The organism is Micromonospora sp. NPDC048871 (assembly GCF_043198155.1).
Taxonomy (GTDB): domain Bacteria; phylum Actinomycetota; class Actinomycetes; order Mycobacteriales; family Micromonosporaceae; genus Micromonospora.
In genome coordinates this window covers 1-113883 of sequence record NZ_JBICUM010000004.1, presented here as the reverse complement: position 1 = coordinate 113883, position 113883 = coordinate 1, and the positions used below count along the sequence as shown (strand labels likewise).

Here is a 113883-nt window from a genome sequence, read left to right as displayed (position 1 = left end):
GACGGCATCGAACGGGCCGACTCGGTGACGGTCGACTACCACAAGTCCTTCTTCCAGCCGGTCAGCTCCAGCGCGGTGCTGGTCCGTGATCGGCGTACCCTGCGGCACGCCACCTGGCACGCCGACTACCTGAACCCGGCCCGGACGGTCAGCGAAGGCATCCCCAATCAGGTCGACAAGTCCCTGCAGACCACCCGCCGTTTCGACGCCCTCAAGCTCTGGCTGACCCTGCGGGTGATGGGCCCGGACGCCATCGGGGAACTGTTCGACGAGGTCTGCGACCGGGCCGCCCAGGCCTGGCAGGTGGCCGACGCCGACCCCCGCTTCGAGGTGCTGACCCCCTCGGCGCTGAGCACGGTGGTGTTCCGCTGGCGGCCCGCCGGCACTCCGGCGGAGTTGGCCGACGCGGCGAACCTGCACGCCCGGTCGGCGCTGGCCGCCTCCGGTCTGGCCGTGGTCGCCGGCACCCGGGTCGATGGTCGGCAGTACCTCAAGTTCACCGTGCTCAACCCGAGGACCAGCATCGACGACGTGGCGTACGTGCTCGACCTGATCGCCGAACACGCCGGCCGGTACGCCCACACAGCGTCCACTTTGGACCTTTCTTGTCCGGTGGGCTGAACATGTCGACGCCGAACCCCAGCCTGGAGGGCCGGATGGACAGCTACGACCTCATCGGGATCGGTCTGGGCCCGTACAACCTGGGCCTGGCCTGCCTGACCGCGCCGCTCGCCGAGATTGACGCGCTGTTCCTGGAGGCCCGCGACGACGTCTCCTGGCACCCCGGCATGTTGCTGGAGTCCTCCCGGTTGCAGACCCCCTTCCTGGCCGACCTGGTCACCCTGGCCGACCCCACCTCGCCGTACTCCTTCCTGGCCTACCTGAAGGAGATCGGTCGGCTCTACCCCTTCTACATCCGGGAGAGCTTCTTCCCGCTGCGCGCCGAGTACGACGCCTACTGCCGGTGGGCCGCCGCCAAGTTGCCCAACCTGCGCTTCGGTCACCAGGTCACCACCGTCGAGTACGACCCGTCCAGCGAGCAGTATCTGGTCACCGCCACGGTCGGCGGCGACACCGTCACCCACCGGGCCCGGCACCTGGTGCTCGGCACCGGCACCCCGCCGTACCTGCCGCAGGCCTGCGCCGGGTTGGACTCCGACGCGGTGCACAACTCCCGCTACCTGGAACACCGCGAGGCCCTGCGGGCCAAGGACAGCATCACCATCGTCGGCAGCGGGCAGAGCGCCGCCGAGATCTACCACGACCTGCTCTCCGACATCGGCACGTACGGCTACCAGCTGAACTGGGTGACCCGCTCACCCCGGTTCTTCCCGCTGGAATACACCAAGCTGACCCTGGAGATGACCTCACCGGACTACGTGGACTACTTCCACGCCCTGCCCGAGCAGACCCGCTACGACCTGGAGGCCGAGCAGAAGGCGCTGTTCAAGGGCATCTCCGCCGACCTGGTCAACGACATCTTCGACCTGCTCTACGCCACCAGCGTGCCCGGCCCGGTGAACACCCGACTGTTGACCAACACCGAGCTGACCGGGGTCGACCACGACCGGTCCACCGGCCGGCACACCCTGCGGCTGCGCCATGTCGAGCAGGGACGGGAGCACACCCTGGACACCGAGGGGCTGGTGCTGGCCACCGGCTACCGCTACCAGGTGCCCGCCTTCTGCGACCCGATCCGCGACCGGCTGCGCTTCGACTCCCACGGCCGTCTCGACCTGGCCCGCAACTACAGCGTCGACCACACCGGGCGGGGGATCTTCCTCCAGAACGGCGGCACCCACACCCACAGCATCACCTCACCGGATCTGGGCATGGGCCCGTACCGCAACTCCTGGATCATCCGGGAGCTGCTGGGCCGGGAGGTGTATCCGATCGAGAAGTCGATCACCTTCCAGGAGTTCGGGGTGCCGGCGTGAGCGACCTCGTGCACACCCGGATCGACCCGGTGCTGGGGGAGTTCGCCCTGCGTACCCTCGAGGTGGCCGCCGACGCCCCGCTGCTGCACCGCTGGGTGACCCACCCCAAGGCGGGGTTCTGGCTGATGCAGGACGCCGACCTGGCCGCGGTCGTTGAGGAGTACGAGCGGATCGCCGCCCACCCGCACCACGAGGCCTTCCTGGGGCTGTGGCGGGGCGAGCCGGCCTTCCTCGCCGAACGGTACGACCCGGCCCAGGTCGAGTTGGTCGGGCTCTACCAGGCCCAGCCCGGTGACGTGGGCATGCACTTCCTCTGCGCCCCCGCCGAGACCCCGGTGCACGGCTTCACCCGGGCCGTGATCACCACGGTGATGTCCTGGCTGTTCGCCGACCCCACCACCATCCGGGTGGTGGTCGAGCCGGACCTCCGCAACACCCCCGTGCACGCACTCAACGCGGCCGTCGGCTTCGAGGTGATCGGGCCGATCGCCAAGCCGGAGAAGCAGGCCCTGCTGAGCATCTGCACCCGCGAGCGGTTCCTAGCCGCCACCCGTAGCCAAGGAGCAACCCTGTGACCACCACCGACCCGGTCGCCCACCTGCGTCCGCAGACCTGGGAGCGGGCCAACCGGCTGCTGGTGCGCAAGGCCCTGGCCGAGTTCGCCCACGAGCGGCTGATCACCCCCGAACCGCAGGACCCGGCCGCCGCAGGCCGCCGGTGGTACGCGGTGACCAGCGACTGCGGCACCGTCCGCTACCGGTTCGCCGCCCGGCTGCGCACCCTGGAGCACTGGGACATCGACCCGGACAGCATCACCCGGCACCGCGACGGGGAACTCCACCCCCTCGACGCGGTCGACCTCTGCCTGGAGCTGCGTACCTCCCTGGGGCTCAGCGACCGGATCCTGCCGGTCTACCTGGAGGAGATCAACTCCACCCTGGCCGGTAGCGCCTACAAGCTGGACCGGGCCCTGCCGGGGGCGGCGAAACTGATCGAGGCCGACTTCCAGACCATCGAGACCTCGATGACGGAGGGACATCCCTGCTTCGTGGCCAACAACGGCCGCCTCGGCTTCGGGGTCGACGAATACCACCGTTACGCCCCGGAGGCCGCCCGGCCGGTACGCCTGATCTGGCTGGCCGCCCACCGCGACCACGCCACCTTCACCAGCGCCGCCGACCTGGACTACGACACCCTGCTCCGCACCGAACTGGGCGAGGCGACCCTGGCCCGGTTCGCCGAGACCATGGCCGCCCTCGGCCTGGACCTGGCCGACTACCTGCTCATTCCGGTGCACCCCTGGCAGTGGTGGAACAAGCTGTCGGTCACCTTCGCCGGCGAGGTGGCCCGCCGCCGCCTGGTGCACCTCGGCGAGAGCGACGACGACTACCTGGCCCAGCAGTCCATCCGCACCTTCTTCAACCTCAGCGCCCCCCACCGGCACTACGTCAAGACCGCGCTGTCCGTGCTGAACATGGGCTTCATGCGGGGCCTGTCGGCGGCGTACATGGAGGCTACCCCGGCCATCAACGACTGGCTGGCCGACCTGATCGCCGCCGACGAGGTGTTCCAGACCACCGGCCTGACGATCCTGCGGGAGCGGGCCGCGGTCGGCTACCGCCACCGGCAGTACGAGGCCGCCACCGACCGCTACTCGCCGTACCGCAAGATGCTGGCCGCGCTGTGGCGGGAGAGCCCGGTGCCGGGGCTGGCCGACGGAGAGCGACTGGCCACCATGGCCTCCCTGCTGCACCTCGACGCCGAGGGCCGGTCCTTCGCCGCCGAACTGATCACCGCCTCCGGGCTGGCACCGGCGCAATGGCTACGCCGCTACCTGCACGCCTACCTGACCCCCCTGCTGCACGCCTTCTACGCCTACGACCTGGCCTTCATGCCGCACGGCGAGAACGTCATCCTGGTGCTGCGCGACCACGCCGTACAGCGGGTGATCTTCAAGGACATCGCCGAGGAGATCGTGGTGATGAGCACCGAGGCGACTTTGCCCCCGGCGGTCGAACGGATCCGGGCCGAGGTGCCGGAGGAGATGAAGCTGCTGTCGATCTTCACCGACGTCTTCGACTGCTTCCTCCGGTTCCTCGGCGCCACCCTGGCCGACCAGGGCATCGCCGACGAGGAGACCTTCTGGCGTACGGTCGCCGACTGCGCCACCGACTACGCCGCCCGGGTACCCCACCTGGCCGACCGGCTGGCCCGCTACGACCTGTTCGCCCCCGAGTTCGCCCTGTCCTGCCTCAACCGGCTGCAACTGCGCGACAACCAGCAGATGGTCGACCTGGCCGACCCCTCGGCCGCCCTGCAACTCGTCGGCGCTTTGGCCAACCCACTGGCCCAGCACACACCTTCCTGACTCACCACCGACGCTCACCTGTCCGTGTCCGCCGATGGAACATGTCCGCAGACATGGAACCCGTCGGCGGCCACGGACAGGTACAGGTGTGACAGCACAGTTGCGGCGTCGGATCCGAGCCGGTGACACCGACGCCTTTGGTGAACTCTTCGACGAGCATGCCGACGCGATCCATCGGCATGCGGTGTGGAGCGAGGGCGACCCGGTGCTCGCCGAGGACGTGGTGTCGCTGACCTTCCTCGAGGCGTGGCGGATCCGGGAGTCTCTTCATCCGGACGGGGAGAGCCTGCGGCCGTGGCTGCTCGGCATCGCCACCAACGTGCTGCGTAACCGGCGGCGGGCGGCGCGCCGGCACCGGGCGGCGCTACGGCGGGTGCCGGTACGCGACACGGTGCCGGACTTCGCCGACGACGTGGTCGGCCGGATGCACGACGCCGACCAGCTCGCCGCCGCCGTGGCGGCCCTGCGGGCCCTGCGCCGGGCGGACCGGGAGGTGTTCCTGATGTGCGTCTGGTCGCAGCTGGACTACGCGGCAGCAGCCGAAGCCCTGGGGGTTCCTGTCGGGACCGTGCGTTCGCGGCTGTCCCGGGCCCGAACCCGGCTGCGGGCGCTGGCCCAGCAGGAACTGGACCGTCCGCGAGGCACCCCCGTCGAGCAGGGAGAATACCGATGAGCGAGCCGACTGCTCCGCACGTGCCGGCGATGGCCACCGCGCGTCGGCAGGCCCTGCGCCGGCACCTGATGAACGAGATCACCCGGTCGGCCCGGCGGCCGAAGCGTACGCCGGTGCTCGTGGGCGCGACGGGCGCGCTTGCCGCGGTGATCGCGGTGATCGCGGCCGCGACGATCGTGCTGCCCGGGGTGCCGGAAAGCGCGCCACTGGTCGTGCCGGTGCAACAGGCGGAACCGGCGGCCGCGACGACATTGCTGAACGCGATGGCCGCCGCCGTCGTCGAGAATCCGGAGCCGGGCGACGGGAGGTACGTCTACATCAGGAGCCTGGGTGCCCACGCCGAACTGGGTGGCGGTCCGGCCCGGCTGCGACCGGTACGCGAGCGGGAGATCTGGATCCCCCGATACGAGCCGGGCGATGGTCTGCTCCGACAGCCGTTCGTCGAACTGCCGGTCATCGGCGTGATCCCCGAGCGAGTGACGTTGACGGACATGATGCCGAACGCGACGGTCGTCGATATGCCCGGCGACCCGGATGAACTGCTGGCCAAGCTCTACCGGGAACGTGCCTCGCGGGGCCACGGCAACAGCCGCGACGGCGCGGCGTTCACCGCGATCGGTGACATCCTGCGTGAATCGCTGGTACCGCCACAGACCAGCGCCGCTCTCTACCGGGCAGCAGCCCGGATTCCCGGGGTCGAGTTGATCCGTCAGGTGACCGACGCGGCGGGCCGGCGGGGGACCGCCGTCGCGTACACCGAACTGGACCGGCGTGACGAGTGGATCTTCGATGAGCGAACCTATGCGTACCTCGGCTCGCGTAGCTACCTCGTGGCGGACACTGCCGATGGGCCGGCCGGCACCGTGCTGGCCACCACTGCGGTGCTGCAACGTGCCGTGGTGCCGAGGCTCGGGCAGCGCCCGTGACGCCAGCACCGCCGCGGCGTACTCAGCTGGCGGCTGAGTCGTCGTCGCGCCCCGGGGGCAGGTGGTACAGGTTGGGCCCTGTCGAGCTGAGAGCGTGAACGGATCGCGCGGCGGGCGGCAGCGGGCTATGAACAACAGCTCCGATTGCACCATGGGTCCTATCGGTCTTGCGATAGCACCGACGAATCAGCTCGACAGTGCCCGAAGTGGGTACCCGGCGGCCGGCTGCGCCCGACCGGCGGCCCGCGCCTCACCGGGCGTCCATGACACGGATTCGAGTAGCGCGCGGTCCGGGCACACGGTGAACGGCGTCAGGGGCGGCTCAGGTCCGTCAGGTCTCGGTCGAGGAGTTCGGCGAGCAGGGTGTGGCGGCCGGGGTCGTTGTCCACGGTGATGCCCCGGCTGGGCATCTCCACGGTCATCAGCAGGTGCAGGTGCATCCGGTACAACGCCAACCGGCGGCGTGCGCCGTCGTCGAAGACCAGCGGGGTGCCGGTGGTGTCGGCGTAGCCGCGCAGGAACGGATGCTCCGGCTCGTCCTCGGCGCGCCGTAACTGCAGGGGGGAGACCAGGTCCAGCATCGGGTCGCCGTAGAGGAACCGTTCGCCGTCGACCAGCCCGCACATCCGGTACGCCCCGTGCTCGTCGGGGGCGGCCAGCACGTTGCCGTCCCAGCCGTCGTAGTGCAGCAGGGCGGGTCGGCGCACCTGGTCGAGCAGGTCGGCGTGCCGGGCCAGCAGCTCGCGGAACCGCTGCGGCGGGGCGGGAAGGGTCACCTCCCAGTCCGCGGCGTCGGCCAGCAGATCCTCGATGATCGCCGAGAAGGCCGTCGACCAGGTCTCGCCGCCGGTGCGGCCGTCGTCGTAGCCGAACCGGTCGCCGGTGATCCGGTGCAGGGTGGCCATCGCGGCCCCGAAGTCGTAGCGTGCGCCCTCGTCGGCACCCTCCAGGTCCGGCAGGGCCCGGCCGGGCAGTCGGCCGGTGACCAGCCATTCGCCGAGGCGGGGGTCCTGACCGTGGTGCAGCACCGGGGGCACCGGCACCTGCGGGGCCCGGGCGGCGACCAGCCGGAAGTAGCGAGCCTCCGCGGCGAGCATCCCGGCCTCGTAGCGCAGCAGCGGCACCTGCGGCGGCGGCCCGATCTTCAGGACGACCTGCGCGCCGTCGTCCAGGCGTACCCACCAGACCGTGGCGAAGCCACCGCCGGTCAGCGGCCCGCAGTCGGCCACCTGACGCGCGCCGGAGAAGGAGGCCGCGATGTAGTCGGCCACCTCGGTGGGGGTGAGGAGCTGCTGGGTGGGGCTCAGCGGCGACATCGGCACAGGATAGGTGCCGATGCCGCCGCCGCGCCGCCCCGCGCTCAGTCGTCGGTCACCACGCCGGTCAGCACCGGTGGCAGCACCGGCCCGTCCGGTTCCTGGTCGAAGTGCAGCTCGATCCACTCCTGCGGCTCGGTGAGCGAGTCGGTGATCGTCGGTACGCTGATCTCACCGACCAGGGCCTCCGGGGCCAGCCGCAGGTATGGCAATAGCCAGGTCTGGGACAGCGGCCGTTCGGGTTCCACCGGCTCGTACGACTGCTCGGCGAACCAGTCCGGGTCCACGTCCAGGGTGGACAGCTCCGGTCCGGCGGTCGGCGGCTGGAGCCAGGCGTTCGCGGACAGGCCCTGTTCGGTGGGCGCGGAGGCGGTGAAGCGCCAGGTCAGGGTCTCACCCTCGGTGACCCGCAGATCGGCGGACTCCACCGTGATGATGGGGACCGGATCGTCGTTGAGGATGTCCAGGCCACCGATGTAGCTGCCGACCACCATGCCCCGCTGCGCCTTGGCGGTCAGCAGGTACCGCTCGGTGTAGTTCCACAGCCGGTCCCCGACCACTTCGGCGGGCACCCGGATGCTGCGCTGACCGGGCCGCACGGTGGCCAGCCAGGACCGGTCCTCGGCGTCCGGGACGGACAGATTCAGCCGTACGGTGGCACTGCCGCTTCCCGTGATGGTCACCGGGATCTCGTACGTCTTCGTGCCGGAGTCGCCCTCGTCGACCTCAAGGGTGCCGATGTCCAGCCGGGGCAGGCGGAAGGCACGCGGGTCGGGTGTGCCCGGTTTCCAGCCCCACGCGTCGAGCAGCCATGCCTGCCCGAACGCGGTACGTGGAGTGATCTCGATGGCGGCCAGCCGTGCCGGTGCCCCCTGCAGTGGCACCCGTACCTCCTGCGCCCAGTAGGAGGTGGTGTTCTGGGTGCCGGGCAGGCCGTCGACCCGTACCTCGCCCAGCCGGCTGCGTCGGCCGTCGGTCCCGACGACGGTCACGTCCAGCCGGGTGCCGGTCGTGTTCGGTGGGATGATGATCCGCATCGCCAGGTCACGGGCACCGGTGACCGAAACCGGGCGGGACGGGGCCAGCCGGATCGCTATGCCGGGCCGGGACCAGGCCAGCTCGGCTGCGTACCGGTCAGGCTCGGGAATGGTCCAGAGGAACGGCGTGAAGTGCGCCAGGAGGGCGTTGCGGTCGTTCAGGCCGAGGCAGGACCGATCCGCGTCGTCGGTGACCTGGTCGCAGATCCGGGCCCCACCCGACAGCTGTGTCGACGCGTCCGGGGTGAGCACCGGCGTGCGGTTGCCGCCGAGGGCGTGACCGAGCACCCGGGCCGGGTCGGCCGAGGGCGCCCGCTGGCCGCTGCCGTCGAGCAGCGGCCGGACCCGGTCGTCGCCGCCGACGAAGAGCCGTGCGGCGGCGGCGATGTAGGTGGCGCCGACGGTCTGCTGCTGGGCGGCGGTGAGCCGGGTGGGAGCGCCCGGTGAACAGACCGGGTCCGGACCGTCGTCAGAGGTGTAGAAGTCGTCCCAGGACGGTGCCGCCGACTGCCCGGGCGTCCATTCGGTGTTGAAGTAGTTGTGGTTGACGCCGATCACGTACAGCGCGCTGCGCAGTGCGCGGCTGGGACTGAGCCCGCGCGTGGCGTCGACGAACATCTGGCCCTGCTGGTCGTAGACGTCACCGTCGCAGCCGGGCAGGAGGGTCACCGAGGGGACCTGCGGCACCGGGTTGTGTCCGAAGAGGGTGGGACCGATCAGCAACATGCCGCGTACGGTCCAGCGCACCCGGCCGGGATAGCCGTCCTGCGCACTCGGGGGTGGGGTCAGCGAGTCCATCGCCGCCCGGCTGACCCCCTCACCGCCTCGGGAGTGACCCATCAGGAATACCCGGGATAGGTCTGCCCGGGGTGCGGCCCGCACGATCTCCGGCGCCCCGGCGCGGCCGGTCCCGGCCCAGTCGGCCCACTTCGCCAGGTGCAGTCGCACGAGCGAGGAGCGGGCCTGCGCGCCCCCGTCGCCGGCGGCCCAGTCCTGACCGTTGATCCCGTTGGCCGAGATGGACACGGTCACGTAGCCCTGCGAGGCGAGCAGCCGCTGCGCCTGGAGGTAGCCCCGGTGGCTGGGGATCGGATCGGAGCCGGACGGACAGGGCCACTGCTGGGGCACCTCCTCCTCACCCCGGTAGCAGACGGTGTGCCGGCCGTGCAGGAACAGGGCCAGCGGCCGGGCTCCGGTGGTGCCCTGTGGGGCGACCACCACCGCCCGCATCTCGACCTTCTCCGGGAACCCCGGCAGGGTGACCCCGGGCAGGTCGTACTCCCCGGTGATCTGCCGGTACGGTCCGGGCCGGCCGGGATCGACCGGGCCGGCGGGCTGCGGGGCCGGAATGGTGGGGACCGGCGCCGACCGGCGGGCGCTATCCCGCGCGGAATCCACATCGATCCGCCGGCCGCCGGCCCGCACCGCCAGCTCCTCCGGCTTCACCGGCGCGTCCAGCGGCAGGCTGAAGGTCCGACCGTCCGGGTGCGGACGCGCCGGGCCCAGCCGCTGATCCCCGGAGAAGAACTCGACCCTGGCGTCGCCCATCGGTACCGGCTTCGTCGAGCGCCAGGTCAGCTCGCCGTCGACCAGGGACCAGCCCGCCGAGGCGGGCCGGGGATCGGAGCGCTCCGGTGGATCAGCCGCCGCCGGACCGGTGGCCCCGGCTACCAGCACCACCGCACAGGTGGCGGAAATCAGGAGTCTACGCATACGGATATGTCTATCCCATTGGTGCAAATCTCCTGTTCCGCACACCTCAGCCCGGTGGCGGCCCGGAGCTGTCCCGGCGGATCAGTTCGGCGGCCAGGGACTCCACCCGGGGTGCGGCGGAGCCGCCGTCCAGGGCCAGGGCCATCGCCCGGGCCCCCATCTCCACCAGCGGCAGCCGGATGGTGGTCAGGGCCGGGGTGACATCGCGGGCCATCGGCATGTCGTCGAAGCCGAACACGCTGACCTGGCCGGGCACCGCGATGGACCGGGACCGCAGCACCGACAGGGCGCCGATGGCCATCGAGTCGTTCAGCGCCGCGATCGCGGTCAGCGCGGGCTCGGCGTCCAGCAGGGCGGCCGTGGCCTCCGCACCGCTGTCCCGGTCGAAGTCGGCGTACCGGACGAGCTGCTCCGGTAGTTGTCGGCCGTGTTCGGCCAGCGCCTGGCGCAGCCCGGTCAGCCGGTCCGTGGTGGTGGTCAGCACCCGGGGGCCGGCCACCACCCCGATCCGCCGGTGGCCGAGGCGGCAGATCTCCTGCCCGAGCAGCCGGGCGCCGTCGCGGTTGTCCGGCATCACCGCGTCACCGGAGTGTTCGTGGCGGCCGATCACCGCTACCCGGCCCCCGGTGGCCTCGTACGCGGCCAGCTTGCCGTTCAGCAGGGTCGTGAACTCGGGATCGTGGTAGCCGGAGCCGGCCAGGATGATGGCGGCCACCTGCTGTCCGCGCAGCAGCTCGACGTACTCCAGCTCCCGCTCCGGGTCCCGGTAGCTGTTGCAGATCATCAGCAGCCGCCCCTGGTCGGTGGCGACCCGTTGCAGCCCTCGGGTGATCTCGGAGAAGTACGGATCGGAGACGTCGTGCACGATGACCCCGACGGCGCCCCGGTGGGAGCGGGCCAGCAATTGGGCGTGGGCGTTGGGCACGTACTGCAACTCGGCGACGGCCTGCAGGACCCGTTCGCGCAGCTCGTCGGTGACCGGCTTGCTGCTGCCGTTGATCACTCGGGAAGCCGTGGCGGGGGACACTCCCGCCCGCCGCGCCACATCGGACAGCGTCGCCACCGGCGTCCCCTCCCGTGTCGCGTCGGCCGTGCCTGCGACGGCCAGCGTCACCGTACCGCAGGGGGTGTCGCGGGCCGTCGGACGGTTGCGCAGGTCGCGGGAGGGGAAAGCCCTTGCCTGTCGGCTGGGACTCGCTCTAGGCTCGCAGGAAAGCGCTTACCTGACTCGTTGCGGAAGGACCCCCATGACCCGCAGGTCGATCGGCATCATCGTCAACGGCGTCACCGGCCGGATGGGTTACCGGCAGCATCTGGTGCGTTCCCTGCTGGCCATCCGGGACGCCGGTGGCCTGCCCCTGGCCGACGGCACCACCATCTGGCCCCACCTGGTCCTGGTCGGACGCAGCGAGACCAAGCTACGCGAGATCGCCCAACGGCACGGCCTGGAGGACTGGACCACCGACCTGGCGGCGGCCCTGGCCCGCGACGACGTCGAGATCTACTTCGACGCCCAGGTCACCCAGCAGCGGGAGAAGGCCATCCGGGCGGCCATCGAGGCCGGCAAGCACATCTACACCGAGAAGCCCCTGGCCGCCGACACCGCCGCCGCCCTGGACCTGGCCCGGGCGGCCCGCTCCGCCGGGGTACGCACCGGGGTGGTGCAGGACAAGCTGTTCCTGCCCGGCCTGCGCAAACTCAAGCGGCTGCTCGACGGCGGCTTCTTCGGCCAGGTGCTGTCGGTGCGCGGGGAGTTCGGCTACTGGGTCTTCGAGGGCGACTGGCAGCCCGCCCAGCGCCCCTCGTGGAACTACCGGGCCTCCGACGGCGGCGGCATCGTGGTGGACATGTTCCCGCACTGGCACTACGTGCTGGCGGAGCTGTTCGGCGAGGTGCGCTCGGTCTCCGCCACCATCGCCACCCACATCCCGTGTCGGGTCGACGAGGCCGGCCGGCCCTACCCGGCCACCGCGGACGACGCCGCGTACGCCGTCTTCGAACTGGCCGGCGGGGTGATCGCCCAACTCAACTCCTCCTGGGCGGTGCGGGTGTTCCGCGACGAACTCGTCGAGTTCCAGGTCGACGGCACCGAGGGCAGCGCGGTCGCGGGGCTGCGCCGCTGCCGGGTGCAGCACCGGGCCCTCACCCCGAAACCGGTGTGGAACCCCGACCTGCCGGTCACCGAGGACTTCCGGGCCCAGTGGGCCGAGGTGCCGGACAACGAGGACTTCGACAACGGCTTCAAGGTGCAGTGGGAGGCCTTCCTGCGGCACGTCGTGGCCGGTGAGCCCTTCCGGTGGGATTTCCTGGCCGGTGCCCAGGGGGTGCAGTTGGCCGAGTTGGGGCTGCGCTCGGCCCGCGAGGGCCGCCGCATCGAGGTGCCGGAGCTGTCGCTGTGAGCGGCACGAGCGTCACCCTGCCCGGCGGACGGCGACTGCGGCTGGCCGGGGGGACCGGGCATCCGCGCCCCGACGGCCCGCCGCGCAGCCGCATCGCGTACGCCGCCGCGCATGTGGTGGCCGACCCGGGGGCGGACAACACCCCGGGCACCTCGGCCACCCTCGACTGGGACCGCACCCTGGCCTTCCGCGAGCACCTCTGGTCGTACGGGCTGGGGGTGGCCGAGGCGATGGACACCGCCCAGCGGGGCATGGGCCTGGACTATCCGACCACCCGGGAGCTGATCCGGCGCAGCGCCGCGCGGGCCCGCGCGGTCGGCGGCCGGATCGTCGCCGGGGTCGCCACCGACCAGTTGCCGCCCGGCCCGGCCACCCTGGCCGAGGTCACCGCCGCCTACCACGAGCAGCTGGCCGACGTGCAGTCCGCCGGTGCCGTGCCGGTGCTGATGTGCAGCCGCCACCTGGCCGCCGCCGCCCGGCACACCGAGGACTACCTGCGGGTGTACGACGAGCTGCTGACCGCCGCCGAGGGCCCGGTGGTGCTGCACTGGCTGGGCCCGATGTTCGACCCGGCGTTGACCGGCTACTGGGGCTCGACCGACCTGGACCTGGCCGCCGACACCGTCATAGAGCTGATCAAGGCCCACGCCGCCCGGGTGGACGGCATCAAGATGTCCCTGCTGGACGCCGGTCGGGAGGTGGCGCTGCGGCGGCGGCTGCCCGCCGGGGTGCGTCTCTACACCGGCGACGACTTCCACTATCCGGAGCTGATCCGGGGGGACGAGGCCGGGCACTCCGACGCCCTGCTGGGGGTCTTCGCCGCGATCGCCCCGGCCGCCGCCGCAGCCCTGGCCGCCCTGGACCGAGAGGACCTGACCGGGTACGACGAGATCTTCGCCCCTACCGTGCCGCTGGCCCGGCACCTGTTCGCCGCCCCCACCTGGTACTACAAGACCGGCATCGTCTTCCTGGCCTGGCTGACCGGCCACCAGGACCACTTCACCATGGTCGGGGGCCTGCAGTCCGGCCGGTCCCCGGAGCACCTGGCCACCCTGCTGACCCTGGCCGAGGAGGCCGGTCTGCTCCCGGACGCCGACCTGGCCGCCGCCCGCGCCCGGGCCTTCTTCACGGTCGCCGGGGTGGCCCAGTGACCGCCGACCGTACGGCGCTGTGCCGCTTCTCCCTGAACCAGGCCACCACCCAACACTGGCCGCTGCCCGAGGCGGTGGCCGGTTGCGTGGCCGCCGGGGTGCCCGGCATCGGGCTGTGGCGGGAACCGGTGGCCGAGTACGGCCTGACCCGCACCGCCGACCTGGTCCACGACGCCGGGCTGGCGGTGACCACCCTGTGCCGGGGCGGCTTCTTCAACACAAAGGACTGGCGCGACGACAACCTGCGGGCCATCGAGGAGGCCGCCACCCTGGGCGCACCCGTGCTGGTGCTGGTCTCCGGCGGGCTACCGGAGGGCAGCAAGGACCTCGACGGGGCCCGGGCCCGGGTGGCCGACGCGATCGCCGAACTGGCCCCGCACGCCGATGCCGCCGGGGTCACCCTAGCCATCGAACCCCTGCACCCGATGTTCAGTGCCGACCGCTGCGTCATCTCCACCCTGGGCCAGGCCCTGGACATCGCCGAACGGTTCGACCCCGGGGTGGTCGGGGTGGTGGTGGACGCCTACCACGTCTGGTGGGACGACACCGTGTACGCGCAGATCGCCCGGGCGGGGGAGTGGATCGCCTCCTTCCAGATCTGCGACTGGATCACCCCCCTGCCGGAGGGGGTGCTGCTCGGCCGGGCCCTGCCCGGCGAGGGCTGCATCGAACTGCGGCGGCTGCGGGAGGCGGTCGACGCGGCCGGCTACACCGGCCCGATCGAGGTGGAGGTCTTCAACGCCGAGGTCTGGGCCCGCCCCGGCGACCAGGTCCTGGCCGCCTCGATCGACGGCTACCTGCGCGAGGTGGCCTGACCGGCCCGTGCACTGCCGACGAGGGAAGGGTGACTACTCGGTGTCTCGGGCGGCCAAAGCGTCGACCAGGCGGCGGGTGGAGCCGGCCAGGTTCCACCGCTGGGCCAGGTCGAGGAGCCGCTCCGGGTCGGCGGGGGCGGTCGGCAACTCGGTGGGCAGCGGCGGCAGCGGCACGTCCAGGGCCACCCGGACCACCTTCGGGGCCACCGCCAGGTAGTCCCGGGCGGCGGCCAGCTTGGTCCGCAGCCCGGGTGCGAAGCCGGAGGCCGGGTCGTCCAGGGCGGCCAGGATGCCGGCGATGTCGCCGTAGCGGTCGATCAGCCGGGCGGCGGTCTTCTCCCCGACCCCGGCCACCCCGGGCAGCCCGTCGCTGGGGTCCCCGCGCAGGGCGGCGAACTCGGCGTACCGGTCGGCCGGCACCCCGTACCGGGTCCGCACGGCGTCGTCGTCGCAGTCCTCCAGTTTGGCTACCCCTCGGCCGATGTAGAGCAGCCGCACCCCGCGGGCGTCGTCGATCAACTGGAACAGGTCACGGTCGCCGGAGACCACCTCCACCGGCCCGGGTTGGGTGACCGAGAGGGTGCCGAGCACGTCGTCGGCCTCGTAACCGGCCGCCCCGACCACGGTGATCCCCACCGCCTCCAGCACGTCGAGGATCATCGGCACCTGGGGGGTCAGGGTGTCCGGCACGACCTCACCGCCCTCGGGGGCCACCCGGTGCGCCTTGTACGACGGCAGCAGGGCGACCCGCCAGTCCGGTCGCCAGTCGTGGTCCATCGCGCACACCATCCGCCCCGGCCGGCGGGTCCGCACCAGCTGGGCGAGCATGTCCAGGAAACCGCGTACCGCGTTGACCGGCTGGCCCTCCGCGGTCTTCGCGGCGGACTCCGGAATGCCGAAGTAGGCGCGGAAGTAGAGACTGGGGGCGTCGATGAGCATGATCGGGGTCTGCGGTGCCACGTCCGATAGCCTGGCACACCCCACCGACATTCCGCGCTTGCGGCACGACCAGGAGGACTGATGCCCTTACCCACCCGGTTGACCCTGACCACGGTCAACCTGGACAGTCCCGACCCGGCCGCGCTGGCCCGCTTCTACCTGCGGCTGCTGGGCTGGGAGATCGGTGTCGAGCAGGCCGACGACGTCATCCTGCGTGCCCCCGAGGGCGGGGTGGGGCTGTCCTTCCAGCGGGAACGGGCGTACGTGCGCCCCACCTGGCCGGCCGAGCCGGGTCGGCAGCAGATGTCGATGCACCTGGAGATCGGCGTGGAGGATCTGGACGCCGCCCTGGACCATGCCCTGGCCTGCGGGGCGACCCTGGCCGACTATCAGCCGCAGGACGACGTCCGGGTCTGCCTGGACCCGGACGGTCATCCCTTCTGTCTGTGGTTGATGTCCTGAGTCGACATCCGGGTCAGCTCGTGGCGCGTCGCCGTCGGACGGCGTACGGCAGCACGAACAGGTACAACCCGGTGAGCAGGAGTATGGCCAGGGGGAGCAGCGGCAGGTAGAAGACCCACTCGACGGGTTCGGCCCGGGTGGCGGCGACGAAGGCGGCGATGACGGTCACCACGAAGGTGACCGAGATCCATCGATGGGTCTGTCGGACTATGGTGTTCCAGCGCATGGCGACCTCCAGCGGAGACGAGCTGCCCGGCCGGCGGGTGACGCCGAGCGGGATGTCCTGAAGGTCAGCTTGCTGCGTCGCAGCGTGAAGTGCTTCTCGATTCCTGACCGGTCGGGCGGAACCCCCGCAGCGTGACCGTCCACCGGTCCGCCCCCAAACGACCGTTAAGCTGTCCGGGTGGGAATCGACGAACTGTACCCGCCGCAGCGGCTGGTAGCCGCGCAGCGCGCCATCGCCACCGCCGGCCTGGACGCCCTGCTGCTCAGCCCCGGCTCCGACCTGCGCTACCTCACCGGGTACGACGCGCACGCCGGCGAGCGGCTGACCCTGCTGGTGCTGCCCGCCGAGGGTGAGCCGACCCTGATCGTGCCTACTCTGGAACGACCGGCGGCCGAGGCCTCCCCGGCACCGGCCACCGGGGTACGCATCATCGACCACACCGACGGCACCGACCCGTACCCGCTGGTGACCGCGGCCCTGGGCGGGTCGGTCGAGGCGGTGGGACTGGCCGACCGGATGTGGGCCGAGCAGGTCCTGGCCCTGCGTGCCGCGTTGCCCGGTGCCCGTCAGCGGCTGGCCTCCGAGGTGCTGCGGGAGTTGCGGATCGTCAAGTCACCGGCGGAGGTGGCCGCATTGGCCGAGGCCGGTGCGGCCATCGACTCGGTGCACGAGCGGATGGGCGAGTGGCTGCGGCCGGGGCGTACCGAGGTGGAGGTGGCCGCGGACATCGCCGCGGCGATCCGGGCCGCCGGGCACGTCACGGTCGACTTCGTCATCGTCGCCGCCGGGCCGAACGGGGCCAGCCCGCACCACGGCACCAGTGACCGGCCGATCGGGGCGGGGGAGCCGGTGGTGGTGGACATCGGCGGCACCATGCCCTCCGGTTACCGCTCCGACTGCACCCGCACCTTCGTGGCCGGTGGCCGCCCACCGGCGGAGTTCGTCGACTACTACACCGTGCTGCGGGACGCCCAGCAGGCCGCCGTGGCGGCCGTCCGGCCGGGGGTGAGCGCCGAGGCGGTCGACACGGCCGCCCGCGAGCCGATCACCGCCGCCGGGTACGGCGAGGCCTTCCTGCACCGCACCGGCCACGGCATCGGCCTGGACGGTCACGAGGAGCCCTACCTGGTGGCCGGCAACGACCGTCCGCTGGCCGCCGGGATGGCCTTCTCGGTGGAACCGGGGATCTACCTGGCCGGGCGGCACGGGGCCCGGATCGAGGACATCGTGGTCTGCACCCCCGAGGGCGTACGCCGACTGAACACCACCACCACGGAGCTGATCGAGCTATGACCGTCGAGCGGATCCTGCCCACCGACGAGGCCCACGACCTGCTGGAGTTGGCCACCGAACTCGCCGACCGGGAACTCGCCCCCAAGGCGGTCGAGTACGAGCAGCGCGCCGAGTTCCCCCGGGAGACCCTGCGCACCCTGGGCCGGGCCGGCCTGCTGGGGCTGCCCTACCCCGAGGAGTACGGGGGTGCCGCCCAGCCCTACGAGGTGTACCTGCAGGTGCTGGAGATCCTGGCCGGGCGCTGGCTGGCCGCCGCCGAGGCGGTCAGCGTGCACACCCTGTCCTGCTACCCGGTCGCCGCCTTCGGCACCGAGGCCCAGCGGGAGCTGCTGCCGGACATGATCGGCGGGGAGCTGCTGGGCGCGTACTGCCTCTCCGAGCCCCAGGGGGGTTCGGACGCCGCGGCCCTGACCACCAGGGCGGTCCGCGACGGCGAGGAGTACGTCGTCACCGGCACCAAGGCCTGGATCACCCACGCCCACACGGCCGACTTCTACAACATCTTCTGCCGCACCGGCGGCCCCGGCCCGAAGGGCATCTCCTGTCTGCTGGCCGACCGGGGCACCCCCGGCATCGCCCCGCAGGCCGCCGAACGCACCATGGGGCTGCGCTCCTCCCCGGTGGCGCAACTGGTCTTCGACGAGGCCCGGGTGCCGGCCGAGCGGCTGATCGGCGGCGAGGGCAAGGGCTTCACCATCGCCATGGCCGCGCTGGACTCCGGTCGGCTCGGCATCGCCGCCTGCGCGGTGGGGCTGGCCCAGGCGGCGCTGGACTACGCGGTGCAGTACGCCCGGGAGCGCCGGCAGTTCGGGCGGGCGATCATCGACTTCCAGGGCCTCGGCTTCATCCTGGCCGACCTGGCCACCCAGATCTCCGCCGCCCGGGCGTTGATGTTGGCCGCGGCCCGGCTGCGCGACGCCGGCCGGCCGTACTCGGTGGAGGCGGCCAAGGCGAAGCTGTTCGCCTCCGACGTGGCGATGCGGGTGACCACCGAGGCCGTGCAGGTGCTCGGCGGGGCCGGCTATGTGGCCGACCACCCGGTGGAGCGTTACTTCCGGGAGGCGAAGGTGTTGCAGATCGTCGAGGGCACCAACCAGATTCAGCGGATGGTGATCTCCCGGGCCCTGGCCAAGGGGTGAACGTCGCACATCGGGCGCATTCCGGGTAGGTTGCACGCCGTGGAGGAGATCGATCGGGCCATCGTCGCGGCGTTGACCGCGGACGGTCGGCTGTCGTACACGGACCTTGCGGAGCGGGTCGGCCTGTCGGTCTCGGCCGTGCACCAGCGGGTCCGTCGGCTGGAGCAGCGCGGGGTCATCAAGGGGTACGCGGCCCGGGTCTCCTTCGAGGCCCTGGACCTGCCGCTGACCGCCTTCGTGGCGATCCGGCCCTTCGATCCCTCGCAGCCGGACGACGCCCCGGAACGGCTGGCCCACCTGCCGGAGATCGACTCCTGCTACTCGGTGGCCGGTGAGGACTTCTACCTGCTGCTGGTGCGGGTGGCCGGGCCGGGGGACCTGGAACGGGTGCTCCAGGAGATCAGGACTTCGGCCAATGTGACGACCAGGACGACAGTGGTGCTCTCCACCCCGTACGAGCACCGCCCGCCCAAGGCCGCCCAGCCGATCGAGCAACCCAGGCCGCGGGGCGTCCCCGCCGAGCCTTCCGGTTCCTAGCCGGAGGGCTCGCGAGGGGGCGGTCCGGGGTCGGCGGTGATCAGCCGAGGCGATTGTGTGAAATGGGACGAGATGATCAAGAACATCCGACCCCGGTTCAGTGAACTCACGGGATGCGGAGCTAGGATCCATCCCTGATTCGGCGGAAGTGCGACCCGATCGTGAGCGGCGCGAGCCGATCCGCGGCGTGCCTGCCGGCGCCGCGGCACGGTCTCGTCAGGTGTGTCGTCAAGGGGAGGATTGAGATGTTCCGACCGCTATGGTCGAGGTTCAGCCAGTCGGATTCCGAGGTCCGGTCATGACGCGCATCCTCGTCCGCGCCGGCAAACATCCGGCCACGGTGCTGTCCCACGAGCAGAGCCTGGCCACCTCCCGGCTCGGGGTGTTCGGCTCCAACTCCGGCAACATGCTCTTCTACAGCGCGGTCTTCCGGGCCCTCAGCGTGCCCGGCGCCGAACTGGTCGCCAACTCGTACGTGCACGAGCGTCCGGTGCATCTGGGCCGGTACATCGAGCGGACGAACGAGGAGTTCGACCGGTTCGTGCTGCCGATGGCCAACTCCTACCGGGACACCTTCCTGCCGCACCTGGAACGGCTGGCCAAGGTCATCGAGAAGCTCACCATTCCGGTCACGGTGGTCGGCATCGGCGCCCAGCTGCCGTACGGCACCGAGTTCGACTCCCTGCCCGACGAGTACAAGCGAATCGTCACCCGGTTCACCCGGGCCGTGCTGGACCGCTCCGCCTCGATCGGGGTACGCGGCGAGTACACCGCCCGGATGCTGAAGTACCTGGGCTTCGGGGACGAGCACGTGCGGGTGATCGGCTGCCCGTCGATGTTCGGCAACGGGCCGCTGGGGCCCCTGGTGCGCAAGGTCGGGCACCTGCGCTACGACAGCCCGCTGGCCATCTCGTACACCCCCAAGGTCAAGGGGGTGGACCGGCTGGTCGAGGCGAACACCAACCGCTACCCGAACAGCGTCATCGTGCCGCAGCAGCATCACCGGCTGGCCCTCATGCTCTGGGGCGAGAACCCGGCCAAGGTCGGCAACAAGCGGATGCCGATCCACACCGAGCACCCGCTGTACGTCAACGACCGGATGCGGTTCTTCGTGGACGCCTCGACCTGGGTCGAGTTCATGGCCGAGCAGCACTTCGCCTTCGGCACCCGCATCCACGGCAATGTCGCCGCCGTACTGGCCGGCACGCCGGCGGTGGTGCTGGCCCACGACTCCCGTACGGTCGAACTGGCCGAGTACCACGGCATCCCGTACCGCCTCTACGCCGACCTGCCGCCGGACGTCGACGCCCAGCGGCTGTACGAGGAAGCCGACTTCGACGCCTTCCTGCCCCGCCAGGTGCCGACCTTCGAGACCTACCTGCGGTTCCTGGAGCACAACGACCTGGAGCACGTGTTCGCGCCGGGCAAGGAGAACCCCGACTACGACAAGGCCCTGGCCGCCGCCAAGTTCCCCGGCCCGGTGCACACCCTGATGGCCTCGGACGAGGTCGGACGCCGTCAGATCATGTCGCGCCTGCGGTGGCTGCGGCAGGGCCACGAGGGTGACCTGGCCCGGCCTGCCTATGACTTCGAACCCCCCTTCCGCGAGCCCCGCGGATACAAGTCACTCGAGGAGCGGGTAACCCAGTTGGAGAAGGAACTCAAGGTTCAGCAGAACTTCCTGGCGTCCTGGCGTGGCCGGGTCAGCCGGGTGCTGCGGATGAACGGCACGTCGACGGGCGCCCGGCGGTGAGCGCCAAGTCCGGCTTGCGGGGGTGGTTGGCGGGTCGACTGCCCACCCTGGCCGCCGAGGTGGCGGCGGTGGTCGCTCTGCTGTTGGCGGCGGTGGCGGACTCCCCGCTGTGGGCCCTGCCCCCGGCCCTGATCGCGGTCGGTCTGCTCGGCTACACCTGGCGCAACGCCGTCAGTGGCGGCTCGGCGGCCTCCGGTTCGACCATGATCACCCGGCTGCTCCTGTTGGCCTGCGCCTACCTGCTCGGGGTGGTGCACTCCGGGGCCGGCATCGTCCTGGCCCTGGGGGTCGGCGGGGCCGCTCTGGCTGTGCTGGCCGAGTCTGCGGTGACGGCCACCTCCCGGTCGGTCTACCCGGTGTCGGCCAATCTGCGCGGCAGTGGCCTACGGCCCAATCTGCGCCCCAACACCAGCCGGGCGGTGCTGGTCAACGGCGCCGCCGTGGTGGTGGCCCTGGGCTGCGGGTTCCTCGGCACCCTGGAGGTCGTCTCCCTGGTGGTGTCGGCCGCCGCGCTGGCCCTGGTCGCGTTCACCGGCTGGCAGGCGGTGACCCGGGTACGGGCCCGGCACGCCAGTGAGACGAGGCTGACCGCCGCGCTGACCGCCTACGAACCGGCCTTCCTGCTGCACTGGGAGGCACCGGCCGGCACCGCGTACCAGGTCGGCATGTGGCTGCCGTACCTGGAGCGCCTGGGCAAGAAGTTCTTCGTGCTGGTGCGTTCCGAGGCCAACTTCAACGAGGTGGTGCGGCTGACCACGGCGCCGGTGGTGCTGCGGGCCGGGCTGACCCAGATCGACGACGTGATCGTGCCGTCGCTGCGGGCGGCCTTCTACGTCAACACGGCGACGAAGAACAACCACCTCGTGCGGTACACCAACCTGACGCACATCCAGCTCAACCACGGTGACAGCGACAAGGTGCCGAGCCACAACCCGGTCTTCCGGATGTACGACCGGAACTTCGTAGCCGGTCAGGCCGCCATCGACCGGTTCGCGGCCAACGGGGTGAGCATGCCGGCGGAGATGTTCCGCATCGTCGGGCGTCCGCAGGTGGAGAATGTCGCCATCGCCGCGGCCCCGATCGCCTCGCTGACCGCGCCCCGGGTGCTGTACGCCCCCACCTGGGCCGGCTTCTACGCCGACTCGAACTACTCCTCCCTGCTGGTGGGCTACGACATCGTCAAGGCCCTGATCGCCCGGGGATGCAGCATCGTGTTCCGGCCGCACCCGTACACCATTCGCTCGGCGGCCCTGACCCAGGAGTCGGAGCGGATCAAGGCGCTGCTGGCCGAGGACGCGCGGACCAGTGGCCGCAAGCATCTGTTCGGCGCGCAGGCCGAGTCGAAGATGTCCGTGGTGGACTGTTTCAACGCCTCGGACGCGATGGTGTCGGACGTGTCCAGTGTGGTGGCGGACTACCTGTACTCGGAGAAGCCGTTCGCCATGGTCGCGGTGTCGGCGCCGGCCGACCGGTTCACGGACGCCTTCCCGCTGGCCCGGGCGGCGTACGTGATCGACGCCCACACCGGCCGGGTGTCCGGTCTGGACCTGGTGCTCGACGACCTGCTCGGCAGTGACCCCCTGGCGGCCACCCGCCACGACCTGAAGAAGTACTACCTGGGGGACATCCCCGCCGAGGGGTACGCCCAGCACTTCCTCGACGAGGCCAACAGCTACCTCTGATCGGGCCAGGGACCGGCTCCGGCTTTCGGCGTGACAGCGCCGGGGCCGGAGCCGTTCTCGTTGCCGGGTCAGTGCCGGGCGGTGGTGGGGGGTATCTCGGCCGGTGGGGTGGGCGGGTGGTTCCAGCGCAGGACGACCCGGCGGGCGTGTTCGTGGCCGAGCAGGCTGAGGGTGCCGGTGTCCAACCGCAGCAGTCCGCCGGCCGAGGGGGGTAGCCCGATCCACCGGGCGGCCAGCACCCGCAGCGAGTGGGCGTGTCCGATCAGGGCCACTGCACCCTGATCGAGGAGGGGGTGCACCCGGGCGAGCAGGCGGTCGACGCGTTCGCCTACCTCGTCGGGGGATTCGCCGCCCGGGCAGCCGTCGGTCCACACGCTCCATCCGGGATGTTCCTGGTGGATGTCGGCGGTGGTCCGTCCCTCGTGGTCGCCGTAGTTCCATTCCGCCAGGTCCTCGTCGGTGTCGGTGATGCCCAGGTCGGCCAGTCGGGCGGTGTGCACCGCTCGCAGTCGGGGACTGGCCAGCACGGCGACGAACCGCTCCTCGGCGAGGGCGGGGCCCAGGGAGCGAGCCTGTCGCTCACCGTCCGGGGTCAGCTCCAGATCGGTGTACGAGGTGTGTCGGCCGGCGGTGCTCCAGGCGGTGGCGCCGTGCCGGATGAGCGTGATCTGTCCCATTGGCCCAGTCAACCAGCCGCCGCCTTCACCCGACTACCTAGCGTCCTAGGACGCCCTACGCGATGTACGCCCCACCACCGGGTTTTCACCGACGGTGCCCGGGGACACCGACAAGAACGGGGTTCACCCGTCCCGGCCGAGCAGAGGAGGCGAGATGAGCTTCATCGACAAGGCGAAGAGCAAGGTCGAGGAGATGAGCGGCACCGCCAAGGAGCGCATCGGCGACATGGCCGACAACGAGCGGATGCGGGCCGAGGGGGCCGGTAAGCAGGCTGAGGCCCGGGCCCGGCAGGCCGGCGAGGACGCCAAGAGCAAGGCGAAGAACGCCTTCAACAGGTGAGACGCCGACGCCAGGGGCCCCCGGATCAATCCGGGGGCCCCTGGCGGTACGTGTGGTCGGTTGCTACTCGTCGCGGTGGGTCAGCCACCACTGCTGGCCGGCCTCGGGCAGGGTGTCGATCGGGTCGTAGTAGGCGTACCGCTTGTTCAGGGCCGCCAGGTCGGCGGACTCGATCGAGGTGCGGTAGTTCTTGGTCCAGTAGGAGATGCCGCGCTCGCGGTCGTACTCGGTGATCATGTGCACCCAGCGCTTGCCGACGAAGGGCACGTCGCAGACGATCCGGGGGGTGGCGTACCCGGGCAGGTAGCCCATGATGTCGTGCTGGAGCTGCTGGGCGTGCCAGACCGGGACCCGCCAGTGTTCGGCGTTGGGGATCATGTCGCACATATAGAAGTAGTACGGCAGGATGCCGGCTTCCCCCTGCAGGGCGAAGCACAGGTCGAGCAGGTCCTTGCTGGTGGCGTTGACGCCGCGCATCAGCACACCCTGGTTGCGGACGTCGCGTACCCCGACGTCCAGGGCGGTCTGGGCGGCCTTGGCGACCAGGGGGGTCAGCGACTGGGCGTGGTTGACGTGGGTGTGGATGGCCAGGTTGACGCCGCGGCGGGCGGCGGTGCGGGCGACCCGTTCCAGGCCCTCGACGACGTCGGGCTGGAGCCAGTGCTGAGGCAGGCCCATGAGGGCCTTGGTGGCGAGTCGGATGTCCCGGATGGTTTCGATCTCCAGCAGGCGCATCAGGTAGGACTCGAGATTGCGCCAGGGGATGTTTGCCACGTCTCCGCCGGAGACGACCACGTCGCGTACGCCGGGGTGGGTTTTCAGGTAGTTGATGTGGGCGTCGTACCGGTCGACGGGTTTGAGGCTGAGTTTGAGCTTGTCGACCGCGGGGGTGGAGTTGCCGACCAGGTCCATGCGGGTGCAGTGGCCGCAGTACTGGGGGCAGGTGGCGAGGAGTTCGGCGAGGACCTTGGTGGGGTAGCGGTGGGTCAGGCCCTCGGCTACCCACATGTCGTGTTCGTGCAGGGAGTCACGGCTGGCGTAGGGGTGGGAGGGCCAGTCGGTGCGTCGGTCGGAGGCCACCGGGATCATGTAGCGCCGGATGGGGTCGGCTAGCAGGGCTTCGGTGGTCGGTGGCGCGAAGGGCACCATGGTGTTGATCATCTGGGGTGGCACCAGCATGGACATGGTGGCCAGGGCGCGTTGGTCGGCTTCCAGGTCGGCGTAGAAGCTCTCGTCGACGGTGTCGCCGAGCACGGTGCGCAGTTGTTTGACGTTCTTGACGCAGTTGACCCGCTGCCATTGGGCGTTCTCCCACTGGTCGCGGGTGACGTGGCGCCAGCCGGGGAAGCGGGTCCAGTCGGGTTCGACCAGGGGGGTGCGGCGGTATTCGTAGGGCTGGCCGGGGGTGTCGACGGGGGCCGGCTGGGGTGGCGCGGTGCGCTGCACCGGCGGGTGGGTCTGGGTCACGGCCCCTCCTGGTGGTTGATCGATGACCCCGAAGGGTACTGGAAAATATCCGGTCAAGAAATTAGTCTGCCGTAAGTTTTCCCGCCACGCGACTCCCAGCCGGGGGTTCAGGCGGCCATGCAGGGGAGGTCGGGGTGACGTCACCGGTGGGTCTGCACCGCGTCGTGGAGCCGGCGGGGGTGCTGCCGCAGGCGGCCTGGCGGCTGGATGCGCGTGCGGAGATCGCGGCGAACGAGGTGCGGATCCGGGTGGAGCGGCTGAACCTGGACGCGGCGAGTTTCCGTCAGCTGTTCGACAAGCACGGCGGTGACGGTGCTGCGGTGCGCGCCGAGGTGCTGGAGATCATCTCTACCCGGGGCAAGATGCAGAACCCGGTGACCGGGTCGGGTGGCATGTTGATCGGCACGGTCGAGGAGGCCGGGCGGCGTTCGCCGTTGGGTCTGAAGCCGGGGGAGCGGGTCGCCACCCTGGTGTCGTTGACCTTGACGCCGCTGGTGGTCACGGACGGTCTGGCCCGGTGGGACGGGCTCAGCGAGCAGGTGCCGTGTGAGGGGTGGGCGATTCTGTTCGCCCGGTCGATCGCGGCGGTGTTGCCGGAGGATCTGGATCCGCAGTTGTCGCTGGCGGTGCTGGATGTGTGTGGGGCGCCGGCGTTGACGGCGCGGGTGGTGTCGCGGTGTGTGGCCGAGCGGTCGGGGGATCGGCCGGTGTCGGTGGCGGTGATCGGTGGTGCGGGCAAGAGTGGCTCGTTGTCGCTGGCGGCGGCGCGGCAGGCGGGGGCGGGTCGTACGGTCGGGGTGGTGCCGGTGGTGGCGGAGCGGGACGCCCTGGTGGCGGCCGGGTTGTGTGATGCGGTGGTGTTGGCCGACGCGCGGGATCCGGTGGGGTTGTCCACGGCGGTGACGACCGCGCTGGGGGCGCCGGCTGATGTGACCGTGGTGTGTGTGGATGTGCCGGGGTGTGAGCACGGGGCGGTGTTGGCCACGGCGGACGGCGGCACAGTGATCTTTTTCTCGATGGCGACGAGTTTCGCCGCGGCGGCGTTGGGGGCCGAGGGGCTGGCGGCGGACGTGACGATGCTGGTCGGCAACGGGTACGTGCCGGGGCACGCGGAGTTGGCGTTGGGGTTGTTGCGCAGTGATCCGGGGGTGCGGGGCCTGTTCGAGGCGCGGCTGGCGGCAGACTGAGGCCATGAACGAGAACCCCTCGACGTTGTTCCGCGGTGGCGTGTTGCATTGTCCGGCGGATCCTTCCGCTACGGCGTTGTTGGTGCGGGATGGGCGGATTGCCTGGTTGGGGGCGGACGCGGATGCGCCGCCGGCGGACCGGGTGGTGGACCTGGGTGGGGCGTTGGTGACCCCGGCTTTCGTGGACGCGCATGTGCATGTCAGTGACACCGGGCTGGCGTTGTCGGGGCTGGATCTGTCCGGGGTGCGGTCGGCCGGGGAGTTGCTGGACGCGGTGTCGGTGTTCGCGGCGGGGTTGCCGGCGGATGCGGTGGTGTTGGGGCACGGCTGGGACGAGTCGACCTGGGCGGTGCCGCAGCCGCCGTCGGCGGCGGAGTTGGGGCGGGCGGCCGGTGGGCGGCGGGTGTACCTGTCCCAGGCGTCGATTCATTCGGCGTTGGTGTCCTCGGCGTTGTTGGCGGCGTGTCCGCAGGCGGCGGAGGCGGTCGGGTACGACGGGTCGGGTTGGTTGCGGCTGGACGCGCACCATGTGGTGCGGGCGGCGGCGCGGGGGTCGGTGACGCGGGCGCAGCGGGTGGCGGCGCAGCGGGTGGCGTTGGCGCATGCGGCGTCGTTGGGGATCGCGGCGGTGCACGAGTGTGGTGGGCCGGAGATCTCCGACGAGGAGGATTTCACCGGGTTGTTGGCGATCTCGGGTGCCGGGGTGCCGGAGGTGTACGGGTACTGGGGTGAGTTGGGTGGTGCGGCGCGGGCGCGGGAGTTGGGTGCGGTGGGTGCCGGTGGTGATCTGTTCGCCGACGGTGCCCTGGGGTCGCGTACGGCGTTTCTGTCGGATGCGTATGTCGACGGTGTGGGCTGTGGGCACGGGTATCTGAGCGCGGAGCAGGTGCGTGATCATCTGTTGGACTGTGCGGCGCATGGGATGCAGGGCGGGTTCCATGCGATCGGGGATGCGGCGATCTCGACGGTGTTGGAGGGGTTCGCGGGGGCGGCGCGGCGGTTGGGTACGGATCGGGTGCGGGCGGCTCGGCATCGGGTGGAGCATGCGGAGGTGATGGATCGGCGGTTGATCGCCGGTTTCGTGGAGTACGGGGTGGTGGCGTCGATGCAGCCGGCGTTCGACCGGTTGTGGGGTGGTGCGGGGCGGATGTATGAGGCGCGGTTGGGGTTGGAGCGGTCGTTGGCGTCGAATCCGATGGGGGCGATGCACGGGGTGGGGGTGGCGTTGGCGTTCGGTTCGGATTCGCCGGTGACGCCGTTGGATCCGTGGGGTTCGGTGCGGGCGGCGGTGGCGCATCACAGTCCGGTGCAGCGGATGACGGTGCGGGCGGCGTTCGCGGCGCACACCCGGGGTGGGTGGCGGGCGGTGCATCTGGACAGTGAGGGGGTGTTGGCGTTGGGGGCGCCGGCGACCTTTGCGGTGTGGTCGACGCCGGCGGGGCTTCAGGGGGGTCTGCCGGTGTTGCAGGCGGAGGATCCGGAGTTGCGGGGGGCGCAGGATCCGACGCCGTTGCCGGTGTGTCAGGCGACGGTGTTGCGCGGTGATGTGATCTTTCAGCGGGAAGGGCTGTCGTGACGGGCAAGCTTGATCTGGATCCGGTGTTGGTGGCGCGGGCGCGGGAGTTGGCGCGTCGGGCGGGGCAGCCGGTGGTGGAGTTGGCGCGTAGCCACACGACGGTGTCGGTGGAGCGGGCGGTGTTGCGGTTGGCGGGGGTGGCCGGGGCGGATCCGGATGGGATTCCGTGGGTTAACCGGCTGGTGGATGCGGTGGTGGCGGATGTGGGGTTGGGGCATGGGGTGGCGGTGCCGGTGTTCGATGCCCTGGCGCGTGAGCAGATCACCGATGTGACGTTGTTGGCGCAGAAGGCGGCGGCGGGGTCGGTGCGGTTCGAGGTGCCGTCGGGGAAGGCGGCGACGGCGGCTCGGCGGGCGGCGCGTAGGGCGGTGGGTGCGGGGATTCGGTTGATCGATCGGCGGCGGGCGGAGCGGGAGCGTCTGGTGCGGCGGTTCGGTGATCCGGTGCGGCGGCCGTGGATTTATCTGATCGTGGCGACGGGGGACATCTACGAGGACATTCCGCAGGCGCAGGCGGCGGCGCGGGCCGGGGCGGATGTGATCGCGGTGATCCGGTCGACGGGGCAGTCGTTGTTGGATTATGTGCCGGAGGGGGCGACCCGGGAGGGGTTCGCTGGCACGTACGCCACTCAGGAGAATTTCCGGCTGATGCGGGCGGCTCTGGATGTGTCCTCGAAGGAGTTGGGTCGGTATGTGCGGCTGACGAATTACGCGTCGGGGTTGTGTATGCCGGAGATGGCGACCCTGGCGGGTCTTGAGCGGTTGGACATGATGCTCAACGACTCGATGTACGGGATTCTGTTCCGGGACATCAATCCGATTCGTACGTTCGTGGATCAGCGTTTCTCGCGGCAGGTGCATGCCCGGGCGGGGATCATCATCAACACCGGTGAGGACAACTATCTGACCACCGCTGATGCGGTGGATGAGGCGCACACGGTGACGGTGTCGCAGTTGCTGAACGAGTACTTCGCGCATGAGGCGGGGTTGGCGGACTGGCAGCTGGGGTTGGGGCACGCGTTCGAGATCAATCCGGATGTGCCGGAGTCGTTGCGGTTGGAGTTGGCGCACGCGTTGTTGGCGCGGGAGTTGTTTCCGGATGCGCCGTTGAAGTGGATGCCGCCGACGAAGCACATGACCGGTGACGTGTTCCGGGGGAATCTGCTCGACGGGTTCTTCAATCTGGTGGGCACGCTGACGGGGCAGGGCATTCTGCTGGTGGGGATGATGACCGAGGCGGTGGTGACGCCGTGGTTGTCGGATCGGGACATCGCTTTGCAGAACGTGCGGTATGTGCTGGGGGCGGCCGGGGGGTTGCGTGAGGATTTCGTGCCGGCGGCGGGTGGGTTCATTCAGCAGCGTGCGCACCGGGTGTTGGGTGAGGCGGTGGAGCTGTTGGAGCGCATCGGGGAGCAGTCGTTGTTGACGGCGATCGCGGAGGGCACGTTCGGGATCATGAAGCGGCCGGCGGACCGGGGTAAGGGTTTGGCCGGGGTGGCGCGGCATGAGGCGGATTACTACAACCCGGCCACGGAGATCCTGGAGCAGCCGGCATGAGCGAGGGTCGTGAGGGCGTGCCCAGCCGGGAGAAGACCGTCGTGCGGCCGTACGGGGACACCACGGGGGACGGCATGGTGCAGGTGTCGTTCACGTTGCCGGTGCCGCATGACAAGCGGGCCGAGGGTGCGGCGGTGCAGTTGGCCAACAAGATGGGGTTGGACCCGGCGATGTTGGTGCACGCCAAGCCGATCGGTGAGGGGTTCACCTTCTTCGTGGTGTACGGGCGGGTGAATCATCTGGTGGACCTGGCGAAGGTGCAGGTGGTGGAGCGGGATTTTCCGCTGCTGAGCGCCAAGGAGGTCAATGCGGTGGTGAAGCGGCGGCTGCGGCGGAAGTTGTCCGTGGTGGGGGCGTGTATCGGCACGGATGCGCACACGGTGGGCATCGACGCGATTCTGAATGTGAAGGGGATCGCCGGTGAGAAGGGGTTGGAGTATTACCGGGAGTTGAAGGTGACGAATCTGGGTGCGCAGGTGAGTGTGCCGGAGTTGGTGGAGGCGGCGCGGGCGGAGCGGGCTGATGCGGTGTTGGTGTCGCAGGTGGTGACGCAGCGGGATGCGCATCTGCACAACACCCGGGAGATGTCGGCGGCGTTCCGGGAGGCGTTGCCGGTTGACCGGCGGCCGTTGCTGATCGTGGGTGGGCCGCGGTTCGACGAGTCGATGGCGGCCGAGTTGGGGGTGGATCGGATTTTCGGTCGGGGGACGACTCCGGGTGAGGTGGCCAGTTACCTGGTCCACGCGTTGATCACGAGCAAGAGGGTGAAGTAATGACTGATTCGCGGGTCGGGTTGACGGTGACCCATCGGCGGTATGTGCCGTATTCGCATGCCCATTACGCCGGGAATCTGGTCGACGGGGCGTACGCGTTGGGGTTGTTCGGTGATGTGGCCACGGAGGTGTGTATCCGTACCGATGGGGATGAGGGTTTGTTCGCCTCCTATTCGGAGGTGCAGTTCCGGGCCCCGATCCGGGCGGGGGATGTGGTGGAGGTGGTGGCGGAGGTGACCCGGGTGGGTACCCGCAGCCGCACCATCGATTTTCAGGCGCGGGTGGTGTGTCGGGGGCGTCCGGATCGGGGTGGGTCGGCGGCGGAGGTGCTGGCGGAGCCGGTGGTGGCGGTGACGGCGACCGGCACGGTGGTCGTGCCGCCGGTGGCGTGAGGGTAGCGGTCTGCGCCGACGTGGGGTCGACGTTCACCAAGGTGTCGGTGGTGGACCTCGACGGGGGTGGTCTGGTGGCGTCGGCGGCGGCGCGTACGTCGGTGGACACGGATGTGTGGCACGGCCTGGAGGTGGCGGTCGGGGCGGCGTTGGCGGGCCGCTGGTCGCCGCAGGTGCCGTGGTTGGTGTGTTCCTCGGCCGGTGGTGGGCTGCGGCTGGCGGTGGTGGGCTATGAGCCGCTGGTGACGGCGCAGGCGGGTCGGCGGGTCGGGTTGTCGGCCGGCGCGGATGTGGTGCATGTGGCGGCCGGTCGGCTGGGTCGGGCCGAGTTGACGGCGTTGCGGGCGGCCCGCCCGGATGTGGTGTTGCTGGTCGGTGGCACCGACGGTGGGGACGCCGAGACCCTTACCCACAATGCGACCCGGTTGGCGCGGGCCCGGTTCCGGGTGCCGGTGGTGTTGGCCGGCAATGTGGCGGTCCGCGACGGGTTGCAGGAGGTGTTGGCGCAGGCGGGGGTGCCGGTGACGGTGGCCGACAACGTGTTGCCGCGGATCGGGGTGTTGGCGCCGGCGTCGGCGCGGGAGGCGATCCGTCAGGTGTTCCTGCGGCATGTCATCGGGGGTAAGCGGCTGTCGCGTGGGCGCCGGTTCGCCCGGTTGGTGCGGGCGGCCACCCCGGATGCGGTGTTGACCGGGGTGGAGGCGTTGGCGGAGCTGGCCGGGGGTGATCTGGTGGTGGTGGATGTGGGTGGGGCCACCACGGACGTGTATTCGGTGTTGACGCCGGACGAGCGGGCCAGTGGGCCGGGTCGGGAGGTGGCGGGGTCGTTGTGGCGGGCCCGCACGGTCGAGGGTGACCTGGGGATGCGGTGGAGCGCCCCGCAGGTGGTGCGGGCCGCGGTCGAGGAGCGGCTGCTGGGGGAGCCGGAGGGGGCCGAGTTGGTGGGGGAGGCGGCGCGGCGGGCCGCCGATCCGGGGTTCCTGCCTGCGGATGCGTCCGGGCGGGCGGTGGATGCGCGGATCGCGGCGTTGGCGGCGACGGTGGCGTTGCGGCGGCATGCCCGTGGGGTGGGCACGGGGGAGCGGTCGGGGCGGGATCTGCGGGATGTGCGGTTGGTGGTGGGTTCGGGTGGGGTGTTGCGGCACGCCCCGCGGGAGGTGGCCGAAGGGGTGTTGGGGGCGGTGTTGACCGATCATGCCGGTGGGTGGGCGTTGCCGCGGGCGGCGCGGCCGGTGGTGGATGTGGACTACGTGTTGGCGGCGGCGGGGCTGCTGGTCGGGGAGTATCCGGTGGCGGCCCGGGGCCTGCTGCGGCCGCTGCTCGGCCGTTCCGCCGGCGGCGACACGCCGGGGTGTGGGGGCGACTCGGCGGTGGCGGGTTGACAAGGGCGGGGGTGGGCCACGTACCGTCTTTGAGTCCTACCACGGGAAGTGGCTGTTGTTCGCTTCGTCCCTTCGTCCGCTGGCCGAGCGAGATGGTGTCGCGGCGGCCAGGTCCAGCGGGCGGGGGTCGGCGGGGCGGCGCGAACCGGCCGCGTTTACCGGTGTACGGGCAGGGTGAGATACACGGCCAGTAGACAACGGCCTGACGGGGGCAGCCAGTCGCCGTCCGGTCGGTCCGAAGGTCGAGGTGTCTCGTTCTCGCCCCACCGGCCGTGGAAGGGGCCTGGGAGCATCGGGGCGCGGCGTACGCCGCGCCCCGACTTGGTTGCCGGGGTCAGTCGGTGGCGGGTCGGGCCCGTACGTGCAGGCGTTCGCCCTGTGGGCCGAACAGGTTGAGCACCTCGACGGGTTCGGGGCCGGGGTTGCTGACGCGGTGCGGGGTGCGGGTGTCGAATTCGGCGACCTCGCCGGCTTCCAGCATCAGGTCGTGTTCGCCGAGTTGCAGGCGCAGCCGCCCGGAGAGCACGTAGAGCCATTCGTAGCCCTCGTGGGACTGAAGTCGCGTCTCGGCGGGGCTGTGTGGGGGCAGGATCTGTTTGAAGGCCTGCAGGCCACCGGGGCGGCGGGTCAGGGGCAGGAAGGTCATGCCGTGGCGGACGATCGGGCGGGGCCGGATCCGGGGGTCGCCGACGGCGGGGGCGCCGACCAGTTCGTCCAGGGGCACCTGGTGGGCGCGGGCCAGGGGCAGCAGCAGTTCCAGGGTGGGGCGGCGGTGTCCCGATTCGAGGCGGGACAGGGTGCTCACCGAGATGCCGGTGGTGTCGGCGAGTTCGCTCAGGGTGGTGCCCCGGTTCTTGCGTAGGGCCCGCAGGCGGGGACCCACCGCGGCCAGCACCACCGCCTCATCGTTTGCCATGTTGGCAACAATACTTGTCGAAGTTGGGGGTGCGGGTGGATGGTGACGCACGAAACCGACAAGGGGAGCACAAGATGGACGACAGGTACGACGTGGTGGTGGTCGGTGGTGGGGCCGCGGGCCTGGCCGGGGCGTTGACCCTGGCCCGGGCGCGCCGTTCGGTGCTGGTGGTGGACGCCGGACAGCCGCGTAACTCCCCGGCGGCCGGGGTGCACACCTATCCGGGGTTGGAGGGGATCCCGCCGGCCCGGTTGGCGGCGATCAGCCGGGAGGAGGTGACCGGCTACGGCGGGCAGTTGATGACCGGTCAGGTCACCGGCGTCGACCGGGTCGGTGAGGAGTTCACCGTAACCGTCGACGGGGGGCGGCAGGTGCGGGCCCGGCGGCTGCTGGTCACCACCGGGCTGGTCGACGAACTGCCCCCGCTGCCCGGCCTGGCGCAGCGGTGGGGCCGGGACGTGCTGCACTGCCCGTACTGCCACGGGTGGGAGGTGGCCGACAAACGGATCGCCGTGTTGGCCACCGGCCCGCTGTCGGCCCACCAGGTGCGGCTGTGGCGGCAGTGGAGTGACCAGGTGCTGTTCCTGCTGCACGACCAGCCGGCCCCGCAGGCCGAGGAAGCCGAATGGATGGCCGCCCTGGAGGTGGCGGTGGTGCCGGGCCCGGTGGCCGGGCTGAGGGTGCAGGACGACCGGCTGACCGGGGTGCGGCTGGCCTCCGGGGAGCAGGTTGACTGTGAGGTGCTGGTGGTGGCCTCCCGGCTGACCGCCCGGGCGCAGGTGCTGTCGTCGTTGGGGTTGACGGCCGAGCCGGTGGAGAGGCACGGGCAGGTGATCGGTGAGCAGGTGCCGTCCGGGCCCGCGGGTGCCACCTCCGTGCCGGGGGTGTGGGTGGCCGGCAACGTCGCCGACCTGACCGCGAAGGTGATCCCGTCCGCCGCCGCCGGGATCACGGCCGCGGCGGCCATCAACGCCGACCTGGTCGAGGCCGACACCCGGGAGGCGGTGGCGCGGCACCGGCGGCAGCGGGAGGAGGCCTTCACCGAGGCCGGGTGGGAGCAGCGGTATCAGCAGCGGCCGGCGGTGTGGAGCGGCCGACCCAATCCGCAGCTGGTGGCCGAGGTGTCCGAGGTCACCCCCGGCCGGGCCCTGGACGTGGGCTGTGGTGAGGGCGCCGACGCGGTGTGGCTGGCCGAGCGGGGTTGGCGGGTCACCGGGGTGGACATCTCCACCACCGCCCTGGAGCGGGCCGCCCGGCACGCCCGTGCGGCCGGTGAGCTCCTCGCGCAGCGCATCGAGTGGGTGCACACCGACCTGCTGCACGGCGAGGTGAAGGAAGGCGCCTACGACCTGGTGTCGGCGCAGTTCATGCACCTGCCCCCGCAGGACCGGCGGGAGTTGTACGCGCGGCTGGCTGCGGCGGTCGCCCCGGGTGGGCTGCTGCTGATCGTCGGGCATCACCCGCAGGACCTGTGGTCCCGCGCGCATCGGATGCACTACCCGGAGATGATGTTCACCGCCGAGCAGGTGGCCGCCGACCTGGACCCGCAGCGGTTCGAGGTGCTGGTGGCGCAGGCCCGGCCACGGACGGCCGTGGACCCGCAGGGTCACGAGATCTCGGTGCACGACGCCGTCCTGCTGGCCCGCCGCCGGTGAGGTCCCGCCCCGACCCTGCGGCGGCGTCACCGGCGGTCCGGCCGGTGGTACGGGCCGGGGGTCGGGGCGGGTAGCCTTCGGCGCGTGAGCGCGCCCGATTCGCCCGTGACGACCGTGGACCCTGCCGTCGCGGCCACCCCACCGTCTCGCCTGCCGGCGGTGCCGCTGCCGGTGGCGCTGGCCATGGCGGTGGCCGCCGGGTTGGCGTTGCTGCTGGCCTTCCCGCCGTACGGGTGGTGGCCGTTGGCGCCGGTGGGGGTGGCCCTGCTGGCCGCGGCCACCCACCGGCGGCGGCTGCGGGCCGGCGCCGGACTGGGGTTCGTGACCGGTGTGGCCCTGTTCGCGCCGCTGCTGTCCTGGACGAACCTGCACACCGGCTACCTGCCGTGGGTGTTGTTGTCGCTGTTGCAGGCCGCCTACCTGGCGTTGCTGGGTGCGGCCACGGCGTGGGTGTCGCCGCTGGTCGACCGGTTCCCGCGGGTGTGGCCGGTGGTGACCGGGGTGCTGTGGGTGGGTCAGGAGGCGCTGCGGGACCGCACCCCGTTCGGCGGGTTCCCGTGGGGGCGGCTCGCGTTCGGGCAGGACGGTTCGCCGTTGCTGCGTCTGGCCGCCCTGGGTGGCGCCCCCCTGGTGACCTTCGCGGTGGCGTTGGCCGGTGGGCTGCTCCTCGCCGCCGCCTGGTGGCTGGTCCAGGCCCGCCGGCAGCCCACCACGGCACGCTGGTGGGTTCCGGCCGCCGGGGCCGGGGCCGCGGTGGTGGTGCTGCTCACCACCGCGCTGCTGGTGCCGGTGGGCGGGTCCGCGAGCGGGGGGAGTGTCACGGTAGCCATCGTGCAGGGCAACGTGCCGCGCCTGGGGTTGGACTTCAACGCCCAACGGCAGGCCGTGCTCGACAACCATGTCGACGCGACGATCGAGCTGGCCGCCCAGGTCGGCGCCGGTCAGCGGGAACAGCCCGACCTGGTGGTGTGGCCGGAGAACTCCTCCGACATCGACCCGTTGCGTAACCCGGCCGCCGGGGCTCGGATCTCGGTCGCCGCGGACGCCATCGGGGTACCGATCCTGGTGGGGGCGGTGTTGTCCGGTCCGGAGCCGGGGCAGGTGCGCAACGCGGGGCTGCTGTGGCGTCCCGGGGTGGGCCCGGATTCCGACCAGCTGTACATCAAGCGGCATCCGGTGCCGTTCGCCGAGTACGTGCCGATGCGGGATCTGGCCCGCATGGTGAGCAAGCAGGTCGACCGGGTACGCGCCGACTTCGTCGCCGGCACCGAGCCGGGGGTGGTGCGTACCCCGGCGGTGGTGCTCGGTGACGTGATCTGCTTCGAGGTCGCCTACGACGGGCTGGTCCGGGACACCGTGACCGGTGGGGCCCAGCTGCTGGTGGTGCAGACCAACAACGCCACCTTCGACGAGGCCGAGGCCCGTCAGCAGTTGGCCATGGTGCGGTTGCGGGCCGTGGAACACGGCCGACCCGCCCTGATGGCCTCCACGGTCGGGGTGTCCGGGTTCGTCACCCCCGACGGGCGGGTAAGCGATGCGACCGGGTTCAACACCCGCGCGGTCGTGGTGCGGCAGCTGACCCTGAGCGAGGGGCGCACCCTGGCCACCCGGATCGGGGTGCTGCCGGAGGTGCTGCTGGCCGGGCTGGCCGTGGTGGCGCTGGCCGGCACGGTGGTGCTGCGGCGGCGACCCGTTTAGATCCGCACGCCGGCACGAGGGAGGCAGCGGTGATGCAGAAGACCGACATCCGTCCGGCGACGAACGAGGTACCCGGGGTGGGCCGGGTCCTGGTGGTGATCCCCACCTACAACGAGGCCGACAACCTGTCCACCATCGTGGGTCGGGTCCGGCGGGCCGCCCCGCAGGTGGAGGTGCTCGTCGCCGACGACAACAGTCCCGACGGCACCGGCGACATCGCCGAGGACCTGGCCCGTGGCGACCGGCAGGTGCATGTGCTGCACCGGGAAGGCAAGCAGGGCCTCGGCGCGGCCTACCTGGCCGGGTTCGGGTGGGCGCGGCGGCGGGGGTTCAACGCCGTGGTGGAGATGGACGCCGACGGCTCCCACGACCCGCAGGACCTGCCGGCGCTGCTGGCCGCCGCCGCGGACGCCGACCTGGTGATCGGGTCCCGGTGGACCCGGGGGGCCCGGGTGCTGAACTGGCCGCTGCGGCGGCTGCTGCTGTCGCGGGGCGGCAACCTGTACGCGCGGCTGGCGTTGGGGATGCCGGTGGCCGACGCCACCGGCGGCTACCGGGTCTACCGGTCGAGTCTGCTGGACCTGCTGGACCTGGAGTCGGTGTGCTCGCAGGGCTACTCCTTCCAGGTGGAGTTGTGCCGGTTGGCGCATCGGGCCGGGGCCCGGATCACGGAGGTGCCGATCACCTTCGCGGAGCGGGAACGGGGCGCCAGCAAGATGAGTCCGCTGATCGTGGTCGAGGCGTTGTGGCGGATCACCGGGTGGGCGTTCGACGACCGGCGGGCGGCCGTGCGGCACGGGTGGCGGGCGGTCACGGCGGGGCAGGCCCGGTGGCCCTGAGTCGGGTCGTGTCATGCTGGAGGTACGCGGACGGCTGCGCCGCCCCGGCCAGCCGCCGACGATGACACGCCATACGGCGGATGGGGTGATATGCGCCGGACACTGCGGTTCGTACCGTTGGCCCTGCTGGTTTCCGTGCTCGTGGAGCTGGCCGTGTTCGTGCTGGTGGGCCGGGCGGTCGGCTTCGGCGCGGCGACCCTGATGGTGTTCGCGGCGTCGCTGCTCGGCATGGTGTTGCTGCGGCGGGAGGGCATCCGCGCCTGGCGGGGGTTCCGGGAGGCCGCGCAGTCCGGTCGGCCGCCGGGTCGGCAGGTGACCGACGGGCTGGTGGGTCTGCTCGGTGCCCTGCTGTTGGCGACCCCCGGTCTGGTCAGTGGCCTGGTGGGGCTGGTGTTGCTGGTGCCGCCGGTGCGGCGGCTGGCCTGCGGCGGCGTGCAGCGGACCGCGGAGCGTCGGGTGTCCTCGATGACCGCCGGTGACCTGTTCGGGCCCCGCCGGGTGCGGGTGTACCGGGGTGCCCCCCAGCCGGGGCAGACCACCCCGGCCGAACCGGCCGCACCGCCGCCATCGGCTCCGCCGGTGGCCGACGCGGGTCGGGCCATCGAGGGTGAGATCGTGGAACCACGCTGACAAAACACGCCCCCGGGAGATCAACTCCCGGGGGCGTTTTCGTCGGATCGGTCAGGCGCGACCGCGGCGGGTGCGGACCTCCTGCAGCCGCTCTTCGAGGATGTCCTCCAGCTCGGCGATCGAACGCCGCTCCAGCAGCATGTCCCAGTGGGTACGCGGCGGCTTGGCCTTCTTCTGCTCCGGCTCGGTGCCGTCGACCAGCCGGGCCACGCTGCCGTCGAACTTGCACTCCCAGGTGGTGGGCACCTCGGCGTCGACGGCGAACGGAACCTCGAACTGGTGACCCTTGGCGCACAGGTACTCGCGGGTCTGCCGCGGCGCGAGCTCCGTGTTGCGGTCGGATTCGTAGCTGACCGCGCCCAGTCGGCTACCGCGGAGCATACGCTCGCCCATGATCGACTTCCCCTCTTCGGTGGTGCTGGTCCTGTCGGTGTAACGGTCCGCCGTCGTCGGGCCATTCCCGCAGCCACGTCTGGACGGCCCGCTACCCGCGGGTGCGCAGTCAAGGGTAACCGGCCACAGCAGCCGCCCGGCGGGGTCCGCCCCGGCCGGGTCGTGGCGGCGGACCGCCGCCGTCAGCGCAAATGGTAGCCCGACCCGCCGCCGAGGCGACGGCACGCCTCGCCACCGGAAGAACCGGTCAGCCTGCGGAGACGTTGCGGGTCAGGGCGGTGGCCAACTCGGCTACCTGACCGGCCAGTTGGGCGACCCGCTGACGGGCCTCGTCCCGGTCCGCCTCGACCGTCCGCAACAACTGCGCCTGCCGCACCGCCCGACCGTCGGCCTCCGCCGCCGCCTGCTGCCCGGCGGCCACCTCGGCGCGCAGGGCCTCCACCCGGGCCACCGCGGCGGCCAGATCGGCCCGCAACGAATTCGTGTCGGCCAGGGCGGCCGCCAGATCCAGGCCGACCTGCCGGGCGGTGGCCTGCGCCCGCTGCCGGTCCGCCTCGGCCTGGGCCCGGGCCTGCTGCGCCTGATCGAGGTCGGCGCGTACCGCGGTCAGCCGCGCGGCCAGATCCTCGGCCTCGGTACGCAACTGGGCCAGGTCGGCCTGGGCCTGCTGCGCCTTCGCCCGGGACTGTTCCACCTCGGAACGCAGCGCCTCGACCCGGGCGGTGGCCTCGGCGGCGGAGACCTCCGCCCGGTGGGCCTCGGCCCGGGCGGTGTCCCGTTCGGCGACCAGGGCGGCGCTGCGCCCCCGCTCGGCGTCCGCCTCCGCCCGCAGGGCCGCCACCTGGGTGCGGGCGGAGTCCCGGTCGGTCTCGGCCTGGGTCCGCAGGGCCTCGGCGGCGACCGCGGCCCGGCGGGCGGTGTCCCGGTCGGCCTGCGCCTGCGCGGCCCGCGCGTCGGCGTCCTCCGCCCGCTGCACGGCCTGGTCGGCCTCGGCGCGGGCGGTGTTTCGGTCGGCGGTGGCGGCCTGGGCCTGCCGCCGGTCCCGCTCGGCCCGGGCGGCGGCGTCCTCGGCCGCCCGGATCGCCTCGTCCCGTTCGGTCTGCGCGGCCGCGACCGCGGCGGCGGCATCCGCCCGGACCTGGGCCAGTTGCCGTTCCACCCCGGCGGGGGACAACTCGGCGTGCAGGGCCTCGGTCAGGGTCTGCACGATCTGGTCGAGGCGGTCCACCGCCTCCCAGGTGCGGGCCACCTGACCGGGCAGACCGGGGGCGTTGCGGTGGCGCATCCGGCTGTTGCGGGAGGCCCGCTGGCAGGCGCCGTCGTTGTCCCGGCAGTAGCGGAAGGGCCGACCGGCGCCGGCCCGCTGCGGCACGTCGGCACCGCAGTGGGCGCAGGGGCGGGTGTCGGTGGCGGGCTCGGCGTCCATCGAACGGGCAGTCTAGTGGCCCGCCCGGGCGGTGCTGTCGCGTACGGTCAGCCGGGGCGGCAGCAGGGTGACCTCCGGTACGGGCTCGTCGCGCAGTTTGCCCATCACCAGGGACACCGCCTGCCGGCCGATCTCCTCCGCGGGCACCGGCACACAGGTCAGCCGGGGGCTGGCGTGTTCGGCGAACTGCTCCGGGCAGACCGCCACCACGGACACCTCCTCGGGCACCCGGCGTCCCAGGGCGGCCAGGGCCGCCTGCATCGGCCCGACCGCGGCCTCGTTCTGCACGATCAACGCGGAGATGTCCGGGTGGCGGGCGAACAACCCGACCACCCGGTGGTGGACGTCGGCGGCGTTCTCCTCGCAGGGCAGGGTCACCGCCTCCACCCCGTGGCGGGCCGCCGCCTCGATCACCCCGGCCCGGGTGCGGTGGGCGAACCCGGTGCCCCGGTCGTAGACGGCGGCCGGGGCACCGAGCAGGGCGATCCGCCGGTGACCGAGCCCCGCCAGGTGCTCCACGCACAGCTGCCCCGCCCGGTGGAAGTCCAGGTCCACACAGGTCAACTCGCAGGTGTCGGCGGGCAGGCCGATCAGGACGCTGGGGCGCCCCAACTGCCGCAGCAGCGGCACCCGCACGTCGTGCAGCTCCACATCCATCACCAGCACCCCGTCGACCAGGGCACCGGCGGCGATGCGGCGCAGCCCCTCCGGGCCCTCGTCGGAGGTGAGCAGCAGCACGTCGTGGTCGTGGCGGCGGGCCGAGGTCACCACCGCGGTGGCGAACTGCATCACCACCGGCACCTGGATGCCGGAGCGCAGCGGCAGCACCAGCGCGATCACGTTGGCCCGGCGGCTGGCCAGGGCCCGGGCCCCGGCGTTGGGGTGGTAGCCGAGCACCCGGATGCTGGCCAGCACCCGGGCCCGGGTCACCTCGGAGATGGCCCGTTTGCCGCTGAGCACGTACGACACCGTGCTGACCGCCACCCCGGCGTGCCGGGCCACGTCGGCGATGGTCGGCTGCCCGGAGGCGATCCGTCCGCGCCCGCTCACCGGGCCCCGCTCGTGCTGGGCAGCCGCGAGGACGACGACAGGGTCTCACCGCGTACGGCCACGATTCCGGTGAGCCGCACATCGGTGGCGGAACGTCCGACCAGGACGGTGTGGGTGGCGTCCTCCACCACCTGGCGGCCCTGTTCGGCGTCCCACCAGCCCAGCTCGGCGCTGCGCAGCCGCAGGGTGACCGTCGCGCACTCCCCGGGTGCCAGGGTGACCCGGGTGAAGTCCCGTAGCTGCCGCAGCGGCTGCTTGACCCGGGAGCGGCGCTGCCGGGTGTAGAGCTGCACCACCTCCTCCCCGGCCCGCTCGCCGGTGTTGGTGATGTCCACCCGCACCTCGATGTCCGTGCCGACCGGCACGGTCGTGGCGTTCAGCCGCAGGTTGGTGTAGTCGAAGCGGGTGTAGGACAGGCCGTGTCCGAAGGGGTACAGCGGCTCACCCCGGTAGTACAGGTAGGTGAAGTCGGCGCCGATCACGTCGTAGTCGAGCAGGTCGGGAAGCTCGGCGGTGTCGGCGTACCAGGTCTGGGTCAGCCGGCCTCCCGGGTCGGCGTCGCCGAGCAGCACCTCGGCCAGGGCGTTGCCGTGTTCCTGCCCGCCGTGCGCCGACCAGATCACCGCCGGCAGGTGCTGTTGGGCCCAGCCGATCGCGTACGGGTAGCTGCTGGTCAGCACCAGCACGGTACGCGGGTTGGCGGCGTACACGGCGCGCAGCATCGCCTCCTGCCGGGCCGGCAGGGCCAGGTCCACCCGGTCCTCGGTCTCCCGCCCGTTGACCATCGGGTGGTTGCCCAGCGCCACCACGGCCACGTCGGCGGCGGCGGCCAGGGCGGCGGCCTCGGCCGCCCCGTCGACGCCGAGTTCGATGCCGAAGGCGGTGCCGGCCTGCGGGCCGTGACCGTCGACCCGTAGCCGTCCCTCGGTGTCGAGGGTGACGTACCGGTCGGTGGCCAGGTGCCGCAGCAGCACCGTGCCGTCGGGCAGCGGGTCGAACTGGAAGGTCTCCCGCACCACCCAGCCACCGGGCCCGGGGCGGTCGTTGACCAGCACCCCTTCGTCGTCGGCGCCGACATGGCGGCCGTTGCCGACGGCCCGCAGGGCCACCGTGTCCCGGCCCCAGTCGAACACGTCGAACCAGGTGGGTTCGGTCCCGAGGGTCAGCGGGCCACCGGCGGGGTCCTCCGGGCAGCCCACGTAGCCCTGGGCGGCCACCCGCAGGGCGATCCGGTCGGTGCCCGGATGGGTGGTGACCTGCGGCGTGCGGGCGGCCAGGGCCTCGCGCAGGGTCACCCCGTACGGCAGGGTGCCGCTGTACCAGTCGGCGTGGACGGTGTCGGCCAGGGGGCCGAGCACGGCGATGCGTGGTGGTGCGGCCAGGGGCAGCAGCCCTTCGTTGCGCAGCAGCACCACGCTCTGGCGGGCGGTCTCCCGGGCCAGTCGGCGGTGCGCCGGGCAGTCGATCACCTCGGTGGTGGTCGTGGCGTACGGGTCGTGCTGCGGGGGGTCCAGGTCACCCAGCCGCCAGCGCAGGGTGAGGATGCGTCGTACCGCCCGGTCCACCTCCGCCGCACTGATCAGTCCCTGCCGCAGGGCCTCGGTCAGGCGGGCCTGGGTGGGTTCGCTGTCGGTGTCGTCCTCGGTGAAGCTGTCGATGCCGGCGTGCAGGGCGGCGGCGAAGCCGTTGACGTGGTCGGGCAGGTGGCCCTGCACCCCGGCCAGGTTGCTGACCGCTCCCGCGTCGCCGACGACCAGCACCTCCCCGGGCGCCCACCGGCGCAGCTCGGTCTCGATCAGGGGGCTCAGGTGTGCCGGCACCCCGTCGACCAGGTTGTAGGAGGCCATCGCGGCGACCGCGGCCCCGGCGGCGATGGGGGCGCGGAAGGCCGGTAGTTCGTACTCGTGCAGCACCCGGGGCGGCAGGTCGCTGGAGGTGGTGGCCCGGTCGGTCTCGTTGTTGTAGGCCAGGAAGTGTTTGACCGTGGGGGCGGTGCGTAGCCGCTGCGGGTGGTCACCGCGCAGCCCCTGGGCGTATGCGGTGGCCAGGGTGCCGGTCAGCCACGGATCCTCCGACCAGCCCTCCTCGTTGCGTCCCCAGCGGGGGTCCCGCAGCGGATTGACCACCGGCGCCCAGACGTTGAGGCCGACCCGGTGCGGGTCGGCGTGGTGTTTGGCGCGTACCTCCTCGCCGATGGCGACCCCGACGGCCCGCATCAGCTCGGGGTTCCAGGTGCTGGCCAGGCCGATCACCTGGGGGAAGACGGTGGCCGTTCCCAGCCAGGCGACACCGTGCAGCGCCTCGGTGCCGGTACGGAAGCCGGGCAGGCCGAGCCGGGGCACCGGCGCCTGCCACTGGTGCAGCAGACCGATCTTCTCCGGCAGGGTCAGCTGGGCGACCAGGTCGTCGACGCGTGTCTGGGGGGAGGGCGTGCTGCGGTCGGTCATGGTGGTTCGCCTTCCAGTGCCCGGCACGCCGAGGGTCGAAGCGCTTCGACGACCGTCGGCCGAGCGGCATCGCAGGTCAGGGTGGGATGACGGTCGTCGGCCCGGACGCTGGTGAAGCGCTTCGACAAACCGTGGAAAGCAAGCCGCCCCGGGTGCCCGAGCGGAGCGGCTCGCTTCGAGGTTGGCACCCGGGACGGGTCCGGTCAAGACTCGACCGTGGTGGGGTCAGCGGGCCGGCAGGCGTCCGGCTTCGACCCCGGCCAGGGCGGCGGTGGCGCCACCCAGCGCCGCCGCGGTGTCCAGGGTGGAGGCGTCCAGCCGGCAGCCACCGGCGCCGGGGGCGTGCGCGCGGGCGGCCAGCCCGGACCGGGCCGCCGGCAGCAGCCAGGGGGCCAGGGTGGCTAGGTGGTCACCGACCACCACGGCCTCCGGGTTGAGCAGGTCCACCAGGACGGCCACCCCCCGCCCCAGGTGTCGGCCGATCTCGGCCAGCCCGCTGAGTACGGCGGGATCCTCCTGCCGGGCCAGCGCCACGATCCGCTGCACCTCCGGCAGGTAGTCGGTGACCGGGCCGTCGGCCTCGACGTCGGGCAGCAGTCGGCGTACCACCGCGGGCAGGCCGACCAGGGCGGTCAGGCAGCCCCGGTTGCCGCAGGAACACGGCGGGCCGGCGGGGTCCAGGCACAGATGGCCGATCTCGCCGGCGAAACCCCGCCCGCCGCGCAGCAGCCGGCCGTCGGCGATGATGCCGGCGCCGACGGCGAGGCCGCCGGTCAGGTGCACCAGGTCGGCGGTGCCGGCGTGACCGCCGTGCCGCTGTTCGGCCAGGGCGGCCAGGTTGGCCACGGTGTCGACACCGATGGTGAAGGCCGGTTCCCGCAGGGCGGCGCGCAGGTCGGCCGTGACCGGGACCTCCTGCCAGCCCAGCGCGGTGGCCGCCGGCACCGTGCCGGCCGGGTCGACCAGTCCGGGCACCCCGACGGTGAGGCCCAGCACGGTACGGCCCTGGGCGGAGACCCGCCCGATCGCGCGGCGGGCCAGGGCGGCCAGCGCGCGCAGGGTCTCGGCGGGGGGGACCGTGCCGGGGGTGAAGGCCCGCCGCCAGGTCAGCAGGCGGTTGCCGGCCAGGTCGATGGCGACCGCGACGAGTTCGTCGGCGCCGATCTGCAGGCCCAGGGCGGCGTACGGTTCGCCGTCGAGCACCAGCATGGTCGCGGGGCGGCCGACCCGGTTCTCGGTCAGCCCGATCTCGCGTAGCAGCCGCTGGTCGATCAGTTCGGCGACCAGGCTGGAGACGGTGGCCTTGTTCAGCCCGGTACGCGCGGCGATGTCGGCTCGGGAACAGGGGGCGTGCAGACGGACGTGTCGCAGCACGACCGCCCGGTTGGCGACCCGCACGTCACCGAGGTCGGTCGGCTGCGGCTCGCTGTGGATGCTGATCACGATCTGCCCGCTCTCTGCGCCGGTGTCGCGGCGTGCGTTCATCATCGCGTACCGCCTGGCGGGGCCGGGCACGCCACCGGCCGCGCTGACTCTTGCCTGTCCTGGGACGGATCGTCGTCGATCGGTCTATTCGATTGGAAACCCAACTAATGCTAGTCGTGGCGCCGGTCGCCGCAAACTCCTCGCCGGCCCCGGTGGGCGGCCCCCTGCGGCTCGGCCGGGCGGGGTGCGGGCACTGGTGGCGGGTACGGCATCGGCGGCTCCTCGAACGACAGCTCAGGGGTGTCGACAGTTTCTTTAACTTTCCAACGAACTGTCAACGACATGGCCGGTCCCGGAAGTATCGGTCGTGTTTGACATGGGCAAATCCGCTCCCTAGTTTGGACGGGCCGCAAACTAAGTGGACGGTGGTGGCATGTTCGACGACGGTCGGCTCTGCTTCGGCGGCGACTACAACCCGGAACAGTGGCCGCCGTCGGTGTGGGCCGAGGACATCGCCCTGATGCGCCAGGCCCGGGTCAACCTGGTCACCGTCGGGGTGTTCGCCTGGTCCCGCCTGGAACCGGCCCCCGGCCGGTACACCTTCGACTGGCTGGACCAGGTGCTCGACCTGCTGCACGCCGGCGGCGTCCGGGTAGCGCTGGCCACCCCGACCGCCTCCCCACCGCCCTGGTTCTCCACGGCCCACCCGGGAGCCCTGCCGGTCACCGCCGAGGGGGTACGCCTGCACCACGGCAGCCGGGACACCTACTGCGCCGCCGCACCGGCCTACCGCGCCGCCGCGCTCCGCATCGCCGGCGCCCTGGCCGACCGGTACGCCCACCATCCGGCCCTGGCCCTGTGGCACGTGCACAACGAGTACGGCACCATCTGCCACTGCGAACACACCGCCCAGGCGTTCCGCCGCTGGTTGGCCGACCGCCACGGTGATCTGACCGCCCTCAACGAGGCCTGGTGCACCAGCTTCTGGAGCCAGCACTACAGCGACTGGGCGCAGATCAGCACCCCCCGCGCCACCCAGTACCTGGCCAACCCCGGTCACCTGCTCGACTTCCGCCGCTTCTGGTCGGACACCCTGCTGGCCGCCTACCGGGAGCAGCGGGACCTGCTGCGCGCCGCCAACCCGGCCCTGCCGATCACCACCAACTACGTGCTCGGCGACTGGGTGCCGGTCGACCACGCCCGGTGGGCCGGCGAGGTGGACCTGGTAGCGGTCGACCACTACCCCTCGGCGGTCGACATCGGCGCGGAGGAACAGACCGCCCTGGTCGGTGACCTGGCCCGGGGCTGGGCCCGGCACGGCGGCCGGGCCCCCGCCGGGGCCTGGCTGTTGATGGAGAGCGCCCCCGGTCACATTCAGACCCCCGGGCGGATGCACACCAGAGAACCCGGCCGGATGTTGCGGCACAGCCTGGCCCATGTCGCCCGAGGCTCGCGGGGGGCGATGTTCTTCCAGTGGCGGGCCCCCACCGGCGGCGCGGAACGTTTCCACTCCGCGTTGGTGCCCCATGTCGGCCCGGACAGCCGGGTCTTCCGGGAGGCGAGGGCACTCGGCGCCGCCCTGCAACAACTCGGCGAGGTCGAGGGGAAAGTCGAGGCCAGCGTGGCGCTGGTGGTGGACGCCGCCAGCGGATGGGCGCTGCACCACCCCGGCCTGCCCTCACCCCGGCTCGACCACCAGCAGGAGACCGCCGCCGTGCACCGGGCCCTCTGGCACGCCGGGTACGGCTGCGACATCCTGCCGCCCGGCGACCCCCTGGACGGCTATCGGCTGCTGATCCTGCCCGCCCTGTACCTGGTCGACGACGCCACCGCACAGTGGGTCCGCGAGTATGTCGCCGCCGGGGGGCACCTGCTGGCCACCTACCTCAGCGGGGTAGCCGACGAACACGCCCGGGTGCGCCTCGGCGGCTACCCGGGCGCACTGCGTGACCTGCTCGGGATGTGGGTCGAGGAGTTCCACCCGCTGGCCGAGCAGGACCAGGTACGGCTGCGCGGCGGGGGGAGCGGGCGGATCTGGGCGGAGTCGCTGCGGCTGACCGGCGCGCAGGTGATCGACGCGTACGCCGACGGGGTGCTCGACGGCCGACCGGCCGTCACCCGGCACCGGGCCGAGGCGGGCACCGCCTGGTACCTCTCCACCCGACCGGACGAGGACACCTACCGGCGGCTACTGGACGAGGTGGCCCGGAGCGCCGGTGTCACCCCGGTCTGCCCGGGCGCACCGGCAGGGGTCGAGGCGGTCCGGCGGCGCGGCGAGCACGGAAGTTGGCTGTTCCTGTTCAACCACACCGATCTGCCGCAGCAGGTGCCGGCCCGCGGCACCGACCTGCTCACCGCCACCGGGGTCGACGAGGCGGTGCGGTTGTCACCGGGTGGTGTGGCCGTACTGCGCGAGCACTGACCCCCGGCAGGGTCAGGGGACCGCGACCGCAGCGCGAGAACGGTCGGCGGCGATGCGTACGGCCAACGCCGCCAGCACCGTCCCGGTCAGCAGTCGCTGCACCCGCAGCCACACCGGTCGCCGGGCCAGGAAACCGGCCAGGCCACCGGCGGTGAGCACGATCATCGCGTTCACGGTCAACGCCACCGCGATCTGGGTGGACCCCAGCAGCAGACTCTGCACCGCCACGCTGCCCCGAGCGGGGTCGATGAACTGGGGCAGCAACGACACGTACAGGATGGCGATCTTGGGGTTGAGCAGGTTGGTGACCAGTCCCATGGTGAACAGCCGACGGTTCGGGTCCGCCGGCAGCGGAGCCGGGGTGAAGGGCGAGTGCCCACCCGGACGCATCGCCTGCCACGCCAGCCACAACAGGTAGGCCGCCCCGGCCAGCTTCACCGCCGTGTACAGCGCCGGCACCAGCACGAACACGGTGGCGATGCCGGCCACCGCGGCGGCCAGGTAGACCGCGAACCCGGCGGCCACCCCGAGCAGTGACACCAGCCCGGCGCGTCGCCCCTGGGTCACCGACCGGGACACCAGGTAGACCATGTTCGGTCCCGGGGTGAGCACCAACCCCAGAGCGACGAGTGCGATGCCGATGATCCCCGCGGTGCTCACCATCACCGTTCCCCCGTTCTCAGTCCTCCTCGGAGCCTAGTGCGCCCGCCGCCGGACCCCGGCACCCGTGGTCGGGTGCGCGTTACCGTGGGTGGGGGAGGTGGCGGGGGATGGACGGCTGGCAGGCCTCGGTCGAGGCGCAGATCCGCTCGGCCCAGGAACGGGGCGAGTTCGACAACCTGCCCGGTGCGGGCAAGCCGATCCCCGGGCGGGGTCTGCCCTACGACGAGTCCTGGTGGCTCAAGAGCTTCCTGGAGCGCGAGCAGCTGCCGACCGACCTGCTGCTGCCCACCCCGCTGCTGCTGCGCCGCCGCATCGAACACCTTCCCGACGAGGTGCGTGAGCTGCCCACCGAGCAGTCCGTACGGACCTGTGTCGCCGACCTGAACGCCGAGATCCTGGCGTGGCTGCGCAACCCCACCGGGCCGCGGGTCGTGCTGCGTCCGGTCGACGCCGACGAGGTGGTACGCCGCTGGCAGGTCGATCGGGCCGCCGCCGGGCCCACCCCGGCGGCCACGGCGGCCGCCCAGTCGTCCCGGCGTGGCTGGTGGCGTCGCGGTCGCGCGGGCACGTGAGCGTCCTGCCCTAGGAGTTGAGGGTCGCCACTGCCCGCTCCCGACCGGGGTGGAACTCGGGCTCGGCGCGATCGGGGTCAGGGTCGGCTCGGCGGGTGCGGCGCAGTTGCAGGACGGCGACGCTGGACAGCACCAGGGTGCCACCGAGGAGCTGGACCGGGGTCAGCGACTCACCCAGGATCAGGGTTGCCAGGGCGGCGGTGACCACGGGTTCGAAGGTGGACAGGATCGCCGCGGTCGACGGGCCGGTGCGTTTGAGCCCGGCGAAGAAGGTCAGCATCGCCACGACGGTGGAGAGCACGGCGATGCAGGCCAGCCAGACCCATCCCGACGCACCGAAGTCGAGGTCGACCCCGCCGGTGAGCAGGGCACGCACCCCCAGGGTGCCGGCGGCGCCGGTCATCACCAACACCGACAGCACCACCGGGGCCAGCCGGTGCACCACGGTGTCGGCGACGAGGATGTAGACGGTGTAGGTGATCGCGGAGGCGAAGGCCAGCAGGGCCCCGAGGGGATGGAAGCTCACCCCACCGGCACCGAGCAGGACCAGCAGGGTGCCGACCGTGGCGGCGGCCAGGGCGACACCGCGGGTGGGGGTCAGCCGGTCACGACCGAGGGACACCGCCGCCACGGTCACCATCACCGGGTAGGTGTAGAGGATCAGGGCCAGCAGGGACGCGTCCATCAGTTCCAACGCGGAGAAGAACAGGCTGGCCTGGGTGGCGTACCCGATGGCACCCAGGCCGACGGCGATGGCCAGCACCCGCCCCCGGGTCATCGGCCGGACGGGCTTGTCGCCGCCGCGCAGGTCCGGTCCCCGACGGCGTAGGCCCGGCCGCACCAGCAGCATCATCCCCAGCAGGACGGCGGCCAGGCTGAAGCGCACCAGCAGCAACGCGGCCGGTGGCACCCCGGCGTCGTACGCGAGCTTCCCGAAGATCGCCATCGCGCCGAAGCAGGCCGCGGAGAGAAGACACAGTGCTGCACCCATGGCTGCCAATGATCTTGAGACTGACCCCTCAGGTCCAGTGATGATTCCCGTAGCTGAATCATTAGGATTCCCGCATGATCGAAATGGATCTTCGTCGGCTGCGGTTCCTGCGGGAGTTCGAGGAGCGCGGCACCCTGGCCGCCGTCGCCGCCGCCCTGGGCTACAGCCCCTCCACGGTGTCCCAGCAGCTGACCCTGCTGGAGAAGGAGGTCGGCGCCCGGTTGCTAGCCCGGGCCGGGCGGGGGGTACGGCTCACCGACGCCGGGCGACTGCTGGTGCAGCACGCCCGGGTGCTGCTGTCGGCGGCCGAGGCGGCGGCGGCCGACCTGGCGGCCCTGGGCGACCAGGTCCGGGGCACCGTACGCGCCGGCGGCCTGCAATCGGCGGCCCGGCGCCTGCTGGTGCCTGCCCTGGTACGCCTGCGGGCCGACAATCCGCAGATCCGGGTGGAGATCTTCGAGTTGGAACTGGAACAGTCGCTGCCCGGTCTGCGGCTGGGGGCGGTGGATCTGGTCATCGGGGACGAGTACGACGGTCACCCCCGCCCCCGCCCGGCCGGACTGCGTTTCACCCTCCTGCTGGAGGAACCCCTGAAGATCGTGCTGCCGGCCGACCACCCGCTCGCCCGCCCCGGGGGTCCCGTAGCGGTGGCCGAGCTACGCACCGCCATCTGGACCGCCTCGGCCGAGGGCACCGGTCACCACGCCATGGTCGTCGGCACCTGCCGCGCCCTGGGTGGTTACGAACCCGACCTGCGGCATCGCGCCAGCGACGCCGACGTGCAACTGGAACTTGTCCGTACCGCCGGGGTGGTCTCGCTGATGCCGGCCCTCACCCTGCCCGACGGCGACCCCACCCTGGCCATCCGGGACATCACCGAGACCACCCTGAACCGGCGGCTGGTCGCGGTCACCCGCGACACCCCACCCCCGCCGGCCCTCACTACCCTCCTGGCGGCCGTCATCGACCAGGTGCACCGACTTCAGCCGAGGTGGTCACCGCTGTCGGCCCGGACAGGGCTGCCGCAAGGTCGGTAGCGGCCTCATACGCAGCAGCGGCCCGTACGGTTTCGTCCGCGCTCAGAGCGACACGGTCGACGCGGGCCAGCATCTCGGCCGCCGTGGTCGGATCGTTCAGGACCATCGCCACCTCAGCGCGGTAGACGAGCGCCTCCACCAACGCGACCGGGTCGTCATCCGGCTCGGGATGGGCCAATGCGCTGTCGAGAATCCGGGCCTCCTGTCGGGCGTCTCCTCTGGAGTCGGCCTGCACGACGGCGTTCGCCATCGCCTTGCCCAGCCGCCCGGTCGGCGCCGGCGCGGGGGAGGCCGGGGTGTTCTGGAAGAAGCGGATCCAGTTGCCGCCTGGATCGATGACGCTGAAGCCGCTCAGCCCGTCGGCGTTCTTCCGCGCCCGGGGCCGGGTCATCCGCGGCGTCCCGGAGACCAACACCTTGCCGTACGCGGCGCGCATGCCCGCCGCGAAAGCCCGGTACAGCTGTCCCGTGTCGGAGGTCAGCACGATGCACGAACCGTAGGACTGCGCCGGATCGAACCCCGCGATCTCGAAGAACTGCAGATTCAGATCTTCACGTTGTAACCCCACGGCCGGGTGGGCTTTGCGCTGCTGGTACGTGGTGTGGAAACCGAGCACCGCGTAGAAGGCCCGGCGCTTGGGTAGCTGCCCCAGCCCGCCAAATCTTTGATCTGGATGTCGGGGGCGGGGACGTGGAACGGCCCGAGAGCGAAGTGCTGCTCTCGGGCCGTTCCGGTGTGTTTGTCAGCCGATGGTGTCGCGCTCGTGGAGGTCGAGGGGTTCGAGGTCGTCTTCCTCGTCGTCTTGGTCGTCAGGCTCGGCGGGGGTGTAGAGGTCGGGGTAGCGCAGGGCGTCGGGGCCTTCGTCCCAGTCGAGCCGGTCGGGCCATTCGCGGTGCTCGGCGATGGTGATGGCGCGGGTGGCGGCGCGTTCGTCGACGGAGACGCGTTCCATGGTCCCGTCGTAGATGAGGAAGTGGCCGCGGTAGTCGCGGGCGAGGTTGAGGTCGTCGTGTTCGTCGCCGAGGACGACGTTGACGACCTTGCCGGTGTAACCGTCGTCGCCGAGTTCGACGCAGACCATGATCGGGGCTTCGTACCGTACCCACCTGCGCATGAGGGTCCTTTGTGTCGTCCTCGACGGGTGTCGACGGTCAGGGTATCGACGTGGCGTGTACCCGTGTGTCGGGGTGTTGGTCGTGGTCTGTCAGGGTGTTGCGGTGCGCCGGGAGTCGCAGATCACCGCCAACTACACCGACACCCACGGCGCCTCCGTGGTCGGGTTCGCGTTCACCCACCTGCTCGGCTACCGGCTGCTGCCCCGGCTGAAGAACATCGGTTCGGCGAGGCTCTACCGACCCCACGACGGGGCTACCTACGCCGGCCTGGAGCCGGTGCTCACCCGAGCGATCAACTGGGATCTGATCACCCAGCAGTACGACCAGATGATCAAGTACGCGCGGGCGTTGCAGCTGGGCACCGCCGAGGCCGAGCAGATCCTGCGCCGCTTCAACGGCCGCGGCCCGAAGCACCCCACCCTCGCGGCGATCGAGGAACTCGGCCGCGCTGTCCGCACAGCGTTCATCGCCGACTATTTCGCCGACCCCGCGCTGCGCCGCGAGATCCACGAGGGCTTGCAGGTCGTCGAGCAGTGGAACTCGGCGAACGTCGCCATCCACTACGGCCGCGAAGCCGAACTACCCGGCGCCGACCGCGAGGCCCAGGAGATCTCCATGCTCGCCCTGCACCTACTGCAATCCGCGCTGGTGCTGGTCAACACCCGCCTGGTCGACCGGGTTCTGACCGAACCCGAGTGGGCCGGCCGACTCACCCAACACGACCTACGCGGACTCACCCCGCTGTTCTGGTCAAACGTGGCACTGCACGGCACGTTCCAACTCGACCTCGACACCCGCCTCGACTACGACACCGCACCGTCGACCGCACAAGGCCAATGATCACTTAGCACTTTGTGTCGGTGGCTCTCGGTGACGATTCATTATGTCTACATTGATGTGCGAGGTGAAGGACTGGCAGAGTCTGATGGCGCCGTGGTTGGGTGTCGGATCACCCCGAGCGAGCCGATCCGCGAGTACGTCGAGGCGGCCCTGGCGGCCGCGTCCGGCAGCGAGACCGTCACCGTCCGGCTGGCCGACCTGCACCGGGCCATCGACAACGCCGTCCAGCGCGACGCCGCCCGACCGTTTCTGGAGTTTCCCGAGCCCTCCACGGGGGTGCGCCTGGAGGGCTCTGGCGTTACGGGTGATCGGTTATTCGGCGGCGGGCCCGCGCACGTAGGTTCCCTTGCCCTGGTGCCCCATTGATGAGGCCCTCTCCGCGCATCGTGAGCATCGCTGAGCGGACGACGGTGTCGCTGACCTTGTACTGCCGTTGACCTTGTACTGCCGTTGCAGTGCGGCGGCGGACGGCAACTGGTCGCCCGGCTTCAGGTCGCCGGAGGCGTCCGGGTTGACCTGGGTCTTCTCGTACCAACACCCGAAGCAGTCTGGAAGCAAGCCGCCCGGGGCACGTCACCAGCCAGCTTGCTTCCAGGGAAGCGCAGTCCGGAGGATCGGACCGAACGTCAATCTGACGGGATGATCTGCCGGGTGAGTTCGCTCAGGCAGGCTGTGGCGTCGCCAGCGGTTGCCAGGCGGTAGTGGTATAGGCTCGATTGCCTGGCAGGCTGCTTGATCACCTTCATTTCGGCGTGACCATCCCCTCTGACACTAAGATGGACAGCTACCTGACCGGTTTCGCAAGTGATCGAGGCCACTCGTCCGTCTCGCTCGGATCCGACGGTAAGGCTCCAGCGCACACCGACGTTCTCCCACTCATCTGCCTGCTAGTGAACGGCTGAGGTGAAATGTCTGAGGTTGATTTGCGCCATGACGGCAATCGTATCCAACGGTTGAGCGGCCAACGACTGAGCGAGGAAGTGCAGGCCTGGGCCCACACTTCCTCGCTCAGTTCTGCTGTTCGATCGGCGCTGTTCTCAGCAGGTGAACCTCACGTAGTTCAGCGACTGAACATCTTGCGAATAGGCGCCACCCGCAGCCCAGCCTGTCGTCACGAGGCGATACTCGTGGTTTCCGTCACCATCGCAATAGACGACTATTTAGAAGAACTTCGATGGCAGATGTTGGCTCGGGTCAGTGGGCTGGGCCGCAGCTGCTGCCGGCCGGTGCCGTGACGACCGGGATGACGTTCGAGGGCAGTGCGGACCTCGCCGCCGACGCGGACCTGATCGCCGGTGGGATGCTGGCCGCCCTCAAGGCTCGCCGTTGTGGCCGCCCTCGCCCTCGACGAACATCTCGCACTCGCCCTGGTGGCCGGCGGCGAGTTCGCACGCGGCGACCTTTACACCGGGGTAGCTGCGCTCGTCGGGGTGGTCGGTGTCCAGGTAGACGCCGTACTTGCCGTTGAGGTCTTTGATCGAGATCCGGACGTACGACTCGCACTTGGCGTGAAAGTCCACGTTGGTCAAATCGGCTCCTCGCGATCGACTGCCCGCACGGAGATGCGGCTGCGCGATACGCCAGCGCAATAGCGCCGACGGTCTATTCCCGCCAGGAGGCAGATTTTTGTGACGTGCGAAGAACGGGACCGGGCGGGGTCAGCGGCGACCCGGCCCGGGCTGGACCGTCACGCACCACGGGCAAATGACCAGGGCCGCAGCGGCCGGAACGCTGAACGACTCCTCACACGGCTTGCGCCGGCGCTTGAAGCCGAAGCGTCGGAACCGGCGGCCGGTGCAGACGACCGTGGTGTCGGTGGGTACCTCGTCGTCGACGACCCGGGGTTGGGCGTGGTCGCACGCCTCGCAGACGGTTTCCGGTGGCGAGCCGGTGAACACTCCGTCCCGGATGCTCATGATCTTCTGCACCCGGTTGTGCGGGGTGACCTGGCCGCAGCCGTCGCAGGCGATGTAGAGCACCGGCAGCGGTTGCGGACCGGCGCGCATCTCGCGCCAGAAGGCGACGGCCAGCTCTCGCGCGAGCCGCCAGCCGGTCGGCTCGACCTCACCCGGTTCGGTGGTCACGACGCGGCCGGCGTGCCGCTGAGCAGGGCGTCGTACTGGTGGATCGTCGGCGGCCCAGGGCGGACGTCGGCGGGCAGGGCGGCGATCTGCGCCGCCAGGCGTTCCCGGGCGAGCTGCGGTGGCACGAGTTCGGGCAGGGCCTTGTAGAGGGTGCTGCGGGAGATACCGAGCAGTTTGGCGATCGACGACATCGACCGGTCCGGCTCGGCGAGGAGCTGGAGCGCGTAGGCGACCTTCTCCGGGGTCATCGCCGGTGGGCGGCCGAGGCGTTGTCCTCGGGCGCGGGCGGCGGCCAGGCCCTCGTTGGTGTTGGCCACGATGATGGTGCGGATGAACTCGGCCAGGGCGGCGAAGACGTGGAAGACGAACATCCCCCCGGCGGTGGTGGTGGTGTCCAGCTTCTCGTGCAGGGACTGGAACCCGACCCCGCGACGCTTGAGCCTGCCGAGGAGCGGCCGAGCCGGTCCAGGGACACTACGGTGAGCGCGTCGCCGGGGCGTAGGTACTCGAACGCGTCGTGCAGGCCGGGCCGGTCGGCGTTCTTTCCGCTGGCCCTGTCGAAGAAGCACTTGCCGCAGCCGGCCGCGGTGAGCGCGGCCTGCTGGCGGGCGAGGTTCTGCTCCCGGGTGGAGACCCGGCCGTAGCCGACGAGCACGCCGGCGAGCGGGGTGGGCGCGAGCAAGTCGCCGTCGGCGGGCGGGGGGATGATGCTCATGCTCCAGTGGCCTGCCGGGCCAGTTCGTCCGCCACGGTCTGGCACCACTGCTCGGTGAGCGGCCCGTCGCCCCACCGCGCGACGATGTCGACCCGGGAGGCGATGACGGTCATGCCGGCCTCGGTGGCGAAGTCGGCTGGGACCGCCTGCCTCTGCCCGATCCGCTGGCGGCACCTCTACACCCTGATCGAAGACACCCGCTACGAGGTGACACCGAGTCCCGTCGACACCGCGACCAGCCTGCTGTTTCGAGCCTGGTGCACCGGCTGCAGCGCCGAGTACACCCACCCGTTCCGCATCAGCGCCGCGCGTGACCAGGCAGCCTGAACGGGCCGCCTGTCAAGATCAAAGATTTGGCGGGCTGGGACAGCTACCCAAGCGCCGGGCCTAGAAGGCGACGACGTCGTCGATCGACGCGCAGGGCAGCAGGGGAATGGTCACCTCGTTGGTCATGCCTACTTCGTAGCCGTGATGAAGGGACACGCGCACATGGATATAGCCGATCGTCAGCGACGGACGACCGACTTCCCGGCCCATGCGGCCCGGACGCACCCTTCACCAGCCGCGTCACTCCGGCTGATCCACGAGCATCACCGTCGACGCCCGGGCGCTGACGCCGCGTCCCCCACGTGACCGAGATCCAGGAACGACCGAGCGACTGCCGGTCACTCCACCCGTCTGAATTACTGGATTACTTTGCTCATCAATCCAGTAATTCACCGCCACAAAGTGGGTATATCGGGCACGCATCATAATGACTGTTATTGTGCGTAATCAGTTGCGATGGTGTATGCGTGCTGCTGTCCCAAGGCGTCGTCTTCGTCGGGTCACGGCTGTGGCCTGACGAGACCGCGGCAACTCGCCTGGGCAATCAGGACGGCTGGCGTCCGTACGTGGCGCGGGCGTCGGCGACCGTTGCGGCTTGGCGCTCGCGCCACCGCTGCTGGGCCTGTCGGTTGCAGGCTCGACAGGCCCGCCGCAGTCTGCCCGTCACGGGATCGGTTTCCCGGTCGTGGCCGTTGCGGCACTGCGGACGTTGGGTACGTTCCCGGCAGTTGTCCGCGTGGCTGAGCTGACGCAGATGGCTGGGCTCGATGCAGTCCGGGGTACCGCAGTCGTGGTGGACCTCAAAGGTAGGGTCGTAGCCACCGACGAAGACCACGTATGCGGCGATGTGCGCCCAGGCCCGACCGGCCAGTTTCTGATACACGCCGCGCTGAGGGCCATAGCCACGCACGACGAGGCATCCGTTGTCGGCACGCGTGGAGCGGCTCAGCAGGTAGGCCCGCAGGGTCTCCTCAGTGAAATGTCGCGACAGTCCGTTGATCTGGGACAGCATCGGCTCATGCTATGGCCCGACACCGACAGGGTGCCGTCGTAGCAGCCGCCGAACCAGCCCGACCCGGCCTCCAGCCAGCTCGGCTGGTCACGGGCGGCATTTCGTCGTCCCCGCCCAGGTCGACCGCCGCCGGGCAGCTACGGTTGGTCGCCGGGGACGCAGTAGACGTCGCCGGAGTTGGTCTCGTGCGGCAGGGTGAGCAGGTGGGTGGCCATCTCGGTGGCGTCGACCCAGCCACCGAGGGTCAGGGTCTTGGTGTCACCGAGGGCCAGGTCGAAGCCGCCGAAGCCAAGGGCGGTCAGCCGGTTTAGGCAGCGCAGCGCCACCGGCCGGCCGATCGTGATGAACTCGAACATCTGGAGGTCGTCGACGGGCGGCTTCGTCGCTACTACCGGCTCACGGACGCGGGTGCCGGCAGGCTTGCCGAGCAGGCCCGCCGCCTGCGCAAGCACGCGGAGGCGGCGGAAAACCGACTACAGGCGCGACCGAACGTGGCGTTCGGATTCACGGCCGCCCCGTTCGGGGCTCGCCCATGACCGCCTCGGGGGAGGTCATGGGGGAACCGTCGGCGCACGTTCGGCTGGAACGCTGGTACCGGCGGCTGCTGTGGGCATATCCGATCGGGTACCGCCGCGCCCACGGCGAGGAGTTCCTCACCATGTTGATGGACTCCGCCGAGCCGGACCGTCGGATGCCCGCCCGCGCCGACGTGGTGGATTTGCTGCGCGGGGCCGTGCGGCAGTGGTTCCGGCTGCCGATCGGCCGTATGGCGGTGGTGGCGGCCGTGCTATCGGCCGTGATCCTCGGAGCCGTAGGAGCAGGCGTGGGCTCGTGGCTGGCCTGGCAGGCGGTCGCGCTGCCGTCCGACGCATCGGCCATCCAGACTGCCGAAGCGGTTCGGGGTGTCCCATTGCGGGCACCTGAACTCAGTCGTGATGACTGGATGGGAAATCCCCAAAGCAATGGTGTCATCGTCGCCGACGAGCAGTCATCAGATTGGACGCTCGAAGCAGCAAAGGCCCGCCTGCAGGCCGAGGGCTGGACCCCCGGCGGCAGGGAGATGTATTCCGGAGCCCCGGTCGACCGAGATGGCAGGCATCTGGAGGCAGCCTCTGAAGAGTTCTACGCGACCAAGGATGGTGCCGTCGTCACCGTATCCGCCGTCACTATTCTGACGCCCGATGCGGCGGGTACGAGTCTGGCGACTCACCTTGGGGTCACCGGGCCGCGCTGGGAACCGGCCCTTGAGGACCAACGCTCGGAGAAGTCCCGTTAGGCAAGATCAATTAGCGGGCACTCGAGTTGGGGTCTGGCGGAGGGACGCCCCCTTATTGACGGCCGGCCTTGGTGGTGCTATCGCAGAAAGCTACTGGTTTTCTGCGATAGAGTGCCGGATCGGGAGCGGTGACCTGGATCCGAAGGCAACCGATGCGGTGCCGACTGGCCGTGCTTTTCTGCGATAGGGCGGGAGGTGGTTCGGGTGGGTACGGTGCGTCGGCTGCGCCCGGTGGCGGGGCCGTCGGTGGTCGAGGCGATCGACGGCTTCCTGGCGACCCTCGATCATCCGGAGACCACCGGTACCCGTCGGGTCTACGCCTCGACGCTGCGGCAGGTGCGCGAGCACCTGGGCCCGGCCACCCCCCTCGCAACGCTCGACACCCCGGCCGCCGCAACGGAACTGGTTGCCTGGTTCACGGGCCGGTGGGGTGAGCGGGCGCCGGCCACGTTCAACCGCAACCTGGACACCCTGCGCTCGGCGATCGGCTACTGGCGGGAACAGGACTGGCTGGCCGGCGATCCGAGCCGGGCGTTGCGCCGGCGCGGCCGGGCGCCGGACCGGACCCGGGCGCTGGGCCGGGAGGAGATCAGCGCGCTGCTGGGCCGGGAGGACCTGCCGCTGCGGGAGCGGACGCTGTGGCGGCTGCTGTACGAGAGCGCTGCCCGCGCCGGCGAGGTCCTTGCGCTCGACGTGGAGGACCTCGACCTGCGCAACCGGTGTGCGAAGGTGCGCCGCAAGGGCAACGCGGTCGACGTGATCGTGTGGCAGACCGGCACCGCCCGGCTGCTGCCTCGCCTGCTCCAAGGGCGGGCCGGCGGTCCGGTGTTCCTCACCGACCGCCGCGCCCGGGTGCCCCTGGCCCCGGCCGACGTCTACGAGCCGACCGGGCAGGCCCGCCTGTCCTATCGCCGCGCAGCCGAACGCTTCACCGAGATCACCGGCGGGGCCACCCTGCACCAGCTGCGGCACTCCGCGCTGACCCACGCCGCGGAGGACGGGGCGAACACCTCCACCCTGCTGTCGTTCTCCGGGCACACCTCGGTGGCGTCCCTGGCCCGCTACGCCCGGGTGTCACCGGAGGCGCTGCGCCGCTGGCAGCAGCACCGCGACCCGACCACCCGCCGCCGGTAGGCGTCAGCACGACCAGGCCGGCGGCCGGCCAAGCAGCGATTCCCACGCCACCTGCTCGTCGGGCTTGGCCATCAGCGCCTCGACACGTCGTCGGCCTCAGGGCTTTGCGAGCCAGCGAAGCACGTCGTCGGTGAGGATCACGTCGTATGGAAGACCGCGCAGGTCTTCCGCAGAGACCTTCAGGCCGCGAGCCCGAGCCAGGTCGGCCAACTCCGCCCACGGGTGTGCCTCGGGGTTCTCGTCGTCGTCAGGAAGAACGGCGTTCAACGTCGCGCGGACGATGCTGTCCCGGGCCACGTGGTCCGGAACAGCATCGTCGCGTGTGCTACCGGACGTCCGGCCGATCGTGAAGCCACGAGCATTATGCAAGATCACGCGGCGGCCGTCATCGAGCGCGGCGAACTCGCTGACCGAGAAGCTCTGGGCGTCCGGATCGTCAAGGCGTTCCGGTCGGATGTCGCAGATCGCACCCAGCCCTACGACTCGTCCTGGGTTGACCGGGCGAAGATCGGCGTGATCGTCAGCGGCGTCCGGGTACGCATGCCAACCGCTCTCCACGTCGCTCACTTCCTCGGAGGTCCCGCGTTGTCGCCTCGGTGCTCATCGCGGGTAGACCGTTCAACCCCGATCAGCTACTGCGACGCACTCCGACGCTGGTGCGGCTGGAGCCCGCCCTATTGAAACAAGCCTTGCCGTCCACGGGGTCCGAATTGGCGCAGAGGCGGTCAGGGACTGCACGCGAGGTTCTGAACGGTCCCCGTAGTGGTGCCGGACGGGTCGATAATCCCGGGTAGGTCCACGTCCACGACACCGCGCCAGCCGACCGTCGAGGAGTTCGAGCACGCCTTTCTCCCAGTGGCGCGGCTACCGGAGCCACCCCCGGGGGCGTATCTGCCGCTGCCCGACCCGACCGTCACCCAGTAGCACGAGAAGGAGTCACAGAAGTAGCCCTGCAAATTCACCGACACGTCTGATTTATCGGGGCAACTGCCGGAGACCTTGATCCACCAGCCGTGAACAGAGGTTTCCCCACCGGACAGGTGAGGGTCATCAACGGCCTGCCGGTACGTGCAGCCGCCGGCTGTGATGTTCGACGACTCCGTCTGAGGGCTGACCCCACCCGGGTAGGGCGCGAAGTGACCCGCCCGCGAGGGCGATGACGGCTGCGACGCCACCGATGCTGCTGGTGATGCCACCGCGGCGGTGGGCATCGCGCCGAGGAACACCGCAGCAGCGCAGCACGCCGCGACGGATGCGCGGCGCAGAGTTCGGAGTCTGTGGGCTCTGGTCACAACAACCACCTCCACGAATGTCGATGTAACTCGTGGTGCACCTCATGGGTGCAGCCTGTCAACAGGCGGGAGGGGTCTGCGCGTTGCCGAGGGCCTGGCTCGGTCGCCGGCATTCGCTGCGGACGCGGCCCGGACCTAGCGTGACTTCTGTTCTGATGCTCCCCAGCGGCTTTACCGCTGGTCGGGGTTGCGCAGCGGGCGCCGCCCGCCGGCGAGGTCGGGTAGCACGAACGAGTAGTGGCCGTGGACGTTGAGGTGCGCGTGCTGGTAGACCGACAGGCGGGCGGCGTCGGCGTCGCGCACCGGGTAGCCCTGGGTTCGCAGGGTGTCCAGGGCGTGATCGAGGTAGAGGGTGTTCCACAGGGTCACGCAGTTGAGGACCAGGCCGAGGGCGCCGAGTTGGTCTTCCATGCCGTCGTGGTACGCCCGGTACACCTCACCCTTACGGCCGTGGAACACCTTGCGGCCCAGGCCGTGGCGCTGCTCCTGCAGGTTGCGCATCCGCTTCATCTCCCGCCGGTACGCCGGGTCCTCGACCAGGGTCAACACGTGCAGGGTCTTGAAGATCCTGCCGTAGTGGGCGATCGCCTCACCGAGGGCGTTGAGCCGGCCGTCGCGTTGCAGCACCCGGATCGCGTCGTGAGCGGATATCTCCCGGGTGTGGATGGAAGCGACCACCCGCAAGATGTCCGGCCAGTGCCGGGCGATCTTGCCCAGATCGCTGCGGCCCCGAGCGGTGCGGTCCAGGTAGCCGTAGTCCGCGGCGGCGTCGATGCGCCACAACTTGGTGTCGGGCAGGTCGGCCAGCACCGGCCGGTAGTCGAAGCCGAGCAGGGTGACGATGCCGAAGACCAGGTCCGAGTACGAGCCGGCGTCGGTGATCAGGACCTCCGGTCGGGGCCCGCCGTGCGGGTCGTAGACCAGGTCGACGAAGTGCAGGGTGTCGCGGGGGGTGCCCGACAGCACCCGCCCGGTCAGGCCGATGGCCTGATCCGAGATCATGTTGAGCCAGGTCACGCCGCGTTTGCGGGCAAAGTACTTCGGGTTCGGCCGGGCATCGACGCTGCGCACCGGGACCACGAAACGCATCCCGTCGACCGCGGCGACGACACCGCCGCCGAACAGCTGCGCCAGGCCGAGCTCGGCCTGGGCGTCGATGAACACGGCGTTGGCGCCGCGGTAGCAGTCCGGGCGCAGGTAGTACTGGTCGACGTGGGCCAGCCGGTCGCGGGTGAGCGCGTCCGCGCCGGCGGTCACCGGGCCGAAGCCGACGTTGAGCGCATGCGCGGCCAACAGCGCCGCGACCGAGACGTGCAGGTCGCCCAGCCGCGACGTGCTACCGGAGATCGAGGTGAACGCCGCCGGGAACCCTGGGTACAGCGCCATCAGTTCCAGGATCATCTCGGGCAGGTCGACCTCGGGCAGCATCGCCGAGGTCCGCGCCCGCAGGTCGACCAGGCTTTGCGGCTCGTCCAGGGCGTCGTCCTTCGCCAGGTGCAACCGGCCGTCGGCGTCGACGGTAACCGGCCCGTCCGGCACGATCCCACCGGCGGCGGCCCGCCACGCGGCGTCGACGGTGCCGGTCAGCTCGTCGAGCAGCTCATCGGGACGTTCGGGAAGCTGGAGCGCCGACAGCGCCGGCCCCCGGGTCTGCTGCCAGCGGGCGCCGGTCAGCAGCTTGGCTCGCGGATCGGCCCACCGGTCGGAGACGACCGCGTATATGTCGCGGTGCTTGAGCGCGGTGTGAAACAGCTCCAGCACGCAGAACACGTACGCGTTGCGGTCCACGGTGCCGGCCGGGCGGTCCTTGGCGAAGACCAGCTGCTGCCACCAGCCCTTGGGCACCAGGTCGACGTTGACCTTCCGCGCGTCCAGATACCCCTTCGGCACCCGCTCGCTCGGGCGCGCCTCCAGCAGGTGCGCCAGATCGCGCATCGCGGCCAGCACCGGGGCGGCGTCCACCGTCGCCCCGAACTCGATCACCTCGCACAGCAGCCGCACGAACGGGCGCACCGTGGCGAAGCGTTCCACCACCTGCGCCCGCCACTGCCCGTGCACATCCGCCGCCGGCGGCGGAATCATCTCCTGCACCCCCGCCACCGCGGCGGCCAGCCGGGCACGCGACCCGACCGCGGTGTCGATCGCCTCCCACACCAGATCCAGAGGCACCGCCTCGCCCCAACCATCGGCCTCGAACAACACCTGCACCGCGCTCGCCAGCACCGCGACGTGCCGGGACTGCCCCGGCAAGCGGCGCAGCTTCTGCTTGTCCGCGTACTTACCCGCCCGGCCGATCAACTCGTTGGTCATGAACACGTCGAACAGCTCAAGGGCGTCGTCGGTGGCCTGCACCTCCAGCCACCGCACCGTGGCCAGCAACGTCGCCAACCTGCGCTCGTACGGGTGCCCGGCCAACTTCGGCGCCTTGGCCGCCATCCCATAGCGGGCCAAGCCGATCACCCGACGTGCCGGCACCGCCGGCACGTCGACCGTCCGCATCCCCAACCCGGCGATCTCCATTACCCGGTGCAGCGCCGCGCTCATCCCCTTACCCGTCGTGCTGCGCTCGGCGTGACGCCACAGGTCAAGCTGCGAGCGGCGCCGGCCCTCCGGCACCCGCAGAATCCGTTCCAGCTCCACCGCCTGCTGCGCGCTGACCGCCTGCGCCAACATCGTGTACAGCCGCTGTTGGGCCGCGTTGCGCACACTGGCGACGACCTCCGCCAGGGTGCTGACCCCCGGCAGCAAGACCCGCTGCAGGCGCAGCCACGCCACCGCGGCGTAGAACAACGCCTTCGGCCCGTCACCGGTGATCCACGCCTGATCATCCAGCCACCGCAGGAACTCGCCCTCGGCCGCAGCGAAGTCCCGATATCCGTACACCTGGGCGATCTCTGCCTGGTGCTCATACCGGGTGTTCCGCCGCTCCAAGTACCGCTTTACAGACGACGGATCGTCGATCTGTAGCTGCACCGCCAAGTAATCCACCACCGGCGTCGGCACGTCCAACGGGTCCGCCAAAAACCGGCCGACGTGACGAACCGTCACCAATTGCAGGGCGAACCCCAACCGTGAGTGCGTCCCACGATGCTCCGCGACCAGGTCACGATCCGCGTCATCAAGGAAGAAGAACCGCTCCAGCGTCTCCCGGCCCGGCGGCGTCTCGGCGTACCGGCCAAACCCGTCCATCTCCGCTTGCGACAAGAAGCTCACCGATGACGACACAAGCGATCACCGTACGCGGCACCCTTTCACGTCACTAGACCTGATCTTGCCTAACGGGACTTTTCCGAGCGTTGGTCCTCAAGGGCCGAACCGGTGGCGATCATGCTGGGCGGACTCGTCGGCGCCGTCATCGGCTGGCTCCTCACCGGCTGGGCAGGGTATCGCCTGCGACGCCGAACATTGCCTCGCCGGCTGACCGTCGTCGCTCTCGGCCTCACCGCGCTGTGGCTCGCCGCCGAACCCACCACCGGCCTGTACGAAACGCTGGTCGACTTGGCCTTCCCCGGACCTGAATCCCAACCGGCTGACCCGGCCTACTTCTGGCTGTTTCTCGATCACAGCGCCCAACAATTGCACGGAGCACTGGCCATGGGACTTGCGATCCTGGTCGTAGCCGCCATGAGCCGCCGCCAGCCCGAAGCGCGGCCCACCGCAACGGTGACCTGACAGGCATCCCGGCTCAGTCGGCCGAACCCGCTGGCTGAGCCGGGACCGCGCCCTTCGCTCCCACAACTCTGGTGCCGCGACATCGGGTTCACCTCACTGCACGAGAACCTCGACACCACCACCCCCGGCGGCTGGCTCGTCTTCCACGTTTCGATTCTCGTTGGGTTCGTTGACCCGACCATCTGCGACGCGATCCACTGAAGCTGCGGCGGCGCGGCTGCGCCGGGTGCATGACCGTCTCGCTGAGCTCGAGTGTGGCGTTGACGCGCAACTGGCCGGTCTCGCGCATGCCGTCTACGGCACGGACGGCTTCGATGTGACGCTGCTCGACCGGAACGATCGAGCCACGCTGCGAAACCTCATCGGTGACGACGCTGAGGCATTGGTCTATCTGTACGGGGCCTGCGACCGTAGGCGGACCTGGCGAGAGCTGGCGACGACCGGTGAGATCGTCGACCGCTTCACCGATCAGACGTGGCACCTGAGCCCCGGCCAGATGCGACCCTTCGTGGATCTCAGCATCGTCAACGAACTGGACGTCATCGAGCAAGATCCTTCTACCGTGGACAAGTACGGCGAGTACTTTCGCTCACTGTTCGCCGCCTGGGCTCCGATCGCTTCCCCGCAGGTCAGCAGTGAGGTGCAGCGACTCCTCGGCTAAGGCAACCAAAGCTGGTCGATTCCGGGCCTGTATTGGGCGGCCTGCATCGGTGCGCACGTCGGCTTCGAGTCGTGGTTGGAGCGCGACGAGGCGATGGCGCTGGACTTCGACGCGTCCGTGGTGGGCTTCGCCGCGCAGCCGTTTTGGTCGTGGTGGCCGGACACGAGGCGAGCGAGGTCGCATGCGAGCCTCAGCCGGGGATGCAGTAGACGTCGCCGGAGTTGGTCTCGTGCGGCAGGGTCAGCAGGTGGGTGGCCATCTCGGCGGCGGTCACCCAGCCACCGAGGGTCAGGGTCTTGGTGTCGCCGAGGGCCAGGTCGAAGCCGCCGAAGCCGAGGGCGGTCAGCCGGTCCAGGCAGCGCAGGGCCACCGACCGGCCGATCGTGGTGAACTCGAACGACAACGCCGGCAGCGGTCGACTCAGGCCACCGAGTACGGCGTCCTCGAAACCCTCCACGTCGATCTTCGTGAAGGCGGGGGTGCCGTGCTCGGCGATCAACGCGTCGATGGTGGTGACCGGTACCTCGATCTCGCCGTCCCACACCTGGTCCTCCCAACCTCCGGCGCCGGCCGCGGCGGCGACGAAGTCACCGGAGGCGGTGGAGACGGTCGGGTTGGCGGAGTTGACCAGGAAACCGATGCGGCCCGGTCGCGCCCCGCAGGCCGCCGCCACCAGGGTCACCTGGTCGTCGTCGGCGTAGATGGCCCGCAACGCCCGCAGGCACAGGGGTTGCGGTTCCACCGCGACCACCCGGGCTCCCAGGCGGCGGAAGCTGCCGATGTGGTCGCCCACGTGCGAGCCGATGTCGAACACCAGGTCGCCGGGGCGGACGAAGCGGGCGTAGAAGGCGTCCATCGCCGCGTCGCGCTCCGGGTCGCCGTAGTAGACCTCAAGGGAACGGCGTAGCGAGGCGGTGGCCGGATCGGCCTTGAGTGCCTCGACCGCGGCGGAGTGCAGGCTCATCGCCGCACCTTAGCCCGACCCCACCACCGGCCACGGCGTTTCGTCGACGCCCCGGTCACCCGCTGTGACGTACCTCGGTCGTCCAGATGTCGGCCCAGGGCCGACGCAGGCCCCGGCACAACCAGATCGGTCCACCGTTCTCGTCGTTGTCCACCCGCACCCGCTGGTCCACCCGACCGGCCAGGGTCACCTCGGTGAACCAGGTACGCAGTTGCTGCGGTTGCCGCCAGCCGACCGCGATCACCACCTCGGCCTCCTGCGGGGGCCGCCCGAAGTCGGCCATGCTGTTGTGCCCGGAGTAGGCGGCCGGTAGGCCCCGGGCCGGGCCGTACCGGGCCACCGCCCCGGCTTCGCCGTAGTTGCCGGTGAGGATCACCGTCCGGGCCTGTTCCTCGGCGGGCAACCCTCGGTGGACGGCGGCGATGGAGTCGACGAAGGCCGGCCAGCCGATGGTCTCGCCGGTGTCGTAGTTGACGGCGACCACGAAGCCGGGCAGCCGGTCCACCGGCAGGGTCGGCAGCAGCAGCACCGTGTTGCTGACGGCGGTGAGCACCACGAGGGCCGCCAGCAGCGTCCGCCGCATCCGGGTGCCCGCCCAGGCGGCGGCAACGACCGCCCCGGCGGCGGTCAGCACCAGCAGCAGCGGGGCCGGGTAGTAGCCCTTGCCTCCGGCGAGCAGCACGACGGCGACGACGACCAGCCACCCCCAGCCCAGTGCCCGGTAGGGGCGCCAGGCCGGGTGGCGCAGCAGCACGATCAGGCCGGTCAGCCAGATCGGCACGACGAACGGACTGATGATCAGGAACTGGAGGACGGCCGCGTCGACCCGGCCGCTGTAGGAGCTGTCCCCGCCGGAGATGGTGGCGGCCACCCCTAGTTGGGGGAACCCGTGTGCCGCCTGCCAGGCCAGGGTCGGTGCGGCGAGCAGCGCGAAGAGTCCGGCGGCCAGCAGGGTGTCGCGGTGCCACAGCAGTCGGCGTGGCCCGGCGATCGCCAGCCCGGCGAGCAGGCCGAGGGCCAGCAGGGCCGGCAGCAGCTTGTTGAACATGCCCAGGCCGAGGATCGCCCCGACGGCCAAGGCCCACCGGCTGTCCCCGGTGCGCAGCAGCCGTACCGTGCACAGCGCGGCGGCCAGCCACACCACCAGGTCGATCGTGGTGGTGCTGAGCAGGTGTCCGCTGGCCAGGGTGATGCCGGAGGCGCCGCCGAGCAGCGCGGCCAGGGTCTGGCCACCGCGACCGGCGCCGAACTGCCGGGCGATCGCGGCGACCATCAGCACCGCCGCACCGGCCAGCACCGCGGAGGGGGTACGCAGGGCCAGCAGGCTGCCCGGGGCGATCGTGTCGGCCAGCCGGGCCAGGGCGGGCACCAGCGGCCCCTGGTCGACGTACCCCCAGTCGAGGTGGCGTCCGGCGAGCAGGAAGTACAGCTCGTCGCGGTGGTAGCCGTAGCGGGGGGCCATGATCAGCAGGAGGAGGGTGACCATGGCGGCGACCACCCACGGTCCGGCGGTCCGGGGGCCGGGGGCGGATGGCTGCGGCCCACGGCGCTGACCGGTACCGGCCGTCGGTGCCGTGGCACTCGTCACGGTCTCCATTGTCGGGCAGATCGGCTCCTGATCGGTAGTAGCGGTCGGTGATCGGGCAACGATCCCGGTTCGGAATATCTTGTTAACCTCAGGGCATGACCTTCCCGTCGCCGGGTCGCCCGTCGGATCTGATGTTCCTGCTCAGCTGGGCCAGTCACGCACTGCGCGCCGAGCACGCCTCCGGCCTGGCTGAGCTGGGTATCTCTCCCCGGGATCACTGCGTGTTGGCGCGGGCCCGCGTCGGTGGTCTCACCCAACGGCAGTTGGGTGAGCTGTGCGGGGTGGACAAGACCACCATGGTGGTCACGCTGGATCACCTTGAGGCCGCCGGGCTGGCCCGGCGGATCCCGTCGCCGACCGACCGACGGGCCCGGCTGGTGGAGGTGACCGCGCAGGGGGAGCGGGTGCTCGACCAGGCCCAGGAGATCGCCGCCGGACTGGAACAGGACGTGCTGGCCGCCCTGCCGGACACCGAGCGTGAGGTGTTTCTCCGCGCGGTCCAACGGCTGGTCGACGGGCGACTGTCCCGGGTCGGCACCTGCGGACCGGCCGGCTCGGTCTGCTAGCCGGTCTCAGGCCGTAGCCGGTTCCAGCGTCCGGGTCAGGAAGTCCCGGAGGTGCTCGACCGCGGTGTCCAGGTGGCTTTCCAGCAGGAAGTGACCGCCGCCGGGGATCAGCCGGATCTCGGCCTGCGGCAGGTCCCGGGTGAAGGCCCGGGCACCGGCCGGGCCGAAGATCAGGTCTTCGGCGCCCCACAGGGCCAGCAGCGGGACCTGGCTGTCCCGGAAGCACTCGTGCACCCTCGGATACAGCGGGGGGTTGGTGGCGTAGTCACGGAAGAGGGCCAGCTGGGCGAGGTCGTTGCCGGGGCGGTTGACGTCGCGGTGGTCGAAGGTCCAGGTGTCCGGGTCGACGAGTTCGGGCCGGTCCACCCCGTGCAGGTACTGCCAGCGGATCGCCGCCAGGCTGAGAGCCTCCCGGAGCGCCGGCTCCGTGCCGGTCCCGGATTGTCGGCGTACGCCCAGACGGGCTCCCAGAAATCGGTGACGAAGCCCTCCTCGTACGCGTTGCCGTTCTGGCTGATCACGGCGGTGATGGCGGGTGGAAGGGCAGCCGCGGGATCTCTGGGCCGAGGACGCCGCGCTGCGGCGGTGGGCGCGCGGGCACGCCGCGACGAAGAATTTGATCTCGCTAAAGATCGTCTCGTACGGGATCATCTGATAACGTCGCTGTAGCGGTAACCAACCCCGAGGAGTGGCCTATGAGCAGCACCACCGCGTCATCCGTCAGCATCAGCGCCGCCCTGCGCCGCCGATCCCTCGGCATCCTGGCCGCGGTCGCGGCCAGTGTCGCGATCTGGCTGGCCGGGGCCCTCGGCGGCACCGACTACACGGTGCACGGCCCCGGTCGGGCGGAGATGGTCGTCAACCTCGTCCCGGTGGTCGCGGTCGCCCTCGGCGCAGCCCTGCTGGGTTGGGCGGCCCTGGCCCTGCTGGAGCGGTTCGCCGGGCAGCGGGCCACCACCATCTGGTTCAGCCTGGTGGTGGCGGCGACCCTGTTGTCCTTCGCGCCCCTGCTCCTGGTCGAGGCCACCCCCGGCGCGAAGATCGCCCTGGGTGCGATGCACCTGGCGGTGCCGGTGGTTCTGGTGGCCCAACTACCGGAGAACGATCATTGACCGCTCGACTTGACGACGACGGAGAAGCGCGCTAAATACGTAGGTGAAGTTGAGCCAGACAGACTCAACTCTCGAAACCTTCGGCCAGAGGAACCGAGGAGGCACGACATGCTGATGCGCACCGACCCGTTCCGGGAGATCGACCGGATCGCCGAGCAGTTCTTCGGCACGACCAGCCGTCCGGCCGTCATGCACATGGACGCCTACCGCGACGGCGACCACTTCTACGCCGCCTTCGACCTGCCCGGGGTCGACCCGGAGAGCATCGACTGCACCGTGCAGCGCAACGTGCTGACCGTCCGCGCTGAGCGTCGCCGCCCGCACGGCGACAAGGTCGAACTCGTCGCCGCCGAACGCCCGATGGGGGTGTTCCACCGGCAACTCTTCCTCGGCGACACTCTCGACACCGACAAGCTCGAAGCCGGCTACGAGAACGGCGTGTTGACGCTGCGCATCCCGGTGGCCGAGCGGGCCAAGCCCCGCAAGGTGGCCATCAGCGCGACCGGCAACGGCCGCAAGCAGATCAACGCCTGAGGTCCACCGGCGACGGCGGGGCGGGTGCCGCCCCGCCGTCGTTGGTCGACACCACCCCGGGCAAGGGCATTCCAGGACTGCTGATCATGTTCCGGCGCGCCTGATCGGGAACGGCCCTGTTGGCTGAGAACCTTTTTCACATGGCCGTGTCCAATCCTCCGGTACTGTTCCGCCCGCCGGATCACCCCGCCCTGCCGGGCGGTCCGATCGCCGTCACCGAAGCGTGGCTGCGCAACCGGCGGCTCAGTGAGCACACCCGCGACGCCTACCGGCGCGATGTCGCCAACTGGCTAGCCTGGTGCACCGAACGCCACCTGGACCCGCTGCGGGCCAACTTCCTGCACGTCAACGAGTACGCGCGAACACTGGAGTCGACAGTGGTCGCGCGCACCGGACGCCCCCTGACCCCGGCGACCGTGGCCCGCCGACTGTCCGCCCTGTCCAGTTGGTACGACTTCCTGGTCAAGCTGCGGGCCGTGGACAACAATCCGGTCGCCGACGCCGACCGGCCCCGGGTCGACCGCGACCACTCCGCCACCATCGGGCTCACCCCGGACGAGGTCGACGCCCTGCTCACCGCCGCCGACACCGACACCGGACCGACCGCCACCCGCAACCGGGCCGCCATCGCCCTGCTGGCCGACCTGGGCCTGCGGGTAGGGGAACTGGTCGCCCTGGACATCACCGACCTCGGCGCGGAACGCGGACACCGCAGTGTCCGCTTCGTCGGCAAGGGCGGCAAAGCCCGCCGCCGGGCGTTGACCCCCTCCACCGCCCACGCCGTCGACACCTACCTGGCCGAACGGGCCGCCGCCGGCGGCGTACCGGTCAGCCAGCTCGCCGGCCCGCTGCTGGTCACCGCCAGCGGCGCCCGGCTGGACCGGCACTCGGTGTTCCGGCTGGTCCGCCGACTGGCCCGGCTGGCCCAGATACCGGCCTGGGCACACCTGTCACCGCACTCGCTGCGCCACGCCTTCGCCACCACCGCCCGCGCCGAGGGGGTACCCCTGGAGGACGTGCAGGACGCCATGGGCCACGCCGACCCCCGCACCACCCGCCGCTACGACCGGGACCGGCACAACCTGGACCGGGACCCGGCGTACGTCATCTGGGCCGCCCGCGCCCGCCGCCGCACCTGACCGGCAGCGCCCACACCCACCAGACGGCGGCGGCTTTCCGCCCGCCGGGGCGGCGAATTCTCTACCGTCTGAGGTGTGGGCGCTGCGCAGCCGTGGAGCAGACCGGCCCGGCGACGCCATCCGATGCGGGCTGGGCTCACCGTCGCCGGGATCGGGGTGGCCCTGTGCTGCGTCGGCGTCGCCGGCCTGGGCGCCTGGAACGTCCAGGTGGTCACCCAGGCCGCCGGACCGGTGCGGGAGACCACCGAAGGCTTCCTGCGCCAGGTCACCGCCGGGGACACCGCCGGGGCGTACGAGCGGCTGTGCGGGGACGCGCGCAGCCGGTGGAGCGAGGTCGGCTTCACCAGTTGGGTACGCACCCCGCCGGTGGTGCGCGACTACGAGATCGTGGACGTGTCCGTGGCCACCCGCGGCGGGCGGCCCCAGGGCACCGTCACCGTACGGCTGACCCGCGAGAGCGGCGGCACCGAACAGCGTGAGCTGTCCGTCATCCGCGAGCAGGACGGTTGGCGGGTCTGCGGCGACCCGTACTGACGGCTACACCCCGACCGGCTCGGTCGACTCGACCAACCGGCCGTCGCGCAGCACCAGCACCCGGTCGGCCAGCTCCACCAGGGTCGGATCGTGGGTGGCCACCAGGGCGGTCATCCCCCGGGCGTGCACCAGGGCCCGCAGCAGGTCCATCACCGCCCGCCCGGTCTCCGAATCCAACTGCCCGGTCGGCTCGTCGGCGATCAGCAACGCCGGATCGTTGGCCAGGGCCCGGGCGATCGCCACCCGCTGCTGCTGCCCGCCGGACATCTCGTACGGCCGCTGGGCGGCGTGCCCACCCAACCCGACCATCTCCAGCAGCATCGACACCCGCTGCTCCCGCTGCGCGGCCGGCACCTTGGCCAGTCGCATCGGCACCCCGACGTTCTCCGCCGCCGACAGGATCGGGATCAGCCCGAAGGACTGGAACACGAAACCGATGTCGTCGCGGCGCAGCCGCAGCAGGTCCCGCTCACCGGCCGCGGTCACCTCCTGACCGGCCACCCACACCCGGCCCGAGGTGGGCCGGTCCAGACCACCGATCAGATTCAGCAGGGTGGTCTTGCCGGCACCGGAGCGTCCCCGCACCGCGACCAGTTCACCCCGCCCGGCCCGCAGGGACACCTCCCGCAGGGCGTGCACCACCCGCTCACCGCTGCCGTAGTCGCGGCACAGCCCCTGCACCCGGACCAGATCCTCGCTCACACCCGCACCTCCCCCTGACCGCCCGACACCGCCGCTCACGCCGAATCCCGCTGCTCGCCGGGGCGGACCTGCACGTGGTCCGGCTCCAGGGTCAACCTCACCCGGTCCCGCAACGCCAAGGCGTCGACGAAACCGGCCGGCAACTGCATCCGTCCGGCCCGGTCCAGCACCGCGTACTCCTCGGTGACCAGTTCCTCCACGCCGTCGGCGCCGACTCGGGCCCGGCGGTGCACCTCGGAGGCGGTCCGGCCGTCCCGGATCGCGACCGTCCGCCGCACCTGCGAGGCGACCTGCGGATCGTGGGTGACCACCACGACGGTGACCCCCAACTCGGCGTTGATGGCCCGCAACGCCCCGAACACCTCCGCGGCCGTGGCCTCGTCCAGTTCCCCGGTCGGCTCGTCGGCGAACAACACCTCCGGGTCGTTGGCCACGGCCACCGCCACCGCACACCGCTGCTGCTCGCCACCGCTCATCTGCCCCGGTCGGCGATCCGCGCAGTAATCGACCCCGACCATCTCCAGCAGTTCCATGGCCCGTCGTCGACCGGCCCGGCCACCCCGCCGGGCCAGCCGCATCGGCAACTCGACGTTCTCCCGGGCACTCAGATAGGGCAGCAGGTTACGTCCGGTCTGCTGCCAGACGAACCCGACCGTGTGCCGCCGGTACCGCAGCCGCTTGCGCGCCGACATGGTCAGCAGGTCGTAGCCGGCCACCCGGGCGATCCCGGCGGTCGGGGTGTCCAGCCCGGACAGGATGTTCAGCACGGTGGACTTACCGGAACCGGAGGCCCCCACGATCGCCACCAGCTCACCCCGGTCGACGACCAGGTCCAGCCCTTGCAGGGCGACCACCTCCACCCCCTCGGTGGTGAAGATGCGTACCAGGCCGTCGCAGACGATGTGCCCCCGCAACCGGTCCGCGCCACCGGCTCGGGCGGCGGCCCGTTCCGCCGCCCGCCGCTGAAGCGCCGCGAGGTCCGGTGCCTCCCTGACCACGGTCATGCGTTCCCCTCTCCGAGACGCAGCGCCTCACCCAGGCGCATCCGTCGGTTCACCAGGTTCTCCACCAGCAGGCCGGTCAGCAGGCCGAGCACCACCAACCCCAGCACCCCGCCCACGACCAGGGGATCCAGGTGGTCACGCATCGGCACCCCGGGGGCGAACTGGGACAACCCCAGGGTCGGGCCGAGCAGCCTGGGCAGGGCGATGCCCACGGCCGTACCCGTCAGGGCCGCGACCACCACCAGCGGCACCAGCTCGTACACCAGCAGTCGGCGGCCGTGTGCGGCGGACAGACCCATCGTGCGCAGCCGGGACAGCATCCGCCCCCGACCGGCGGCGTCGGCGATCACCGCGAACCCCACCGCGAGTACGGCCAGGGCGGCGCTTCCCCCGGCGCCTGCGGTGAAGGTCAGGGTCAGCACCTCATTGGCGCCGGTACGCTCCAGCCCCTCCCGGTGGGCCCGCCAGGTCTCCAGGGTCGCCGGCAGTTGGGTACGGGTCACCTCCGTGCCGAGCACCGCGGACTGTCGACGGCGTTGGGTGGCGTCGGCGACCTCCAGCAGCCTCGCCTCGTCGACGTCGTCGCCGGCGAGCAGATACCGGTTGGGGATGATCGGGGTCAACTCGTACTCCGGCAGGGCCTGCCAGGGCAGCACCACGAACCGGTCGACCCCCAACCCCACCCCGGGGAAGGTGTCGGCCACCGCGGCCACCCGGAACTCGTACAGCCGGCTCTGCACATCGGCCACCGCGGTGTCGCCGAGTTCCGCCGCCAGCCGCGGCGACACCACCGCGGGCACCGGCCCGTCGCCGCGGGCGGCGGACCGCAACACGGCGGGCACCTCCACCTCGACCCCGCTGCGGGCCACCACCTCGGCGAAGGCCGGGGCGTCCACCACCAGCACCCGGGCCTGCCCGAGGGAGGTCGCCTGCGGCCCGGGTTCGGACCACAGCCGCCGATTGGACTCCACCGACACCCGGGCCACGGCCTGCACCCCGGGCACCCGGATCAGCTCGTCGGCCGCGTCCGGGGAGAAGGCCCACCCGGTCAGCCAGGCGTCACCGGGCACCGTCAGGGTCGCGGCCCGGTCCCGGGCGGCGGCCACAGTGGTCGTCACCACCCCACCGAACACCCCGGTGCTGACCGCGACGATCAGCACCGCCAACGGCCCCAACGCCACCGGCGCACTCCGCCCGGCCCGGGTCACCCCCAGGAACAGCGGGGCACCCCGGGCCCGTCCGGCCAGCCGGCCGACCAGCCGCAGCGGCCACGGCAGCAGCCGGATCGCCACCAGGGCGGCGGCGACCGCGACCAGCACCGGCACGGAGCTGAGGTACGCGTCGACCCCGTCGGCCGGATCCAGGCCCCGGCGACGCAGCAACACCACCCCCAGCCCGGCCAGCACCACCACGCTGGCCTCCACGGTCAACCGGCGTACCGACGGGCGCTGCCGGACCAGGTCGACCCGTCCGGAGGTTGACCCGACCCGCCGCTGGGAGAGCATGGCCAGCACCGGCACCGCCAGGGTGGTGAGCACCACCAGCAGCAGCACCCCCCAGGGGGTTCCGGTCGACCGGCCCGGCACCCGGGTGGCGATCAGCCAACCCAGCAGCACCGCCACCGGCTGCACCAGCACCGCCTCGACGCCGGTACGCCACCCGATCGCGGCCAGCGAGGCCCCTCGGGCCCGCAGCAACGCCAACTCGTCGCGGCGACGCTGCACCATCAACCGGGCGGCCAGCAGGATCAGCCCCAGCAGGCTGGCCACCAGGCCGGTCTGTGCGATGGCCAGCAGGGCCTGCACCGCCCGCAACTGTTCGGTGAACCGGACCAGGCTGACGTCCAGGGAGGTGTGCACCCGCGAGCCGGGCAGCCACTCGGTGCGCCGGGTCTGGCTCACCGCGTCGACGACCCCCGCCAGGGTGGTGGTGTCCAGTCGCCGCTCATCCAGCCGGTACCGCCACTCGTAGCTGACCGGCACCCCGCTGCCGGCGACCACGTTGTCGATCCCTGCCCAGTCGGTGACCGCCATGGCCAGGTAGGGCTCGCCGTCGACGACCGGCACCACCGGGTTCAGGCCCAGCATCAGGTCGTCCCAGACCGGATCGTCGGCGTCGCGGGGGTCGAACACCCCGACGACCCGCGCCGAGGCCCGCATGCCCGCACTGGCGCCGGTGAACCGCAACCGGCTGCCCGGTCGCAGCGACAGGGTCTCCGCCACCGCGGTGGAGACCGCCACCTCGGTAGGGCCGCCGGCCGCGCTGCGCGGCCAACGACCGGCGGTGATCAGGGCCGCCTCCTGGACACCGGTCTGCGCCCGCAGGCCGATCTTCTTGGTCGCCCCACCGTCCATCGGTGGCTCGTCGCCGGTGGCGGTCAGGGTCTGCTCGTCCAGTACGGCGGCGTACCACCGACGGTCCACCAGGGCGGGCAGCGGCTGCGGCAACGACCCGAGCAGCCGGTCCAGGTCGCCCTCACCCGCAGCGGCCGGCGCCCCTTCCTCGGGCCGCGGCCGGTCCGGACGCTGCTCGACCGCGAACGACACGTCGCGCACGAGGTGCGGCAGCCGGGCCACGTCGGCGTGCAGACTCCGGTCGGCGTACCCGTTGGCCAACCGGGGCACGGCGGTCACCAGCACCGCCGCCACCAACCCCAGCACCGCCAACAAGCCCACATGCCCGCCGTACGCCCTGATCCGCCGCACAGTCATCGGATCCGCCCTTTGTTCGCGACTGCGGGGCTCGCAAGCTCACTCCTCGCGCTCACGGTGCTGGCCTCGTTCGCGACTGCGGGGCTCGCAAGCTCACTCCTCGCGCTCACCGGTCCTCCCCGATGCGGAGTTGGGTGGCGGCCAGGCGGCGGCGCATGGTCATCGACACGGCGGCGCTGAAGGTCAGCGCCAGCAGCAGCAGGCCCACCCCGGTGGCCACCACCGGTGGCCAGTCGACACTCAGCAACGGCGGTGGATGGGGTCGGTCGGCCGACGGGGTGAGGATGACCAGGGGGGCCATCGTGGCGGCGACCCCCACCCCGACGCCCAACCCGACGAGCACCCCCACCCCGGCCAGGAACGCCTGCTCGGCCAGGAGTGACCGGGCCACCAGGCGGTGCCCGGCACCCAGGGTGTGCAGCACGGCCAGTTCGGTGGCCCGCCGTCGGGCGGTCGCGCTGACATCCACCGCCACCCCGACGGCCGCCAGCAGCACCGCGGCCAAGGCGGCGGCGAACAGGGCACCCCGGGCCCCCACCCCGAAGGGGTCCCGGGCCAGTTCGGCGGCGACCTGCTCACGGTCCAGCACGGCCAGGCCACCCAGCCCGGCGACCGCGGCGGCCACCTGTTGTCCCTGGCCCGCCCGGGTGGCCAGCCACCATTCCTCCGGAGGACGCACGATGCCCTGGTCGTGGAAGATCCGGGTGCTCAGTGACGGCAGGTCGACCACCAGGGCGGCCTCGTCGGCCTCGCCGGGCAGGGCGCTCACGGTGCCGACCACGGTGAGGTCGACCTCGGCGCCGCCGAGGAACAGTCGGGTCTGGTTGCCGACCTCACGTCGCAGGGCGGCCAGGGCCTGCGGGGTGGCCGCCACCGGCACCGGACCCTTGGCCGCCTCCCGGGAGATCCCCATCCGCAGAGTCGTGCTGCGACTGGTGAATCCCTCCGCCAGCCGGGCCGCCATGCCGACGGTCAGGGTGTTTCCGGTGGCCCTGGGGGTGGCCAGCAGACCGGAGGTGTCGACCATCCGCCACCCCCCGTCGGCCGCCAGATCCACCGGCTCCCCTCGGGAGTCGTCCCGGCTGGCCCGCAGGTCGGACAGCCGCCAGTCCAGGCTGATCCGACCGCTGCCGGTGGTCTCGACCGTGAAACCGGCCAGTCGCCACGGCGTGTCACCGGCCGGCAGTTCGACGGAGAAGGGCAGCCGGTCGCCGTTGCCGGTGACCCCCAGCGGCAACCGTCGGTGCCTGTGGTCCGGCCCGATCAGCACCGCATGGTGGCGTACCGGGGCGACGACACCGAACGGCTGACTGACCTTGGTCCGCAGCTGCCCGGTGAGCCGTCGGGTACCGGCCGGCAGCGGGGTTTCCGGTGCGGTCACCCGCCCGGCGGCCAGCCCCTCGAACACCGTGCCGACGGAGCCGCCGGCCAGGTCCGGCCGGATCCGTACCACCTCCCCGGCAATCTCGGCGTCGAACGCCAGCACGGTCATCGGGGCCTGTTCCGGTCCGGCCTGCAGTCGGTCCCGCCAGCCCGCCAGGACGGCGGCCGTGCCGGGTAGTCCGGCCAGCTGCTCGGCCCGGCCCTCGGGGGCGGAGCCGTTGGTCTCGGTCAGTCGCAGGTCCGCGCCGACCTGATGGGCGGCCTGGTCGTCCAGGGATCGTCGGGAGGTGCTCGCCAGTGACCAGGCCAGGGTGCCGACCGCGACGGCCAGGGCCAGCAGCAGCACCGGGCCGGCATGGGGTCGGCGACCGGCCTGCCAGGTGCCGAGCATGATGGCGGTCCACGACCTGCGGTCCACCCAGCGTTCCGCCAAGCGCACCAGTGGGGGCAGCAGCCGCAGGGCGAGCACCGCCCCGGCCAGCACCCCCAGGGTGGGGGCGGCGGCCAGCAGGGGGTCGATGCCCAGTTCACCACCGCGGGTACGGGACAGTGGTGAGGAGTATCGGCTCAACTGATACCAGGCCAGCACCGCCAGGCCGACCAGCACCACATCCAACCCGGCCCGCTGCACCATGCCCCGAGGGCTGGGCCGGGAACGGCTGGCCAGGTCGGCGACGTAGCTGCCACCCCGGCGCAGGCTGGGACCGATCATCGCCAGCGCGCACCCGGCGGCCGCCGCCCCCGCCACCAGCCAGATCATCGCGTCGGAGACCCCGGCTGAGTGCAGCGACACCGCGGCCAGCCCGGGTAGCCGCCCGGCCAGACCGAGCAGTTCGCTGACGATCAGCGGGGCGGCGACCGCGGCCGGCAGGACGATCAGGGTCGCCTCCCGGGCGGTCAGCCCGGCCAGTTGCCGGCGGCTGGCCCCCCGGGCGCGCAGCAGGGCGGTCTCACCCCGACGGTGCTCGGTGAGCAGCACGGCGACGAGCAGCAGCGCGTACCCGCCGAGCACCACCACCAGCAGCATCGGAGTGACCAACGCGGACCGGCCGACCAGGGTGGCCTGCTGCAACCGGGGCACCAGGACGGCCAGGTCGCCGATGGCCACCGCGGACTCACCCAGACCGGCCTCGGCCGGGGTGGTGGTGACCAACCGGGTGGCCACCTGTGCCAGCCGGTCCAGCTCGCTGGTGGTCCGGACCGTCGACAGGTCGGGCTCGACCAGCCAACCGGCGGAGGCGTTGGCCAGGAAGTGGGTGAGGAAGTCGTCGCGGTGCACGACCATCGGGCCGTAGGTGGCCGCCTGCGGCAGCGAACCGGTAGCGGTCTCCGGGGCCAGCCGCCAGTACGCGGCCTGCGGGTCCACCGGGGTGAACACCCCCGCCACGGTCACCTCGGTGACCCGTTCGGTGAGGCCGTCGGTGATCGGGATCCGGTCACCGACCCCCACCCCCAGGATCGCCGCCGCCGGGGCGGCCAGCACGGTCTGCGGCCGGGTGGCCCCGGCCTGGGGCCAGGCACCGGCGGTGAGTCGGGCGTGCTCCGGCAGGCCGTCGAGGAACATCACCGAGGCGTAGATGCTGCCGGTACGATCGGCTACCGCGTCTCCGGCGTCGCCGCGCAACTGCCGGCCGGCCGCGTACCCGACGGAGGTGATCTGGGCGGCCAACCCGCCCAGGTCGGTACGCAACTGCTCGCGCAGGGCGGTGTCGCGGTCCCGCAGGGCTTCCGGGGTACGCCCGGCCGAGGACCGGATCAGCACCGACCGTTCCTGGGCGCCGGCCTCGGCGAGCACGTTACGGATGCCCGAGTCGACCACGTCCCGGTTGTACGCGGCCAGTCCGGTGAGGGCGACCGTGGCCACCAGCGCCGCCCCGGCCGCGGCCAGCAGCAGGCCCCTCGTGCCTCGGGCACGCCGCCACACGAACCTCATTCGATCTGTACCCCCACCGGTCCGCGGGCCGTTGTCCGCTCCTGATCACCGCCGTCATGGACCAGAAGGGGTCGGACCCCGGCAAAGGTTGGCAGCAGTGATCGTTTCGTTATCCGGTACGGCGTGGGAGACGCTCTCAGGCCGGGGCGGTGGCGCGGGGCCCCAGGTCGCCGCTGCGGTGGTGACGCCGACACAGCACCTGGTACCGCACCTCGGCGGTGTCGACGGTGTCACCGATCACGACCTGCTCGCCTTCGCGGACCACCCGACCACCGGCCACCCGGGCGTTGAGCAGCCCCTCGCGGCCACACCAGCAGAGCACCTCGACCTGGATGCGGGCCACCGAATCGGCCAGCTCGAACAGCCGCTGGGCGGCGGGGAACAGGCAGGACCGGAAGTCCGTGGCCAGGCCGAAGGCGTACACGTCTACGTCGTGGCTGTCGACCAGTTCGGCCATCTGCTCCACGTGCTCCACGGAGTAGAAGCTGGCCTCGTCGCAGATCAGGTAGTCCACCCGTACCCCGTCGGCCCAGGCATCCCGGACCAGGGCCCGCAGGTCCACCTCGTCGGTGATCTCGATGGCCTCGTGGGCCAGCCCGATGCGGGTGGTGACCTGCGGGCCCAGGGACCGGTCGATGCGGGTGGTGACCAGCCCTCGCCGGCCCTGCCGGGCGTGGTTGTAGTTCATCTGCAGGGCCATGGTCGACTTGCCGCAGTCCATCGGCCCCCAGTAGAACCGCAGCGCGGCGGCGTGCGCGGGACGCCCGTCGGCGCCCCGGGCGGCCACACACCCGGCCGGGGTGTCACCCGGCCCGCCCAGTGCGGGCCGGGACAAACAGGTCGGTACGGCATCTGCGGGGCTCGTCACGGACGGGCAGCCTAGCCGATCGGGGACCTCGGGCCGGTCACCGCCGGTGCGGCGATGTGCCTCAGAGCACCCGGGGTGGGGTGTTGCCGGCGGCGATGATCGCCCGCCGCATCGGCACCGCCAGCAGCAGGGCGAACCCGACCACGAAGAAGATCAGCAGGGAGACCAGACCGACCCGGTAGGAGTTGGTCAGCTGGAACACCAGGCCGAACGCCAACGGGCCGAGCCAACTGGTGCCCTTGTCGCTGATCTCGTAGAAGCCGTAGTACTCGCCTTCCTTGCCGGCCGGGATCAACTGGCTGAACAGGGAGCGGCTCAGCGCCTGGCTGCCGCCGAGCACCAGGCCGATGGCCGCGCCGAGGATCATGAACGGCAGCGGGGCCTCGGCCGGCAACCGGAACGCCCCGATGATCACCGCGGTCCACAGCACCAGACTCAGCAGCACGGTCTTCCAGGCCCCGATCCGCCCGGCCAGGGCACCCAGGCCCAACGCGCCGCCGAAGGCCAGGAACTGCACCAGCAGGATCGTCACGATCAGGGTGCTCTGGTCCAGCCGCAACTCCTCGGTGCCGTACTGGCTGGCCAGGGTGATGACGGTCTGGATGCCGTCGTTGTAGACCAGGAACGCGAGCAGGAAGAACAAGGTCAGGGGGTACGCCTTGATCTCCCGCAGGGTGCGGCCGAGCTGCCGGAACCCGTCGGTGAGCACGTTGCCCCGGCCCCCGGCGGCCAGGGCCGCCGCGGTGGGGTGTTCCCGCAGCCAGCGCAGCGGCACCAGGGTGAACGCCGCCCACCACAGACCCGCCGAGACGATCGACCAGCGGGCCAGGTCCAGGGTCCGCTCGGCGGTGCCGTCGCCGAAGGACTGCACCGCGACCAGGTTCAGGGCCAGCAGCACGCCACCACCGAGATAGCCCAGGGCCCAGCCCCGGCTGGAGATGCCGTCGCGTTCGTCCGGGCCGCCCAACTGGGGCAGGAAGGAGTTGTAGACCACGATCGCCGCGCCGAAGGCGATGTTGGCGACCATGAACAGGGCACCGCCTAGCAGGTACCGGTCCCCGGTCACGAAGATCATGCCGATGGTGGCGAAGGCGCCGGTGAAGGCGGTGGCGGCCAGTAGCCGCTTCTTGTGCAGCGACCGGTCGGCGATCGCCCCGATCACCGGCAGCACGAAGACGGTCAGCAGCACCGACAGCGAGATCAGGTACGGGTAGAAGGAGCCGGCGGCGACCTTGATGCCCAGCGGGTAGACGTACCCGGTGCAGTCGTCGGCCTCCAGTTGGCACCCGGCGGCGACCTTGGCCACGCTGGTCAGGAAGGGCCCGAGAAACACCGTGATGACGGTGGTCTGGAAGGCCGAGTTGGCCCAGTCGTAGAAGTACCAGCCGGTGCGCTCCCGGCGGGTGCTGTTCACCGGCGGGGTGTCATCCTGCGCGGCGGGGGTCGCCGTCTCGGCCATCTCGGGTCCCAGGTGCTCAGGCGGCCCAGAGGCCGCGGCTGCGGTAGACGTCGCGCAGCACGCCGACGTGGTCGGTCATGATGCCATCAACACCAAGATCAAGTAACTCGTGCATCTCGGCAGGTTCGTCGATCGTCCAGACATGCACCTGCAACCCGAGTCGATGCGCCGTACGCAGAAACCGGCGGTCGGCCAGCGGCAGCCGGCCGTAGCGCACCGGCACCTGGGCGGCCACCACGGACGGCGGCAGCCGCAGCTCTCGCCCGGTCAGCGAGGCCCACCGCAGCCGGGCCACCCCCCGTACCCCCAGGCTGGTGGCGACCTGTTCCCCGGTCAACGCCCGCAGCCGACGCAGCCGGGCGTCGCTGAAGGAGGCGAGCAGCACCCGGTCACCGGCCCCGGTCCGGGTCAGGGCCTCCACCGTCGGGGTGGCCGCCCGGTCGGACTTGACGTCGATGTTGAACCGCACCTGCGGCCAGGCGGTGAGCACCTCGTCCAGCCGGGGCACCGCCGCGGCCCCGCCGACCCGCACCGTGGCCAGGTCCGCCCAGCGCAGGTCGGACACCCGGCCGGGCCGGCCGGTGACCCGTCGCAGGGTGGCGTCGTGGAACACCACGGCCACCCCGTCGGCGGTGGCCTGCACGTCGGTCTCCACGTACCGGTAGCCGAGGTCGATCGCGCGGGCGAAGGCCGCGGCGGTGTTCTCGTCGCCGTCGGCGGCACCACCACGGTGGGCGAAGGCCAGGGGAGTCGCGGCGTCCAGGTAGCGGGAACCGGGTGGCACGCTGCGCAGTATGCCCGGCCCCGAGGACCTGTCGGTGACCGGGAGATGACCAACCACCCACGGGGGGCGGTGTCAGTCTGCGGCGGTGCGGCGGCGATGCATCCGGGTGGTGTCTACCGGCCGCCCGGGGTCGACGTGCCGGGGCCGGTCGGGTTCGTCCAGGCGCAGCGGGGCGAGGGTGTCGGTGAGGGCGTCGATGATCCGGTCGGTGGCCAGCCGGGCCACGCCGGGACGGTCGGGGGACAGGTCGGCCAGCCGCACCGGTTCCCCGAAGTGCACCCGCACCCGGGGCCGACGCAGCAGGGCGCGGGCCACCCCACCGAGCAGCCCCTTGGGGGCCTGGTAGGGGAGCACCTCGTGGCTGCCCCACTGGGCGACCGGGATGACCGGGGCGCCGCTGGCCAGGGCCAGCCGGGCGGTGCCGGTCTTGCCGCGCTCGGGCCACAGTCCCGGGTCCAGGCCGATGCGTCCCTCCGGGTAGACCAGGATCACCGAGCCCGCGGCGGCCGCCGCTACCGCGTCGTCGAGTGCCCGATGCACCCCGCTGGTGCCCCGGTCCACCCGCAGGTGCCCGGCCGCGCGCATGGCCGCGCCGATCACCGGTGTCCGGAACAGTCCGCCGGTGGCCATGATCCGCGGGGCGATCCGCCGTTGCCGGCAGGCGGCGCTGAGCACGATCGGGTCGAAGGGGCTGATGTGGTTGGCGGCCAGGATCAGCGGCCCGCCGCGCAGGGCGGCGGGGATGTCGCCGGTGACCTCCAGCCGGGCCAGCAAGGCGACCGCGACACGGGCGAGTGCCTGCGCGGCACGCCAGATCAGCGGCGGCCGCCAGGGGGAGTGCACAGGGTCCACCAGCGGGATGGTCGCACGCCTGCGCCCGTCTGCTCGGACGGGGGCCGAGGAGACGCCATGACGGCCGGAGGCCGCCGACGGGTCCTCCGGCCCGAGGTGAGCAGGGTCATTGGTCCCGGGCCGGTACGGGCCCCTCGCCTCTGCACTTCCCTGTACGACGAGAGGTAGTATCTACTACGTCTTGTAGTATGAGCAGCATGGGGGTCGCAGGTGGACGCGTTGGACGTCGCCCGCTGGCAGTTCGGTGTCACCACCGTCTACCACTTTCTCTTCGTACCGCTGACCATCGGGCTGTCCGTCCTGGTCGCCATCCTGCAAACCCTGTGGCACCGCACCGGTAACGAGAAATACCTCAAGCTCACCAAGTTCTTCGGCAAGCTGTTCCTGATCAACTTTGCGATGGGTGTGGTCACCGGCATCGTGCAGGAGTTCCAGTTCGGCATGAACTGGAGCGACTACTCCCGCTTCGTCGGTGATATCTTCGGCGCCCCGCTGGCCATCGAGGCCCTGGTCGCCTTCTTCCTGGAATCCACCTTCATCGGCCTGTGGATCTTCGGCTGGGACCGGCTGCCCAAGCGCCTGCACCTGGCCAGCATCTGGGCCGCCGCGATCGGCACCAACCTGTCGGCCTACTTCATCCTGGCGGCCAACTCCTTCATGCAGAACCCGGTCGGCTACCGCTTCAATCCCGAGACCGGACGCGCCGAACTGACCGACTTCGTCGCCGTACTGACCAACAAGCTCGCCCTGATCACCTTCCCGCACACCATCGCCGGGTCCTTCCTGGTCGCCGGAAGCCTGCTGGTCGCCGTGGCCCTGTGGCACCTGATCCGCAACCGCGACAGCCCCGACACCCCGGCCTACCGGTTCGCCGCGAAGTTCGGCTCCTGGGTGACCCTGATCTCCGCCTTCGCCGTGTCCATCACCGGCGACATCCAGGGCAAGATCATGACCCAGGTGCAGCCCATGAAGATGGCCGCCGCCGAAGGCCTCTATCAGACCGAGAGCCCGGCCTCGTTCTCCGTACTGACCATCGGCAGCCTGGACGGCAGCCGCGAGCTGTTCGCCATCAAGATCCCCTACCTGCTGTCGTACCTCGGCACCGGCGACCCCAACGGCACCGTGCAGGGCATCAACGACCTCCAGGCCCTCTACAGCGCCCAGTACGGCCCCGGCAGCTACACCCCGATCATCCCGGTCACCTACTGGAGCTTCCGCTTCATGATCGCCTTCGGGATGGCCGCCGCCGCCATCGCCCTGGTGGTCCTCTGGACCCACCGCAAGGGCCGCACCACCCCCAACAGCAAGTGGCTGCTGCGCGCCGGGCTGGCCATGCCGATCCTGCCCCTGCTGGCCAACTCCTTCGGCTGGATCTTCACCGAGATGGGCCGGCAGCCCTGGATCGTCTTCGGCGAGATGCTCACCCGCGACGGGGTGTCCCGCAGCGTCTCCCTGGCCGAGGTCCTCACCAGCTTCGCGGCCTTCACCCTGATCTACGCCGTCCTGGCCGTCGTGGAGGTCAAGCTCCTGCTGCGCTACGCCAAGGCCGGGGTGCCCGACGTCAGCGACCACCCCGACCCTGACGACACCGACGACGACGCCGACCGTCCGCTCGCCTTCGCCTACTGACCCGGAGCCCCACCGTGGAACTGACCACCATCTGGTTTCTCCTCGTCGCCGTGCTGTTCACCGGCTACTTCATCCTTGAGGGCTTCGACTTCGGTGTCGGCATGTTGCTGCCCGTACTCGGTCGTGACGACCGGGAACGCCGGGTAATGATCAACACCATCGGGCCGGTCTGGGACGGCAACGAGGTCTGGCTGATCACCGCCGGCGGCGCCATGTTCGCCGCCTTCCCGGAGTGGTACGCCACCCTCTTCTCCGGCTTCTACCTGCCCCTGCTGCTGATCCTGCTGGCGCTGATCGCCCGGGGGGTCGCCTTCGAGTACCGGCACAAGCGCCCCGAGGCCCAGTGGAAACGACGCTGGGACGCCGCCATCTTCTTCGGCTCCCTCATCCCCGCCGTGCTGTGGGGGGTCGCCTTCGCCAACATCCTGCGCGGGGTACCCCTGACCGCCGACCACGAGTACGCCGGCGGCCTGTTCAACCTGCTCAACCCGTACGCCCTGCTCGGTGGCGCCACCACCGCGGCCCTGTTCGGAACCCACGGCGCGGTGTTCATCGCCCTGAAGACCGTCGGCGACATCCGGGAACGGGCCGCCGCCCTGGCCGTACGGCTGGGGGTCGGCACCGCCGTGCTCGCGGTGGCCTTCCTCAGCTGGACCCTGACCATCCGCTCCAGCACCGCCGCGGTGGTGTTCGCCGTCGGCGCCGCCCTGGCCCTGCTCGGCGGTCTGGCCGCCGCCAAGGTACGCCGCGAGGGCTGGGCCTTCACCGGCACCGCCGTGGCCATCGCCCTGGCCGTGGCCACCCTGTTCGCCGCGCTGTTCCCGAACGTGCTGCCCTCGACCCTGGACCCGGCCGGCACCCTGACCGCGGTCAACGCGGCCTCCACCCCCTACACCCTGAAGATCATGACCTGGGTGGCGGTGATCTTCACCCCGATCGTGCTGGCCTACCAGGGCTGGACCTACTGGGTGTTCCGCAAGCGCATCGGGGTCGCCCACATCCCGCAACACTGACCGGGCATCGGGCCGGGGGAGCACACCCCCGGCCCGATGCGGCACCATGACCCCCATGCCCCGCCTGCACACCCACACCTACGCCACCACGGTCACCTGGACCGGCAACCTCGGCACCGGCACCAGCGGCTACCGCGACTACCGCCGCGACCACGACATCACCGCCGAGGGCCACCCGCTGATCCCGGGCAGCTCCGACCCCACCTTCCGCGGCGACCCCACCCGCTGGAACCCGGAAGAGCTGCTGCTCACCGCCCTGTCCCAGTGCCACATGCTGGCCTACCTGCACCTCTGCGCCGACAACGGCATCGTTGTCACCGCCTATGTCGACCACGCCACCGGCACCATGACCACGGACAACACCGGCAGCGGCCACTTCACCGAGGCCCTCCTGCGCCCGCAGGTCACCGTCGCCGACCCGGACACCGTCGAGGCCGCCACCACCCTGCACGACGACGCCCACCGGGTGTGTTTCATCGCCAACTCGGTCAACTTCCCGGTCCGGCACCGACCCGTCACCCGCGCCACCTGACCGGACCTCACTATCGTCAGGGGCGTGCAGCCCACCATCCGGGTACTCCCCGACGAGGACCTTCCCGCCGCCTGGCAGCTCGGTCGCCTGACCTTCGGCTCCGACCCGCAAGCACCACCCCCGACCGCCCCACTCGCCGGGCGCACCAGCTACGGCGCCTACGACCGGGGTGGCACCCTCGTCGGCAAGGCGGTCGACCTGCATGACGAGCAGTGGTGGCGCGGGGCGACCGTACCGGCCGCGAGCGTCGCCGGGGTCGCCGTCGCCCCCGAGGCCCGGGGTACCGGGGTGGCCCGGGCCCTGCTGCGCGCCCTGCTGCACGGCGCCCACGAACGAGGCGCCGCCGTCAGCACCCTGTTCGCCACCACCACCGGCCCCTACCGGGCCCTGGGTTGGGAGATCACCGGAGAGCTGCGCACCCTCGACCTGCCCACGGTCGCGCTGCCCCGACACCCCCGCCCGGCACACCTGACCGTACGGGCCGGCACCCCCGCCGACCTGCCCGCCACCACCGGCCTGTACGAACGCCTGGCCCGGCACCGCAACGGTCTGCTCACCCGCACCCACCCCCGCTTCCACCTCGGCGAAGACCTGCCGTACGACGGGCTGACCCTGGTCGAACACGGCGACACCCTGGTCGGGTACGCCGGCTGGAACCGGGGCCGAGGCTACGGCCCGGAGGCCGTGCTGACCGTCGAGGACCTCCTCGCCGGCACCGCCGAGGCCGCCCGTACCCTCGTCGGGGTTCTGGCCAGTTGGCACAGCGTCGCTCCCACCCTGCGGCTGACCCCCCTGCCCGGCGACGCCGTCAGCGCCCAACTGCCCCTGGAACTGGCCCGGCAGCACGAACACGACACCTGGATGCACCGGCCGGTCGACGTCGTCCGGGCCGTGGAGACCCGAGGTTGGCCTGCCCACGTTCGCGGCCAGGTCACCTTCGCCCTGACCGACGATCTGGCCGAGTGGAACACCGGCACCTGGCAGCTCACCGTCGCCGACGGCCAGGCCCACCTGCACCGCAGCAGCACCGAGGCGGATCTGCACCTGAGTGTGCGCGGCTTCGCCCGCCTCTACACCGCCACCGGCACCGCCCGCACCCTGGCCGAGGCCGGCCTGCTGCACCACACCACACCCGACCCCGGCGCCTTGGACCTGCTGGCCGCCGGCCCACCCGCCCAGGCCCTGGACTACTTCTGAGCACAGCAGCGGGGTCCGGGGCCTGCACCCCGGACCCCGCTGCGACCCTTGCCGCTCAGCCCGCTTCGCGCAGCTCCGCCAGCCGGGCCTCGATCTCCGCCAGCTCCGCCCGCAGCTTCTCCGCCTGCTGCTCGGCCTCGGCCCGCTCGGCCGCCAGAATCTGCTCCACGGCCTCGTGCACCCCCGGCACGTCCACCAGGGCCACCATCCGCAGCGCCTCGGCCGGCTTCACCACGTACGGCTTGGCCAGCACCTTGCCGCCCTGCTGTGCGGCGACCGTCCACTCTCCCTCGGCGTAGGCCAGGGTCACCGTCAAACCCGACGGGGACTTGGGTTTGGTCGCCTTGACGGCCCGCCGCGCCGGCTTCGACTCCACTTTCGACTCCTCCTGCACGGTGGGTTCCTCCTGACGGGGCTGCGGCACCCGGTCCAACACGAACTCCGGCTCCGCCGCCACCGGCTCGACCGGCGTCGGCTCCACCTTGGCCTCCGCCTTGGCCTCCGCCTGCCGACGACCCGCGCCGCGCGGCGCCACCGCCAGGTCGGCGGGGGAGAAGGGCAACTCGTCGCGCCCGAACCGCACCACCACGAACTCGTCGGACACCGAGGGGTCGGTCAACTCGACCACCTGTCCCAACTGGCCGGCGATCTGACCCGCCGCCGCGGTGAACACCACCTTCGGCTTGCGGCCGGCGGCCAACGCCTCCCTGATGCCGCGTACCTCATCATCGGACAAACCCTGGTCAGCGGCACCCATCACACGACCTCTCCCTCGTACACATGTTCAGCCGCCTGCCTTGATACCAGCCGCCGCCGACAACCCGAAGATCAGCCCCGCTTCCGGGCGGGCTGCGTGACGCACGACGACCGGTGTGCCGGAGCACAGCACGCTGCCACCGCATCGACCGTCACGGTAACGTCGCCACCACCGCCTCGGGACAGGGGGAGCCGATGACACCGGTCACGGTCATCACCGGCGGCAGCCGTGGCATCGGCGCGGCCACCGCCCGCCGCCTGGCCGCCACCGGCCACCACCTGGCCCTCGGCTACCGCCGCGACAAGGTCACCGCCGAAGCCGTCGCCACCGACCTGCGCGCCACCGGGGTACGGGTCACCGCCGTGTGCGCCGACACCCGTGACCCCGACCAGGTGGCCGCCCTGTTCGAGGCCGCCGCCGAACTGGGCCCGATCACCGGACTGGTCAACAACGCCGGCGTCACCAGCCCGATCGGCTCCTTCGTCGACCTGCGCCTGGCCGATCTGCGCGAGGTCGTCGACGTCAACCTCGTCGGCTACGTCCTCTGTGCCCAGCAGGCCGCCCGCCGGATGAGCGAGGGCGGGGCCATCGTCAACATCTCCTCGGTCGCGGCCACCCTGGGCAGCCCCGGCGAGTACGTCCACTATGCCGCCGTCAAGGCCGCCACGGACGCCCTGACCATCGGGCTGGCCAAGGAGCTGGCTCCCCGGGGCATCCGGGTCAACGCGGTGGCTCCCGGCATCATCCGCACCGACATCCACGCCCTGTCCGGTCAACCCGACCGGCCCGAGCGTGCCGCCGGCCGCATCCCGCTGGGCCGACCCGGTGAACCCGAGGAGGTCGCCGCCGCGGTCGCCTGGCTGCTCGGCCCGGAGGCCTCCTACACCACCGGCGCCGTGTTGCGCGTCGGTGGGGGTCTGTGACCCCGGAGCGCCCGAGTCGGTCCCGCAGGCGCGCCTGAGGAAGGTGTCATGCCTGGTGGAACGGGGTATGCGCGCGCTCCGGAAGCGATCACGAATGGGTTGACCCGATCCCATCACAGCCCCTATCGTTCCTGTACGTAGAACGGCGTACGGCTCAGTCGAACGATTTGGTGGGTGCTGTGGTCGAAAAAGCTCTGGGCATCATCGTTCCACCGGCCAACCCGACGGTGGAGCCCGAGCTCCGCCGTCTGTTGCCGCTGGAGATCCGCTACCACGTGGCCCGGCTACCGGTCGTGGAGGGCCCCCTGGCGCAGCGGCTGGACCGGTACGCCGAACTGCTGCCGGACACCGCCGCCACCCTGCAGGGCATGGCGGTCGCGGCCACCTACAACGCCTGCACCGGCTGCTACTACCGTCCTGGGCGTACCGAGACCCGGCAGACCGACGACGCGGCGACCGCCCGACTCGGCAGCCCGGTGTTCGGCGCCGCCAGCGCGGTCCGGCACCTGCTCGACCGCCTCGGCGTACGCACCCTGACCCTGGTCTCGCCGTACCCGGCCTGGCTCACCGAGCAGGCGGCGGAGTTCTGGCGGCAGACCGGCCGTACGGTCGGCACCCCGGTGCCGGTGCCCGGCACGGGTGCCATCTACGACCTGACCTCGACCACCGTGCGCGACACCGTCCTGCAGGCGTTGCAGGCGCCCGAGGGTGGGTTCCCGCCCGGCCACGCGGTGTTGTTGACCGGTACGGGCGCACCCAGCCTGGACGCGCTCGACGAGGTCCTGCCGACCGCGCCGGTGCCGGTTCTGTCCTCGAACCTGGCCGGCGCCTGGCAACTGTTGGAGACCGCCGGGTTGACCCACCTGGCGGGCGAGTCGCCGAGCCCGGCGTTGCGGCATCTGGCCGCCGTCGTGGCCCAGTCCTAGATGACCGGATTCGTCGGCGACATCGCCGGCGGGAAGGAGTGAACGTGGCGCTCTCTAGCCACCCCGTGCAAGCACCGGTCGTCGTCCTCGGCGGCGGACCAGTGGGTATGGTTACCGCCCTGGCCCTGGCCCAACGCGACATCCCGGTGATCGTGCTGGAAAAGGGACCCGACGAGGTGCAGTCGGAGTGGCGGGGTTCGACCGTTCACCCGCCGACGACCGAACTGCTCGACGAGTTGGATCTGGCCGCCCCGATGCTCAAGGAGGCGGTCCGGGTACACCGGCTGGACTACCGCGACCTTGAGCTGCCGGAGACCGCCCGCTTCTCCTACGAGCTGCTGGAGGGCGAGACCCGCTACCCCTTCCGGCTTCAGTACGAGCAGTACAAGCTGGTCCGGCTGCTGCGTCAGGCGGTGGCCGAGGCTCCGAACGTGGACATCCGGTTCGGCCACGAGGTCGTCGGGCTCAGCCAGGACGACGACCAGGTCACCCTTGAGGTCGCGGTCGACGGCACCCGCAGCGAGGTGACCTGCCGCTGGGTGGTCGCCGCGGACGGCGCGCACAGCATCGCCCGCAAGCTGCTGGAGGTGCCCTTCCCCGGCTTCACGTACCCGACGATGAGCCTGGTCGTGGCCACCCCGTTCCGGTTCGAGGACGCGGTGCCGGACCTCGGCGCGGTCGGCTACTGGTCCGGCCCGCGGGGCCGTTTCTCGCTGATCCGGACCCCGGACATCTGGCGGGCGGCGCTGTCGACCGGCACCGGGGTCGACGACGAGCCGCCCTCGGGCACCCACCCGGACTTCCTGGCCGCCGTGGCGCTGCTGCTCGGTGACCGGCCGGACGCGTCGGAGCTGCCGCTGAGCCAGCACCAGATGTACCGCAGCCACCAGCGGTTGGCCGCCTCCTTCCGCATCGGACGGGTGCTGCTGGCCGGCGACGCCGCGCACCTGAGCAGCACCACCGGGGGCATGGGGCTGAACTCCGGCATCCACGACGCGGTGGCGGTCGCCGCCGCGCTGGCCGAGCCCGACCAGGACGCGGCCACCGCGGCGTACGCGCAGCGCCGTCGGTCCATCGCCGAGCAGTTCGTGCAGCCGACCACGACGGAGAACCGCACCTCGGCCGACGGGGTGGAGTTGTCCGGGCGCCGCGAACGGCTGGTTCGCCTGCGGGCGTTGGCGGAAAACCCCGAGGACGCCAAAGAGTATCTGCGTCGTGTCAGTATGCTCGGCATCCAACACTGAGCGTCGGCTAGCGCGGATTCCCGATCGGACCGTGCGCCGGCGTGCGGCAAGGTGTACGACGATTCGCGGCCGAATGGGAGAGCAGCGGTGCCGGTGATGGAACCAGCGGACGGTCACCGCTACACGACAAGTGGCCTCGGGCGTGCGCTGGCCGTGATCGATCTGCTCGCCGAGAGCAGCCCGGAGATGATCGGGGTGTCCACTGTCGCCCGGGAGTTGAATCTCCCCAAGGCGGTGGCGCACCGCATTCTCAAGGAATTGACCGCCAACCAGTTCGTCACCTTCGACGAGGGCACCCGGCGATATCGGCTGGGACCGGGTGCCCTGGCGGTCGGTCTGGCGGCGTTGCGCGCCATCGACGTGCAGGCCGTCACGAACCGTCACATGCGACGGTTGTCCGAGGCCACCGGGGAGACCGCCACCCTGTCGATGCGGCAGGGCTGGATGCGGGTCTACACCGATCAGGTGCTCTCACCGCACGAGATCCGGATGTCGGTGACCCTGGGTTCCCGACATTCGCTGCTCGCCGGGTCGTCGTCCAAGGCGATCCTGGCGGCGTTGCCCGATGCCGAGGTGGCCGAGTATCTGGCCGGCCATGAGCTGGTCTCGCTGACCGCCGCCACCATCACCTCCGTGGAGCAGCTCTGGGCTGACCTGCGGCAGATCCGGCAGCAGGGTTACGCGGTCAGCCGGGGTGAGCGACAGGCCGGCGCCGCCAGTGTGGCCGCAGCGATCCACCTGGCCTCGGGTGAGGTCTACGGTTCCCTGTCGCTGTGCGGCCCCCAGGACCGCTTCTCACCACGTCTGCTGACCGAGTACGGCGACCTGGTGGCCGACGCCGCCCGCCAGGTCAGCGCGGAGCTGGGCTATCAGCCCGCCGCCGCCATCCCTGCTCCGGCTGCGGCGGAGCAGGGGGAGCGTCGGCGGGCGGTCCGGCGTCAGCCGACCCGGTCCGCCGCGGACCAGGCCGACAGCAGCTCGGCCGAGGTCGTGGTCTCGCAGAAGTAGAACCCCAGGTTGCGGATCGCCGCCTCGGCGAGGTCCGCGCGGGTCCAGCCGACCAGGTCGGTCGGCATCGTGGTGGCCAGATCGGCCATGTACGCCTCCCTGATGGTGGAGTCCACGCACACGTTGGCCGCCGTGCCGACCACGACCACGTGCTCGCGTCCGTGCGCCCGCAGCAGGTTGTGCAGGGGAGTCCCGACGAAGGCGCTGTAGCGCGTCTTCTCCAGGTGGCAGTCACCCGGCTCCGGCCGCAGCCCCTCGGCCAGCTCCGCGCCCCAGGAACCGGCGGCGCAGACGCTGAGCGGACTGCGTCCCATCGCCACGGCTCGGGCCCTGCGGGCCGGTGAGACGAGCTGCTCGTGGGCGGCCTGCCGGACCCACACGATCAGGCAACCGGCGGCCCGTGCCGGGTCCAGGAAGCTCGGCAGACGGCGGGCCAGATCGGCGTTGACGCTGACGTCGGCACCGAGGGCCGCCATCGCTCCGGCGGGGGAGCAGAAGTCGTTCTGCATGTCGATGACCAGCACCGCAGTACTTTGCGCGGGGTAGTTCATGGGGGTTGCTCCCGATTCGGGGGATTTATGGGGAACCAATCGGACTCAGTCCGGCCTCCCGGACCATTGACCTTGCCGCCGAACATAGCTTACGTTCGCACCAACAGAACGGCGTACTGCACAAGCGAACAATCTCGCGATAATTGCGGGCCCGGTGGGCGACAGGGGATTCCATGAGTGCAATCAAAGTGGAGGGCGTCAGCAAGGTCTTCGCCGGCGCCGGCGGGCAGTCGATGCTCGCTCTGAGTGAGGTCTCGCTCGACATCGCCGACGGTGAATTCGTCGTGCTGCTCGGTCCCTCCGGCTGCGGCAAGACCACCTTGCTGCGAATCATCGGTCAGTTGGAGAGCCCCACCGTGGGACGGGTCAGCCTCGACCACGGTGACCAGCCTGAGCGCGCCGACCGGCCGCTGGGGTTCGTCTTCCAGGAGGCGACCCTGATGCCGTGGCGCACCACGGCCGCGAACGTCGCCCTGCCGCTGGAGATGGCCGGCATGGGTCGGCAGGAGCGCGCGGCGAAGGTCCGCGAGATGCTGACCCTCGTCGGGCTGCCCGAGGCGGAGCACAAGTACCCCCACCAACTGTCGGGCGGTATGCGGCAACGGGTCTCCATCGCCCGTGCCCTGGCGCACGACCCCCAGGTGCTGCTCATGGACGAACCCTTCGGCGCCCTGGACGCGCAGACCCGCGACATGATGAACGTGGAGTTGCAGCGCATCTGGCTGGAGAACCGCAAGACGGTCGTCTTCGTCACCCACTCCGTCTCCGAGGCGGTGTTCCTGGCCGACCGCATCGTGATGCTGGGGACCAAGCCCGGCCACATCCACTCCATCACCGAGGTGACGCTGCCCCGGCCGCGCACCGTCGACATGACCGAGTCCGCCGAGTTCCGCCACCTGACCGCCGAGCTGCGCCGTCAGATCGGCGAGGTGCAGGACAGCGAAGCCCGCCCCGCCATCTCGGCCTGACCCGTACTTGAGGTGTCCACGTGACCACTACTGATCAGCGCCAGTCGGCGCCGAAATCGGCTTCCGCAGACCTCCTGCGGCCCCCACCCCCGACCTGGTCGCAGCGACTGCGCAACAACCGCTGGCTGTCCTTCTACACCAGCCCGCTGCTGATCGCGCTGTTCCTGCTGGCCTGGAAGCTCTACGTCGAGCTCACGGACCTGTCCCGGTTCGTGCTCCCGCCGCCGGAGGCGGTGTTCTCCTCCTTCATCGAGCAGATCACCGACCCCTTCGTCTGGAAGACCCACGTCTGGACGACCTTCTACGAGGTCATGATGGGCCTGACCCTGGCGATCGTGCTGGGTGTCGGCCTCGGCCTGATGATCGGCAAGTCCCCCCTGTTCGACCGGATCACCCGACCCTTCATCGTCGCCACCCAGGTGGTGCCGAAGGTCGCGCTGGTGCCGCTGTTCATCCTGTGGCTCGGCTTCGGTCCGTCGTCCAAGGTGGTCATGGCCGCCCTGCTGGCCTTCTTCCCGCTGCTGATCAACACCTCGTTCGGCATCCGGTCGGTGCCCGGCTCCATGCACGACCTGATGACCACCCTGAAGGCCTCGCGCTGGGAGCGGTTCTGGCGTGCGGACCTGCCGTACACCATGCCCTTCATCCTGGCCGGCATGGAGCTGGCGGTCGTGCAGGCCACGATCGGCGCGATCGTCGGTGAATACCTCGGCGGCGACAAGGGCCTCGGCCGGTACGCGGTCAACCTGCAGAACGGCCTCCAGGTGGACAAGCTGTTCGGCGCCATCCTGATCATGGCTCTGTTCGGCTTCACCCTCTACAGCATCGTCACCGGCGCCCGCCGGCTGCTGATCCCCTGGCACGAGTCCGTGCAGCCGCGTCGCACCCCCTGACCGGCCGCACCTCTCGTTCCAGCCGCCCATCCGTATCCCTGTCGGCGCCGCGACGCGGCGCGGGCGGACCTCTCCTTGCCTCATATCCCTCACCCCCCATCCATTACCCCCCTCGGCACTGGGAGCTTCTCGTGAAAAATGACCGTTCCATCGGCGCGCCGGTCTCGCGGCGCTCGTTCCTCCGCGCCGGCGCCACCGCAGGGCTGTTGCTGCCCAGCGCCGGTGGCATGACCCTGCTGCTCAGCGGTTGCGGCGACGACGGCCCCAAGGTCAACGCCGACGGCAGCCTCTCCGGCACCTACATGGCCGCGTCCAGCCTGACGCTGAGCTACGTGGAGACCATGGTCGCCAAGGAGCGCGGCTACTTCGCCGAGTACGGCCTGGACATGGAAATCAAGGGTGGCCAGGGCACCGCCACCGCCATCCAGGCGGTGCTCGGTGGCTCGGCCGACCTGACCCGGGCCAACGGCATCAACGCGGTCATCGCGGTGGCCAACGAGCAGGCGCCGCTGGTCAGCATCGCCAGCCTGCGGCAGAAGTCGCAGTTCGAGGTCGTCTCCATGCCGGACAAGGCGATCCGCAACCCGGCCCAGCTGGCCGGGCGCACCTGCGGCATCGTCTCCACCGGTGGCGCCACCGAGAACCTGCTCGACGTCATGCTGATCAACGCCGGGGTGGACCCCAAGACGGTGAAGCGTCCGGTCACCGGTGTCGGCACGGCCGCGTACGAGCTGGCCCGCAAGGGCGAGATCGACGCCTGGGTCTGCGTCAACACCGACCGGGCCACCATCCAGAAGGACATCGGCGAGGTCGCCTTCTTCAGCACCGACGAGTTCGCCCCGATGCCGTCGGACTCGTACAACACCAGCCTGAAGATGATCGAGTCGGACAGCGACATGCCGGTGAAGTTCCTCGCCGGTGTACTCAAGGCCATCGAGTACGCCAGCAAGGAGGAGAACTGGGACCAGGTCATCGCCGACCTGCGTAAGTACAACCCGGAGGCCAACCCGGAGCAGGCCCGCGCCGAGCTGCCCCTGCTGGTGGAGAGCTGGCTGGCCGCCGGCCCGGACAAGGCCCTGCAGATGAACGAGCAGACCTGGCTGTCCGGCCAGGAGAGCCTGATCAAGGCCGGTCTGGTCAAGTCCGCGGCCCCCATCGAGAAGCTGATCTACAAGGACTACCTCGATCGGGCGAGGAACCTGTGACCGGCGGCCCGGCCGCCGCCAGCGCCGCAGCCGCGGTGCTGGCGGCGGCTTCGGCCAGCGGTGTTCAGCGGCTGTGGTTCAACAGCGGCTCCGAGTTGACCTCCTTCCAGGAGGCCAACGCCCAGGCCCGCCACCAGGGGGAGCCGACCCCGGAGCTCATCACCTGCCCGCACGAGCATGTAGCGCTGACCGCCGCGATGGGCGAGACCATGGTCTCCGGCCGACCGGCCATGACCGTGGCCCACGCCGACCTGGGGCTGCTGCACCACGGCGGCGCCATCCACAACGCGATGTGGGGCGACCACCCCATCATGATCATGTCGGGTTATCCGCCCACCCGGGCGGAGTCCCGCACCTCACCGGTGTTCTGGAAGCAGCAACGCTGGGACCAGGGCTCGATCGTTCGGCAGTACGTCAAGTGGGACTACAAGCTGTCCCCCCTGGACGACGCCGGCCTGGTGGTGGCGCGCGGCCTGCAGGTCGCGCTGGCACCCCGGCGCGGCCCCGTCTACCTGGCGATGCCGGAGGAGGTGGGCCGGTACCCGCAGGCCGGTGACCGACCCGTTCCCAGCGCCCAGATGCTCGGCATCCCGGTCCTCGGACCGGGTGACCCCGGGGTGGTCAGCGAGGTGGCCCGCCGCCTGACGACCGCCCGGCGGCCGGTCATCGTCACCGACCGGGTGGGGGTGAACCCGCAGGCCGTGGCCCTGCTGGCCGAACTGGCCGACACCCTCGGTGTGCAGGTCCGCGCCTCCCGGTACCGGATGAACCTGCCGGACGACAGCCGGTGGCACTGCGCCGATCCGCTGGACCAGTTCGACGTCATCATCGTGCTGGACCACCCGGTGCCGTGGATGCCCGCGCTGGAGAAGCCGCGCGACGACGCCTGGATCGGCTGGGTGGGCCCCGACCCGATCGAGAGCCGGGTCCCGCTCTACGAACTGCGCGCCGACGCCCGTACCACGGCCGATCCGGCGGCCTTCCTGGCCGCGGTGCTGGCCGAGGTGGGCTCGGCCGGACCGGGTGACGCCGACGCCGTACGCCGGCGCCGGGACGCCGCCCCGGCCGGTCGCCGCACCGACGATCCGGCACCCGCCACCGGGGTACCCACCCCGGCCCTGATCGCCGCGGCCCTGGACCGGCACCTGCGCCCGGACGACCTGCTGACCTGGGAGGTGTTCGACACCACCAGGATCCGCCGCACCCGACCGGGCACCCTGTTCGAGAAGGGCGGGTCCAGCCTCGGCTGGGCGGTGGCGGCGGCGACCGGCGCCAGCATCGCCGCCGGGGGCGCCCACGCGGTGGCGGTCACCGGGGACGGTTCGTACCTGTTCGGTTCCCCGGACTCCTGCCTGTGGCTGCAGCAGCAGTGCGACGCCCCGGTGGTCACCGTGGTGGTCAACAACGGCGGGTACCGCACCGGCACCACCACCCTGGCCGCCCACTACCCGGACGGCCTGGCGGTCAACGAACCCACCGTGCGGGGCGGTCACCTCACCCCCTCGCCGGACTTCGCGGCGCACGCCCGATCCCAGGGCTGCTACGGGGAACGGGTGGTCGCCGCGGCCGACCTGGCCGCCGCCCTGGACCGGGCCCGTACCGCCGTGCAGCGGGACCGGGTGCCGGCCGTGCTGGACGTCTGGGTGCCTGAACATCTCACCGGGTCGATGGACCCGCGACGCCGGGCGCGTACCCCGGCCGAGGAAGGAAACACCGATGGCTGAAGTCGTCTCGCCTATCGACGCCCAGGTCCTGGCCAGCGTCGCTCCCACCTCCCCGGGGCAGGTGGACGCCGCCGTCCGGGCGGCGCGCGCCGCTCAGCCCGCCTGGGCCCGGCGCACCGGCAGTGACCGGGCCCGGGTGCTGCACCGGATCGCCGACCTCATCGAGGCCCAGATCGACGACCTGGCCGCGACCGAGACCCGCAACACCGGCAAGATCCTCAGCGACACCCGGCGTGAGGTGCGCCGGGCGGCCGGCAGCTTCCGCTACTACGCCGGCTGGGCGGAGCAGGTACGCGGTGAGACCATCCCGGTCGGGCCGGAGTACCACACCTACACGGTGCCGGAGCCGCACGGCGTGGTCGCCGGGGTCATCCCGTGGAACGTGCCGTTCTTCTTCGCCGCCAAGAAGATCGCCCCGGCGCTGGCCTTCGGCAACGCCTGCCTGCTCAAGCCGGCCGAGGAGACCCCCCTGACCGCCCTGGCGCTGGGTGGGCTGCTGGTCGAGGCGGGCATCCCGGAGGGGCTGGTGCAGGTGCTGCCGGGCGGCCGGGAGACCGGCGCGGCCCTGGTGTCGCATCCGGACGTGGACCTGATCGTGTTCACCGGGCACCACGACACCGGCAAGGCGATCGCCCGCGCGGCGGCGGACAACCTGACCCCGATCGCGTTGGAGTTGGGCGGCAAGTCGCCGCAGGTCATCTTCCCCGACGCCGACCTGGACCGGGCGGTCGAGGCCGTGGTGCTGGGGGTATTCGCCTCCTGCGGCCAGATGTGCATCGCCGGTTCCCGGCTGGTGCTGCACGAGTCCATCTACGACGAGGTCCTCGACCGGGTGGCCGCCCGGGTGCGGACCCTGCGGGTGGGTGACCCCTTCGACGCCCAGACCGACCTGGGTCCGCAGATCACCGCGGCGCAGCGGGACAAGACGGCCGCCTTCATCGCCGAGACCCGTTCGGCCGGCCGGATGGTGGCCCAGGCCGCCCTGCCGGAGGATGAGCGGCTGCGCAACGGCTTCTTCGTGCCGCCGACGGTCTTCGACCGGCTCGACGAGGGCGCCCGGGTGCTGCGCGAGGAGGTCTTCGGGCCGGTGCTGGCGGTGTCGTCGTTCCGCGACGACGCCGAGGCCCTGCGGTTGGCCGACGACACCCAGTTCGGTCTGGCCGCCGGGGTGTGGACCGCCGACATCGCCCGGGCCCACCGGTTCGCCGGGCAGGTCCGCGCCGGCACGGTGTGGATCAACACCTACCGGGTGCTGTCGGACCTGGTGCCCTTCGGTGGCATCGGCCTGTCCGGCTACGGCCGGGAAAACGGCACCGAGGCGGCCCGGCTCTACCTGCGCCCGAAGTCCGTGTGGACCTCCCTGGCCAGCGGCATCCCCCAGGGGTACGGCATGGGAGGCGCGGGTGCGGCAGGCTGATCGCCCGGCCGATCCGCCGGCCGACAGGCCAGCCGAAGAAGAGGGACGTGGCGGTCTCGCGTTGCTGCGGGACCGCCGCTTCGGTCCGTACTTCTTCGGGTCACTGGCGTCCAACACCGGTACCTGGTTCCAGAACGTCGCGGCGATCCTGACCATCTTCGCGATGACCCGCTCGGCGTTCATGGTGGGTCTGGTGACCGCCCTGCAGTTCGCCATGCAGCTGGTCCTCGCCCCGGTGATCGGGGCGGTGGCCGACCGCGCCGACCGGCGGGTGCTGATCATCGTAGGGCAGACCCTGGGTGGTGGCGCCGCCGCGGTACTGGCGTTGCTGGCCTTCCTGGACGCCCTGAACCCGTGGCTGCTGCTGACCTTCGTCGGACTGTCCGGGGTGGGGCAGGCGGTCACCGGCCCGGCCGCGCAGGCGCTGGTACCCAACATCGTCGGTCGTGCGGACGTACCCCAGGCCATCGCCCTGCACTCGTTGACCTTCAACCTGTCCCGGGCCATCGGTCCGGTGGCCGGAGCGGCCACCTACGCGCTGGCCGGGGCCGGTACGGCGTTCGCCGTCAACGCCGCCAGTTTCCTGGTGTTCGCCGCGGCGTTGAGTCGCGTACGGCTGCCCCGGCCCGCCGCGGGCGCCCGTCCGCGGGGCCGGTTGGGGGTCCTGGGCGGTCTGACCTATGTGCGGGGCCGTCCCGAACTGCTGCGCTGCCTGGTGGCGGTGGCCCTGATCGGGTTGGCGATGGAGCCGATCAACACCCTGTCGCCCCTGTTCGCCGAGGGGTTCGGTGGCGGGGAGCTGCTGGTCGGTGTCTTCATCACCTTCTTCGGCATCGGTTCGGCGTTGATCGCCGGCTGGGTCGGGCGGCTGCGCCGCACGATGGGAAGTGGCCGCACCGGGGCCGTGGGGGTGTTCGCCCTGGGCGCCGGGATGGTGCTGCTGGCGGTCAGTCCCGGCCCGGTGATGGCCACGGCCGGCATCGCCCTCGGCGGAGCCGGCTATCTGCTGGCCGTCAGCGATGTCAACGCCACCATGCAGCACGGCCTGGCCGACGAGGTACGCGGTCGGGTGATGGCCCTGTGGTCGATGTGCTTCCTCGGCATCCGGCCGGGGGCGGCGATGCTGCACGGCTGGCTGGGGGACACCTTCTCGGCCCGTACCGGGGCGTTCGTCGCCGCCGTGGCGGCGATCGCGGCCGCGGTGGTGCTGCGGCCCCGGCTGACCAGGCATCCGCCGAGGTGAGGGGCTTGTTTGCGTTGACCCCGTACCTGATCACGGACTATTCTGCTGAGCGAAACACCGTTCGCTTCAACCGAACGAAATGGATAGGGGAGGCCCAGTGCACGACGGACCGCTGACCGGACTCCGCGTCATCGACGCCTCGACGATCCTGGCCGGCCCGCTGTGCTGCCAGATCCTCGGTGACTTCGGTGCCGACGTCATCAAAGTCGAACACCCCGTCGCCGGCGACAGCATGCGCGGCCACGGCCACGCCAAGGACGGCGTACCGCTGTGGTGGAAGGAGATCTCCCGCAACAAGCGGACGATCGGCCTGAAGCTGTCCACTCCGGAGGGCGCCGAGCTGCTGCGCCGCCTGGCCACCACCGCCGACGTGCTGGTGGAGAACTTCCGCCCCGGCACCCTGGAACGGTGGGGGATCAGCCCGGAACAGCTCTGGGAGCTCAACCCCGGCCTGGTCATCGTCCGCATCTCCGGCTTCGGCCAGCAGGGCCCCTACGCGCACCGGCCCGGCTTCGGCACCCTCGCCGAGGCGATGAGCGGCTTCGCCCACCTGACCGGCGACGCCGACGGCCCGCCGACCCTGCCGGCGTTCGGCCTGGCCGACAGCATCTGCGGCATCGCCGCCTCCTCGGCCACCATGGTGGCGCTGTGGGCCCGCACCCGCAACGGCGGCAAGGGCCAGATCGTCGACCTGAGCCTCCTGGAGCCGATCATGACGGCGGTCGGACCCGGCCCCACCGTCTACGACCAGCTCGGCGTCATCGGCCACCGGCACGGCAACCGGTCCACCAACAACTCCCCCCGCAACACCTACCGCACCAAGGACGGCGACTGGGTGGCGGTGTCCACCAGCGCCCAGACCATCGCCGAACGGGTACTGCGGCTCGTCGGGCACCCCGAGGTCATCGACGAACCCTGGTTCGCCTCCGGACGTGAGCGGGCCGCCCGCGCCGATCTGCTCGACGAGTACGTGGGCGGCTGGATCGCCGAACGGACCCGCGACGAGGTCATGCGCGCCTTCGAAGAGGCCGGCGCTGCCGTCGCCCCCGTCTACAACGCCCGCGACATCGTCACCGACGAACACGTCCAGGCCGCCGAGATGCTGGTCAAGGTCCCCGACTCCGACCTCGGTGAGGTCCTGATGCACAACGTCATGTGGCGGATGTCGGAGAACCCCGGCCGGATCCGCTTCACCGGCCGCCCGCTCGGCGCCGACACCGACGACCTCCTCGTCAACGAACTCGGCTGCACCCCCGAGGCCATCGCCGAGCTGCGCGCCCGGCAGATCGTGGCCTGACGGCCGCCCCCACAAGGTAAGGATTGCCGTGACCACTTCGAGCACCACCCTCACCGGCGCCACCGGCGCGACGCGGGCCCTGCTGGCCGCCGTCGACGCCGGAGTGCGGACCTACGACCTGGGTCGCCGGCTGACCATCGGCATGCCACAGTCGCCGAACCACCCGCCGTTCTGGCACGCCCTGCCCCGTCGTCACGGCGACAACGTGCGCGCCGACGGCGGTTCCGCCGCCAACGACATCATCACCATGGGCACCCACGTCGGCACCCACATCGACGCCTTCGCCCACGTCTCCCAGGACGGCCGGCTGGTCGACGGCTCCGACGCCGCCGTCGCCGGCCGCGGCGGACGCTTCGCCGAGCTGGGCGCGCACACCATCGCCCCGATGGTCCGCCGCGGTGTCCTGCTCGACGTCCCGGCCGCCCTGGGTCAGCCCGAGGGCTGCCCGGCCGGCTACGAGATCACCCCCGAGGACCTGGCGGCCACGGCGCAACGGCAGGGCACCCCGATCCGCCCCGGTGACGTGGTGCTGATCCGCAGCGGCTGGGGACGGTTGTTCGACCACGAGGACCGCACCCGCTACGTCGGCCACTCCAGCGGGGTGCCCGGGGTCGGCGAGGCCGGTGCCACCTGGCTGGCCGACGCCGGGATCCACGCCGCCGGCGCCGACACCATCGCCTTCGAGTGCCTGCGACCGGGCGCCGGACACAGCGTCCTGCCCGCCCACCGGGTGCTGCTGGTCGAACGCGGCGTCTACATCATCGAGACGATGGCGCTGGAGGAACTGGCCGCCGACGGCGTCCACGAGTTCCTGTTCATGCTCTCGCCGCTGGCCATCTTCGGCGCCACCGGCTCCCCGGTGCGCCCCCTGGCGGTGATCGCCAATGACTGAGCAGACCCTGGCCCGGCAACTCGCCGCCTTCGCCGCCGCCACCCGCGCCACCGAGCTGCCCGACCGGCTCGCCGCCAGCGTGCGCCAGCGGATCCTCGACATCCTCGGGCTGTGCGTGGCCGCGCACCGGCTGCCCACCAGCCACGCCGCCCTGGACTACGTCGCCGACCTGGGTGGACGCGCCCAGGCCCACGTCGTCGGGTTGCCCGACCGGGTTCCCGCCGCCCAGGCCGCCTTCGGTAACGGGGTGCTGGCCCACTCCCTGGACTACGACGACACCCACCTGCCCTCGGTGCTGCACCCCAGCGCCGCCGTGGTCCCGGCCGCCCTGGCCGCCGCCCAGGCCGCCGGCGCCGACGGCGCCGCCCTGACCAAGGCGGTCGCGGTCGGCATCGAGGTCACCGTACGGCTGGGCATGGCCGGTTTCGACCCGGTCCTGAACAACTCGGTGTTCTTCGAACACGGCCAGCACGCCACCTCCATCTGCGGTGCGATGGGTGGTGCGGTCGCCGCCGGCATGCTGCTCGGACTCGACTCAGACCAGCTCACCGACGTGCTCGGGGTGACCGCCTCGATGGCCGCCGGGCTGATCGAGGCCAACCGCACCGGCGGCACGGTCAAGCGGCTGCACTGCGGCTGGGCCGCGCACAGCGCCGTCACCGCCGCCGACCTGGTCCGCCGCGGCTTCACCGGGCCACCCACCGTGCTGGAGGGCCGGTTCGGTTTCTACACCGCCTTCCTGCGCGGGGAAGCCGACTACGACCAGATCACCGACGGACTCGGCGAACGCTGGTCGGTGCCGGACATCTTCTTCAAGCCGTACCCGGCCAACCACTTCACCCACGCGGGGATCGACGCCGGCCTGGCCCTGCGGGCCCAGGGTGTGCCGCTGGACCGGATCACCGCCATCGAACTGCGGGTACCCGCCGCGGTGATCCGCACCATCGGGGAACCGATCGCCACCAAGCGGACCCCCGAGACCGGCTACCAGGCACAGTTCAGCGGCCCGTACACCGTCGTCGCCGGACTGCTCGGCGGCGGTGGACTCGGTCTCGGCCTGGGCGACTTCACCGACGAGCTGGCCCGTGACCCGCAGCGCCGGGCCCTGATGGCCCTCGTCGAGGTGGTCCCCGACGACGAGTGCGACAAGATCTTCCCGTACCAGTTCCCGGCCATCGTCACCGTACGCACCGACGACGGCCGCACCTGGCGCGAGGAGGTGCTGGCCAACCGCGGCGGCCCGCAGCGACCGCTGTCCGACGCCGAACTGGCCATGAAGTTCCGGGACAACGTCGCCGGACGGCTCTCCCCGGAAACCGCCGACCAGGTGGTCTCCACCGTGCTCGGCCTCAACGAGGTCAACGACGTCAGCGACCTGCTGCGTCCCCTGACCCGCCTGCGTCCCGACGCCGACTGACAACGGCCCCGCTGCCCGCCAACCTCAGGAGCACATCGTGGAACCCTTCGATCTCGTAGTGACAAACGTCAGAGTGGTGCGGCACGACCAGGCCGAGCCGGCGGCGCTGGACATCGGTGTCCGCGACGGCCGGATCGCCGCCCTCGCGCCTAACCTCGACACCACCGGCGCGAAGAGCGTCGTCGACGCCGGCGGCAAGCTCGCCTTCCCGGGGGTCGTCGACGCCCACCAGCACTGGGGCATCTACCACCCCCTCGCCGAGGACGCCGCCACCGAGAGCCGCGCCTGCGCGCAGGGCGGTGTCACCTCCGCGATCAACTACATCCGTACCGGGCAGTACTACCTCAACCGCGGCGGACCGTACCGCGAGTTCTTCCCCGAGGTGCACCGCGCCACCGACCAGAAGTCGTATGTCGACTTCGCCTTCCACGTGGCCCCGATGACCACCGAACACATCGACGAGATCCCCGAGCTGATCCGCGACCACGGCGTCACCTCGTTCAAGATCTTCATGTTCTACGGTGGTCACGGGCTGCACGGCCGCTCGGCCGACCAGAGTTCCTTCCTGATGATCCCGCCGGACGCCCGGTACGACTACGCCCACTTCGAGTTCGTGATGCGCGGGGTGCAGGCCGCCCGGGAGCAGTTCCCCGAGCTGGCCGACGAGATCTCCCTGTCCCTGCACTGCGAGACCGCGGAGATCATGCGGGCGTACACCCGGCTGGTCGAGGAGGACGGCAGCCTCAAGGGACTGGCCGCCTACAGCGCCTCCCGGCCCCCGCACTCCGAGGGCCTGGCGGTCACCATCGCCGCCTACCTGGCCCACGAGACCGGCCTGCCCACCATCAACCTGCTGCACCTGACCTCGGCCAAGGCGGTCGACGCGGCGCTGCGGATGGCCAAGGCCTTCCCGCACGTCGACTTCCGCCGCGAGGTCACCGTCGGTCACCTGCTGGCCGACATCGACACCGCCTACGGCCTCGGCGGCAAGGTCAACCCGCCGCTTCGTCCCCGCGAGGACGTCGAGGCCCTGTGGGGTCACCTGCTCGACGGCACCATCGACTGGGTGGTCAGCGACCACGCCTGCTGCAAGGCCGAGGTCAAGTTCGGTGAGCCGAAGGACGACATCTTCGTCGCCAAGTCCGGCTTCGGTGGCGCGGAGTACCTGCTGCCCGGCCTGATCAGCGAAGGCGTCAAGCGGGGCCTGTCCTACGGTCGGGTCGCCGAGCTGACCTCGTGGGCTCCCGCCCGCCGGTTCGGCCTGGCCACCAAGGGCGCCATCGCCGAAGGGCTGGACGCCGACTTCTGCCTCGTCGATGCGAACCACACCTGGACGGTGCGGGCGCAGGACTCGCTGTCGACCCAGGAGTACACCCCGTTCGAGGGCATGGAGCTGACCGCCAAGGTCACCGACACCTTCCTGCGCGGTGAGCAGATCCTGCGCGCCGGCAACGTGGTCGGCCAGCCCCGCGGCCGCTACCTGGCCCGGCCGACCCGGCCGTGACCGCCCTGGGACCCACCCCGGCCGCCGCCCGCAGCTACCTGTACGTGCCGGCGGACCAGCCGGACAAGCTGGCCCGGGCCGCGGCCCGGGGGGCCGACGCCTGCATCCTCGACCTCGAAGACGCGGTCGCGGCGACGCACAAGGCCGAGGCCCGCAAGGCCCTGGGCGGGTACCTCACCGACCCGGCCCAGGGCCCCCAGTGGTGGGTACGCATCAACGCCGACACCCCGGCCGCCGACATCGCCGCGGTGGCCGGGCCGCACCTGACCGGTGTGGTCGTACCGAAGGCCGACGTCGAGTCGGTGACCGAGGTGCACCGGCTGCTCGGCGAGGCCGAACGGCAGCACGACCTGCCGGCCGGTCACCTGGCGGTGTTCGCCCTGCTGGAGACGGCAGAAGGGGTCCTGCGCGCCGAGGCCGTGGCCGCCGCCCCCCGGGTGGTGCGCCTCGGCCTCGGCGAGGCCGACCTGGCCGCCGAGCTGTGTCTGCAACCCGGCCCGGACAAGATGGAACTGTGGCCGCTGCGTTCCCGGGTCGTGCTGGCCTGCGCGGCGGCCCGGATCGCCCCGCCGGTGGGCCCGACGGAGACCGCCCTGCGGGACCCGGAGCGGCTGGAGGCCACCAGCCGGCTGCTGCTGCGGCAGGGCTACCGCAGTCGCACCGCTATCCATCCCGCCCAGGTACCCGTGGTCAACCGGGTGTTCTCACCGACGCCCGAGGAGGTCGCCGCGGCGCGGGACATCGTCGACCGGCTGACCGCCGCGGAACGCGACGGCTGCGGGGTGGCGGTCTCCGCCGACGGGCGGATGATCGACGCCGCGGTCGCCCGCAGCGCCCGGGAGGTGCTCGGCCGGGCCGTCACGGGCGACTGAAAGCCCAGGCCAGTCGGCCTGTCGGGCGGGTGAACCGGGTACGGTCAGACCCTTGCCGCTAAAACATCATCATGTTTAGCATGTTAAACCTGGTGGTGAAGGGAGACGGCATGAACCTCGCACCCGCCCGACAGCGACCCACCCTGCAACAGCACACCAGCCAGATGTTCACCTGCACGGTGACCCTGGCCAGCTACGGACCACCGGTCACCCCGTTCACCGAGGTCCAACGACGACTCCACGCCCTGGACCGCCGCTTCTCCCGCTTCCGCCCCGACAGCGAACTCAGCGGACTCAACGCCGCCGCCGGGCACTGGCACCCCATCTCCGACCAACTGCACGCCATGCTGCGGCACGCCCTCACCGTCGCCACCGCCAGCACCGGCCTGGTCAACATCGCCGTACTGCCGCAACTGCTCGCCGCCGGCTACCGCCGATCCTGGGCCACCGGCACCCCCGCGACCTCTGCGGTGGCCGACCCGGTCGCGGCCGTGCCGCCCCTGGCCGACATCCTGGAACTCCGCGGCCACACCGCCCGCCTGGCCCCCGGCCACAGCCTCGACATCGGCGCCCTCGCCAAAGGCGCCTGGGCCGACGACATCGTCACCTGGCTAGGCCCCAACTCAGCAGCCAGCATCGGGGGAGACGTGGCCTGCCGCGGACCCGGCCCCGACGGCGACGGCTGGCCCGTCGAACTACCCCACGGCGAAACCCTGCACGTGCGCGACGGCGGCGTCGCCACCAGCGGCACCGGCAAACGCCGCTGGGGCACCGACGCCCACCACCTGATCGACCCCCGCACCGGACGCCCCGCCACCTCCGACATCACCCAGGTCACCGTCCACGCCACCACCGGCGCCACCGCCGACTGGGTCGCCTCCGCAGTGGTCATCGGCGGCCGACCGACAGCCCAACACCTCACCCACCGAGCCGACGTACACCACCTCTGGCTCAACCAGACCGGAGCCCCCCGATGACCCACCACACCGGCCCCGACCGCCTCGTCGAAACCGCCCGCTTCCGGGCCGCCTTCCGGCAGGTACCCGCACCGGTGGCGATCATCCTCGTCCCCGGCGGCCCCGCCGGAATCACCGGCCTCACCTGCACCTCCGCCACCTCACTGTCCGGCACACCCCCCATGGCCATGGTCGCCATCGACCGGAAAACCGGCCTGGCCCCCCTGGCCGAACAAGCCGGCCGGTTCAGCATCAACTACCTCGCCGCCGACCGCGCCGCCTGGGCACAGGCCTTCGCCACCCGCGGCCGCCACCTCGACGAACTCGCCGCCGCCGTGGTCGCCGGACACACCACAGTGCCCACCCTCGCCACCGGCACCACCGCCGTACTCGAATGCCGCACCACCACCGTCCACCCCGGCGGAGACCACCTGATCCTCTGCGGCGAAGTCCTGCACGCCCGCGCCCAGACCGACGCCCCACCCCTGCTCTACCTCGACGGCCGCTACGGCACCTTCCAACCCACCCCCCACTGACCGCACCCGGAGACCGCACCATGACCCCACCACGCCCACACACCATCAACGCCGGCGGATTCACCACCCGCTACTGGGAAGCCACCCCACCCGGACAACCACGAGGCACCGTCGTCCTCATCCACGACGGCGCCTTCGGCGGCGACGCCATCGGCAGCTGGTCTGAGGTCATGCCCCTGCTAGCCCAGCACTACCGGGTCCTCGCACCCGACCTGCTCGGCTACGGCGACACCGACAAAGTCATCTACCTCGACCGCTCCCCATACTCCTTCCGCACCACCCACCTCGCCGCCTTCTGCAAAGCCCTCGACGTCGACGCCGCACACTTCGCCGGCCAGTCCTTCGGCGGCTCCCTGCTGCTACGCGCCCTGGCCACCCCCAACCCCGAACTACCCGCCCTGTCCGGGGTCAGCATCTGCGGCACCGGCGGCCCCTGGCGCACCACCAAAGGCCTCACCGAACTCGGCAACTTCGACGGCACCGAAGACGACATGCGCCGCCTGGTCAGCCTCATGACCGACGACCACCCCGGCTTCGAGGACACCGTCGCCCTGCGCTACGCCAACACCCGCAAACCCGGCCACGTCACCGCCTGCCTGGCCCCCCGGCTGCGCCACCCCAACCTCCCCAAGCCGGAAAACCGCGACAACTGGCCCACCCCACTGCGCGACAGCCCCGTCCCCGTACTCGTCGTCGAAGCCACCCGCGACGACCTGCTCGAACCCGACTGGGGCCACCACTTCGAAAACCTGGCACCCCAGATCCACGTCCACCGCATGGACGCCCGCCACGCACCCAACCTCGACCAACCCGAAGCCGTCGCCGACCTGCTGCTGACCTTCTTCGACCAGGGGAGCACACCATGAGCACCCTGCTGTTCCTCCACGACGCCGACGTACTCCCCGGCCCCGTCGGCGCCCTCAGCCGACTCGCCGACGACCACACCGTCGTCATACCCCGCCACCCCGGCTTCGGCACCCCCCTGGACACCACCGCCGAAGACTGGGACAGCGTCGCCGACCTGGCCCAACACCACCTCACCGACACCCTCGCCAACCTGCCACCCGGCCCCGTACACCTGGCCGGCGCCGGCTTCGGCGGCTGGATCGCCCTGGAGATGGCGGTACGCGCACCCCACCGCTTCACCTCACTGCTGCTCATCTCCCCGTACGGCGTCAAACTCTCCGGCCCCACCGAACCCGACTTCGCCGACATCCTCCTGCTCGACCCCACCGAAATCGTCGAACTCGGCTGGGCCGACCCCACCGCCTGCCACGACCTGCGGATGCCCGGCTTCCCCACCGGCCTGACCGACAGCGAATACGAACGAGCCTTCACCGACCGGGCCGCCCTGTCCCGCTACGCCTGGAAACCCTTCCTGCACGACCCACGTCTACGCCGCTGGCTGCACCTGGCCACCATGCCCACCCTGGTCCTCGCCGGCAGCCACAACCGACTCGTACCACCCCGCCACAGCGCCGCCCTGGCCGACCTGCTGCCCGCAGCCCACTTCGTCGAAATCCCCGACGCCGGCCACTACCCGTACCTGGAACGTCCCGACGAGTTCCACCGGATCGTCCGGTCCTTCCTGAACGGAGAGACCCCGTGAGGCTCTACCACTTCACCGAGATGCCCTACCCCAACGTCCCACCCGAGGCGGAAGAGGCCAACCGGGGACTCAAGTACTTCATGCCCAACCAGTACTACGACCCCAAACTCGGCCACCAGCTCTACCAGCGCTACCTCGACGAGTACGAACTCGCCGACGAACTCGGCTTCGACCTCATGGTCAACGAACACCACCAGTCCGCCTCCACCCTCCAGGTGTCCGCCACCCTCAGCGCCGCCTCCGTACTGCACCGCACCCGACGCGGCCGCGTCCTCGTCCTGGGCACCCCACTACCGCACCGGGAAAGCCCCATCCGCGTCGCCGAGGAGATCGCCTACCTAGACTCCGTCAGCGGCGGACGCATCGACTGCGGCTTCGTCCGCGGCGTCCAAGGCGAAACCTTCCCCTCCAACCAGAACCCCGTCCACAACCTGGACATGTTCATCGAAGCCCACGACCTCATCAAGAAGGCGTGGACCCACGGCGACGTCTTCTCCTGGGAAGGCCGGCACTACCACTACCGCTACGTCAGCGTCTGGCCCCGCCCCTACCAGCAACCCCACCCGCCGATCTGGATCAGCGGCACCTCCACCCGCCTGGTCGAATGGACCGCCCGACACGGCTACACCCTGTGCAACCTGCTCGGCACCTACGAGGACACCGCAACCTCATTCCGGCTCTACCGCCGCACCGCCGTCGCCGACGGCCAACCCGAACCCGGCCCGGACCGCTTCGCCTACATGGCCCTGTGCCACGTGGCCCCCACCGAAGCCAAGGCCCGCGAGATCGGCCGCAAACTGATGTACTACCTCAAGCCCGGCAAACTCCGCCAAGGCGCCGCCAGCCCACCCGGCTACTTCCCACCCGCCGCCGCAGTCGCCGCACTGCGCGGCCGCCTCGGCGCCGTCCGCCGAATGAGCTACGAAGACCTCATCGACGCCGGCATCCTCCTCGTCGGCACCCCCGACCAGGTCACCGCACAAATCCACCGACTCTACAAAGAGACCGGCGCCGGACACCTCATCCTGATGAACCACGCCGGCGACATGACCAGCAACGAGGTACGCGACCACCTCACCCTGTTCTCCCGCGAGGTCATGCCCGAGGTCTCCACCATCGGCGACGACTGGCGCGACCAGGACACCACCTGGCGCGTCGACCAGGACACCACACCCGTACGCCCCGTACTCTCCAGCGCACTGTCCTGACCCGACCTCACCACCAGCCGACCACCTCGTCGTGCAACCCCGCATAGTCACGGTCGAGGTGGTCGGCCAGGGCCAGCATGTGCTCCCGCATCAACCGCTCCGCCAACGCCCCGTCCCCATCCACGATCGCCGCGGCCACCGCCTGATGCTCACGCCGCACATCCTCCCACCGCTCCGGACGACGCTCCGCCGCCACCACCCGCTCGGTGTAGATCTCCTTCAACCCCCGACCGAACAGATCCAGCACCCCGTTGCCCGACAACCCCGCCACCACACCGTGGAACCGCTGCATGACCGCCAGATAACTGGCCTCGTCACGCTCCTCCAAGGTGCTGTGCTCCCGCATCGACTCGGCCAACTCCCGCAACCGCGCCGCATCCCGACGCTCCGCCGCCAACCGAGCCATCAACGGCTCCATGACCACCCGGGCCTCGACCAGCTCACCGAACCGGGTCCGCCCCATCTGCAGAAACAACGCCATCGTCCGACCGAAGGTGTGCGGATCCACCGCCCCGACGATCGGCCCACCACCACGACCCGGCCGCACCCGCAGCAGACCGTTGTGCTCCAGAATCCGCAACGCCTCACGCAACGTGCCCCGACTGACCCCGTACGCCTGCAACATCTGCGCCTCGGTCGGCAACGCCGCACCGGGGGAGAGCCCCTGCTCGACGATGTCCTCCAGGATCTGCCGAGCCACCAGCTCGCCCATCTTCGCCGCACGCTGACGAAACCGCGGAGTCGGCTGGGTCTCGGACATGACCCGAGTCTACGGGTGCCACGATCTTCGCCCCCGCGCCCTCAAAGCCAGCTCACCCCACCCGAACCCGGCAGGCGAGGGGAGTGGTGAACAACCCCCACCCATCGACGACATTGCCTGTCCCACACCACGGATGCCACAGTGTGGCGGCGAAACCGACAGCCGGACCGAACAGGTGGGAGCGATGGGCACCATTCACCACGAAGCGAAACTCACGGTGCCAGCCGACGTGGCCTGGGACTTCCTGGACCGCTACACCCGCGCCGAGGTCCACATCTTCTCCGCCTGCGTCAGCGAACGCCGCAAGGGCGACCACCGGGTCGTCACCCTCATCGACGGCACCGAACTCTGGGAACGCAACGTCACCGTCGACCCGACCCGCAGACGAGCCGTCTACGCGATACCCGGCTTCCCCGGAGCAGAGCACCACCAGGCCGAAATGCGGATACTCACCGACGACGAAGGCACCGCGACCCTGCTCTGGACCACCGACATCCTGCCGCACGAACTGGCCACCCACCTCAGCGACACCTACGCGGTCATGTTCAGCGAACTACTCGCGGCGGTCAACGACCACCGCACATGACTCAATCCGGCGGCATCGGCGGTACCCCACTCGCATCGACCGTCCGACGCCGTCACCCGGTACCGACCGCCGTCCAACGGCTCAACCCAGGGACAATCATCGCGGTACGGGGAGCCGGCCGTTCTCCTGAAGCTCAACAGCAACTCGCCGCCACCGCTCAACCTGCCCCCGGCAAGAAGCGTCTACCTTCCATGCGAACAGGAAAACGGTGGACGATATGGGCAACTCATGCCGGATGACGACGAGGAACGATTCCGCGAGTTCGTGTTGCAGCAGTGGGGACCGTTGACCCGAACGGCATATCTGCTCACCGGTGACCGGGGCGTCGCCGAAGACCTGGTGCAATCAGCGCTGGAGAAGACCCACCGGCGGTGGAGTCGGATTCTCCGCAAGGACGCGCCCGGGGCATACGTCCGCCGCGCGATGATCAACACCGCGGTGTCGTGGCGACGACGCCGCCGAACAATCGAGGTACCACTACTCGACGCCGACACCATCGCCACCCCCGACGCCTATCAGCACGCGGAGAACCGGCATCAGTTGCTGGGGGCGCTGCGCCGCCTCCCGCCACGAATGCGGGCCGTGCTCGTCCTGCGGTACTTCGAGGATCTCAGCGAGGCTGACATCGCCCGACTACTCGACTGTTCACCTGGAACGGTCAAGAGCCAGGCGTCACGAGGACTGGCCCGGCTACGAACTGACCTGGAGCCGCCGCCCACGATCATCGAGACCAGCCTCCAGGAGGATCCAGCATGACCGAGAACGTGGAAACCAGACTCCGGGAAGCCCTCCGCAGCGAGGCTGACACCATGACAGTGACGGCGGATCCCTGGCCACGGTTCACCCGGCGGGAGGCAGGTCACCGCCGCGCACGTCGGGTCCGTACCGGTGCGATCGCCGCTTTCCTGGCCGCCGCCGTCGCCATTCAGACCAACCTGATTCCCCTGCCCGGTTGGGTACCCGGCATCGCCGTCGCCTCGTCGCCGTCACCGCTCGCGGACGGACCCGCACGGGGCGATCTCGCCGCCGACCGCAACTGGACGGACGGCCTGCTCAGGCAGGTTGTCGACCTGCAGAATCCGGGGGAATGGTGGAGGATCACCGACCGCAGCGACATCCGGATCGTGTACGCCGACGACATACCCGGTCGCCGAATCGCGCTGCTCTTCGTCCCTCTGCGTCTGGGCCTGCTCACCGACTCGACGCTTGTCTGGTTCAGCGGCCCACCCGGAGCCGAACCGGAACAGATGCAGCAGGGCGGCAACGAAACCGCCGACACCGCAGTGGCGACCTGGATGGAAAGCGACGCCGAGAACGGGGGTGCGGCAGTGGTCATCGGCCCCGCGGGTTCCACCGTGACGATCAATGGGTTCTCGGGCTATTCCGCAACGGGCGTCGTCGAAAGCCACCAGCTCTCCTCATCCGTCGGTACGGGCATCGGCGTCACCTCGCTGCCACCCACCGATCTGGTCGGAGGGCCCGCGCTCGCCGCCCGGGTCACCAACGGCGACACCCTCATCTACGAAGGTCCCGTATACGGCGGGTGGAGCGGGTCAGACACCGGCCGCCAGGAGCTGACCGACGAGATGCTCACTGCCGCCCTCCGCCACACCCGAGGAGCCGTCATAGACCGAGCCGTCCTCGCACGGTTCATCGGTCACGCGTTGCGAGACAGCCGACTGTCCGCCCAGGACGTCACGATCCGGGTGCGCTGGTGCGGCACCATCAACGACAAACCCGCCGCACTGTTCACCATCCAACCCACGGACGGCGGAGTCATCGCCTACGCCATCCACGGCGACACCACCGGCTGGCGAACCGACCTACGGCTGCTGCTGCCCGCGGACGGTGCTGAGCAACGCCCCATCGCATGGCGGATGCGCGCCGAGGGTGGGGACGCCCGGACGGACCGCGTCAACCTGGTAGCCCCACCGGGAGCAGCCACCGCAGCCGTCACCGCCCTGGACAACACCCCGACCCCGGTCGCCCTGGACACCTCCGGCTTCGGCAGCACCACCATCCCGCAGGACAAGCCCGCGACCGTCAGCGCCAGCACCGCCGACGGGACCACTTTCATCAGCACACCCGTGCCGGCCTTCGAAGCCAACAGCGGCGGTCTACCCGGTGCCTCCCGGAACACCCGAATCACCGGCTGACACCTGAACAGCCGTGGGGATCCGGGGAAGGGGCCGGATCCCCACGGCTGTTCACGCGCACGCCAGCAGGCACGCCGTCATGACGCATGGGTGCGCGGACGTGTTCGACTGCCGTACCCGTGCGTGTGCGACGGTGGCTCACCGGGACCGCACGCCGTCGAGGTGACGGGTGCGCCGTTGAGCGGGTCCTGCCCGCACAAGGAGCACCCGCTGGAACCCGGAGTCCGATTCGATAATTGACATTATGTAAAGTTGAGTCTGAGCGGGGCTCCCCGACAGGGCGAGCGGGTCCGTCGCCGCCACCGGCGGCACACCACTGCGAGGTACCGTCCGTACGCCGACAGCCCACGGGCGGCTCGCAGCGGGTCGCCGCGCAGGGGTCGACCCCGGATGCATCGGCGGCTGCGGGGCGGGCCGCGTCATGGCAGCCTGCCCAGCACCGGCACAGGTCGACACCGATGGCGGCAAACGGAAGCTCGCCATCGCCGCGCGGGCGCCACCAAGGTGGGCGCGTTTGTCATGATCGCGCCTCACGCGACCAGGCACACGGCACCTTACGCGACCTCGGGCACGCGCCCCCCCGAAACACCCTGTTGATCATGAGGTTGGCGGCACCGTTGAGATGGCGGGGTCAAGGGGTGAGTGCAATCGTTAGGTAGTGATGAGTTGGGCCAGGCGTTGGGCTGGGGTGTCCCAGCCCAACGTTTCGCGGGGTCGGG

Annotated in this window: 106 protein-coding genes and 2 pseudogenes (1 of these 108 only partly in view); 69 read left to right on the top strand and 39 right to left on the bottom strand. The window is 71.2% G+C overall.

Going from position 1 to position 113883, the window contains the following annotated elements; translation table 11 throughout:
- From ACGFIK_RS11975 to ACGFIK_RS11950, 6 genes are all read left to right on the top strand, one after another.
- Positions 1-621 carry the 3' end of a pyridoxal phosphate-dependent decarboxylase family protein gene (locus tag ACGFIK_RS11975; RefSeq protein WP_393339468.1) on the top strand. 897 nt of this gene lie to the left of the window's left edge, so 621 of the gene's 1518 nt are visible here — the last part of the coding sequence; the start codon falls outside the window, past its left edge; its stop codon occupies positions 619-621.
- A 35-nt stretch (positions 622-656) separates the two neighbouring features.
- Positions 657-1937 carry a SidA/IucD/PvdA family monooxygenase gene (locus ACGFIK_RS11970; protein ID WP_327027122.1) on the top strand — a complete coding sequence of 427 codons (1281 nt, stop codon included), beginning with the start codon at positions 657-659 and terminating at the stop codon, positions 1935-1937.
- Positions 1934-2512: a GNAT family N-acetyltransferase gene (locus ACGFIK_RS11965; protein ID WP_327026013.1), complete on the top strand. Its 579-nt coding sequence runs from the start codon at positions 1934-1936 to the stop codon at positions 2510-2512. Before ACGFIK_RS11970 ends, ACGFIK_RS11965 begins: the two co-directional genes overlap by 4 nt.
- On the top strand, positions 2509-4305 hold the full coding sequence (locus ACGFIK_RS11960) for an IucA/IucC family siderophore biosynthesis protein (RefSeq protein WP_327026012.1): 1797 nt from the start codon (positions 2509-2511) through the stop codon (positions 4303-4305). Before ACGFIK_RS11965 ends, ACGFIK_RS11960 begins: the two co-directional genes overlap by 4 nt.
- Before the next feature lie 88 nt (positions 4306-4393).
- Entirely contained in the window at positions 4394-4978 is a 585-nt protein-coding gene (locus ACGFIK_RS11955) for an RNA polymerase sigma factor (RefSeq protein ID WP_327026011.1), read from the top strand.
- Positions 4975-5904, top strand: coding sequence for a CU044_5270 family protein (locus tag ACGFIK_RS11950; RefSeq protein WP_327026010.1), 930 nt, complete (start codon positions 4975-4977; stop codon positions 5902-5904). The genes ACGFIK_RS11955 and ACGFIK_RS11950 overlap by 4 nt, the downstream gene beginning before the upstream one ends.
- A gap of 311 nt (positions 5905-6215) precedes the next feature.
- On the opposite strand, the gene ACGFIK_RS11945 is transcribed toward ACGFIK_RS11950, so the two are convergent.
- Genes ACGFIK_RS11945 through ACGFIK_RS11935 form a run of 3 tightly spaced genes read right to left on the bottom strand, consistent with a single transcriptional unit; the run spans position 6216 to position 11033 of the window.
- A complete protein-coding gene (locus ACGFIK_RS11945; protein ID WP_327026009.1) occupies positions 6216-7220 on the bottom strand; it encodes an aminoglycoside phosphotransferase family protein in 1005 nt (334 codons plus the stop codon).
- A gap of 44 nt (positions 7221-7264) precedes the next feature.
- Positions 7265-9970 (bottom strand): hypothetical protein, encoded by a 2706-nt coding sequence (locus ACGFIK_RS11940; RefSeq protein WP_327026008.1) that lies wholly within the window; start codon positions 9968-9970, stop codon positions 7265-7267.
- 46 nt (positions 9971-10016) lie between these two features.
- A complete protein-coding gene (locus ACGFIK_RS11935; RefSeq protein WP_327026007.1) occupies positions 10017-11033 on the bottom strand; it encodes a LacI family DNA-binding transcriptional regulator in 1017 nt (338 codons plus the stop codon).
- A 184-nt stretch (positions 11034-11217) separates the two neighbouring features.
- On the opposite strand from ACGFIK_RS11935, the gene ACGFIK_RS11930 reads away from it, so the two are divergent.
- The 3 genes from ACGFIK_RS11930 to ACGFIK_RS11920 are packed head-to-tail and all read left to right on the top strand — an operon-like array spanning position 11218 to position 14335.
- A complete protein-coding gene (locus ACGFIK_RS11930; RefSeq protein ID WP_327026006.1) occupies positions 11218-12369 on the top strand; it encodes a Gfo/Idh/MocA family oxidoreductase in 1152 nt (383 codons plus the stop codon).
- Positions 12366-13520: a dihydrodipicolinate synthase family protein gene (locus ACGFIK_RS11925; RefSeq protein ID WP_327026005.1), complete on the top strand. Its 1155-nt coding sequence runs from the start codon at positions 12366-12368 to the stop codon at positions 13518-13520. The genes ACGFIK_RS11930 and ACGFIK_RS11925 overlap by 4 nt, the downstream gene beginning before the upstream one ends.
- Entirely contained in the window at positions 13517-14335 is an 819-nt protein-coding gene (locus tag ACGFIK_RS11920; RefSeq protein WP_327026004.1) for a sugar phosphate isomerase/epimerase family protein, read from the top strand. The genes ACGFIK_RS11925 and ACGFIK_RS11920 overlap by 4 nt, the downstream gene beginning before the upstream one ends.
- Before the next feature lie 33 nt (positions 14336-14368).
- Here the strand turns inward: ACGFIK_RS11920 and ACGFIK_RS11915 are convergent, their stop codons facing one another.
- The gene (locus ACGFIK_RS11915; protein ID WP_327026003.1) at positions 14369-15325 is read right to left on the bottom strand and encodes a 5'-3' exonuclease; all 957 of its coding nucleotides are present in this window, start codon (positions 15323-15325) and stop codon (positions 14369-14371) included.
- A gap of 30 nt (positions 15326-15355) precedes the next feature.
- Between ACGFIK_RS11915 and ACGFIK_RS11910 the strand changes: the two genes are divergently transcribed.
- Positions 15356-15736: a VOC family protein gene (locus tag ACGFIK_RS11910; RefSeq protein ID WP_327026002.1), complete on the top strand. Its 381-nt coding sequence runs from the start codon at positions 15356-15358 to the stop codon at positions 15734-15736.
- Between the two features lie 13 nt (positions 15737-15749).
- Here the strand turns inward: ACGFIK_RS11910 and ACGFIK_RS11905 are convergent, their stop codons facing one another.
- Positions 15750-15962, bottom strand: coding sequence for a hypothetical protein (locus ACGFIK_RS11905; protein WP_327026001.1), 213 nt, complete (start codon positions 15960-15962; stop codon positions 15750-15752).
- A 177-nt stretch (positions 15963-16139) separates the two neighbouring features.
- Here ACGFIK_RS11905 and ACGFIK_RS11900 point away from each other — a divergent pair, with 177 nt between their 5' ends.
- The 5 genes from ACGFIK_RS11900 to ACGFIK_RS11880 all read left to right on the top strand — a co-directional run bounded on the left by ACGFIK_RS11900 (position 16140) and on the right by ACGFIK_RS11880 (position 22366).
- Positions 16140-17255, top strand: a complete 1116-nt coding sequence (locus ACGFIK_RS11900) for a Xaa-Pro peptidase family protein (RefSeq protein ID WP_327026000.1) — start codon at positions 16140-16142, stop codon at positions 17253-17255.
- Entirely contained in the window at positions 17252-18394 is a 1143-nt protein-coding gene (locus ACGFIK_RS11895; RefSeq protein ID WP_327025999.1) for an acyl-CoA dehydrogenase family protein, read from the top strand. Before ACGFIK_RS11900 ends, ACGFIK_RS11895 begins: the two co-directional genes overlap by 4 nt.
- Before the next feature lie 39 nt (positions 18395-18433).
- Positions 18434-18931 (top strand): Lrp/AsnC family transcriptional regulator, encoded by a 498-nt coding sequence (locus ACGFIK_RS11890; RefSeq protein ID WP_327025998.1) that lies wholly within the window; start codon positions 18434-18436, stop codon positions 18929-18931.
- 298 nt (positions 18932-19229) lie between these two features.
- Positions 19230-20684: a polysaccharide pyruvyl transferase family protein gene (locus tag ACGFIK_RS11885; RefSeq protein WP_327025997.1), complete on the top strand. Its 1455-nt coding sequence runs from the start codon at positions 19230-19232 to the stop codon at positions 20682-20684.
- A complete protein-coding gene (locus tag ACGFIK_RS11880) occupies positions 20681-22366 on the top strand; it encodes a CDP-glycerol glycerophosphotransferase family protein (RefSeq protein WP_327025996.1) in 1686 nt (561 codons plus the stop codon). Before ACGFIK_RS11885 ends, ACGFIK_RS11880 begins: the two co-directional genes overlap by 4 nt.
- Before the next feature lie 68 nt (positions 22367-22434).
- Here ACGFIK_RS11880 and ACGFIK_RS11875 read toward each other — a convergent pair whose 3' ends face one another.
- Positions 22435-23043, bottom strand: coding sequence for a histidine phosphatase family protein (locus tag ACGFIK_RS11875; RefSeq protein WP_327025995.1), 609 nt, complete (start codon positions 23041-23043; stop codon positions 22435-22437).
- A gap of 154 nt (positions 23044-23197) precedes the next feature.
- Between ACGFIK_RS11875 and ACGFIK_RS11870 the strand changes: the two genes are divergently transcribed.
- Positions 23198-23383, top strand: a complete 186-nt coding sequence (locus tag ACGFIK_RS11870; RefSeq protein ID WP_327025994.1) for a CsbD family protein — start codon at positions 23198-23200, stop codon at positions 23381-23383.
- Between the two features lie 63 nt (positions 23384-23446).
- On the opposite strand, the gene ACGFIK_RS11865 is transcribed toward ACGFIK_RS11870, so the two are convergent.
- The gene (locus ACGFIK_RS11865; RefSeq protein WP_327025993.1) at positions 23447-24850 is read right to left on the bottom strand and encodes a lysine 2,3-aminomutase; all 1404 of its coding nucleotides are present in this window, start codon (positions 24848-24850) and stop codon (positions 23447-23449) included.
- 134 nt (positions 24851-24984) lie between these two features.
- On the opposite strand from ACGFIK_RS11865, the gene ACGFIK_RS11860 reads away from it, so the two are divergent.
- From ACGFIK_RS11860 to ACGFIK_RS11835, 6 genes are read left to right on the top strand one after another with little or no spacing between them, the layout of a single operon-like run.
- Positions 24985-26037 carry a zinc-binding alcohol dehydrogenase gene (locus ACGFIK_RS11860; protein WP_327025992.1) on the top strand — a complete coding sequence of 351 codons (1053 nt, stop codon included), beginning with the start codon at positions 24985-24987 and terminating at the stop codon, positions 26035-26037.
- 4 nt (positions 26038-26041) lie between these two features.
- The gene (locus ACGFIK_RS11855; protein WP_327025991.1) at positions 26042-27613 is read left to right on the top strand and encodes an amidohydrolase; all 1572 of its coding nucleotides are present in this window, start codon (positions 26042-26044) and stop codon (positions 27611-27613) included.
- Entirely contained in the window at positions 27610-29169 is a 1560-nt protein-coding gene (locus ACGFIK_RS11850) for a lysine 5,6-aminomutase subunit alpha (protein ID WP_327025990.1), read from the top strand. Before ACGFIK_RS11855 ends, ACGFIK_RS11850 begins: the two co-directional genes overlap by 4 nt.
- Positions 29166-29942, top strand: a complete 777-nt coding sequence (locus ACGFIK_RS11845) for an OAM dimerization domain-containing protein (protein ID WP_327025989.1) — start codon at positions 29166-29168, stop codon at positions 29940-29942. The genes ACGFIK_RS11850 and ACGFIK_RS11845 overlap by 4 nt, the downstream gene beginning before the upstream one ends.
- The gene (locus tag ACGFIK_RS11840) at positions 29942-30334 is read left to right on the top strand and encodes a hotdog domain-containing protein (RefSeq protein ID WP_327025988.1); all 393 of its coding nucleotides are present in this window, start codon (positions 29942-29944) and stop codon (positions 30332-30334) included. The genes ACGFIK_RS11845 and ACGFIK_RS11840 overlap by 1 nt, the downstream gene beginning before the upstream one ends.
- Positions 30331-31716 carry a glutamate mutase L gene (locus ACGFIK_RS11835; RefSeq protein ID WP_327025987.1) on the top strand — a complete coding sequence of 462 codons (1386 nt, stop codon included), beginning with the start codon at positions 30331-30333 and terminating at the stop codon, positions 31714-31716. Before ACGFIK_RS11840 ends, ACGFIK_RS11835 begins: the two co-directional genes overlap by 4 nt.
- A 334-nt stretch (positions 31717-32050) precedes the next feature.
- Here the strand turns inward: ACGFIK_RS11835 and ACGFIK_RS11830 are convergent, their stop codons facing one another.
- The gene (locus tag ACGFIK_RS11830; RefSeq protein WP_327025986.1) at positions 32051-32632 is read right to left on the bottom strand and encodes an XRE family transcriptional regulator; all 582 of its coding nucleotides are present in this window, start codon (positions 32630-32632) and stop codon (positions 32051-32053) included.
- 74 nt (positions 32633-32706) lie between these two features.
- Here ACGFIK_RS11830 and ACGFIK_RS11825 point away from each other — a divergent pair, with 74 nt between their 5' ends.
- The 4 genes from ACGFIK_RS11825 (at position 32707) to ACGFIK_RS11810 (ending at position 37454) form a co-directional block, all read left to right on the top strand.
- Positions 32707-34287, top strand: a complete 1581-nt coding sequence (locus ACGFIK_RS11825; protein WP_327025985.1) for a bifunctional NAD(P)/FAD-dependent oxidoreductase/class I SAM-dependent methyltransferase — start codon at positions 32707-32709, stop codon at positions 34285-34287.
- 84 nt (positions 34288-34371) lie between these two features.
- Positions 34372-35985: an apolipoprotein N-acyltransferase gene (gene lnt / locus ACGFIK_RS11820; RefSeq protein WP_393339073.1), complete on the top strand. Its 1614-nt coding sequence runs from the start codon at positions 34372-34374 to the stop codon at positions 35983-35985.
- Between the two features lie 32 nt (positions 35986-36017).
- Positions 36018-36824 carry a polyprenol monophosphomannose synthase gene (locus tag ACGFIK_RS11815; protein ID WP_327027120.1) on the top strand — a complete coding sequence of 269 codons (807 nt, stop codon included), beginning with the start codon at positions 36018-36020 and terminating at the stop codon, positions 36822-36824.
- A 90-nt stretch (positions 36825-36914) separates the two neighbouring features.
- Complete coding sequence (locus tag ACGFIK_RS11810) at positions 36915-37454, top strand: FxsA family protein (RefSeq protein WP_327025984.1); 540 nt, start codon at positions 36915-36917, stop codon at positions 37452-37454.
- 51 nt (positions 37455-37505) lie between these two features.
- Here the strand turns inward: ACGFIK_RS11810 and ACGFIK_RS11805 are convergent, their stop codons facing one another.
- The 5 genes from ACGFIK_RS11805 to ACGFIK_RS11785 form a co-directional block, all read right to left on the bottom strand.
- A complete protein-coding gene (locus tag ACGFIK_RS11805; RefSeq protein ID WP_327025983.1) occupies positions 37506-37847 on the bottom strand; it encodes an RNA polymerase-binding protein RbpA in 342 nt (113 codons plus the stop codon).
- A 247-nt stretch (positions 37848-38094) separates the two neighbouring features.
- Positions 38095-39273 (bottom strand): hypothetical protein, encoded by a 1179-nt coding sequence (locus ACGFIK_RS11800; RefSeq protein WP_327025982.1) that lies wholly within the window; start codon positions 39271-39273, stop codon positions 38095-38097.
- A gap of 12 nt (positions 39274-39285) precedes the next feature.
- Entirely contained in the window at positions 39286-40323 is a 1038-nt protein-coding gene (locus tag ACGFIK_RS11795) for a LacI family DNA-binding transcriptional regulator (protein WP_327025981.1), read from the bottom strand.
- Positions 40320-42770: a glycoside hydrolase family 3 C-terminal domain-containing protein gene (locus ACGFIK_RS11790; protein WP_327025980.1), complete on the bottom strand. Its 2451-nt coding sequence runs from the start codon at positions 42768-42770 to the stop codon at positions 40320-40322. The genes ACGFIK_RS11795 and ACGFIK_RS11790 overlap by 4 nt, the downstream gene beginning before the upstream one ends.
- A gap of 225 nt (positions 42771-42995) precedes the next feature.
- Positions 42996-44255 carry an ROK family protein gene (locus ACGFIK_RS11785; protein WP_393339068.1) on the bottom strand — a complete coding sequence of 420 codons (1260 nt, stop codon included), beginning with the start codon at positions 44253-44255 and terminating at the stop codon, positions 42996-42998.
- A 373-nt stretch (positions 44256-44628) separates the two neighbouring features.
- On the opposite strand from ACGFIK_RS11785, the gene ACGFIK_RS11780 reads away from it, so the two are divergent.
- Positions 44629-46617 (top strand): beta-galactosidase, encoded by a 1989-nt coding sequence (locus ACGFIK_RS11780; RefSeq protein ID WP_327025978.1) that lies wholly within the window; start codon positions 44629-44631, stop codon positions 46615-46617.
- A 12-nt stretch (positions 46618-46629) separates the two neighbouring features.
- On the opposite strand, the gene ACGFIK_RS11775 is transcribed toward ACGFIK_RS11780, so the two are convergent.
- Positions 46630-47280, bottom strand: a complete 651-nt coding sequence (locus tag ACGFIK_RS11775) for a LysE family translocator (protein WP_327025977.1) — start codon at positions 47278-47280, stop codon at positions 46630-46632.
- Positions 47281-47387: 107 nt separating this feature from the next.
- On the opposite strand from ACGFIK_RS11775, the gene ACGFIK_RS11770 reads away from it, so the two are divergent.
- On the top strand, positions 47388-47852 hold the full coding sequence (locus ACGFIK_RS11770; protein ID WP_327025976.1) for a DUF1992 domain-containing protein: 465 nt from the start codon (positions 47388-47390) through the stop codon (positions 47850-47852).
- A 10-nt stretch (positions 47853-47862) separates the two neighbouring features.
- Here ACGFIK_RS11770 and ACGFIK_RS11765 read toward each other — a convergent pair whose 3' ends face one another.
- Entirely contained in the window at positions 47863-48843 is a 981-nt protein-coding gene (locus ACGFIK_RS11765; RefSeq protein WP_327025975.1) for a DMT family transporter, read from the bottom strand.
- Between the two features lie 74 nt (positions 48844-48917).
- Here ACGFIK_RS11765 and ACGFIK_RS11760 point away from each other — a divergent pair, with 74 nt between their 5' ends.
- Complete coding sequence (locus ACGFIK_RS11760) at positions 48918-49880, top strand: LysR substrate-binding domain-containing protein (RefSeq protein ID WP_327025974.1); 963 nt, start codon at positions 48918-48920, stop codon at positions 49878-49880.
- Here ACGFIK_RS11760 and ACGFIK_RS11755 read toward each other — a convergent pair.
- Together ACGFIK_RS11755 and ACGFIK_RS11750 are read right to left on the bottom strand one after the other, a co-directional pair.
- Positions 49804-50532, bottom strand: a complete 729-nt coding sequence (locus tag ACGFIK_RS11755) for a VOC family protein (protein ID WP_327027119.1) — start codon at positions 50530-50532, stop codon at positions 49804-49806. The genes ACGFIK_RS11760 and ACGFIK_RS11755 overlap by 77 nt on opposite strands.
- 90 nt (positions 50533-50622) lie before the next feature.
- Positions 50623-50994 (bottom strand): hypothetical protein, encoded by a 372-nt coding sequence (locus tag ACGFIK_RS11750; protein WP_327025973.1) that lies wholly within the window; start codon positions 50992-50994, stop codon positions 50623-50625.
- Between the two features lie 103 nt (positions 50995-51097).
- Between ACGFIK_RS11750 and ACGFIK_RS11745 the strand changes: the two genes are divergently transcribed.
- Both ACGFIK_RS11745 and ACGFIK_RS11740 read left to right on the top strand, forming a co-directional pair.
- Positions 51098-51835, top strand: coding sequence for a Tn3 family transposase (locus ACGFIK_RS11745; protein ID WP_327025972.1), 738 nt, complete (start codon positions 51098-51100; stop codon positions 51833-51835).
- A gap of 30 nt (positions 51836-51865) precedes the next feature.
- A complete protein-coding gene (locus tag ACGFIK_RS11740) occupies positions 51866-52201 on the top strand; it encodes a hypothetical protein (protein WP_327025970.1) in 336 nt (111 codons plus the stop codon).
- A 947-nt stretch (positions 52202-53148) separates the two neighbouring features.
- Here ACGFIK_RS11740 and ACGFIK_RS11735 read toward each other — a convergent pair.
- From ACGFIK_RS11735 to ACGFIK_RS11720, 4 genes and pseudogenes are all read right to left on the bottom strand, one after another.
- The gene (locus ACGFIK_RS11735; protein WP_327025967.1) at positions 53149-53364 is read right to left on the bottom strand and encodes a hypothetical protein; all 216 of its coding nucleotides are present in this window, start codon (positions 53362-53364) and stop codon (positions 53149-53151) included.
- A gap of 129 nt (positions 53365-53493) precedes the next feature.
- The gene (locus ACGFIK_RS11730; RefSeq protein ID WP_327025966.1) at positions 53494-53919 is read right to left on the bottom strand and encodes a hypothetical protein; all 426 of its coding nucleotides are present in this window, start codon (positions 53917-53919) and stop codon (positions 53494-53496) included.
- Positions 53916-54167: a helix-turn-helix domain-containing protein gene (locus ACGFIK_RS11725; RefSeq protein WP_327027118.1), complete on the bottom strand. Its 252-nt coding sequence runs from the start codon at positions 54165-54167 to the stop codon at positions 53916-53918. Before ACGFIK_RS11725 ends, ACGFIK_RS11730 begins: the two co-directional genes overlap by 4 nt.
- Before the next feature lie 81 nt (positions 54168-54248).
- Positions 54249-54634, bottom strand: a pseudogene (locus ACGFIK_RS11720) (recombinase family protein); the annotation flags it as partial.
- A 102-nt stretch (positions 54635-54736) separates the two neighbouring features.
- On the opposite strand from ACGFIK_RS11720, the gene ACGFIK_RS11715 reads away from it, so the two are divergent.
- Complete coding sequence (locus tag ACGFIK_RS11715; RefSeq protein ID WP_327025965.1) at positions 54737-54961, top strand: hypothetical protein; 225 nt, start codon at positions 54737-54739, stop codon at positions 54959-54961.
- 544 nt (positions 54962-55505) lie between these two features.
- Here the strand turns inward: ACGFIK_RS11715 and ACGFIK_RS11710 are convergent.
- Complete coding sequence (locus tag ACGFIK_RS11710; protein ID WP_327025963.1) at positions 55506-55973, bottom strand: HNH endonuclease; 468 nt, start codon at positions 55971-55973, stop codon at positions 55506-55508.
- A gap of 137 nt (positions 55974-56110) precedes the next feature.
- Positions 56111-56329 (bottom strand): hypothetical protein, encoded by a 219-nt coding sequence (locus ACGFIK_RS11705; protein ID WP_327025962.1) that lies wholly within the window; start codon positions 56327-56329, stop codon positions 56111-56113.
- Between ACGFIK_RS11705 and ACGFIK_RS11700 the strand changes: the two are divergent.
- The 3 genes and pseudogenes from ACGFIK_RS11700 to ACGFIK_RS11690 form a co-directional block, all read left to right on the top strand.
- Positions 56321-56509, top strand: a pseudogene (locus ACGFIK_RS11700) (PadR family transcriptional regulator); the annotation flags it as partial. The gene ACGFIK_RS11705 and the pseudogene ACGFIK_RS11700 overlap by 9 nt on opposite strands.
- A complete protein-coding gene (locus ACGFIK_RS11695) occupies positions 56506-57249 on the top strand; it encodes a hypothetical protein (RefSeq protein ID WP_393339059.1) in 744 nt (247 codons plus the stop codon). The pseudogene ACGFIK_RS11700 and the gene ACGFIK_RS11695, both read left to right, overlap by 4 nt.
- A gap of 204 nt (positions 57250-57453) precedes the next feature.
- The gene (locus tag ACGFIK_RS11690) at positions 57454-58383 is read left to right on the top strand and encodes a site-specific integrase (protein WP_327025960.1); all 930 of its coding nucleotides are present in this window, start codon (positions 57454-57456) and stop codon (positions 58381-58383) included.
- A gap of 96 nt (positions 58384-58479) precedes the next feature.
- Here ACGFIK_RS11690 and ACGFIK_RS11685 read toward each other — a convergent pair whose 3' ends face one another.
- Both ACGFIK_RS11685 and ACGFIK_RS11680 read right to left on the bottom strand, forming a co-directional pair.
- A complete protein-coding gene (locus ACGFIK_RS11685) occupies positions 58480-58950 on the bottom strand; it encodes a hypothetical protein (RefSeq protein WP_393339057.1) in 471 nt (156 codons plus the stop codon).
- A gap of 896 nt (positions 58951-59846) precedes the next feature.
- Positions 59847-62888, bottom strand: coding sequence for a Tn3 family transposase (locus tag ACGFIK_RS11680; RefSeq protein ID WP_393339055.1), 3042 nt, complete (start codon positions 62886-62888; stop codon positions 59847-59849).
- Between the two features lie 114 nt (positions 62889-63002).
- On the opposite strand from ACGFIK_RS11680, the gene ACGFIK_RS11675 reads away from it, so the two are divergent.
- Together ACGFIK_RS11675 and ACGFIK_RS11670 are read left to right on the top strand one after the other, a co-directional pair.
- On the top strand, positions 63003-63347 hold the full coding sequence (locus tag ACGFIK_RS11675; protein ID WP_327027117.1) for a hypothetical protein: 345 nt from the start codon (positions 63003-63005) through the stop codon (positions 63345-63347).
- 160 nt (positions 63348-63507) lie between these two features.
- Entirely contained in the window at positions 63508-64008 is a 501-nt protein-coding gene (locus tag ACGFIK_RS11670; protein ID WP_327025958.1) for a DUF6817 domain-containing protein, read from the top strand.
- 190 nt (positions 64009-64198) lie between these two features.
- Here ACGFIK_RS11670 and ACGFIK_RS11665 read toward each other — a convergent pair whose 3' ends face one another.
- A complete protein-coding gene (locus ACGFIK_RS11665; RefSeq protein ID WP_327025957.1) occupies positions 64199-64972 on the bottom strand; it encodes an FkbM family methyltransferase in 774 nt (257 codons plus the stop codon).
- A 55-nt stretch (positions 64973-65027) separates the two neighbouring features.
- Positions 65028-66569 (bottom strand): glycosyltransferase family 39 protein, encoded by a 1542-nt coding sequence (locus ACGFIK_RS11660; protein WP_327025956.1) that lies wholly within the window; start codon positions 66567-66569, stop codon positions 65028-65030.
- Between the two features lie 86 nt (positions 66570-66655).
- On the opposite strand from ACGFIK_RS11660, the gene ACGFIK_RS11655 reads away from it, so the two are divergent.
- Entirely contained in the window at positions 66656-67126 is a 471-nt protein-coding gene (locus ACGFIK_RS11655; RefSeq protein WP_327025955.1) for a MarR family transcriptional regulator, read from the top strand.
- A gap of 6 nt (positions 67127-67132) precedes the next feature.
- Here ACGFIK_RS11655 and ACGFIK_RS11650 read toward each other — a convergent pair whose 3' ends face one another.
- Entirely contained in the window at positions 67133-67492 is a 360-nt protein-coding gene (locus ACGFIK_RS11650; protein ID WP_327025954.1) for an alpha/beta hydrolase, read from the bottom strand.
- Between the two features lie 329 nt (positions 67493-67821).
- Between ACGFIK_RS11650 and ACGFIK_RS11645 the strand changes: the two genes are divergently transcribed.
- The 4 genes from ACGFIK_RS11645 to ACGFIK_RS11630 all read left to right on the top strand — a co-directional run bounded on the left by ACGFIK_RS11645 (position 67822) and on the right by ACGFIK_RS11630 (position 70445).
- Positions 67822-68238, top strand: a complete 417-nt coding sequence (locus ACGFIK_RS11645; RefSeq protein WP_327025953.1) for a DUF6069 family protein — start codon at positions 67822-67824, stop codon at positions 68236-68238.
- Between the two features lie 108 nt (positions 68239-68346).
- Positions 68347-68772, top strand: coding sequence for an Hsp20/alpha crystallin family protein (locus ACGFIK_RS11640; RefSeq protein ID WP_327025952.1), 426 nt, complete (start codon positions 68347-68349; stop codon positions 68770-68772).
- A gap of 140 nt (positions 68773-68912) precedes the next feature.
- Positions 68913-69911, top strand: a complete 999-nt coding sequence (locus ACGFIK_RS11635) for a tyrosine-type recombinase/integrase (protein WP_327025951.1) — start codon at positions 68913-68915, stop codon at positions 69909-69911.
- A 75-nt stretch (positions 69912-69986) separates the two neighbouring features.
- Positions 69987-70445, top strand: coding sequence for a hypothetical protein (locus tag ACGFIK_RS11630; protein ID WP_327025950.1), 459 nt, complete (start codon positions 69987-69989; stop codon positions 70443-70445).
- A gap of 3 nt (positions 70446-70448) precedes the next feature.
- On the opposite strand, the gene ACGFIK_RS11625 is transcribed toward ACGFIK_RS11630, so the two are convergent.
- The 8 genes from ACGFIK_RS11625 to ACGFIK_RS11590 all read right to left on the bottom strand — a co-directional run bounded on the left by ACGFIK_RS11625 (position 70449) and on the right by ACGFIK_RS11590 (position 82141).
- Positions 70449-71147: an ABC transporter ATP-binding protein gene (locus ACGFIK_RS11625; protein WP_327025949.1), complete on the bottom strand. Its 699-nt coding sequence runs from the start codon at positions 71145-71147 to the stop codon at positions 70449-70451.
- A 35-nt stretch (positions 71148-71182) separates the two neighbouring features.
- On the bottom strand, positions 71183-72151 hold the full coding sequence (locus tag ACGFIK_RS11620; protein WP_327025948.1) for an ABC transporter ATP-binding protein: 969 nt from the start codon (positions 72149-72151) through the stop codon (positions 71183-71185).
- A complete protein-coding gene (locus ACGFIK_RS11615; protein WP_327025947.1) occupies positions 72148-74862 on the bottom strand; it encodes an FtsX-like permease family protein in 2715 nt (904 codons plus the stop codon). The genes ACGFIK_RS11620 and ACGFIK_RS11615 overlap by 4 nt, the downstream gene beginning before the upstream one ends.
- A gap of 106 nt (positions 74863-74968) precedes the next feature.
- Positions 74969-78178: an FtsX-like permease family protein gene (locus ACGFIK_RS11610; RefSeq protein ID WP_327025946.1), complete on the bottom strand. Its 3210-nt coding sequence runs from the start codon at positions 78176-78178 to the stop codon at positions 74969-74971.
- 136 nt (positions 78179-78314) lie between these two features.
- Complete coding sequence (locus ACGFIK_RS11605) at positions 78315-79046, bottom strand: thymidine kinase (protein WP_393339048.1); 732 nt, start codon at positions 79044-79046, stop codon at positions 78315-78317.
- Between the two features lie 61 nt (positions 79047-79107).
- Positions 79108-80505 carry an MFS transporter gene (locus tag ACGFIK_RS11600; RefSeq protein WP_327025945.1) on the bottom strand — a complete coding sequence of 466 codons (1398 nt, stop codon included), beginning with the start codon at positions 80503-80505 and terminating at the stop codon, positions 79108-79110.
- Between the two features lie 16 nt (positions 80506-80521).
- On the bottom strand, positions 80522-81289 hold the full coding sequence (locus ACGFIK_RS11595) for a glycerophosphodiester phosphodiesterase (RefSeq protein WP_327025944.1): 768 nt from the start codon (positions 81287-81289) through the stop codon (positions 80522-80524).
- 72 nt (positions 81290-81361) lie between these two features.
- Complete coding sequence (locus ACGFIK_RS11590; protein ID WP_327025943.1) at positions 81362-82141, bottom strand: lysophospholipid acyltransferase family protein; 780 nt, start codon at positions 82139-82141, stop codon at positions 81362-81364.
- 210 nt (positions 82142-82351) lie between these two features.
- On the opposite strand from ACGFIK_RS11590, the gene ACGFIK_RS11585 reads away from it, so the two are divergent.
- From ACGFIK_RS11585 to eis, 4 genes are read left to right on the top strand one after another with little or no spacing between them, the layout of a single operon-like run.
- A complete protein-coding gene (locus tag ACGFIK_RS11585; RefSeq protein WP_327025942.1) occupies positions 82352-83770 on the top strand; it encodes a cytochrome ubiquinol oxidase subunit I in 1419 nt (472 codons plus the stop codon).
- Positions 83771-83784: 14 nt separating this feature from the next.
- Positions 83785-84783 (top strand): cytochrome d ubiquinol oxidase subunit II, encoded by a 999-nt coding sequence (cydB, locus tag ACGFIK_RS11580; RefSeq protein WP_393339044.1) that lies wholly within the window; start codon positions 83785-83787, stop codon positions 84781-84783.
- A 46-nt stretch (positions 84784-84829) separates the two neighbouring features.
- A complete protein-coding gene (locus ACGFIK_RS11575; RefSeq protein ID WP_327025940.1) occupies positions 84830-85315 on the top strand; it encodes an OsmC family protein in 486 nt (161 codons plus the stop codon).
- A gap of 24 nt (positions 85316-85339) precedes the next feature.
- Positions 85340-86512 carry a GNAT family N-acetyltransferase gene (eis, locus tag ACGFIK_RS11570; RefSeq protein ID WP_327025939.1) on the top strand — a complete coding sequence of 391 codons (1173 nt, stop codon included), beginning with the start codon at positions 85340-85342 and terminating at the stop codon, positions 86510-86512.
- Positions 86513-86567: 55 nt separating this feature from the next.
- Here eis and ACGFIK_RS11565 read toward each other — a convergent pair whose 3' ends face one another.
- Positions 86568-87269, bottom strand: a complete 702-nt coding sequence (locus ACGFIK_RS11565; protein ID WP_327025938.1) for a hypothetical protein — start codon at positions 87267-87269, stop codon at positions 86568-86570.
- Between the two features lie 194 nt (positions 87270-87463).
- On the opposite strand from ACGFIK_RS11565, the gene ACGFIK_RS11560 reads away from it, so the two are divergent.
- The 4 genes from ACGFIK_RS11560 to ACGFIK_RS11545 all read left to right on the top strand — a co-directional run bounded on the left by ACGFIK_RS11560 (position 87464) and on the right by ACGFIK_RS11545 (position 91370).
- Positions 87464-88192 carry an SDR family oxidoreductase gene (locus tag ACGFIK_RS11560; protein ID WP_327025937.1) on the top strand — a complete coding sequence of 243 codons (729 nt, stop codon included), beginning with the start codon at positions 87464-87466 and terminating at the stop codon, positions 88190-88192.
- A gap of 179 nt (positions 88193-88371) precedes the next feature.
- A complete protein-coding gene (locus tag ACGFIK_RS11555) occupies positions 88372-89118 on the top strand; it encodes a hypothetical protein (RefSeq protein ID WP_327025936.1) in 747 nt (248 codons plus the stop codon).
- Positions 89119-89162: 44 nt separating this feature from the next.
- The gene (locus ACGFIK_RS11550; RefSeq protein WP_327025935.1) at positions 89163-90362 is read left to right on the top strand and encodes an NAD(P)/FAD-dependent oxidoreductase; all 1200 of its coding nucleotides are present in this window, start codon (positions 89163-89165) and stop codon (positions 90360-90362) included.
- Positions 90363-90458: 96 nt separating this feature from the next.
- Entirely contained in the window at positions 90459-91370 is a 912-nt protein-coding gene (locus ACGFIK_RS11545) for an IclR family transcriptional regulator (RefSeq protein WP_327025934.1), read from the top strand.
- On the opposite strand, the gene ACGFIK_RS11540 is transcribed toward ACGFIK_RS11545, so the two are convergent.
- Positions 91301-91921 carry an isochorismatase family cysteine hydrolase gene (locus ACGFIK_RS11540; protein ID WP_327025933.1) on the bottom strand — a complete coding sequence of 207 codons (621 nt, stop codon included), beginning with the start codon at positions 91919-91921 and terminating at the stop codon, positions 91301-91303. The two genes, ACGFIK_RS11545 and ACGFIK_RS11540, sit on opposite strands and share 70 nt — an antisense overlap.
- Positions 91922-92094: 173 nt before the next feature.
- On the opposite strand from ACGFIK_RS11540, the gene ACGFIK_RS11535 reads away from it, so the two are divergent.
- From ACGFIK_RS11535 to ACGFIK_RS11460, 16 genes are all read left to right on the top strand, one after another.
- Complete coding sequence (locus tag ACGFIK_RS11535; protein ID WP_327025932.1) at positions 92095-92889, top strand: ABC transporter ATP-binding protein; 795 nt, start codon at positions 92095-92097, stop codon at positions 92887-92889.
- Positions 92890-92909: 20 nt separating this feature from the next.
- The gene (locus tag ACGFIK_RS11530) at positions 92910-93782 is read left to right on the top strand and encodes an ABC transporter permease (protein ID WP_327025931.1); all 873 of its coding nucleotides are present in this window, start codon (positions 92910-92912) and stop codon (positions 93780-93782) included.
- Positions 93783-93913: 131 nt separating this feature from the next.
- Entirely contained in the window at positions 93914-94987 is a 1074-nt protein-coding gene (locus tag ACGFIK_RS11525; protein WP_327025930.1) for an ABC transporter substrate-binding protein, read from the top strand.
- Entirely contained in the window at positions 94984-96711 is a 1728-nt protein-coding gene (locus tag ACGFIK_RS11520; protein ID WP_327025929.1) for a thiamine pyrophosphate-dependent enzyme, read from the top strand. The genes ACGFIK_RS11525 and ACGFIK_RS11520 overlap by 4 nt, the downstream gene beginning before the upstream one ends.
- On the top strand, positions 96704-98128 hold the full coding sequence (locus ACGFIK_RS11515; RefSeq protein WP_327025928.1) for an aldehyde dehydrogenase family protein: 1425 nt from the start codon (positions 96704-96706) through the stop codon (positions 98126-98128). Before ACGFIK_RS11520 ends, ACGFIK_RS11515 begins: the two co-directional genes overlap by 8 nt.
- Positions 98115-99371, top strand: coding sequence for an MFS transporter (locus ACGFIK_RS11510; protein WP_327025927.1), 1257 nt, complete (start codon positions 98115-98117; stop codon positions 99369-99371). The genes ACGFIK_RS11515 and ACGFIK_RS11510 overlap by 14 nt, the downstream gene beginning before the upstream one ends.
- Before the next feature lie 97 nt (positions 99372-99468).
- Positions 99469-100668 carry a CoA transferase gene (locus ACGFIK_RS11505; protein WP_327025926.1) on the top strand — a complete coding sequence of 400 codons (1200 nt, stop codon included), beginning with the start codon at positions 99469-99471 and terminating at the stop codon, positions 100666-100668.
- A gap of 28 nt (positions 100669-100696) precedes the next feature.
- Positions 100697-101560, top strand: a complete 864-nt coding sequence (locus tag ACGFIK_RS11500; protein WP_327025925.1) for a cyclase family protein — start codon at positions 100697-100699, stop codon at positions 101558-101560.
- Positions 101553-102977: an MmgE/PrpD family protein gene (locus ACGFIK_RS11495; RefSeq protein ID WP_327025924.1), complete on the top strand. Its 1425-nt coding sequence runs from the start codon at positions 101553-101555 to the stop codon at positions 102975-102977. The genes ACGFIK_RS11500 and ACGFIK_RS11495 overlap by 8 nt, the downstream gene beginning before the upstream one ends.
- Before the next feature lie 58 nt (positions 102978-103035).
- A complete protein-coding gene (locus ACGFIK_RS11490) occupies positions 103036-104481 on the top strand; it encodes a dihydroorotase family protein (RefSeq protein ID WP_327025923.1) in 1446 nt (481 codons plus the stop codon).
- Positions 104478-105353, top strand: a complete 876-nt coding sequence (locus ACGFIK_RS11485; RefSeq protein ID WP_327025922.1) for a CoA ester lyase — start codon at positions 104478-104480, stop codon at positions 105351-105353. Before ACGFIK_RS11490 ends, ACGFIK_RS11485 begins: the two co-directional genes overlap by 4 nt.
- Positions 105354-105463: 110 nt before the next feature.
- Entirely contained in the window at positions 105464-106330 is an 867-nt protein-coding gene (locus tag ACGFIK_RS11480) for an FAD:protein FMN transferase (protein ID WP_327025921.1), read from the top strand.
- Positions 106327-106845, top strand: a complete 519-nt coding sequence (locus tag ACGFIK_RS11475) for a flavin reductase family protein (RefSeq protein ID WP_327025920.1) — start codon at positions 106327-106329, stop codon at positions 106843-106845. Before ACGFIK_RS11480 ends, ACGFIK_RS11475 begins: the two co-directional genes overlap by 4 nt.
- A 20-nt stretch (positions 106846-106865) precedes the next feature.
- Positions 106866-107711 carry an alpha/beta fold hydrolase gene (locus tag ACGFIK_RS11470; RefSeq protein WP_327025919.1) on the top strand — a complete coding sequence of 282 codons (846 nt, stop codon included), beginning with the start codon at positions 106866-106868 and terminating at the stop codon, positions 107709-107711.
- Complete coding sequence (locus ACGFIK_RS11465) at positions 107708-108454, top strand: alpha/beta hydrolase (protein ID WP_327025918.1); 747 nt, start codon at positions 107708-107710, stop codon at positions 108452-108454. The genes ACGFIK_RS11470 and ACGFIK_RS11465 overlap by 4 nt, the downstream gene beginning before the upstream one ends.
- Positions 108451-109662: an LLM class flavin-dependent oxidoreductase gene (locus ACGFIK_RS11460; protein WP_327025917.1), complete on the top strand. Its 1212-nt coding sequence runs from the start codon at positions 108451-108453 to the stop codon at positions 109660-109662. The genes ACGFIK_RS11465 and ACGFIK_RS11460 overlap by 4 nt, the downstream gene beginning before the upstream one ends.
- Before the next feature lie 7 nt (positions 109663-109669).
- Here the strand turns inward: ACGFIK_RS11460 and ACGFIK_RS11455 are convergent, their stop codons facing one another.
- Positions 109670-110422, bottom strand: a complete 753-nt coding sequence (locus ACGFIK_RS11455) for an FCD domain-containing protein (RefSeq protein ID WP_327025916.1) — start codon at positions 110420-110422, stop codon at positions 109670-109672.
- A 184-nt stretch (positions 110423-110606) separates the two neighbouring features.
- On the opposite strand from ACGFIK_RS11455, the gene ACGFIK_RS11450 reads away from it, so the two are divergent.
- From ACGFIK_RS11450 to ACGFIK_RS11440, 3 genes are all read left to right on the top strand, one after another.
- Complete coding sequence (locus tag ACGFIK_RS11450) at positions 110607-111008, top strand: hypothetical protein (protein WP_327025915.1); 402 nt, start codon at positions 110607-110609, stop codon at positions 111006-111008.
- 228 nt (positions 111009-111236) lie between these two features.
- Positions 111237-111764, top strand: coding sequence for a SigE family RNA polymerase sigma factor (locus ACGFIK_RS11445; protein WP_327025914.1), 528 nt, complete (start codon positions 111237-111239; stop codon positions 111762-111764).
- Complete coding sequence (locus ACGFIK_RS11440; RefSeq protein WP_393339030.1) at positions 111761-113164, top strand: hypothetical protein; 1404 nt, start codon at positions 111761-111763, stop codon at positions 113162-113164. Before ACGFIK_RS11445 ends, ACGFIK_RS11440 begins: the two co-directional genes overlap by 4 nt.
- Positions 113165-113883 lie beyond the last annotated feature (719 nt).

What these genes read in the sequence shown, in the direction of transcription:
- ACGFIK_RS11495 (WP_327025924.1), top strand. Translation starts at nt 101,553, where the DNA reads ATGACTGAGCAGACCCTGGCCCGGCAACTCGCCGCCTTCGCCGCCGCC.
- ACGFIK_RS11885 (WP_327025997.1), top strand. Translation starts at nt 19,230, where the DNA reads ATGACGCGCATCCTCGTCCGCGCCGGCAAACATCCGGCCACGGTGCTG.
- ACGFIK_RS11825 (WP_327025985.1), top strand. Translation starts at nt 32,707, where the DNA reads ATGGACGACAGGTACGACGTGGTGGTGGTCGGTGGTGGGGCCGCGGGC.
- ACGFIK_RS11675 (WP_327027117.1), top strand. Translation starts at nt 63,003, where the DNA reads ATGCTGGGCGGACTCGTCGGCGCCGTCATCGGCTGGCTCCTCACCGGC.
- ACGFIK_RS11910 (WP_327026002.1), top strand. Translation starts at nt 15,356, where the DNA reads ATGCCCTTACCCACCCGGTTGACCCTGACCACGGTCAACCTGGACAGT.
- ACGFIK_RS11760 (WP_327025974.1), top strand. Translation starts at nt 48,918, where the DNA reads ATGATCGAAATGGATCTTCGTCGGCTGCGGTTCCTGCGGGAGTTCGAG.
- ACGFIK_RS11830 (WP_327025986.1), bottom strand. Translation starts at nt 32,632, where the DNA reads ATGGCAAACGATGAGGCGGTGGTGCTGGCCGCGGTGGGTCCCCGCCTG.
- ACGFIK_RS11945 (WP_327026009.1), bottom strand. Translation starts at nt 7,220, where the DNA reads ATGTCGCCGCTGAGCCCCACCCAGCAGCTCCTCACCCCCACCGAGGTG.
- ACGFIK_RS11655 (WP_327025955.1), top strand. Translation starts at nt 66,656, where the DNA reads ATGACCTTCCCGTCGCCGGGTCGCCCGTCGGATCTGATGTTCCTGCTC.
- ACGFIK_RS11710 (WP_327025963.1), bottom strand. Translation starts at nt 55,973, where the DNA reads ATGCTGTCCCAGATCAACGGACTGTCGCGACATTTCACTGAGGAGACC.
- ACGFIK_RS11535 (WP_327025932.1), top strand. Translation starts at nt 92,095, where the DNA reads ATGAGTGCAATCAAAGTGGAGGGCGTCAGCAAGGTCTTCGCCGGCGCC.
- ACGFIK_RS11695 (WP_393339059.1), top strand. Translation starts at nt 56,506, where the DNA reads ATGACCGCCTCGGGGGAGGTCATGGGGGAACCGTCGGCGCACGTTCGG.
- ACGFIK_RS11450 (WP_327025915.1), top strand. Translation starts at nt 110,607, where the DNA reads ATGGGCACCATTCACCACGAAGCGAAACTCACGGTGCCAGCCGACGTG.
- ACGFIK_RS11705 (WP_327025962.1), bottom strand. Translation starts at nt 56,329, where the DNA reads ATGTTCGAGTTCATCACGATCGGCCGGCCGGTGGCGCTGCGCTGCCTA.
- ACGFIK_RS11750 (WP_327025973.1), bottom strand. Translation starts at nt 50,994, where the DNA reads ATGCGCAGGTGGGTACGGTACGAAGCCCCGATCATGGTCTGCGTCGAA.
- ACGFIK_RS11905 (WP_327026001.1), bottom strand. Translation starts at nt 15,962, where the DNA reads ATGCGCTGGAACACCATAGTCCGACAGACCCATCGATGGATCTCGGTC.
- ACGFIK_RS11515 (WP_327025928.1), top strand. Translation starts at nt 96,704, where the DNA reads ATGGCTGAAGTCGTCTCGCCTATCGACGCCCAGGTCCTGGCCAGCGTC.
- ACGFIK_RS11665 (WP_327025957.1), bottom strand. Translation starts at nt 64,972, where the DNA reads ATGAGCCTGCACTCCGCCGCGGTCGAGGCACTCAAGGCCGATCCGGCC.
- ACGFIK_RS11615 (WP_327025947.1), bottom strand. Translation starts at nt 74,862, where the DNA reads ATGACTGTGCGGCGGATCAGGGCGTACGGCGGGCATGTGGGCTTGTTG.
- ACGFIK_RS11775 (WP_327025977.1), bottom strand. Translation starts at nt 47,280, where the DNA reads ATGGTGAGCACCGCGGGGATCATCGGCATCGCACTCGTCGCTCTGGGG.
- ACGFIK_RS11855 (WP_327025991.1), top strand. Translation starts at nt 26,042, where the DNA reads ATGAACGAGAACCCCTCGACGTTGTTCCGCGGTGGCGTGTTGCATTGT.
- ACGFIK_RS11805 (WP_327025983.1), bottom strand. Translation starts at nt 37,847, where the DNA reads ATGGGCGAGCGTATGCTCCGCGGTAGCCGACTGGGCGCGGTCAGCTAC.
- ACGFIK_RS11620 (WP_327025948.1), bottom strand. Translation starts at nt 72,151, where the DNA reads ATGACCGTGGTCAGGGAGGCACCGGACCTCGCGGCGCTTCAGCGGCGG.
- ACGFIK_RS11895 (WP_327025999.1), top strand. Translation starts at nt 17,252, where the DNA reads ATGACCGTCGAGCGGATCCTGCCCACCGACGAGGCCCACGACCTGCTG.
- ACGFIK_RS11780 (WP_327025978.1), top strand. Translation starts at nt 44,629, where the DNA reads ATGTTCGACGACGGTCGGCTCTGCTTCGGCGGCGACTACAACCCGGAA.
- ACGFIK_RS11765 (WP_327025975.1), bottom strand. Translation starts at nt 48,843, where the DNA reads ATGGGTGCAGCACTGTGTCTTCTCTCCGCGGCCTGCTTCGGCGCGATG.
- ACGFIK_RS11465 (WP_327025918.1), top strand. Translation starts at nt 107,708, where the DNA reads ATGAGCACCCTGCTGTTCCTCCACGACGCCGACGTACTCCCCGGCCCC.
- ACGFIK_RS11970 (WP_327027122.1), top strand. Translation starts at nt 657, where the DNA reads ATGGACAGCTACGACCTCATCGGGATCGGTCTGGGCCCGTACAACCTG.
- ACGFIK_RS11915 (WP_327026003.1), bottom strand. Translation starts at nt 15,325, where the DNA reads ATGTCGGTGGGGTGTGCCAGGCTATCGGACGTGGCACCGCAGACCCCG.
- ACGFIK_RS11540 (WP_327025933.1), bottom strand. Translation starts at nt 91,921, where the DNA reads ATGAACTACCCCGCGCAAAGTACTGCGGTGCTGGTCATCGACATGCAG.
- ACGFIK_RS11725 (WP_327027118.1), bottom strand. Translation starts at nt 54,167, where the DNA reads ATGACCCCGGAGAAGGTCGCCTACGCGCTCCAGCTCCTCGCCGAGCCG.
- ACGFIK_RS11445 (WP_327025914.1), top strand. Translation starts at nt 111,237, where the DNA reads ATGCCGGATGACGACGAGGAACGATTCCGCGAGTTCGTGTTGCAGCAG.
- ACGFIK_RS11640 (WP_327025952.1), top strand. Translation starts at nt 68,347, where the DNA reads ATGCTGATGCGCACCGACCCGTTCCGGGAGATCGACCGGATCGCCGAG.
- ACGFIK_RS11560 (WP_327025937.1), top strand. Translation starts at nt 87,464, where the DNA reads ATGACACCGGTCACGGTCATCACCGGCGGCAGCCGTGGCATCGGCGCG.
- ACGFIK_RS11600 (WP_327025945.1), bottom strand. Translation starts at nt 80,505, where the DNA reads ATGGCCGAGACGGCGACCCCCGCCGCGCAGGATGACACCCCGCCGGTG.
- ACGFIK_RS11455 (WP_327025916.1), bottom strand. Translation starts at nt 110,422, where the DNA reads ATGTCCGAGACCCAGCCGACTCCGCGGTTTCGTCAGCGTGCGGCGAAG.
- ACGFIK_RS11940 (WP_327026008.1), bottom strand. Translation starts at nt 9,970, where the DNA reads ATGCGTAGACTCCTGATTTCCGCCACCTGTGCGGTGGTGCTGGTAGCC.
- ACGFIK_RS11575 (WP_327025940.1), top strand. Translation starts at nt 84,830, where the DNA reads ATGACCCCCATGCCCCGCCTGCACACCCACACCTACGCCACCACGGTC.
- ACGFIK_RS11565 (WP_327025938.1), bottom strand. Translation starts at nt 87,269, where the DNA reads ATGGGTGCCGCTGACCAGGGTTTGTCCGATGATGAGGTACGCGGCATC.
- ACGFIK_RS11810 (WP_327025984.1), top strand. Translation starts at nt 36,915, where the DNA reads ATGCGCCGGACACTGCGGTTCGTACCGTTGGCCCTGCTGGTTTCCGTG.
- ACGFIK_RS11645 (WP_327025953.1), top strand. Translation starts at nt 67,822, where the DNA reads ATGAGCAGCACCACCGCGTCATCCGTCAGCATCAGCGCCGCCCTGCGC.
- ACGFIK_RS11785 (WP_393339068.1), bottom strand. Translation starts at nt 44,255, where the DNA reads ATGAACGCACGCCGCGACACCGGCGCAGAGAGCGGGCAGATCGTGATC.
- ACGFIK_RS11715 (WP_327025965.1), top strand. Translation starts at nt 54,737, where the DNA reads ATGACGGTCATGCCGGCCTCGGTGGCGAAGTCGGCTGGGACCGCCTGC.
- ACGFIK_RS11790 (WP_327025980.1), bottom strand. Translation starts at nt 42,770, where the DNA reads ATGACCGACCGCAGCACGCCCTCCCCCCAGACACGCGTCGACGACCTG.
- ACGFIK_RS11800 (WP_327025982.1), bottom strand. Translation starts at nt 39,273, where the DNA reads ATGGACGCCGAGCCCGCCACCGACACCCGCCCCTGCGCCCACTGCGGT.
- ACGFIK_RS11470 (WP_327025919.1), top strand. Translation starts at nt 106,866, where the DNA reads ATGACCCCACCACGCCCACACACCATCAACGCCGGCGGATTCACCACC.
- ACGFIK_RS11475 (WP_327025920.1), top strand. Translation starts at nt 106,327, where the DNA reads ATGACCCACCACACCGGCCCCGACCGCCTCGTCGAAACCGCCCGCTTC.
- ACGFIK_RS11930 (WP_327026006.1), top strand. Translation starts at nt 11,218, where the DNA reads ATGACCCGCAGGTCGATCGGCATCATCGTCAACGGCGTCACCGGCCGG.
- ACGFIK_RS11845 (WP_327025989.1), top strand. Translation starts at nt 29,166, where the DNA reads ATGAGCGAGGGTCGTGAGGGCGTGCCCAGCCGGGAGAAGACCGTCGTG.
- ACGFIK_RS11840 (WP_327025988.1), top strand. Translation starts at nt 29,942, where the DNA reads ATGACTGATTCGCGGGTCGGGTTGACGGTGACCCATCGGCGGTATGTG.
- ACGFIK_RS11545 (WP_327025934.1), top strand. Translation starts at nt 90,459, where the DNA reads ATGGAACCAGCGGACGGTCACCGCTACACGACAAGTGGCCTCGGGCGT.
- ACGFIK_RS11815 (WP_327027120.1), top strand. Translation starts at nt 36,018, where the DNA reads ATGCAGAAGACCGACATCCGTCCGGCGACGAACGAGGTACCCGGGGTG.
- ACGFIK_RS11950 (WP_327026010.1), top strand. Translation starts at nt 4,975, where the DNA reads ATGAGCGAGCCGACTGCTCCGCACGTGCCGGCGATGGCCACCGCGCGT.
- ACGFIK_RS11440 (WP_393339030.1), top strand. Translation starts at nt 111,761, where the DNA reads ATGACCGAGAACGTGGAAACCAGACTCCGGGAAGCCCTCCGCAGCGAG.
- ACGFIK_RS11610 (WP_327025946.1), bottom strand. Translation starts at nt 78,178, where the DNA reads ATGAGGTTCGTGTGGCGGCGTGCCCGAGGCACGAGGGGCCTGCTGCTG.
- ACGFIK_RS11480 (WP_327025921.1), top strand. Translation starts at nt 105,464, where the DNA reads ATGAACCTCGCACCCGCCCGACAGCGACCCACCCTGCAACAGCACACC.
- ACGFIK_RS11870 (WP_327025994.1), top strand. Translation starts at nt 23,198, where the DNA reads ATGAGCTTCATCGACAAGGCGAAGAGCAAGGTCGAGGAGATGAGCGGC.
- ACGFIK_RS11635 (WP_327025951.1), top strand. Translation starts at nt 68,913, where the DNA reads ATGGCCGTGTCCAATCCTCCGGTACTGTTCCGCCCGCCGGATCACCCC.
- ACGFIK_RS11875 (WP_327025995.1), bottom strand. Translation starts at nt 23,043, where the DNA reads ATGGGACAGATCACGCTCATCCGGCACGGCGCCACCGCCTGGAGCACC.
- ACGFIK_RS11770 (WP_327025976.1), top strand. Translation starts at nt 47,388, where the DNA reads ATGGACGGCTGGCAGGCCTCGGTCGAGGCGCAGATCCGCTCGGCCCAG.
- ACGFIK_RS11660 (WP_327025956.1), bottom strand. Translation starts at nt 66,569, where the DNA reads ATGGAGACCGTGACGAGTGCCACGGCACCGACGGCCGGTACCGGTCAG.